At 34.7% G+C, this 115,343-nt stretch carries 114 protein-coding genes (2 of these 114 running past the window's edge); 44 read left to right on the top strand and 70 right to left on the bottom strand.

Annotated features, from left to right (window positions below; translation table 11 throughout):
- Nucleotides 1-1,656, top strand: partial view of a biosynthetic arginine decarboxylase gene (speA, locus tag AC6EI2_RS08020; RefSeq protein WP_498461824.1) — the 3' portion only. 288 nt of this gene lie to the left of the window's left edge; only the last 1,656 of its 1,944 coding nucleotides appear in the window; its start codon lies off the left edge, out of view; it ends in the stop codon at nt 1,654-1,656.
- A gap of 1 nt (nt 1,657) precedes the next feature.
- Here the strand turns inward: speA and alaS are convergent, their stop codons facing one another.
- Entirely contained in the window at nt 1,658-4,318 is a 2,661-nt protein-coding gene (gene alaS, locus AC6EI2_RS08015) for an alanine--tRNA ligase (RefSeq protein ID WP_498461823.1), read from the bottom strand.
- A 294-nt stretch (nt 4,319-4,612) separates the two neighbouring features.
- On the opposite strand from alaS, the gene AC6EI2_RS08010 reads away from it, so the two are divergent.
- The 3 genes from AC6EI2_RS08010 to AC6EI2_RS08000 are packed head-to-tail and all read left to right on the top strand — an operon-like array spanning nt 4,613 to nt 8,820.
- The gene (locus AC6EI2_RS08010; RefSeq protein WP_498461822.1) at nt 4,613-6,388 is read left to right on the top strand and encodes a flavin reductase; all 1,776 of its coding nucleotides are present in this window, start codon (nt 4,613-4,615) and stop codon (nt 6,386-6,388) included.
- 2 nt (nt 6,389-6,390) lie between these two features.
- A complete protein-coding gene (locus AC6EI2_RS08005) occupies nt 6,391-8,241 on the top strand; it encodes a flavin reductase (RefSeq protein WP_498461821.1) in 1,851 nt (616 codons plus the stop codon).
- Nucleotides 8,242-8,295: 54 nt separating this feature from the next.
- The gene (locus tag AC6EI2_RS08000) at nt 8,296-8,820 is read left to right on the top strand and encodes an NADPH-dependent FMN reductase (RefSeq protein WP_498461820.1); all 525 of its coding nucleotides are present in this window, start codon (nt 8,296-8,298) and stop codon (nt 8,818-8,820) included.
- Here AC6EI2_RS08000 and mrdA read toward each other — a convergent pair.
- The 3 genes from mrdA to AC6EI2_RS07985 are packed head-to-tail and all read right to left on the bottom strand — an operon-like array spanning nt 8,817 to nt 11,680.
- Nucleotides 8,817-10,658, bottom strand: coding sequence for a penicillin-binding protein 2 (gene mrdA / locus AC6EI2_RS07995; protein WP_498461819.1), 1,842 nt, complete (start codon nt 10,656-10,658; stop codon nt 8,817-8,819). The genes AC6EI2_RS08000 and mrdA overlap by 4 nt on opposite strands.
- A gap of 19 nt (nt 10,659-10,677) precedes the next feature.
- A complete protein-coding gene (locus tag AC6EI2_RS07990; protein WP_498461818.1) occupies nt 10,678-11,052 on the bottom strand; it encodes a hypothetical protein in 375 nt (124 codons plus the stop codon).
- A gap of 16 nt (nt 11,053-11,068) precedes the next feature.
- Nucleotides 11,069-11,680: a DUF8672 family protein gene (locus AC6EI2_RS07985; protein WP_498461817.1), complete on the bottom strand. Its 612-nt coding sequence runs from the start codon at nt 11,678-11,680 to the stop codon at nt 11,069-11,071.
- 305 nt (nt 11,681-11,985) lie between these two features.
- Between AC6EI2_RS07985 and AC6EI2_RS07980 the strand changes: the two genes are divergently transcribed.
- From AC6EI2_RS07980 to AC6EI2_RS07970, 3 genes are all read left to right on the top strand, one after another.
- On the top strand, nt 11,986-12,303 hold the full coding sequence (locus AC6EI2_RS07980) for a hypothetical protein (protein WP_498461816.1): 318 nt from the start codon (nt 11,986-11,988) through the stop codon (nt 12,301-12,303).
- 462 nt (nt 12,304-12,765) lie between these two features.
- The gene (locus AC6EI2_RS07975) at nt 12,766-13,005 is read left to right on the top strand and encodes a hypothetical protein (RefSeq protein ID WP_498461815.1); all 240 of its coding nucleotides are present in this window, start codon (nt 12,766-12,768) and stop codon (nt 13,003-13,005) included.
- 373 nt (nt 13,006-13,378) lie between these two features.
- A complete protein-coding gene (locus tag AC6EI2_RS07970) occupies nt 13,379-13,639 on the top strand; it encodes a hypothetical protein (RefSeq protein WP_498463474.1) in 261 nt (86 codons plus the stop codon).
- Nucleotides 13,640-13,755: 116 nt separating this feature from the next.
- Here AC6EI2_RS07970 and AC6EI2_RS07965 read toward each other — a convergent pair whose 3' ends face one another.
- The 3 genes from AC6EI2_RS07965 to AC6EI2_RS07955 all read right to left on the bottom strand — a co-directional run bounded on the left by AC6EI2_RS07965 (nt 13,756) and on the right by AC6EI2_RS07955 (nt 15,919).
- Entirely contained in the window at nt 13,756-14,127 is a 372-nt protein-coding gene (locus tag AC6EI2_RS07965; protein ID WP_498461814.1) for a hypothetical protein, read from the bottom strand.
- A gap of 213 nt (nt 14,128-14,340) precedes the next feature.
- The gene (locus tag AC6EI2_RS07960) at nt 14,341-15,132 is read right to left on the bottom strand and encodes a potassium channel family protein (RefSeq protein WP_498461813.1); all 792 of its coding nucleotides are present in this window, start codon (nt 15,130-15,132) and stop codon (nt 14,341-14,343) included.
- Nucleotides 15,133-15,190: 58 nt separating this feature from the next.
- Entirely contained in the window at nt 15,191-15,919 is a 729-nt protein-coding gene (locus tag AC6EI2_RS07955; protein ID WP_498461812.1) for a hypothetical protein, read from the bottom strand.
- A 628-nt stretch (nt 15,920-16,547) separates the two neighbouring features.
- On the opposite strand from AC6EI2_RS07955, the gene AC6EI2_RS07950 reads away from it, so the two are divergent.
- Nucleotides 16,548-16,733: a hypothetical protein gene (locus tag AC6EI2_RS07950; protein WP_498461800.1), complete on the top strand. Its 186-nt coding sequence runs from the start codon at nt 16,548-16,550 to the stop codon at nt 16,731-16,733.
- 530 nt (nt 16,734-17,263) lie between these two features.
- Nucleotides 17,264-17,494: a hypothetical protein gene (locus AC6EI2_RS07945; protein ID WP_498461811.1), complete on the top strand. Its 231-nt coding sequence runs from the start codon at nt 17,264-17,266 to the stop codon at nt 17,492-17,494.
- Between the two features lie 64 nt (nt 17,495-17,558).
- Here AC6EI2_RS07945 and AC6EI2_RS07940 read toward each other — a convergent pair whose 3' ends face one another.
- The 3 genes from AC6EI2_RS07940 to AC6EI2_RS07930 form a co-directional block, all read right to left on the bottom strand.
- Nucleotides 17,559-17,711, bottom strand: a complete 153-nt coding sequence (locus tag AC6EI2_RS07940; RefSeq protein ID WP_498461810.1) for a hypothetical protein — start codon at nt 17,709-17,711, stop codon at nt 17,559-17,561.
- A 70-nt stretch (nt 17,712-17,781) separates the two neighbouring features.
- Complete coding sequence (locus tag AC6EI2_RS07935; RefSeq protein ID WP_498461809.1) at nt 17,782-17,997, bottom strand: hypothetical protein; 216 nt, start codon at nt 17,995-17,997, stop codon at nt 17,782-17,784.
- Between the two features lie 10 nt (nt 17,998-18,007).
- A complete protein-coding gene (locus AC6EI2_RS07930; RefSeq protein WP_498461808.1) occupies nt 18,008-18,133 on the bottom strand; it encodes a hypothetical protein in 126 nt (41 codons plus the stop codon).
- Between the two features lie 193 nt (nt 18,134-18,326).
- On the opposite strand from AC6EI2_RS07930, the gene AC6EI2_RS07925 reads away from it, so the two are divergent.
- Complete coding sequence (locus tag AC6EI2_RS07925; RefSeq protein WP_498461807.1) at nt 18,327-18,719, top strand: hypothetical protein; 393 nt, start codon at nt 18,327-18,329, stop codon at nt 18,717-18,719.
- Nucleotides 18,720-18,807: 88 nt separating this feature from the next.
- On the opposite strand, the gene AC6EI2_RS07920 is transcribed toward AC6EI2_RS07925, so the two are convergent.
- From AC6EI2_RS07920 to AC6EI2_RS07910, 3 genes are all read right to left on the bottom strand, one after another.
- Nucleotides 18,808-19,221: a hypothetical protein gene (locus tag AC6EI2_RS07920; RefSeq protein WP_498461806.1), complete on the bottom strand. Its 414-nt coding sequence runs from the start codon at nt 19,219-19,221 to the stop codon at nt 18,808-18,810.
- A gap of 216 nt (nt 19,222-19,437) precedes the next feature.
- Nucleotides 19,438-19,668: a hypothetical protein gene (locus tag AC6EI2_RS07915; RefSeq protein ID WP_498461805.1), complete on the bottom strand. Its 231-nt coding sequence runs from the start codon at nt 19,666-19,668 to the stop codon at nt 19,438-19,440.
- Nucleotides 19,669-20,375: 707 nt separating this feature from the next.
- Nucleotides 20,376-21,011: a recombinase family protein gene (locus tag AC6EI2_RS07910; RefSeq protein WP_498461804.1), complete on the bottom strand. Its 636-nt coding sequence runs from the start codon at nt 21,009-21,011 to the stop codon at nt 20,376-20,378.
- An 867-nt stretch (nt 21,012-21,878) separates the two neighbouring features.
- On the opposite strand from AC6EI2_RS07910, the gene AC6EI2_RS07905 reads away from it, so the two are divergent.
- Together AC6EI2_RS07905 and AC6EI2_RS07900 are read left to right on the top strand one after the other, a co-directional pair.
- The gene (locus AC6EI2_RS07905) at nt 21,879-22,163 is read left to right on the top strand and encodes a galactose oxidase (protein ID WP_498461803.1); all 285 of its coding nucleotides are present in this window, start codon (nt 21,879-21,881) and stop codon (nt 22,161-22,163) included.
- A 29-nt stretch (nt 22,164-22,192) separates the two neighbouring features.
- On the top strand, nt 22,193-22,429 hold the full coding sequence (locus AC6EI2_RS07900) for a hypothetical protein (protein WP_498461802.1): 237 nt from the start codon (nt 22,193-22,195) through the stop codon (nt 22,427-22,429).
- A 4-nt stretch (nt 22,430-22,433) separates the two neighbouring features.
- Here the strand turns inward: AC6EI2_RS07900 and AC6EI2_RS07895 are convergent, their stop codons facing one another.
- Nucleotides 22,434-22,604, bottom strand: a complete 171-nt coding sequence (locus AC6EI2_RS07895; protein WP_498461801.1) for a hypothetical protein — start codon at nt 22,602-22,604, stop codon at nt 22,434-22,436.
- Nucleotides 22,605-23,066: 462 nt separating this feature from the next.
- Between AC6EI2_RS07895 and AC6EI2_RS07890 the strand changes: the two genes are divergently transcribed.
- A complete protein-coding gene (locus AC6EI2_RS07890) occupies nt 23,067-23,252 on the top strand; it encodes a hypothetical protein (protein WP_498461800.1) in 186 nt (61 codons plus the stop codon).
- A gap of 1,039 nt (nt 23,253-24,291) precedes the next feature.
- Here AC6EI2_RS07890 and AC6EI2_RS07885 read toward each other — a convergent pair.
- Nucleotides 24,292-24,483 (bottom strand): hypothetical protein, encoded by a 192-nt coding sequence (locus tag AC6EI2_RS07885; protein ID WP_498461799.1) that lies wholly within the window; start codon nt 24,481-24,483, stop codon nt 24,292-24,294.
- Between the two features lie 1,787 nt (nt 24,484-26,270).
- Between AC6EI2_RS07885 and AC6EI2_RS07880 the strand changes: the two genes are divergently transcribed.
- Nucleotides 26,271-26,582 (top strand): DUF1651 domain-containing protein, encoded by a 312-nt coding sequence (locus AC6EI2_RS07880; protein ID WP_498461798.1) that lies wholly within the window; start codon nt 26,271-26,273, stop codon nt 26,580-26,582.
- Nucleotides 26,583-26,585: 3 nt separating this feature from the next.
- Here AC6EI2_RS07880 and AC6EI2_RS07875 read toward each other — a convergent pair whose 3' ends face one another.
- Nucleotides 26,586-26,768, bottom strand: a complete 183-nt coding sequence (locus tag AC6EI2_RS07875; RefSeq protein ID WP_498461797.1) for a hypothetical protein — start codon at nt 26,766-26,768, stop codon at nt 26,586-26,588.
- A 48-nt stretch (nt 26,769-26,816) separates the two neighbouring features.
- Here AC6EI2_RS07875 and AC6EI2_RS07870 point away from each other — a divergent pair, with 48 nt between their 5' ends.
- Nucleotides 26,817-27,143: a pyrimidine/purine nucleoside phosphorylase gene (locus AC6EI2_RS07870; protein WP_498461796.1), complete on the top strand. Its 327-nt coding sequence runs from the start codon at nt 26,817-26,819 to the stop codon at nt 27,141-27,143.
- Nucleotides 27,144-27,586: 443 nt separating this feature from the next.
- Here AC6EI2_RS07870 and AC6EI2_RS07865 read toward each other — a convergent pair whose 3' ends face one another.
- The 6 genes from AC6EI2_RS07865 to AC6EI2_RS07840 all read right to left on the bottom strand — a co-directional run bounded on the left by AC6EI2_RS07865 (nt 27,587) and on the right by AC6EI2_RS07840 (nt 30,257).
- On the bottom strand, nt 27,587-28,009 hold the full coding sequence (locus AC6EI2_RS07865; RefSeq protein ID WP_498461795.1) for a GNAT family N-acetyltransferase: 423 nt from the start codon (nt 28,007-28,009) through the stop codon (nt 27,587-27,589).
- A gap of 575 nt (nt 28,010-28,584) precedes the next feature.
- Entirely contained in the window at nt 28,585-28,731 is a 147-nt protein-coding gene (locus AC6EI2_RS07860; protein WP_413683363.1) for a hypothetical protein, read from the bottom strand.
- A complete protein-coding gene (locus tag AC6EI2_RS07855) occupies nt 28,731-28,997 on the bottom strand; it encodes a hypothetical protein (protein ID WP_498461794.1) in 267 nt (88 codons plus the stop codon). The genes AC6EI2_RS07860 and AC6EI2_RS07855 overlap by 1 nt, the downstream gene beginning before the upstream one ends.
- On the bottom strand, nt 28,994-29,203 hold the full coding sequence (locus AC6EI2_RS07850) for a hypothetical protein (protein ID WP_498461793.1): 210 nt from the start codon (nt 29,201-29,203) through the stop codon (nt 28,994-28,996). Before AC6EI2_RS07850 ends, AC6EI2_RS07855 begins: the two co-directional genes overlap by 4 nt.
- Nucleotides 29,200-29,403 carry a hypothetical protein gene (locus AC6EI2_RS07845; protein WP_498461792.1) on the bottom strand — a complete coding sequence of 68 codons (204 nt, stop codon included), beginning with the start codon at nt 29,401-29,403 and terminating at the stop codon, nt 29,200-29,202. The genes AC6EI2_RS07850 and AC6EI2_RS07845 overlap by 4 nt, the downstream gene beginning before the upstream one ends.
- Before the next feature lie 683 nt (nt 29,404-30,086).
- Nucleotides 30,087-30,257, bottom strand: coding sequence for a hypothetical protein (locus tag AC6EI2_RS07840; protein WP_498461791.1), 171 nt, complete (start codon nt 30,255-30,257; stop codon nt 30,087-30,089).
- 393 nt (nt 30,258-30,650) lie between these two features.
- Between AC6EI2_RS07840 and AC6EI2_RS07835 the strand changes: the two genes are divergently transcribed.
- Nucleotides 30,651-30,902, top strand: a complete 252-nt coding sequence (locus AC6EI2_RS07835) for a hypothetical protein (RefSeq protein WP_498461790.1) — start codon at nt 30,651-30,653, stop codon at nt 30,900-30,902.
- A gap of 534 nt (nt 30,903-31,436) precedes the next feature.
- Nucleotides 31,437-31,712, top strand: coding sequence for a DUF1651 domain-containing protein (locus AC6EI2_RS07830; RefSeq protein ID WP_498461789.1), 276 nt, complete (start codon nt 31,437-31,439; stop codon nt 31,710-31,712).
- On the opposite strand, the gene AC6EI2_RS07825 is transcribed toward AC6EI2_RS07830, so the two are convergent.
- A complete protein-coding gene (locus AC6EI2_RS07825) occupies nt 31,713-31,898 on the bottom strand; it encodes a hypothetical protein (protein WP_269609670.1) in 186 nt (61 codons plus the stop codon).
- A 265-nt stretch (nt 31,899-32,163) separates the two neighbouring features.
- Here AC6EI2_RS07825 and AC6EI2_RS07820 point away from each other — a divergent pair, with 265 nt between their 5' ends.
- Complete coding sequence (locus AC6EI2_RS07820) at nt 32,164-32,262, top strand: hypothetical protein (protein WP_498461788.1); 99 nt, start codon at nt 32,164-32,166, stop codon at nt 32,260-32,262.
- A gap of 330 nt (nt 32,263-32,592) precedes the next feature.
- Here the strand turns inward: AC6EI2_RS07820 and guaA are convergent, their stop codons facing one another.
- Both guaA and cbiD read right to left on the bottom strand, forming a co-directional pair.
- On the bottom strand, nt 32,593-34,179 hold the full coding sequence (guaA, locus tag AC6EI2_RS07815) for a glutamine-hydrolyzing GMP synthase (RefSeq protein ID WP_498461787.1): 1,587 nt from the start codon (nt 34,177-34,179) through the stop codon (nt 32,593-32,595).
- A gap of 76 nt (nt 34,180-34,255) precedes the next feature.
- On the bottom strand, nt 34,256-35,401 hold the full coding sequence (gene cbiD / locus AC6EI2_RS07810; RefSeq protein ID WP_498461786.1) for a cobalt-precorrin-5B (C(1))-methyltransferase CbiD: 1,146 nt from the start codon (nt 35,399-35,401) through the stop codon (nt 34,256-34,258).
- Nucleotides 35,402-35,480: 79 nt separating this feature from the next.
- Here cbiD and AC6EI2_RS07805 point away from each other — a divergent pair, with 79 nt between their 5' ends.
- The 3 genes from AC6EI2_RS07805 to AC6EI2_RS07795 all read left to right on the top strand — a co-directional run bounded on the left by AC6EI2_RS07805 (nt 35,481) and on the right by AC6EI2_RS07795 (nt 38,067).
- Nucleotides 35,481-36,635 (top strand): pyridoxal-phosphate-dependent aminotransferase family protein, encoded by a 1,155-nt coding sequence (locus AC6EI2_RS07805; RefSeq protein ID WP_498461785.1) that lies wholly within the window; start codon nt 35,481-35,483, stop codon nt 36,633-36,635.
- Nucleotides 36,636-37,088: 453 nt separating this feature from the next.
- Nucleotides 37,089-37,511 carry a DUF6554 family protein gene (locus AC6EI2_RS07800; protein WP_498461784.1) on the top strand — a complete coding sequence of 141 codons (423 nt, stop codon included), beginning with the start codon at nt 37,089-37,091 and terminating at the stop codon, nt 37,509-37,511.
- Nucleotides 37,512-37,656: 145 nt separating this feature from the next.
- Complete coding sequence (locus tag AC6EI2_RS07795; RefSeq protein WP_498461783.1) at nt 37,657-38,067, top strand: HNH endonuclease; 411 nt, start codon at nt 37,657-37,659, stop codon at nt 38,065-38,067.
- Between the two features lie 3 nt (nt 38,068-38,070).
- Here AC6EI2_RS07795 and AC6EI2_RS07790 read toward each other — a convergent pair whose 3' ends face one another.
- A complete protein-coding gene (locus AC6EI2_RS07790) occupies nt 38,071-38,295 on the bottom strand; it encodes a hypothetical protein (RefSeq protein ID WP_498461782.1) in 225 nt (74 codons plus the stop codon).
- A gap of 31 nt (nt 38,296-38,326) precedes the next feature.
- Between AC6EI2_RS07790 and AC6EI2_RS07785 the strand changes: the two genes are divergently transcribed.
- Entirely contained in the window at nt 38,327-39,226 is a 900-nt protein-coding gene (locus tag AC6EI2_RS07785; protein WP_498461781.1) for an SDR family oxidoreductase, read from the top strand.
- A 173-nt stretch (nt 39,227-39,399) separates the two neighbouring features.
- Nucleotides 39,400-40,425 (top strand): 4-hydroxythreonine-4-phosphate dehydrogenase PdxA, encoded by a 1,026-nt coding sequence (pdxA, locus tag AC6EI2_RS07780; protein ID WP_498461780.1) that lies wholly within the window; start codon nt 39,400-39,402, stop codon nt 40,423-40,425.
- A gap of 9 nt (nt 40,426-40,434) precedes the next feature.
- Here pdxA and accB read toward each other — a convergent pair whose 3' ends face one another.
- Both accB and efp read right to left on the bottom strand, forming a co-directional pair.
- Entirely contained in the window at nt 40,435-40,932 is a 498-nt protein-coding gene (accB, locus tag AC6EI2_RS07775) for an acetyl-CoA carboxylase biotin carboxyl carrier protein (RefSeq protein ID WP_498461779.1), read from the bottom strand.
- Complete coding sequence (gene efp / locus AC6EI2_RS07770) at nt 40,929-41,492, bottom strand: elongation factor P (RefSeq protein WP_498461778.1); 564 nt, start codon at nt 41,490-41,492, stop codon at nt 40,929-40,931. Before efp ends, accB begins: the two co-directional genes overlap by 4 nt.
- A gap of 63 nt (nt 41,493-41,555) precedes the next feature.
- Between efp and AC6EI2_RS07765 the strand changes: the two genes are divergently transcribed.
- Together AC6EI2_RS07765 and thiL are read left to right on the top strand one after the other, a co-directional pair.
- Entirely contained in the window at nt 41,556-42,632 is a 1,077-nt protein-coding gene (locus AC6EI2_RS07765) for a peptidylprolyl isomerase (protein ID WP_498461777.1), read from the top strand.
- An 11-nt stretch (nt 42,633-42,643) separates the two neighbouring features.
- Nucleotides 42,644-43,627, top strand: a complete 984-nt coding sequence (gene thiL, locus AC6EI2_RS07760) for a thiamine-phosphate kinase (protein ID WP_498461776.1) — start codon at nt 42,644-42,646, stop codon at nt 43,625-43,627.
- 16 nt (nt 43,628-43,643) lie between these two features.
- Here the strand turns inward: thiL and gap are convergent, their stop codons facing one another.
- Complete coding sequence (gene gap / locus AC6EI2_RS07755) at nt 43,644-44,666, bottom strand: type I glyceraldehyde-3-phosphate dehydrogenase (RefSeq protein ID WP_498461775.1); 1,023 nt, start codon at nt 44,664-44,666, stop codon at nt 43,644-43,646.
- Between the two features lie 139 nt (nt 44,667-44,805).
- On the opposite strand from gap, the gene murC reads away from it, so the two are divergent.
- Genes murC through AC6EI2_RS07740 form a run of 3 tightly spaced genes read left to right on the top strand, consistent with a single transcriptional unit; the run spans nt 44,806 to nt 47,554 of the window.
- Nucleotides 44,806-46,290 carry a UDP-N-acetylmuramate--L-alanine ligase gene (gene murC / locus AC6EI2_RS07750; protein WP_498461774.1) on the top strand — a complete coding sequence of 495 codons (1,485 nt, stop codon included), beginning with the start codon at nt 44,806-44,808 and terminating at the stop codon, nt 46,288-46,290.
- A 3-nt stretch (nt 46,291-46,293) separates the two neighbouring features.
- The gene (gene murB / locus AC6EI2_RS07745) at nt 46,294-47,169 is read left to right on the top strand and encodes a UDP-N-acetylmuramate dehydrogenase (RefSeq protein WP_498461773.1); all 876 of its coding nucleotides are present in this window, start codon (nt 46,294-46,296) and stop codon (nt 47,167-47,169) included.
- Between the two features lie 37 nt (nt 47,170-47,206).
- Nucleotides 47,207-47,554: a YbaB/EbfC family nucleoid-associated protein gene (locus tag AC6EI2_RS07740; RefSeq protein WP_498461772.1), complete on the top strand. Its 348-nt coding sequence runs from the start codon at nt 47,207-47,209 to the stop codon at nt 47,552-47,554.
- Here AC6EI2_RS07740 and rsgA read toward each other — a convergent pair.
- The 5 genes from rsgA to msrB form a co-directional block, all read right to left on the bottom strand.
- On the bottom strand, nt 47,517-48,461 hold the full coding sequence (rsgA, locus tag AC6EI2_RS07735) for a ribosome small subunit-dependent GTPase A (RefSeq protein WP_498461771.1): 945 nt from the start codon (nt 48,459-48,461) through the stop codon (nt 47,517-47,519). The two genes, AC6EI2_RS07740 and rsgA, sit on opposite strands and share 38 nt — an antisense overlap.
- Nucleotides 48,448-48,693, bottom strand: coding sequence for a sulfurtransferase TusA family protein (locus tag AC6EI2_RS07730; RefSeq protein WP_498461770.1), 246 nt, complete (start codon nt 48,691-48,693; stop codon nt 48,448-48,450). Before AC6EI2_RS07730 ends, rsgA begins: the two co-directional genes overlap by 14 nt.
- Nucleotides 48,694-48,695: 2 nt before the next feature.
- On the bottom strand, nt 48,696-49,826 hold the full coding sequence (dnaJ, locus tag AC6EI2_RS07725) for a molecular chaperone DnaJ (protein ID WP_498461769.1): 1,131 nt from the start codon (nt 49,824-49,826) through the stop codon (nt 48,696-48,698).
- 44 nt (nt 49,827-49,870) lie between these two features.
- Nucleotides 49,871-50,650, bottom strand: a complete 780-nt coding sequence (gene grpE, locus AC6EI2_RS07720; RefSeq protein WP_498461768.1) for a nucleotide exchange factor GrpE — start codon at nt 50,648-50,650, stop codon at nt 49,871-49,873.
- A 91-nt stretch (nt 50,651-50,741) separates the two neighbouring features.
- Nucleotides 50,742-51,209 (bottom strand): peptide-methionine (R)-S-oxide reductase MsrB, encoded by a 468-nt coding sequence (gene msrB, locus AC6EI2_RS07715; RefSeq protein WP_498461767.1) that lies wholly within the window; start codon nt 51,207-51,209, stop codon nt 50,742-50,744.
- An 88-nt stretch (nt 51,210-51,297) separates the two neighbouring features.
- On the opposite strand from msrB, the gene dusA reads away from it, so the two are divergent.
- Nucleotides 51,298-52,305 (top strand): tRNA dihydrouridine(20/20a) synthase DusA, encoded by a 1,008-nt coding sequence (gene dusA, locus AC6EI2_RS07710; protein ID WP_498461766.1) that lies wholly within the window; start codon nt 51,298-51,300, stop codon nt 52,303-52,305.
- An 18-nt stretch (nt 52,306-52,323) separates the two neighbouring features.
- On the opposite strand, the gene AC6EI2_RS07705 is transcribed toward dusA, so the two are convergent.
- The 6 genes from AC6EI2_RS07705 to AC6EI2_RS07680 all read right to left on the bottom strand — a co-directional run bounded on the left by AC6EI2_RS07705 (nt 52,324) and on the right by AC6EI2_RS07680 (nt 58,743).
- The gene (locus AC6EI2_RS07705; protein ID WP_498461765.1) at nt 52,324-53,082 is read right to left on the bottom strand and encodes an RNA recognition motif domain-containing protein; all 759 of its coding nucleotides are present in this window, start codon (nt 53,080-53,082) and stop codon (nt 52,324-52,326) included.
- 127 nt (nt 53,083-53,209) lie between these two features.
- Nucleotides 53,210-54,601, bottom strand: a complete 1,392-nt coding sequence (gene argH / locus AC6EI2_RS07700) for an argininosuccinate lyase (RefSeq protein WP_498461764.1) — start codon at nt 54,599-54,601, stop codon at nt 53,210-53,212.
- Nucleotides 54,602-54,655: 54 nt separating this feature from the next.
- On the bottom strand, nt 54,656-56,005 hold the full coding sequence (locus tag AC6EI2_RS07695; RefSeq protein ID WP_498463473.1) for a PP2C family protein-serine/threonine phosphatase: 1,350 nt from the start codon (nt 56,003-56,005) through the stop codon (nt 54,656-54,658).
- A gap of 103 nt (nt 56,006-56,108) precedes the next feature.
- Nucleotides 56,109-57,374 (bottom strand): signal recognition particle-docking protein FtsY, encoded by a 1,266-nt coding sequence (gene ftsY, locus AC6EI2_RS07690; protein WP_498461763.1) that lies wholly within the window; start codon nt 57,372-57,374, stop codon nt 56,109-56,111.
- On the bottom strand, nt 57,371-57,997 hold the full coding sequence (gene nusB / locus AC6EI2_RS07685; RefSeq protein WP_498461762.1) for a transcription antitermination factor NusB: 627 nt from the start codon (nt 57,995-57,997) through the stop codon (nt 57,371-57,373). The genes ftsY and nusB overlap by 4 nt, the downstream gene beginning before the upstream one ends.
- 20 nt (nt 57,998-58,017) lie before the next feature.
- A complete protein-coding gene (locus AC6EI2_RS07680) occupies nt 58,018-58,743 on the bottom strand; it encodes a DUF502 domain-containing protein (RefSeq protein WP_498461761.1) in 726 nt (241 codons plus the stop codon).
- 187 nt (nt 58,744-58,930) lie between these two features.
- Between AC6EI2_RS07680 and queG the strand changes: the two genes are divergently transcribed.
- The 3 genes from queG (at nt 58,931) to AC6EI2_RS07665 (ending at nt 63,314) form a co-directional block, all read left to right on the top strand.
- The gene (gene queG, locus AC6EI2_RS07675) at nt 58,931-59,875 is read left to right on the top strand and encodes a tRNA epoxyqueuosine(34) reductase QueG (RefSeq protein WP_498461760.1); all 945 of its coding nucleotides are present in this window, start codon (nt 58,931-58,933) and stop codon (nt 59,873-59,875) included.
- A 2-nt stretch (nt 59,876-59,877) separates the two neighbouring features.
- Nucleotides 59,878-60,747: a tetratricopeptide repeat protein gene (locus AC6EI2_RS07670; RefSeq protein ID WP_498461759.1), complete on the top strand. Its 870-nt coding sequence runs from the start codon at nt 59,878-59,880 to the stop codon at nt 60,745-60,747.
- Between the two features lie 83 nt (nt 60,748-60,830).
- Nucleotides 60,831-63,314: a DNA gyrase/topoisomerase IV subunit A gene (locus AC6EI2_RS07665; RefSeq protein ID WP_498461758.1), complete on the top strand. Its 2,484-nt coding sequence runs from the start codon at nt 60,831-60,833 to the stop codon at nt 63,312-63,314.
- Here the strand turns inward: AC6EI2_RS07665 and purF are convergent.
- The 7 genes from purF to AC6EI2_RS07630 all read right to left on the bottom strand — a co-directional run bounded on the left by purF (nt 63,311) and on the right by AC6EI2_RS07630 (nt 73,119).
- Nucleotides 63,311-64,768, bottom strand: a complete 1,458-nt coding sequence (gene purF, locus AC6EI2_RS07660; RefSeq protein ID WP_498461757.1) for an amidophosphoribosyltransferase — start codon at nt 64,766-64,768, stop codon at nt 63,311-63,313. The genes AC6EI2_RS07665 and purF overlap by 4 nt on opposite strands.
- Nucleotides 64,769-64,830: 62 nt before the next feature.
- Nucleotides 64,831-67,242, bottom strand: coding sequence for a phosphoribosylformylglycinamidine synthase subunit PurL (purL, locus tag AC6EI2_RS07655; RefSeq protein ID WP_498461756.1), 2,412 nt, complete (start codon nt 67,240-67,242; stop codon nt 64,831-64,833).
- Nucleotides 67,243-67,245: 3 nt separating this feature from the next.
- Complete coding sequence (locus tag AC6EI2_RS07650) at nt 67,246-68,028, bottom strand: PRC-barrel domain-containing protein (protein ID WP_498461755.1); 783 nt, start codon at nt 68,026-68,028, stop codon at nt 67,246-67,248.
- A 2-nt stretch (nt 68,029-68,030) separates the two neighbouring features.
- Nucleotides 68,031-69,191, bottom strand: coding sequence for a DNA polymerase III subunit beta (gene dnaN / locus AC6EI2_RS07645; RefSeq protein WP_498461754.1), 1,161 nt, complete (start codon nt 69,189-69,191; stop codon nt 68,031-68,033).
- Nucleotides 69,192-69,562: 371 nt separating this feature from the next.
- Nucleotides 69,563-70,669: a threonine synthase gene (gene thrC, locus AC6EI2_RS07640; protein ID WP_498461753.1), complete on the bottom strand. Its 1,107-nt coding sequence runs from the start codon at nt 70,667-70,669 to the stop codon at nt 69,563-69,565.
- A 26-nt stretch (nt 70,670-70,695) separates the two neighbouring features.
- The gene (locus tag AC6EI2_RS07635) at nt 70,696-71,259 is read right to left on the bottom strand and encodes an alpha/beta hydrolase (RefSeq protein WP_498461752.1); all 564 of its coding nucleotides are present in this window, start codon (nt 71,257-71,259) and stop codon (nt 70,696-70,698) included.
- Nucleotides 71,260-73,119 carry an ABC1 kinase family protein gene (locus AC6EI2_RS07630; RefSeq protein WP_498461751.1) on the bottom strand — a complete coding sequence of 620 codons (1,860 nt, stop codon included), beginning with the start codon at nt 73,117-73,119 and terminating at the stop codon, nt 71,260-71,262.
- A gap of 75 nt (nt 73,120-73,194) precedes the next feature.
- Here AC6EI2_RS07630 and AC6EI2_RS07625 point away from each other — a divergent pair, with 75 nt between their 5' ends.
- The 3 genes from AC6EI2_RS07625 to AC6EI2_RS07615 all read left to right on the top strand — a co-directional run bounded on the left by AC6EI2_RS07625 (nt 73,195) and on the right by AC6EI2_RS07615 (nt 80,196).
- Nucleotides 73,195-74,880, top strand: coding sequence for a DNA repair protein RecN (locus tag AC6EI2_RS07625; protein WP_498461750.1), 1,686 nt, complete (start codon nt 73,195-73,197; stop codon nt 74,878-74,880).
- A 45-nt stretch (nt 74,881-74,925) separates the two neighbouring features.
- Nucleotides 74,926-77,874 (top strand): excinuclease ABC subunit UvrA, encoded by a 2,949-nt coding sequence (gene uvrA / locus AC6EI2_RS07620; protein ID WP_498461749.1) that lies wholly within the window; start codon nt 74,926-74,928, stop codon nt 77,872-77,874.
- A gap of 195 nt (nt 77,875-78,069) precedes the next feature.
- Entirely contained in the window at nt 78,070-80,196 is a 2,127-nt protein-coding gene (locus tag AC6EI2_RS07615; RefSeq protein ID WP_498461748.1) for an HAD family hydrolase, read from the top strand.
- A gap of 47 nt (nt 80,197-80,243) precedes the next feature.
- Here AC6EI2_RS07615 and AC6EI2_RS07610 read toward each other — a convergent pair whose 3' ends face one another.
- The 3 genes from AC6EI2_RS07610 to AC6EI2_RS07600 are packed head-to-tail and all read right to left on the bottom strand — an operon-like array spanning nt 80,244 to nt 81,920.
- Nucleotides 80,244-80,495: a hypothetical protein gene (locus tag AC6EI2_RS07610; protein WP_498461747.1), complete on the bottom strand. Its 252-nt coding sequence runs from the start codon at nt 80,493-80,495 to the stop codon at nt 80,244-80,246.
- Nucleotides 80,496-80,512: 17 nt separating this feature from the next.
- Nucleotides 80,513-81,664: a phospho-N-acetylmuramoyl-pentapeptide-transferase gene (gene mraY, locus AC6EI2_RS07605; RefSeq protein WP_498461746.1), complete on the bottom strand. Its 1,152-nt coding sequence runs from the start codon at nt 81,662-81,664 to the stop codon at nt 80,513-80,515.
- The gene (locus AC6EI2_RS07600) at nt 81,645-81,920 is read right to left on the bottom strand and encodes a DUF3134 domain-containing protein (RefSeq protein WP_498461745.1); all 276 of its coding nucleotides are present in this window, start codon (nt 81,918-81,920) and stop codon (nt 81,645-81,647) included. Before AC6EI2_RS07600 ends, mraY begins: the two co-directional genes overlap by 20 nt.
- A gap of 287 nt (nt 81,921-82,207) precedes the next feature.
- Between AC6EI2_RS07600 and AC6EI2_RS07595 the strand changes: the two genes are divergently transcribed.
- Together AC6EI2_RS07595 and AC6EI2_RS07590 are read left to right on the top strand one after the other, a co-directional pair.
- Complete coding sequence (locus tag AC6EI2_RS07595; protein ID WP_498461744.1) at nt 82,208-82,408, top strand: cytochrome B6; 201 nt, start codon at nt 82,208-82,210, stop codon at nt 82,406-82,408.
- A gap of 135 nt (nt 82,409-82,543) precedes the next feature.
- The gene (locus AC6EI2_RS07590; protein ID WP_498463472.1) at nt 82,544-83,746 is read left to right on the top strand and encodes an argininosuccinate synthase; all 1,203 of its coding nucleotides are present in this window, start codon (nt 82,544-82,546) and stop codon (nt 83,744-83,746) included.
- Nucleotides 83,747-83,779: 33 nt separating this feature from the next.
- On the opposite strand, the gene rpsF is transcribed toward AC6EI2_RS07590, so the two are convergent.
- The 3 genes from rpsF to AC6EI2_RS07575 all read right to left on the bottom strand — a co-directional run bounded on the left by rpsF (nt 83,780) and on the right by AC6EI2_RS07575 (nt 85,657).
- Nucleotides 83,780-84,211 (bottom strand): 30S ribosomal protein S6, encoded by a 432-nt coding sequence (gene rpsF / locus AC6EI2_RS07585; protein WP_498461743.1) that lies wholly within the window; start codon nt 84,209-84,211, stop codon nt 83,780-83,782.
- A 77-nt stretch (nt 84,212-84,288) separates the two neighbouring features.
- Entirely contained in the window at nt 84,289-84,747 is a 459-nt protein-coding gene (locus tag AC6EI2_RS07580; protein ID WP_498461742.1) for a Tic20 family protein, read from the bottom strand.
- 22 nt (nt 84,748-84,769) lie between these two features.
- Nucleotides 84,770-85,657, bottom strand: a complete 888-nt coding sequence (locus AC6EI2_RS07575) for a shikimate dehydrogenase (protein ID WP_498461741.1) — start codon at nt 85,655-85,657, stop codon at nt 84,770-84,772.
- A 119-nt stretch (nt 85,658-85,776) separates the two neighbouring features.
- Between AC6EI2_RS07575 and dnaK the strand changes: the two genes are divergently transcribed.
- The gene (gene dnaK, locus AC6EI2_RS07570; protein WP_498461740.1) at nt 85,777-87,666 is read left to right on the top strand and encodes a molecular chaperone DnaK; all 1,890 of its coding nucleotides are present in this window, start codon (nt 85,777-85,779) and stop codon (nt 87,664-87,666) included.
- 8 nt (nt 87,667-87,674) lie between these two features.
- On the opposite strand, the gene AC6EI2_RS07565 is transcribed toward dnaK, so the two are convergent.
- Nucleotides 87,675-88,787: an NAD(P)/FAD-dependent oxidoreductase gene (locus AC6EI2_RS07565; protein WP_498461739.1), complete on the bottom strand. Its 1,113-nt coding sequence runs from the start codon at nt 88,785-88,787 to the stop codon at nt 87,675-87,677.
- Nucleotides 88,788-88,861: 74 nt separating this feature from the next.
- On the opposite strand from AC6EI2_RS07565, the gene purU reads away from it, so the two are divergent.
- A complete protein-coding gene (gene purU, locus AC6EI2_RS07560) occupies nt 88,862-89,716 on the top strand; it encodes a formyltetrahydrofolate deformylase (protein ID WP_498461738.1) in 855 nt (284 codons plus the stop codon).
- Between the two features lie 6 nt (nt 89,717-89,722).
- Nucleotides 89,723-91,003 (top strand): O-antigen ligase family protein, encoded by a 1,281-nt coding sequence (locus tag AC6EI2_RS07555; protein ID WP_498461737.1) that lies wholly within the window; start codon nt 89,723-89,725, stop codon nt 91,001-91,003.
- Nucleotides 91,004-91,021: 18 nt separating this feature from the next.
- Here AC6EI2_RS07555 and AC6EI2_RS07550 read toward each other — a convergent pair whose 3' ends face one another.
- Nucleotides 91,022-92,383, bottom strand: a complete 1,362-nt coding sequence (locus AC6EI2_RS07550; protein ID WP_498461736.1) for a ClC family H(+)/Cl(-) exchange transporter — start codon at nt 92,381-92,383, stop codon at nt 91,022-91,024.
- Between the two features lie 10 nt (nt 92,384-92,393).
- On the bottom strand, nt 92,394-94,994 hold the full coding sequence (gene acnB / locus AC6EI2_RS07545) for a bifunctional aconitate hydratase 2/2-methylisocitrate dehydratase (protein ID WP_498461735.1): 2,601 nt from the start codon (nt 94,992-94,994) through the stop codon (nt 92,394-92,396).
- A 153-nt stretch (nt 94,995-95,147) separates the two neighbouring features.
- On the opposite strand from acnB, the gene AC6EI2_RS07540 reads away from it, so the two are divergent.
- Complete coding sequence (locus AC6EI2_RS07540; protein ID WP_498461734.1) at nt 95,148-96,218, top strand: 3-deoxy-7-phosphoheptulonate synthase; 1,071 nt, start codon at nt 95,148-95,150, stop codon at nt 96,216-96,218.
- Between the two features lie 12 nt (nt 96,219-96,230).
- On the opposite strand, the gene AC6EI2_RS07535 is transcribed toward AC6EI2_RS07540, so the two are convergent.
- From AC6EI2_RS07535 to AC6EI2_RS07520, 4 genes are all read right to left on the bottom strand, one after another.
- Nucleotides 96,231-96,884 (bottom strand): diacylglycerol/polyprenol kinase family protein, encoded by a 654-nt coding sequence (locus tag AC6EI2_RS07535; protein ID WP_498461733.1) that lies wholly within the window; start codon nt 96,882-96,884, stop codon nt 96,231-96,233.
- A gap of 3 nt (nt 96,885-96,887) precedes the next feature.
- On the bottom strand, nt 96,888-97,910 hold the full coding sequence (locus tag AC6EI2_RS07530) for an RpoD/SigA family RNA polymerase sigma factor (RefSeq protein ID WP_498461732.1): 1,023 nt from the start codon (nt 97,908-97,910) through the stop codon (nt 96,888-96,890).
- A gap of 154 nt (nt 97,911-98,064) precedes the next feature.
- Nucleotides 98,065-100,194, bottom strand: coding sequence for a polyphosphate kinase 1 (gene ppk1 / locus AC6EI2_RS07525; RefSeq protein ID WP_498461731.1), 2,130 nt, complete (start codon nt 100,192-100,194; stop codon nt 98,065-98,067).
- A 60-nt stretch (nt 100,195-100,254) separates the two neighbouring features.
- Nucleotides 100,255-101,499 (bottom strand): MFS transporter, encoded by a 1,245-nt coding sequence (locus AC6EI2_RS07520; RefSeq protein ID WP_498461730.1) that lies wholly within the window; start codon nt 101,497-101,499, stop codon nt 100,255-100,257.
- Between the two features lie 46 nt (nt 101,500-101,545).
- Here AC6EI2_RS07520 and AC6EI2_RS07515 point away from each other — a divergent pair, with 46 nt between their 5' ends.
- On the top strand, nt 101,546-102,040 hold the full coding sequence (locus AC6EI2_RS07515; protein ID WP_498461729.1) for a GNAT family protein: 495 nt from the start codon (nt 101,546-101,548) through the stop codon (nt 102,038-102,040).
- A 21-nt stretch (nt 102,041-102,061) separates the two neighbouring features.
- On the opposite strand, the gene AC6EI2_RS07510 is transcribed toward AC6EI2_RS07515, so the two are convergent.
- Nucleotides 102,062-103,117 carry an anthranilate phosphoribosyltransferase family protein gene (locus AC6EI2_RS07510; protein WP_498461728.1) on the bottom strand — a complete coding sequence of 352 codons (1,056 nt, stop codon included), beginning with the start codon at nt 103,115-103,117 and terminating at the stop codon, nt 102,062-102,064.
- A 215-nt stretch (nt 103,118-103,332) separates the two neighbouring features.
- Here AC6EI2_RS07510 and AC6EI2_RS07505 point away from each other — a divergent pair, with 215 nt between their 5' ends.
- Both AC6EI2_RS07505 and cobA read left to right on the top strand, forming a co-directional pair.
- Complete coding sequence (locus tag AC6EI2_RS07505; protein WP_498461727.1) at nt 103,333-104,145, top strand: CbiX/SirB N-terminal domain-containing protein; 813 nt, start codon at nt 103,333-103,335, stop codon at nt 104,143-104,145.
- Complete coding sequence (cobA, locus tag AC6EI2_RS07500; RefSeq protein WP_498461726.1) at nt 104,142-104,927, top strand: uroporphyrinogen-III C-methyltransferase; 786 nt, start codon at nt 104,142-104,144, stop codon at nt 104,925-104,927. Before AC6EI2_RS07505 ends, cobA begins: the two co-directional genes overlap by 4 nt.
- A 16-nt stretch (nt 104,928-104,943) precedes the next feature.
- Here cobA and AC6EI2_RS07495 read toward each other — a convergent pair whose 3' ends face one another.
- The 9 genes from AC6EI2_RS07495 to speE all read right to left on the bottom strand — a co-directional run.
- Nucleotides 104,944-105,774, bottom strand: coding sequence for an aminotransferase class IV (locus tag AC6EI2_RS07495; RefSeq protein ID WP_498461725.1), 831 nt, complete (start codon nt 105,772-105,774; stop codon nt 104,944-104,946).
- Nucleotides 105,771-107,111, bottom strand: coding sequence for an anthranilate synthase component I family protein (locus tag AC6EI2_RS07490; RefSeq protein WP_498461724.1), 1,341 nt, complete (start codon nt 107,109-107,111; stop codon nt 105,771-105,773). The genes AC6EI2_RS07495 and AC6EI2_RS07490 overlap by 4 nt, the downstream gene beginning before the upstream one ends.
- Nucleotides 107,111-107,788, bottom strand: coding sequence for a 7-cyano-7-deazaguanine synthase QueC (gene queC / locus AC6EI2_RS07485; RefSeq protein WP_498461723.1), 678 nt, complete (start codon nt 107,786-107,788; stop codon nt 107,111-107,113). The genes AC6EI2_RS07490 and queC overlap by 1 nt, the downstream gene beginning before the upstream one ends.
- A gap of 12 nt (nt 107,789-107,800) precedes the next feature.
- The gene (locus AC6EI2_RS07480) at nt 107,801-108,442 is read right to left on the bottom strand and encodes a 7-carboxy-7-deazaguanine synthase QueE (RefSeq protein WP_498461722.1); all 642 of its coding nucleotides are present in this window, start codon (nt 108,440-108,442) and stop codon (nt 107,801-107,803) included.
- Nucleotides 108,443-110,110: a CTP synthase gene (gene pyrG, locus AC6EI2_RS07475; RefSeq protein WP_498461721.1), complete on the bottom strand. Its 1,668-nt coding sequence runs from the start codon at nt 110,108-110,110 to the stop codon at nt 108,443-108,445.
- Nucleotides 110,111-110,213: 103 nt separating this feature from the next.
- The gene (gene aspS, locus AC6EI2_RS07470; protein WP_498461720.1) at nt 110,214-112,034 is read right to left on the bottom strand and encodes an aspartate--tRNA ligase; all 1,821 of its coding nucleotides are present in this window, start codon (nt 112,032-112,034) and stop codon (nt 110,214-110,216) included.
- Nucleotides 112,035-112,108: 74 nt separating this feature from the next.
- Entirely contained in the window at nt 112,109-113,227 is a 1,119-nt protein-coding gene (gene gcvT / locus AC6EI2_RS07465) for a glycine cleavage system aminomethyltransferase GcvT (protein ID WP_498461719.1), read from the bottom strand.
- 365 nt (nt 113,228-113,592) lie between these two features.
- The gene (gene speB, locus AC6EI2_RS07460) at nt 113,593-114,492 is read right to left on the bottom strand and encodes an agmatinase (protein WP_498461718.1); all 900 of its coding nucleotides are present in this window, start codon (nt 114,490-114,492) and stop codon (nt 113,593-113,595) included.
- Nucleotides 114,489-115,343: the 3' portion of a polyamine aminopropyltransferase gene (speE, locus tag AC6EI2_RS07455; protein ID WP_498461717.1), read on the bottom strand. 12 nt of this gene lie beyond the right edge of the window; the window shows 855 of its 867 coding nt (coding positions 13-867); its start codon lies beyond the right edge, outside the window; the stop codon is at nt 114,489-114,491. Before speE ends, speB begins: the two co-directional genes overlap by 4 nt.

Below are 115,343 nucleotides of genomic sequence, written 5' to 3'. Positions count from 1 at the left end.
TATCAAGGAAAATACCAAGGTGTATTTCCAATCAAATGTAATCAACAGCGTCACGTAGTTGAAGAATTAATCACCTGTGGTTCCAAATGGAATTTTGGCTTAGAAGCTGGAAGCAAACCAGAGTTACTAATTGCTTTATCAATTCTAGAGGATCCTAAAGCTTTACTAATATGTAATGGCTATAAAGATCAACGTTATATTGAAACAGCTATTTTAGCACGTCAGCTTGGACGTCAACCGATAGTAGTTATAGAACAAGCAAATGACGTTGATCTTATAATCAAATCCAGTCATTTACTCGGCGCATCTCCACTCATAGGAATTAGAGCAAAGTTATCTAGTCAAAGCTGTGGAAGATGGAGTAGCTCGATTGGTGACAAGTCGAAATTTGGACTTTCAATTCCAGAAATATTGAAAGCAATCAAAAGGTTAAAAAAAGCAAAACTTCTCAATGAATTAAAGCTTTTACATTTTCATCTAGGGAGTCAAATTAACGATATAGGTGTTTTAAAAGATGCCTTACAAGAAGCAGGACAAATTTATGCAGAATTAATTAATCTTGGGGCACCTATGGGATACTTAGATGTTGGAGGTGGTTTAGGTATTGATTACGATGGAAGTCAAACAGCCTCTATAGCATCTACTAACTACTCACTTCAAAATTACGCAAATGATGTTGTAGCAACAATTAAAGAGTGTTGTGAATCAAAAAAAATACCACTACCTACTTTGGTTACGGAGAGTGGAAGAGCAATTGCTAGTCACTTTTCAATCTTAATCTTCAATATTTTAGGCAAAAATTCGCTACCTTCTGACATTCCTAAAAAAGACGAAAAAGAATGTCTCTCTGTCAGAAATTTACGTGAAACATTAATCCACATACAGTCTCTAGAACTTAAGCAAGAAGAAGATTTAGCCAAACTACAAGAAGCATGGAATGATTCTCTTAAGTTTAAAGCAGATGCACTAGCGGCTTTTCGTCTCGGTTATATAGATTTAGTTGAACGTGCCAAAGCTGAACAGTTGACATGGGCCTGTGCAAAAACAATTGTTAATCAGTTACCAAAAAATATACTTTTACCTACAGAACTAAAAAAATTAAGTGAAAGCTTAGCCATAACATATTACGCAAATCTTTCCGTATTTAGATCCGCTCCAGACACTTGGGCCATTGATCAAGTTTTTCCAATTATGCCAATCCATCGGCTTAGCAAAGAACCGAACAAACTTGGTCACTTTGCAGATTTAACATGCGATTCAGATGGAAAGCTTGATCAATTTATTGACAATGGAAAAATTAAAAATTTGCTACCTCTTCATGAATTTAATCAAGACGAAAAATATCTAATTGGTCTTTTCTTAGCTGGCGCCTATCAAGAAGTAATGGGAAATCTACATAATTTATTTGGGAGTACTAATGCAGTCCATATAAGATTCACAGAGAAAGGAACGTATAAAGTTGAGCATGTCATTCGTGGAAATTCGAAATCAAATGTTCTTGAATATTTGGAACACGATCCAGAAATATTATTAGAGCGTTTACGAAAATCAAGCGAATCAGCTATTCAAGGCGGACATCTTAAAATCCAGGATGCACAAAAATTAATAGAGCATGTGGAGGTAAGTCTTCGTCAAAGTACTTACCTTCAGAGCTAAATTAAGTCAATTGTTGAGTCAAATTCTCATTAGCTTTTTCTAGAGCTAGATCCAACGATTGAGGTTGACTACCACCAGCTTGAGCAAGATTTGGACGACCACCGCCACCACCACCACACATTTTTGCAACCCCACTGATAAATTTGCCTGCATGAAAACCATCTAAAACTAAATCAGAAGAAAATGCAGCAACAAACACTAATTTATTATCGATCTCCTGATTTGGAATGCCTCCAAATACGACAGCAGAGTACTTGCCTAAATGATCGATCAAACTCGAAGCCGCGGTTTGCAATCCAGATCCGTCGACCCCATCTAAACGTCTGATTAATAATTTACTCTTACCAACACATTTTGCATAACTAGCCAAACTCAATGCCTTCACTAATGCGAGTTCATTCTTAAGTTTGATAAGTTCTTTTGTTTTATCTTTCAATTCCAGTTGAAGAGATGAAACTCTCTCAACAATTTCATATGATTGAACCTTGAATGATTTACTTAACTCCTTAACTACCAAATCACGTTCGTTAAAATAATCAAAAACTGATGGACCAGCCATAGCCTCTATTCGTCTAATACCTGAAGCAATACCTGTCTCATTAATAATTTTAAACGTACCTAGTTGTGACGTGCGAGTTACATGGGTACCTCCACATAACTCCATAGAAACACCTGGAACATCCACGACACGTACCACATCACCATATTTCTCACCAAACATTGCCAAAGCACCGGCAGCCATAGCCTCCTTAATTGGCATTGTTTTAATTTGAATTGGGTGATCTTCATTAATCCATTGATTTATCTGTACTTCCATATCATTAAGTTCTTTGTTTGTAAGAGGTTTTGGAGCATTAAAATCAAATCTCAATCGATCATTTGAAACTAACGAACCTCTTTGACTTACACTTGAGTCAATCGATAACTTTAAAGCTGATTGTAATAGATGTGTAGCTGTGTGATTTGATGTAGTTCGTTGACGAAAAGATGGAGTCACATTCATCTGAACAGATGAATTAACTGTTAGAACTCCTGTTTTAATCCTTCCAGAATGAATAAAAATATTCTTCTTTTTTCTAACGTTTTCTATAAACACCTCTAAACCTTTAGACGTTATTAAGCCTTTATCTCCAATTTGCCCACCTGACTCAGCATAAAAAGGCGTTCTATTTACAATAATCTTAACTAAATCACCCTCAAAAGCTTGTTTCACTAATTCATTATTTTTAAAAATGCCTATCACAGCAGAAGTGGTTTGTAACTTTTCATAGCCATCAAATATTGTTTTATCAAACAAAGAAATTTCTCTTTGAATTGAACCTTCTTCAGTTAAATCAATGCTGACAGAAGCTGCTTTTGCACGTTTGCGTTGCTTCTCCATTTCAACTTCAAAGCCAGTAATATCAACAGAAATACCTTTTTCATTCGCGATCTCTTCTGTTAATTCCAAAGGAAAACCATAAGTGTCATAAAGCTCAAATGCCTGTGCACCAGAGATAAGATCACATTCATGAGCTGTTATCTCTGCTAAAAGTTTTTCTCCCCGTTCAAGAGTTTCAAGGAAACGAGATTCTTCTATTTTTAACTCATTAAGAATAATTTTCTTTTTCTCCAGTAATTGAGGATAAGCATTTTTCATCAGCTCAATTGCAACTTCAGCTAGCTGAGGTAAAAACGACTGATTAATCCCTACCAGTCGACCATGTCGAATCATACGCCGTATGAGACGACGAAGAATATAGCCTCGCCCGAGATTACCAGCAGTTACACCATCACAAATTAAATGAGTAACAGCTCTGCAATGATCTCCAATAATTTTTAATGATGTTTGATTTTTTTTATTTGTAGTTTCATAATTGATTTTAGCTAATAAAGCCGCTGACTCAATGAGAGGAAAAATAAGATCCGTTTCATAGTTATTAGATTTTTTTTGCAAAATTTGAGCCATTCTTTCTAAGCCCATTCCTGTATCAATATGACAATTCGCCAATGGTTCAAGAGTGCCCTTTAAGTCTCGGTTGTATTGCATAAAAACCAAATTATAAAATTCTATAAATCGACTATCGTCTTCAAGATCTATACCATCACTTCCTAATTCGGGTTTAAAATCAAAATACAGTTCTGAACATGGACCACAAGGTCCTGTAGCTCCAGATGACCAGAAATTATCCGAAGCACCCATTCTGATGATTCTCTTTGGATCAACCCCCTCAACTTCTTTCCATATTTGCTCTGCTTCTAAGTCTTCTTCAAAAACGCTAATGACTATATTCTTTGGATTGAGTCGAAAAACATCAGTAGTTAATTCCCACGCCCATTGAATTGCCTCTTTTTTAAAGTAATCACCAAAAGAAAAATTACCAAGCATCTCAAAAAAAGTATGATGCCTAGCTGTTCTCCCTACATTTTCAATATCATTCGTTCTAATACATTTTTGACTGGATGTTGCCCTAGGAATAGGAGATTCTTTCAATCCTAAGAATATAGGTTTAAAAGGTAACATCCCCGCAATTGTCAATAAAACAGTTGGATCATCTGGAATTAAAGAAGAACTTGCAAGTTTCTTATGATTATGTTTCGTAAAAAAGTTTATAAAAGCTTCTCTTATTTCATCTCCTGAGAGAGATGGAGGATTCATTAAGGTGGAAGAATTTTTTTTCATAACTAAAAATTATTTCTACAAAGGTTTTTGAAAACAATCACAAAAATGGTCAGATTGGCTCAACTTGCCCTTAAACAATAACAAAATGGAAACCCATGAGACTTCGAAAGAGAAAATATTCAAAAAAATCCGTCGAGATCCACACCTATTGCAAACAAATAATATTTACGGGAAGCAGTATCACACGTACAAACCTCAATATCCTATTATGGTAAAAAATGATCTAGGTATTTTCACTCAGCAATCTAATTTGTTGCAGCTTTCTAGCTCTCCCTGATTAATGGCTTTAAGAACATGATTTTTACTGAATCGACAGCTTTAGAAAATCAGAAAAAGGATACTCCTAGACTTTCACTGCAATATGAAAAAATTGCTGAAGATACACACGCATTAAGATCGTTAGATTGGGATCGGAGCAGGTTTGATATTGAATTTGGCCTTAGAAATGGAACTACATACAATAGTTTTTTAATAAGAGGTAAAAAAACTGCACTTATAGATACAAGCCATTTAAAATTCAAAAATATTTGGTTTGAAAAACTAAGACAAGAAATCAATCCAACAGAAATTGATTATTTAATAGTCAGTCACACAGAACCAGACCATTCAGGACTTATTAAATACTTAATTGAATTAAACCCAAATATTGAAATCGTCGCATCTAAAGTAGCTATAAAATTTTTAGAAGATCAAATCCATCAACCTTTTAGGTCAAGAGCTGTCAAAAGTGGTGAGGACCTAAATTTAGAATTTAATTCAATCAGCGGAGTCGAGCACAAAATTGAATTTATTAGTGCGCCAAATCTACACTGGCCCGATACTATTTTTTCTTTTGATCACGGTACTCAAGTTTTATATACTTGTGACGCGTTTGGTTTGCATTACTGTTCAGAAAAATTGTACGACGAAAATCCAAATCTATTAAATGAAGATTTCCGATTTTATTACGACTGCCTCATGGGTCCTAATGCCCGCAGCGTAGTTCAAGCATTAAAAAAGATTGATGCATTACCAACCGTGCAAACTATTGGTGTTGGACATGGGCCAATCCTTAATTTTAATACTCAGTTATGGCTGAATAATTATAGAGAATGGAGTAAGCAAAAAAGTAAAGGAGATAACTATGCCGTGGTTTGTTATCTGAGCCAATATGGTTTTTGCGATCGACTTAGTCAAGCAATTGCTCATGGCATAGGCAAGGCAAATGCTCAAGTTCAATTAGTTGATCTTATTGCTTCAGACACTCAAGAATTAAGTGCTCTAATTAGTGATGCAAGCGCAGTTGTTGTACCAACATGGCCAATCAAATCTGATTCGGAATTGCAAAGTAATATTGGGACACTACTTGCGTCATTAAAACAAAAGCAGTGGGTAGCTACTTATGATTCTTATGGCGGAAATGAAGAGCCAATTGACTTTATTACTAACCAATTAAGAAAGCTTGGACAAAAAGAAGCATTTAAACCACTTCGAGTTCGTGATGAACCAAATAAAACTGTTTATCAACAATTTGAAGAAGCTGGTACAGATTTAGGTCAAATTCTTACTAGAAAGAAAAATTTAGCTGCTACAAAAAACCTTGATGGAGAATTAAACAAAGCGCTTGGTTGTTTAAGCGGTGGGCTCTACATTGTTACGGCTAAAGAGAATTCAGATGCGGACAGTCGAGACGGCGCGATGGTTGCAAGCTGGGTCAGTCAAGCAAGTTTTGAACCCCCTGGAATCACCGTAGCAGTAGCTAAAGACAGAGCCATTGAATCATTATTACAAGTCAATAATCGTTTTGTTTTGAATATTCTTCAAGAAAATAATTATTTGCACCTCTTCAGACACTTTTTAAAACGTTTTCCACCAGGTGCTAATCGATTTGAAGGAGTTGAATTAATGAATGATCTTGCGGCTGGAGGACCAGTCCTATCTGATGCGTTAGCTTTCCTTTCATGTAAAGTTATTCAAAGAATGGAGACAACAGACCATTGGATCATCTATTCATCAGTTGAGAAAGGAAATTTATCAAATACTCAAAGTAAAACAGCAGTTCATCACAGAAGAGTTGGTAGTAATTATTAATAATGGCAGTAGAGAATATTTCTTCAACAAGGCTAAATACTTTCATAAAAAAGACGATCCAGATTCCTATTGAGGAGAACTTAATTTGCTTAAGAAGCCTAAATCCAAAAAGAACTAGATTTGAAGTTGAATATTCTCTTGAAAAAGGTAGTTGCACAAATACTTTTTTATTTAAGTCTTATCAAGATGAAGATTCTAAATCACAAGAATATATTCTAATTCACCCTCCTGGTTTAACATTTGAAAAAGAATTCTTAGAAGAGTTTGAGACAATCATTAGCAGAGATTCAGTTGAAATAAAATTAGTTATGGGTCATATCAATCCCAATAAAGTAGCGTTTGTAAAACGAATGAATGTGAAGTATAAAAATTTAACGGTTATTTGTTCTAATCCCGGAGCAAAATTATTCAGGGAAATTTGGAATTTACGAAAACCATCTAAAAATACAAATCCAAAAGAAGCATCCGAGAAAGTTGCAATCCTTCCAAATATACAAATCATTAGACAACTAGAAATTCTGAAATTAGATAATAACTTTGAGATTACTCTCATTCCGGCGCCAACAGCACGTTGGCCTGGTGGGCTAATTGTTTTTGAAAAGGAAACTGGTTTATTGATGAGTGACAAATTGTTTGGTGCGCATGTATATGAAGAAAAATGGGCTGAATTAAACAGTATTAGTACGGAAGAAGAAAGAAGACATTACTTCGATTGTTTAATGGCACCAATGTCTACTCAAGTTAATAGTATTATCGAAAAATTCGAAGATTTTGAGATTGATACGATAGCCCCTGGGCATGGACCTGCAATCAGCGGTAGTTGGAGAAGTTTATTAAACAACTACCAAAGCTGGGGAGAAAGCCAAAAATACAACAACTTAAGAGTTGCTTTATTATTTGCTAGTGCATATGGAAACACTGCAGCTATTGCTGATGCCATCGCTAGAGGAATTAGTAAAACAGGTGTCAAAGTTAAGATTATTAATTGTGAATTCACTGCTTCAGATAGTTTAATCAATGAAATTCGCAAAGCCGATGGATATCTAATTGGATCACCAACTTTAGGAGGACATGCACCCACCCCTATTGTTTCAGCACTAGGTACTCTTTTGGCTGAGGGAGACAGAGACAAGCCGGCTGGAGTATTCGGAAGTTATGGGTGGAGTGGAGAGGCTCTTGATTTACTTGAAAAAAAATTAAAAGATGGGGGTTTTAAATTTGGATTTGAACCCATAAAAATCAAATTCAGTCCTGATCCATTAATGATTAAAAAACTTGAGGAAACAGGTATCCAATTTGGTAAACAATTAATTAATACGAAATTACGTCAACAAAGAAAGGCTAATGTTGGATTAAATACCAGTAAAAGTGATCCAACAATTAATGCACTTGGAAGAGTCGTAGGGTCACTATGTATATTGACTGCTCAAAAAGGAGATGAAGGTAATCAAATTAGCGGAGCAATGGTTGCAAGCTGGGTGAGTCAAGCAAGCTTTTCTCCTCCTGGTATTACAATTGCAGTGGCCAAAGAAAGAGCTGTAGAAAACTTACTTCATACTGGTGATAATTTTGCTTTGAATATTTTAGAACAAAACAATCATCAAAGCCTCCTTAAACAATTTCTCCAATCATTCCAACCTGGAGATAATAGATTTAACAATCTTGAGATCAAATTAAGTCCAAGCAATCAACCTTTGTTAAACGAAGCTTTAGCTTGGCTGGAGGGTACAGTTAGTCAAAGAATGGAGTGTGGGGATCATTGGCTGATATATGCTGAGATTAAACATGGAAAAGTCCTTAAAAAAGATGGAGTAACAGCAGTTCATCATCGAAAAACCGGAGCGAACTACTAGATCCATTACAAAAACGACTTGATCCATTTATTTATACTTCCTTCCTAATTCACAATGTCTAATAAAAAGCTTCTTATTATAGCTGCAAGCAATGGTGAAAATCTGAAATTAGCCAAAAGATTTTTACTCGCAGGCAAGGAACTAAATTACTCATGCGAATTGCTTGATTTAACAGAATCACAAAATGATTTACCAATATTTAATCCACGTCATAATTCAAAAGAGAAAGCACCAGAGAATCTTCATTTGATCAATGCTCAAATGGAAAACCATTCACATTGGGTCATTTGTGCTCCAGAATATAATGGTTCAATTCCTCCAATTCTTACAAATGCAATAGCTTGGCTTTCTGTGCAAGGAAAAGATTTTCGAAGTTTATTTAATGAACGTCCAATTGCAATTGCAAGTTTTTCGGGAGGGGGGTGTATGGAGTTATTGCTTTCGATGCGAATTCAGCTGACCCATCTTGGAGCTTTGGTTTTAGGACGTCAGTTAGCTACCAACAAGTCAAAAATTGCTGAAGATACATCAATTAAAGCAATCATAACTCAACTACTAAAACTAAATCATTCTAATTAACTCTCTAACTCCTCTCCAACACTAATCAATTGCTCGTTAGAATTTAATTCATACCATGTCTGAAACATTTTTTTTGCCATAGGTAGAGCGTGGACTGAGCCACCTCCAGGAGTATTCTGAGCAAATGCAACTATGACTATTTTCCCAGAGTCATAAGGTGCAAAGCCAGCAAACCATGCATGATCTTCACCTCCACTGCTATCTTCAGCTGTTCCAGTTTTACCAGCAACCGGAGGGATTATAGAGGGATCTATATTTATTCCAATAGCAGTACCACTAGTTACTACTTTTCGAAGTCCACGACGGATTGTCTCAAAAGTTGTATCACGAATATCTACTTTTTGGAAATATTTTTCTGATCTCCAATTGATATTGCCATCAACCAAATGAGGAGTAATCAAATAACCACCATTTGCAAAAGACGCATATGCTCGTGCTAATTGCAATGGAGTAACCAGAACAACCGATTGACCAATAGATGCACTAGCCATATCCTCTACGATCCAGGGGGTTTCTCCGGGCTTTCCCCAACCACGACCTTTATCAGCCCATTCCTTATTACCTACTAAGCCCTTATTTTCATCAATTAGAGTTTCTATGCCAGTATAATTATCGAAGCCAAGTTTTATCGCTGCATCATATAAAGCCGAGGGTCCAACCCCGACACCTACTTGATAAAAAAAAGTATTGCTCGAAACTCTAAATGCATCTTCATATCCTATCCACCCAAAACCTCTCTTGTTATATTCTGGGAAACAATGACTACCATATTTAATACAAGGAACGGTATTTAATTTTTGACTAGGAGGAAATTTACCACTTTCCATACCAGCAATAGCCGTTATTGGCTTCCATGTACTTCCTGGATCGTATGCATTAAATGCTCTACTCAAAAGAGGACGGTTTGATGACAAAAAAATGTTGCCATATTGTTGATTAGTAAAAGGCTGAGAAAAAAAATTCAGATCAAAAGTAGGTTGACTAGCAATTGCTCTAATTGCACCTGTACGTGGATCAAGCGCTATTATTGCTCCTCCGACTTTATCGGACAAAACTTTTTCGGCAGTCCGTTGAAGCTCTAGATCAAGAGTCAATTTGATATCCTTGCCAGCCTGAGGAAGCTTTAACCCTAAACTCCGTTGAACCGTACCTATTGCATCAATCTCAAGCATTTCCCCACCCCATTTACCTCTCAATTCAGGTTCAAAAGCAGCTTCAATACCTTTTCGTCCAATTCGATCGGAAAATTTATAACCTCTTTGTGAAAGCTCCGAAAACTCATCTTGAGTTATCAATTGTGTATAACCTAAAGCATGAGCGGCTAAAGACTTATAAGGATAATTTCTAACCAAACCAATATCAATCTGAGCACCATACAATTTACTTTCTTGTTCTTTAAATCTGATAACTTGCTCAACGGATAAATCACTCAACAATACTTTTTTATAAGGGGTCTCGGAATTACTTCTGTTATATGCAATCTCTAATTGACTTGCAGAAACATTCAACAGATCAGATAAAGCATTCCTTAGATCAATCCATTCAACATCAGTTAACAGTCTAGGCTGAACAGATAAAGAATAAAAAAGTTTATTATCAGCAAGAATTACACCATTACGATCTAATAGCCTTCCTCTTATTGGTGGGTTAGAAATTAGCTTAATTCTATTTTCTTCTGAAAGTTTTTTATAGTAAGAACCATTAATTATTTGTATCCAAAATAGACGAGCACCTGTAACGAAAAAAATTAAGCAAGTAAATAAAAAGAAAATCAAGGGTTGATTGAAAGCACCCACATGCTTTTTAGAACTGAGATATAATTTTTCCTTTTTCTTCATTATCATAATTCAAGAATTATTAATCATCTAAATTTTTTGAGTCATCACTAAGATAATGCCTCAATTGATCTAATTCTTTATCAATTCTATTTAAAGTTGAAACTAAAGAATCTTGATCATTTCTTTGATAATCAGGAGAATTCTCTTCAACAGTTACATCAACAGAAACAACTGGATAGCCTAAACCAGGAATCAACTGATCAATCTTATCCCTTACTCTCTTTGCAGAAGTTTTGCCATCAAGTTGGAATTCTAAAAAAGGATCTTTTGATTTTAATACATCCATTATTTTTTGAAATCCACCATTTTTAGCCTTATTAACAATGCCCATTCCAAAAGGCAATGCAGATTCCATTGCAAATAAATGCAAATCCCTTAATTGATCTTTAGCCATAATGGCCTAACAAAAGCTACTTAAGAATACCTGTTTCTGACGTTGGGAAGTAAGGAGTACAACTATTATTAGAAATACCTATGGACCAACCACCAAAGATTGACATCACAATTATTGTCGCGAATGGAAGAAAAGCTTGATGAGTAGTTTCAAGAGTTAACCATTCTCGCCAACCTCTTACAAAACGCTCTCTAGCAAACCTATTACGCTCTCTTGAAGCTTGATTAATTTTCTTTCTAAAAGATTTCTCTACCCAACGTTCAAAAGACTTTTTTTTAGTAACTGCCATCTTTCTTTCAACTTCTAGCAATTGCCCCGCAGTAAGCTGAGGATGAAAAGTACCAATTAATTCAAGCGTTTTTAAAAACATTTCAACTGCGGCGTCTTTAATCATCCGCTCTTCCTCTTTCAAAAAAGTCCAATCAACCTCAGGATAAAAACGCGCTCTATTCAGATTGATTTGCTCTTCTCCTAGCTGGCCAGGCTCTCTTAACCATCTATCAGTATTGTTGTCAAAGCGTCGCCAATAAAGAAAAGGATTTATAAAAATAACCTTTCCTGAAATGGTTATGCTATCTTTCTGGAGCCGTCGGCTTAACTGCAAATCAGTCTGTTGTGCAACTGTCAAAAGTAATAAGCTATTGAACTAATTTATCTTTTTTTCTTGAAGTCGACCACCCCTAAAAAACAAGATAAGTCAACATAACCACAAGAAATCGAAGTCAACTTAATAGGCACAGATAAATTTATTTAATCAATTTCTCTCTAATTCTCTATTTTTGCTTGACTAGGGATTCTATCCCACTTGATTGAATGCTTATTTCTCTACAAAAAATGCCCAAATGTATACAGGAATAAGTATCTTTTTAGTCAGTGCATGCAAAACAACAATAATTCAGTTATGTTCATTCCGAACATATTCCAACAAAAGAAATGCTACGTAAACAAGAAAAAAATGCTGTCACAAGAGGAGTTATCCTTGCTATTGGCTGGGGATGGGGTTTAGATAGATTTTATGAAGGTGATAAAAAAGGAGGCATACTCTCAATCATTGGCTGGGGAATTATCTTTACGAGTTTTCTATACTTAAAATGCTCAGGTATTGAATATGTCGATGGTGTAAAAGATTATTCCAACTACAGTCCCAACCCTCTAATAGTCCTTCCTTTGATTGCTGGTTTATATGGAATATATTTAATTATTAGAAAAGGATTTAGATTAGCAAAGCAATTTGAAAACGCAGAAGACTAACCAATCTTGTAGGTATTAAATAACGCAGCCTTATGATCCAAGTCATCTTGTTTTTAAGAGGTGACAAAAGTCCCCAGAAGAGTAAAAATGAATTAACAGGACAACTCCTCACACAATCGTTCTGTAAAAAAACACCCTTCTTACAGTAAGTCGGGTGTTTTTTTATGACTAATTTTCGAATTATCACAAGTAACAGTCGGCGAACCAACCTGCTGGCACTTGAGTTAGCCAAGAGATACGTAACATTGGACCTGTGAAGAGTGGGATCCTCCGCAGTGGAAACAAGGAAACACTTGCTCTGATCTCCAAAGAAACCATCTCATTAACAATACGGCGGTTTTTTTGTGATTATTTTGACTTAGAAAAAACAAAATCAAAAAGGTAATTAGAGCGGTATTCTCTACTGTTTTTCAACTTTTTTGACCAATGAATCAATTAAGTTAAATAATTAACTTTTTACAAATGACTGAAGAAAAAAAAATAGACAAAAAAAAGTGCAGTGGGAAAGGAAAAGCGATGTTTGCCTATGGCCTTATTCAACTAGGCTCTAATGTAGTTTCTGCTGTTGCTCTTGTTGCCATCGCCTTCAGTTTGTGTTCTGTAAAACAAGACTCACAAGTCTTCAACGAATGTGTGGAAGAGATTCAAGCTAGTGGAAAAAGCGCTTCTGATGCAGTTCGCTTCTGCAATGGTGGTAAATAGCGATCAGTCCATTAGATAAAAGAATATTCCACTGATCAATCGATAAAACAAATGAGGATGAAAAATTTTCATCCCATTTGTTTTTTTAGTGTTTTAGAATTCATTCCACCCATCGCATATCTGTCTCTAATAAACAGGTATTTGACAACATACCCACTAACTTTTTTATTAAACACTTGCACTTAACGACTATATTGATATAAATCTAATTTTTGATAATAAGTTTTTCTTAAATGTTTTGAATAGGCATACGCATGTCGAGCTGAAGTCAATTTTCCGCGAACAAGATCCGAAATTTATTATCCAATGAGCATAAAAACTATTAAATTTATTTTTTTTTCATATTCAACTCCTCTAATTATTTTTTAAACCCATAAAAATAGATTCTCTATCCCATGAATGGATTGCCGCTCCAAAGAGTCAGTGTGGAGAGCAGTTATGGGATAAAAACAGTGTTCATAAAAATCAAGATGGAATTATACGAGTATTAAGCAAATTTATTCCTAAAAGCAATAATGAAATTACACAAGACATCTTATCTAGCATGGATGGTAAATGTTCGGGAAAATCCTTCAGAGATATTGCAGTAGGCACAAAGAAATTTAATGAATTCGAAAACAAACAATCTTCCTGAAAAGATCCGCATAGAGATAGATTAATTTTGAGTGTAATGGATCAGATTTGTGCTTTTATAAAGTAATTCATACAAATGCAAATTAGTTTTTAATCAATATGCTTTTTTTCATATGCTTATTTTACCGTACCCCAATCAACTTTAACTCCGAAACCTTCAGGTATATCTTCGCTTATATCTCTTAATTCTAGCCATTGAATCTCATCATTTATATTAAAATTTTTAAACCTTCTTACATATAGATCTCCAGCCAAATCTGGATCTTCAACACCAAAAAAGTCACATATTTCCTCTACCCTTGCCCAATGCTCAATTTCATTAGTTGCTCGTTTGAATTCAGTCATATGAAATTTAGCTTTTTCTTCCTTACTTAATTTTTCTAAAACTGAAGAAGATAAAGTAACAGTTGCGAAGTCCCATCTAGAGTAATCTTCTCCTTTAACCACAAGATTCCTTTTATTGAGTTCTTGCAGCCACGCTTCGTCCATATTCTTCCCATCAGTTTAAAGATTTTATCTGATTAAATCAAACTTTCCAATACTCATGCCACTCGGCTTGTAGTTCATTCTTTGAAAACAAGTTATAAAAATCTTTCCATTTCTTTTCTGAATTTGCATCAGTGGCACTAAATGAGACCATGAAATCTATTGCTCCTTCTTAAACAAAAAATTTTCCTGTATTTGATGTGAAGATCAATTCAATTAAGAATTACTAGGAACCTCATCTTCATGCAATTTGCTTTTATTTTGATTTTGTACCCCTATTGATTCACTAAATCCAGATGCAAGTATTCCAGTAGGTATTGCGATTGCGGCAATACCCATAAGAGAAGTTATCGAGGCAATTGTTTTTCCAACAGCCGTTACTGGTATGGAATCTCCATACCCAACAGCACTGACAGTTGTGATTGACCACCAAAGACATCTTGGAATTGAACCTAACAAGCTTGGTTGAATAGAAGATTCAGCAAGATACATAAACGTACTGCTGATCAACAAAAGTAAAACTGTATAAAAAATCGAAATTTGTAATTCTTGACTCTTTGATCGAATTGCATAATTAAAGTGATAGATGCTTTGCTTAAATTTTTCACTCCTTCCAATTTTTAATATTCGCAAAAGACGAATAATCCTAAGAATTTTTAATTCAGAACGAACACCAATAAAAGATGGGATAATTGCAATGACATCAATAATTGCCATTGGTGAAACCACATAAAGTAAAACGCCTTTCCATCCTTTTCCATATTTCTTTTCAAGTGGTGCGACCCATAAACGACAACAATATTCAAAGCAAAACAAACCACCAATAATCCAATCCAAAAGGTCTATCTGATCCCCAAATTTATAATCGATTGAGTTTTCAGTAGTGATAACTGCGAAAAAAATCGAAATAAAAATTGTAACTCCACAGATTTTATTAAATAAGGAAGTTTTCACTCCTGGTGACTCATTTATTATCTGCTCATAGATTCTTAGACGTAATTCATTCATCGCTGCCTATCGACTTAACTAGGAATGCCTATAAGTTAAGCAAATCTTGTTGATTTTGCTAAGCATCACCTATGGAAAGAGATGCCCTGGTCTCATCTATAAAATGCATTTCCAGTTCATTACTAAAGATGTCCGTACCATTAGAAGGAATAACAAGGGGTAAATCTCTATAAGTAAGCAAGCAATTGTTCATATTCAATTCCTTGGATGAATAATTACCCTCGTGCTGTCCACCCTCTGTCCTAAACTCACCGGCCTCTGTCCTGGACCAGATAATAAACCAATCAAGTTTTTCCAATTTTTCTAATTTTGCCTCATTCCAATCGTGGTAGTCGTCAGAATCAAAAAAATCCATTATCGATGTCTCTACACGCTCACCATCAACTTCTATTGATCCTTCATCCAAGTGAATTTGATATTCCTCTGCCCCGTCCTCCTCAAGAAGAACTTCATTATTAAAAGTCTTTTGCGCTAATGCCAACATCTCTTCTTTTCGTTCATCAAGAATCTTGCTGACAACCATATCTTCGTCCCAGTGACGCTCATCAATAACATATCGAAGTGAACCAAATCTTTCCGAAAGTGCCTTGTTTGCAGCATCTTTAGCAATTCTTGCTGCCTTTTCACTGTCCTCACATAGTTCCTCTTTAAGACGTTTCAGATCACTCGCTAATGCATCCATTTTTTTATAAAATTCGCCATAATACTTTCCTGATCTCGTTTTTTCAGTTGAGTAGAAAACCTTAATATATTGAATATCTCCGTTGTAAGTAACTTCAAATGACATCAGATGCATGGTATCTATTATTGAAATGATGACGCTTTTTTTTAACCCTCGCCATAATTATTTTTTTTAATTGAAATACAATTTTCCATCAAATTCCAGAACAACTGAAAGGATTGACAACAAGGAAAATACTTTGTCAGCCAATACCTACAAGTTTATAGTCATTACTTTTACCAAAAAGTAATTCGACAAAAAAATTACTTTCAACCTCTATTTCAAAGTTAAACAACTTTACCAGAATTCTCCTGTACGATTATATGAAAAATAGAAGACATATTTGACTTTCTAGCGTATAGCTTTAGGCATTAATTTAAATATTGTGATTTACTCCCTAATACTATGATTTCAGAGTAGATCATGGATAGAAGAAATCTAATTATTCTTATCAATATAATTTAATCTATATTTTTTAATATATTTAAAAAATACTAAAATTAAAAAAATAAATAACAGAACAACTACTCGCAAAAACAGTTCTGTAATAGAGGAAGGCCCCCAGTGCCAGTCACAAGACGAGGGGTCTTTCTTTTTGGAAGAATAAAGATTGATACTATAGGGTTTTTATCCTATAGATATTTTTAATCAATAGGAGTAGGTATAAATCAAAGCACTATTAGGAGGTCAAACCATGTCATGCGGTAATCCTTTTAAACATGCAATCGAAGACGTAAAGATAACATTTTCAAAATCATATGGAGTTCCTATCCAAGGGAATGATTGGTGTGATCTAGTTTCTAATTATGAAACTGATTTTGATGAAGTTGATTACGAGAATGAATGTCTGCAGTTTGGCAACTGCTCAATGAATTACTAAAAAACATTAAATTCAATGGAGGTCTAATCATGCAAGTAACCCGCAGTTTCAGATCTAATGGGTCAAATGCTCTTTCATCAATCTTTCTTTGGTTTTCTGTAGTGTTAATCTCACTTGGAACACTTCCTCATCTCATTCCTTATTACTTTCAATTGAAATATTGAGGTGAAAAACAATGATTCTTGATCTTCTGAAACTAATTCTTAGAAAGCACAAAGATTATTGGGGTGCTGGTTAAACAGGAGTTAATTAACTGTTAACCAAATCTAGATTTATTAGAGATGTATTAGGAGTCACAGCACCTCCTGTGGGTCAAAGTTAAGTAAAGGATGGAAAGTTAGTTCAGCCAGGTGAGTGCTTGACTCAAAAGGGGCGACCAAAATCTCGCCCCCTGCTTCATGAGAATTAGAAGGAAAACACTACCTCAACCGACCCTCCTTATTTGTGAACTTATTTGTAAGGTTATTTTGGGCGATCGGATAATGCGGATTATCCTTTATTCCAGAGATATGGGACTGTTTGTATTAAAAATGCAACTCTGTCCCTTTCTCACAAATTCTTTAAAAGTATGTATTTTAAATTTAATGAGAAGCGAAGAGATTATTGAAGATTTAATTAGTTCTTCGATAACAGAGATTTTAAAAAGATCGTTAACCCTTGATAGAAAAGATCAAATTGCAATCCATCAAGAGTTTAAAGAATGGATTTATGGAGGAACCAAAGAGGAAAACATTTGGGTCATAGATCGTCCAATCAAATAATTAAATCTTCAATCCCTTTACCACTAATAGAGAGTACCAAGTTCAATGCTTGTATTTACGCTGCCTAACCATAATTAACTCTAAATTGCTCAAAAGACAGACCAGTTTTACCCTCGATTTCTTTTTCTAACGAGATCCACCATTCCTCTTCGTTTAATGAGACTTCGTAAAACCTTCTTGCGAAATGTGCGTTTATTTCATAAATTTTTAACCCCATATTCATGTAATGCTTCTTGCTCTGAATCAAAAACTCCTTCGCCTTCAGCATCAATAACTACAGTTACTTCCTACCAATTGTTACTTTCCCATTCTGGTAGTAAATCAAGTAATGCTTGTGGAGCAACAAGTTCTACTGACAAATTTCCACCTCCTCTAAACCTTTGATTTCCATCTAAATCATCATCATTTATGTGATCCAAATAATTGTCTGCTCTCATCATCTCAACTTGTTCTGGATTGAATTTTTTTATCCAATCTTCGATTTCTTTTTGAGTTTTATACATTTCTCAACCCTTATTTCAAAAATGGAAGCAACTTGCTAAAGGTTGCTGGAAACGATCCAACAACAAGCGCCACTGCTCCAAGAACAACCGCCACGATTGCAGCATCTACCAAAAGGTCTTTCCAATTGTATTTCATCTCAAGCTGACCATATCTGGCGTAGTGCATTCAGTCGGATATGAGATTACATTTTGTGCTGTAAAAGCTGTACCTATCGCAACCAGTCCAATTACAAAGATCCATTTAGATCTCTCACTAGAGAGCAGTCTGTTCATAAAATTGGTACTGATGTTAAGTTTCCGTCAAGGATAACAATAATGTTTTTTATCCAATGACCTTCAAAACTATTAAAATTATTTGTATTAGTTGCTTCGCACTCTTACTTATTCTCTACCCATCAAAAATAGATGCGCTATCACATGAGTGGGTTGCAGTTCCAAAGAGTCAGTATGGAGTGCAGTTATGGGATAAGAACAGTGTTCAAAAAAATCAAGATGGATCCATACGAGTATTAAGCAAATTTATTCCTAAAAGCGCTACTGACATTACTCAAGACATTTTGTATACGATGGATGTCAACTGTTCGGAAAATTCTTTTAGAGACGTTGCAGTAGGAGCAAAAGAATTTAATGAATTTAAAAACAAGGATTCACAATGGAAAGATGCAAATGGAGACAAATTGATTTTGGGTGTTATCGATCAGGTTTGCATGTTTGGAAATTAAATAAAAAGTAGACTGCAAGCGTCTAACAAATTGCGACGGAATGACTAATCGTCATTCAGGGGTGATAGAGATCATCATGATTGAAGAGTTAATAGTTAGTTAATAAAGAGGAAAAATCTTCTGTTCGACTATACTGAACCTGTAAAAAATTATTATTTTTGAAACTATTGTTAGTTGATAATAAAAATTTTGTCGATTTAGTCTTTGTCTTGATATTGACATGGCTACTGCTCACTCCTTTATGTAAATTTTGGATAGCTTGGATCCTTAAAAGGATTGAGCCTCTTATGGCTACAATAGCTAGACTATCAATCCCCCAAAATTTTGAAGCTGGTATAAAATTTAGTTTTTTAATATTTAGCTTTTCTAATTTTTCAACAAATTCATTTGTTTGATTGTCAAGAATATTGTTAAAGCAATAACCTATTAATGCAAATACAATTAATAGAAGAAGTATTAATATTGCATCTGTAGGAATTGAAATTGTACTAGCATCGGTCAACTCAAGCTCAGTGATTCCTGGTGAAATTCACAAACTATGACTCTATTCATTAAAACTACCTTTAAAAAATATGGCTAGACTTCTTCACTAATCTATTTAATTTCAACACGTATTAATAGTGGCTAGATGATTTGAAAGTATGATTTTTTTTTAAGAAAAAGTGTGATTAGTTTGCTCCTTTTACTTTTATTTGATTACTAATATCATAGAATTTTATCAATTATTTTTTTTCCTTATCATTTTACGTTTCGATTCTTCTTGATTCTTAAAGCATCGATCACTCCATTCATAATTCTTGTTCCTCTTCGTATTTTTATACTCATAGCACTCGTAAAAATAATCAGTTCTATATCGCTCTACTAATCCAAACTTTTTTGCACGTCCTCTTGGAGTTTGTCGTAAAAACTCCATGCAATTATCAAGACTGACAGAGGTCTGAATCTTCAACTTTTTTATTCCACTCCTAGAAACTTAAACTGCAATTGGATGAAGGTTGTTCTCGAATTTCTTTTAACTTTTTCCATCTGATATGGAGAACACCAATCAACCAACTTTAAGTTAATGACTTTACACCATTCTTTAGTAGGCGATCTTGTTTCTTATTGAACTTTTCTGAGTCAAGAAGTTCTTGCTTCCAATCTATTTTTTCAGTCATTGACTTTTGCCTTCAACTTATAGAAGGTTTCTTTACAGCTACAAGAAACACCCTTGTAGTGATCTGGGAATGATTTCATCCAAGTAGGAATTACCATCGCCATGAGATGACCACCTTTGATATGAAAGACAACCTCTTTGTTTTTTGTCTATGAAGTGCGGAGGGAGACTCATCACACTTGACCTCTATATTTCTTGAACTCACCTATGAACTAGTAACTGTTGATTTGGAGTCATCAGGGAATCTTTGCTTGATTATTGCTGGAATTTCTAAGCAATCTGGATAAGGATTATGCAAATAAAAAATAACTTCTTTCTCTTTCTTCAAGACAATATAATCAGATGGTCCTCCTATATTTTAGTCGGTCTTGCTGCTTCCTTCTCTCCAAAATTAGGAACCATCAATACGTCTTCTATCTCTTCATAGTTGAGGGATTTCATTTTCTCGCAAGCATTTACCACTCACTCATCCATTGCCCTAATTATTTCTTTCTCCTTGCTCATACTTCTAACACCATATCTTGCTCAACAATAATTCTTCTAATGGTTGATAAAGCAAGTCCAGTTTGTTTCCTGATTGATCTGTAAGAACATCCTTCCTCTCTTAAACGCAAAACCAATGCCTCTTTCTCATTATTGGTTTTTGGTCTCCCTCCAAGATTTCCTCCTGTTTCTCTTCTGTGATTAATGCTCTCTTGAGTTCTTTCTATAACCATCTGACGCTCTACTTCTCCTAGTCCAGATAAAAGACCAATAACGATTGGAGCAAACTTTCCAAGAGCACGAGTGTTGATCATGCCATCGGTGGTACGAACATGGACTCCACGCTCTTGGAGGTCATGAAGAGTATTGATGCATTGCCTCTGATTTCTAAAACCTCTATCCAACTTGGTGAAAACAATTTCATCACCTTCTTCAAGTGTTCCTAATGCTGCATCGAATTGTGGTCTTGCTTTATCTGTACTTGAAACCGTTTCTTCGAAAACAACAACACAACCTGCTTTCTTCAACTCTTCAAGTTGAGCACTAATAGGAATCTGCTTATTCGTACTTTGGCGAGCATATCCAATGCACTTGTATTCAGGTCTGTCTCTGAAAAGTGGTTTTTCTCTGATGAACTTGGTCTCTGTTTTCATCTGTTCCAGAAACTATGTTGTTTCTTATTGAATTTCTTATGTCATTATTTTATCAACTAAACAGTGTTATTGGAACAATAAAATCCAATTAAAATGGAACTTTTAATATTTTAATTTGCACCACCTTAGTGTTTGATTATTATTCCCTTTTTGGAACATAAATATTTCCCTTTATTTCCCAATATTGAAGAGATTATTTTTGTTCTTGCCATCTTGGTATCAGTTGTATAACAATAGGAATACAGAACAACTCCTCACACATAGTTCTGTACCAAAAGGCATCCGACTGGGTGCTTTTTTAGTGCCTGTGCCAATCTTCAAACCAACCTGTAAAGGGTTTATTCTTAAATCTGCTTCGATAAGTTCCTAATGTGAGGAGTTAGAGACCCTCCGCAGTGGAAACAAGGAAACACTTGCATCAGGTCTCTGCAAGAATCCGCCCCCAGCAGAACAGGGCGGTTTTTTTGTGTGTTTTCTAGAGTGGTGTGATGATTTTTCCATCTCCACAAGTTGTTTTTGGACTGTTGCTTTTGAGTACAGCAGTTGTTTTGATGTTCGATATCAGATACAACCCATTCGGAAATAGTGAAGACGATTTTTGATTAGGAGTAATTTCCGATTATTCTCTTTGATTATTGAATTAGAACACAAAAGCAGAAAACTCCTTACCAGTATTAGTTTTATCGACAGAGAAAGAAGGGGGACTCAAGGTCGCTGAATCAGAAAGGTCCCTTTCTTAACGACAAAAATAAGTAACTTGACTCAATAGACTAATATAGTACGTTTGTATTAGTCTATTATCTATCACAAACGCAAAAGAGGATCCAGTGAGCAAGATCCTTTTTTGTCTTCTACATGAGGAGGGCTATGGCATGGTCAAGGAAAACAAGATTCGTATCACCTGTCGAGGTTCTGGAGAACCCTGAGGAATGGGATTACTTCACTGACTTGGAACTAATGAAGTCCAGAAGTAGTTCGATTTGTATGACTTGCGAACACTTGACGTACACCTGCGATAAGTCATGCGTAACTCTTTTGACTTGTCCGCTTCATCAGCGTCTTATTCCTCAAGGTGAGCATCTAACTAAGCGTTGTAGAAACTGGCAAAGAAAGAGAGTTCTTGATATTGGTCTGTGTCCAGAAGTTGCCTAACAACCCACAAAATTATTTTTTAAAAACTAATGAACTTAACTACTAATGCTGATCGAGTAATGATGTTTTGCATCCTCGCCTCAATGGCAATCTTTGATGCTTTATCAACTCTTCTCTCAATACTCAAGAAAGGAATTTTCATAGATCAAAGATCAATCCTGATGCAAAAGACAAATAGAGAATTAAAGGCAATGCTGGTCGGTGTAGAAAAAATATCCAAATTAAATAAGAAACAATTAGTGGATTTGATATTGGTTGCTTCTTAGTAAGTCAGTCTCCTTTATCGTGAATATCTCCTGAATAAGATTGAGTTCCTATCTCTGGTGGTGGATTGTTTCCGAAGTCATCAACTAAAGCATCTGCCTCACTTGCAAAAAGTTTAGTGAACCATTGCTTAGTTGCAATAATTGCTGTCCAGATCTTGTCTCTTTTTCTGGTCATAGATATGCCCCTAAAGTAGTAAGGGGAGGAGATTTTGGTTGCCCCCTTTGAGTCCATCACTCCAGACCTAAGGAACTGCGTTGACTCCTGAAACTGTTTTACTACTACTGAATCTAAATTGCTATAGGTAAGAACATCAAAGTATTTCTACATTTAGGTTCTCTGCATAGATATTTTTTATTAGTGGGAGTAGACATAAATCAAGAATCATCGCACTCTTGAAGATATTAAACAAGGGGAAATGTGCATTGACTCTAAGAAGGCATCTCACACCGCCTGATGTGAACAGAGTCACCTTTCGTGCGGTCTCTGCATTGGTCGCAACGACCCAAACCCCTAAAACTAATCAGGGGTTTTTCTCTGAGAGGACAATGAGAGTTAATACTATAGGGTTTTTATCCTATAGATATTTTTAATCAATAGGAGTAGGTATAAATCAAAGCACTATTAGGAGGTCAAACCATGTCATGCGGTAATCCTTTTAAACATGCAATCGAAGACGTAAAGATAACATTTTCAAAATCATATGGAGTTCCTATCCAAGGGAATGATTGGTGTGATCTAGTTTCTAATTATGAAACTGATTTTGATGAAGTTGATTACGAGAATGAATGTCTGCAGTTTGGCAACTGCTCAATGAATTACTAAAAAACATTAAATTCAATGGAGGTCTAATCATGCAAGTAACCCGCAGTTTCAGATCTAATGGGTCAAATGCTCTTTCATCAATCTTTCTTTGGTTTTCTGTAGTGTTAATCTCACTTGGAACACTTCCTCATCTCATTCCTTATTACTTTCAATTGAAATATTGAGGTGAAAAACAATGATTCTTGATCTTCTGAAACTAATTCTTAGAAAGCACAAAGATTATTGGGGTGCTGGTTAAACAGGAGTTAATTAACTGTTAACCAAATCTAGATTTATTAGAGATGAATCTGGAAATAGATCACTTCCGATCAAGTCAAGTAGATGGTCGTAAATCAGAGTGACAAGTTTAGAGTTATATATGTAGATGCTGAACTTAAAGGGCGTAACCAAATTCTCACACCCGTCTTCAGGCAAAATTTTAATAAGACGATCAATATCCTTCCGTGTGGTTTGTATACGTAATGATCTAAACGAGGCAATCCCTCATGAATTTGAAGAGTGTTGTTCTCTTTAGACACATACCTTTTATCGACATAAGCCGATGTATTCCTTGAGTAATCGGATGATCTACTACCCCCATAAGGGGTTTTTTGGACTTCTACTTTTAAGCACAGGAGTAGTTTTGATCTTCAAAAAGATAAACCCCCCTTAGAAAAAGTCAAAACGATCTTTAATTAGGAATAATTTCTGATGCTTACACTTTTCGAATTAATTAGAAAAAGGAAAGCAGAACACTCCTCAACAAAATTGTTCTGTAAGTAAAGAGAGGCACTCAAGGAAGCTGATGCAGCAGGGTGCCTTTCTTAATCTATGTATTTAATAAGTTGAAGATATGAATAATTCTTTGGGTGAAAGGGAAAAAGTCTTGATTTCGAAAAAGTTTTTGTATGCCTACTCTTCCTCATAACCAATTTTATTTGCTGGGTTAGTAATAAAAAGAATGATTAAAAAGACCAAGTTCGCAGGTAAAGAAAGTTTTTTTAAAAGCAAAAGAGTCATACCCTGCGTCACATTAAATTTCTCTTTTTTCTTACTCATATTATTTCTCCCAAAAGAGATACAAGCTAGAAAATTGGTTAGTGATATCAACCACTGCAGTGCTGGTAGAAACTAATTTCCATCCCATAGAATTTCTTTTTTTTATAATTTTCCCAATCTCAGTTTCCTGCCTAGAAGTATTAGCATTCCCAACTGCATAGTAAATATCAAGATCATTTTCAGTTTTTGCCATAAGACGTAATCAAATACTTTTAACGATTGAATTTGAATCATAAAAGAATTATAAATCAATCAAGAGTTTCAGCACTTCTTATTAAGTAAATGGTTGGTTAGTCAAAAAAAAATTTTTAGCTGGATAAATAGGTGCAGAAGCCAAAGGGGGTGACAAAAATCTCTCCCCCCTCTTTATGAGGTAGGCGTTTTTGTGATCACAAAGTTTTAAATACGTAACGAAGTAGTTAATAAATTTTGAAGAACTAAATCTTTAAAAAAAGCATCGGTTCCTACCACAATCTATTGCCCCATTGACATCAAAACAGCAATATTTTTCTTAATATGAGAAATACTTCTTATTTTCATTATAATAAATATATAAAAGAAACTAATTATATAATTTTAGCGAGAATATGAGATAAAATCTTTAATCGCCTCATTAAAATAGTCAATAAAAAACAAAGACTTACAAATAATTAATAAGGTCATCTTATAGCTTTTTAATACTTTTTCTTTATATCTTATTTACAAGCAAAGTATGGAGAAAAACAAACTATGTACGATCTCTCTGTCGAAAGACAAGAAAGTAACAAAGAGAACATAGTGGGAACATACACCTGAAGACCCTTGTCACTCTGCTACTTCATTGCACAGGGTGCTGAAAGAGAACTTGTTTTATGCAAATATTTGGCATTCGCAAATGAGGTGTGAGATGTTTTGTTTTTTTACACCAAGCAAATATTTTCTCAATATTGAAGAGATTATTGTTGTTATTGCCATCTTGGTCTCAGATGTATAAGAATAGGATTACAGAACAACTCCTCACACATAGTTCTGTGCCGAAAGAGCATCCAATTGGATGCTCTTTTAGTACCTGTGACAATCGATAAACCCGCCTCAAGATACTGTCCTCTTTTACAAGTTCATTTATGTTTTAATTGTGAGGAGTAAGAGACCCTCCACAGTGGAAACAAGGAAACACTTTCACCAGGTCTCTGCAACTAAACCGTCCGAACAGAGTAGGGCGGTTTTTTGTGCCTTTTCTAGAGTGTAAGAATGATATTTCAACCTTCTCAAGTTGTTTTTGGGTTACTGCTTTTAAGTACAGCAGTGGTTTTGATTTTTGATATCAGATACAAACAACCCTTCCGGAAATAGTGAAGACGATCTTTGATAATCAACAATTTGATTTCATAGCCTCAAATCACATTTAGAGGTGTCTGAATTGCTGGTTATTGGATCAGAAAAATCCTATGTTTTGATTAGAGGAAAAAGTCAGGAATGAAAATCCGACAATTAGTTTCACTGCAATGTTTATTTCTCCAATAGCAGCAATGGCAGATGAATATCACTACCAGAGGGAATACACAACTCAACGTACTTGCTTTAAAGAAATCTACAGAAAGGAATATGTTGATGGGAATAGAAGATCAAAGGATTATGTGAAGTCGTATTTGGACAAAGTCGGAGTACCTTGATCATCATTGAGTTGGAATCTAGCGGACAGCAAATATTAGTTTCTCTAAGTTATCAAACAAGCGAGGGAAAATTGTAGTTCAGTTAATGCAACTAAAAGTGGATTAATAAGAGGTGGACTTGCTGCTGCAATCCCTAAGAAAGATGCTGATGCAGTAATGGCCTTTTCTTATACAAGTAATTAATTCACCCACAGACAAAAGTAGTATGTTTGTATTAAAATGCGTGGATCACAGCTGCAAGCAACCAAAGCACCAGTGAGCAGGTGCTTTTTTTTTCTTTCCTTCGTGATCCCTCTGACTACTGACTTCATCAGAATGTTTGCAGGAAATGAATCCACCATTAGATATCAATCACATGAATGAACCTGTAAGAGAAACATTACCCACACCATCAGGATGGTTAGTTGCCCCAGCAAGAGACTTATGTTTGCTTTTCATTCGTGATCCGAAATCTGCATTAGCGTTTCCTACTGTCTTCACTCAACTTTGGTTTTGCACAAAAGAAGGTATCCCAACACAACTTAAAAACACAAGAAAATTGGACTATGAATCCTCTTATGAAACTTGGAATGAACTCATCAGTAATGGTTGGGAGCTAGTAGAACATCAATTCAATGCTTGTATTGATGCTGCTGCTTAGTCATCAAATCAAATATCTAAGAATTCCAACTAGGGCGATGGCAATAATTCCATAAGACCAAACGGAACCACTATTTCTTGAGACACGTTCCATCCAATCTGGAAGACCATTATTTTCAATGATGAATAGATAAAGCAATCCCAAGATCAGTACTGGGATAACAAGTGCGTAAATAAAACTCAACATCAATAGATTATGATTAGTGGTTAGAAAGTTAGATTCAGAAATTTCTCAATGGATAACTATCAAAATGTAAATGTTGATAAATTAGCAAATATTTATTTTGAAGGTAAAGTTATCAGTCGGAACATCTTTTTAAAAGATGGTTCAAAAAAAACATTAGGAGTGATGTTAGAGGGTGGATATGAATTTAAGACTGCGTCAAGAGAACTCATGCAAATCCATTCTGGACAACTAAATGTAAAAATTGCAGGTGATAAAGATTGGACATTAATAACAGAGGGTATGGATTTCAATGTCCCCAAAAACTCTTCATTTTGTTTAGAGGTTTTAGAATTAGTAAATTACACATGCTCTTATTTTGATGATTCAAAAAATTAGTGTAAGGAAACAGTTACGACTGATCTTAAAAAAGAACTGCTTTTGAACAGATTGTTTGTACCTTTTTAAATACTAAGTATAAAAAATATCTAGAGAAGTCGTTTATAGATTCTTAACAACAAATACTAGATATTCAAACAACAAGTATAAAAACAAACTATCTACGATTTCTCTGTAGAGTTGGTGACAAGGTGAGACGGGGAACATACGGAGAACATCTTTTTTTACCTAAACTACATTTTAGTAGTCGATACTATTCCCACTCAATAATACCTGTGAAAATAATTTAGTGACATAAAGAGGTTTGAAGCATTATTTTCTCACGTGTAACGTAATTGTAACTCAGTTAGTAACATTTTTATCTGTCTATAGTCAATCTACGAGGAATACGTACTAACTAGTTGAACTAATTGTAGAGAATTCTTATACGTAAGCAATCAATACTAAAGAAATATAGTCATAGTTGAACCACTTTCTAAAAAATCACATTTCTGGTAAAAAATAATATTTTTCTTTTTACAAGATAAAGATATTTTATAGCAATTTTTATTTTTAGCTTTTTCAACCAATTTATCCATAATTAGTTTTCCTATACCTCTATTTTGGTATTGATTATGAATAGCGACATCCTCAATATGTCCCATTACTCCTCCTCTAATTTTATATTCAATTAAAATGGATCCAAATCCTAGAACTTTTTGAAAATCATCAACAGCAACAAAACCATAATTATCTGGATGTTCTTGAAACTTTTTAAAAATATCTTCATAATATGAATTTTTAGGTTTAAATTCTGAAATTAGTTGAAGAATATCAACGACTTCAGTCATATGTTCTATTGAAACGGGAATAACGTCTATTTTCATATTGCAATAGTAGCAAATATTTCAACCAGTATCAGCACAGGAGTACTGCCACTCTATCACCATCTCTTCTGCCTTCATCACAGCAATAGTTTTATCATTTGTTCGCAGCGACTTTCTAATGCTTCTGGACTTAGGAATTGGAATTCTTATTTGCAAAAGTTCTAACTTCAACGGACAAATTCTTCTGAACATCTAATCTTTGTAGATGTATGGAGTTTTAGCATAAGTAGTCATATGAAGATGCTTCAACTCCTCGTACAAGGCATAGGTATTCTTACCATCACCCCTGTTCCCCATTAGTTAGAGCAAGAGGTAAAAAAGATTAGTGCTTCAGAGAATTCCATCTTTCTACGATTTCTACGTAGAGACGCTGACAAGGTGACACATGTAACGTAGTTTTTCAAGATATAACTGACCTCTCTACCTAAAGCCTATTCCCACTCAATAGTTCCCACTATATATGGTGTACCAAAACGCAGTCATAGACAGGGTTTCTTAAACACATTATACCACATGGAACTCACGTGGAACGTTTATCCAAGGGAAAATGGGGACTCATAAAACGTAAAAATAAATCACTTATAAACCCAGTTAGCAGAAACTATTTTTGCTTCTGGGTTACTTTCTTTTGCAATCTTTTTTGCTTCGTCCATATTTCCTGCAACAATTGTTTCTTCGAAAGTCTTCTCCTCCTTGTCGATCATCGTGACTTGAAATCTCATTACCAATCTAGATAGAGAGCATCGTCCTCAATAAGGACATAAAACTCTTTATTTGCAAGTCGCTTTTCCCATTCAAGAAATGAACTCTGACAATTAGAAGTTGGAGGTTCTCGATATCCTTCCATCTTTTTCCAACGGGTATACAACGCACCTAATAACAAACTATCAGTTAAAGACTTTTGACCATACCTCAATATCTTTTCTTGTTTGCTATTGAAGTTTGCTGAATAAAGTAGTTCTTGCTTCCAATCTATTTGTTCTCTCATTGCTGTTCTTCCTTTTGTTCTTTTTGCAGTTTTAGTTGCTCATATATCTTCTTCAATCTTTTGTATTCCTCATGAAGTGCACCCAGTTGCCATGCGTCTCGGAATCCTATTGGACCTTCCATTAGCAGTCTCAATACTTCAGGTTTATGTGTCTTCATTTCTAAGAACTCTTCTTGCCATGAGGTGTCATCCCATTTGGTGCTCATGCTTTCCCTCCATATTTTTTAAACTCATCCAATGAACTGACAACTATGCTCTTGTAATCCTCAGGGAAGCGTGCCTTCATGATTGCTGGAATTTCCAAGCAATCTAGATAAGGGTTATGCAAATAAAAAATAACTTCCTTCTCTTCCTTCAAAACAATGTAATTAGATAATCCACCTGCATAATTATTTTTTTTAGTCATGCTGCCACTCCTTCTCTTTCAACAATCTTTTGAACTGTAGATCTATTAATGTGTTCTTGTTCCTTTTTTGCAGGGTCTCATCAGTTTGTGTTTCCCTAGTGACAAAAGGTGCAGACAACAGTAGAAATGAAATAATAGAACAACTCCTCACACAATAGTTCTGTTGTAAAAAGGCACTCGACTTCGCGTAAGTAGGGTGCTTTTTTAATGGTTGATTTTATAGAATTGGCACATGTGACAGTTGAGAAACTCATCTGCTAACACTTGAGACCCCCAGTTGCGTCTAATAAGTTGATTTTGTGAGGAGTTGAGATCCTCCGCAGTGGAAACAAGGAAACACTTGCGCCTGATCTCACAAAGAAACCGCCCTAACAGAACTGGGCGGTTTTTTTGTGCCTTTTCTAGAGTGGTCTGATGATATGTCCACCTCCCCAAGTTGTTTTTGGATTACTGCTTTTAAGCACAGCAGTAGTTTTGATTTTTGATATCAGATACAACCCATTCGGAAACAGTGAGGACAATATCTAATTAGGAATTTTTTCGGATGCAGAACTTTTGTGAAATTGATTAGAAAAGGAAAAGCAGAACAACTCCTTACCAAAATCGTTCTGTAAATGAAGAGAGGGACTCAAGGTCGCTGAAGCAGCAGGGTCCCTTTCTTAATGCAATTTAAATGAATGAAATCAGTCTCCTTTATCGTGAATATCTCCCAAATAAGATTGAGGTCCTATCTCTGGTGGTGGATTTTTTCCGAAGTTATCAACTAAAGCATCTGCCTCACTTGTAAAAAGTTTAGTGAACCATTGCTTAGTTGCAATAATTGCTGTCCAGATCTTGTCCCTTTTTCTGGTCATAGACATACCTCAAAAGTAGTAAGAGGGCGAGATTTTGGTCGCCCCCTTTGAGTCCATCACTCCAGACCTAAGGAAGTACGTTGACTCCTGAGAATGTTTTATTACTACTTAATAGAAATTGCTATGGGTAAGAACACCAAAGTATTTCTACATTTGGGTTCTCTGTATAGATATTTTCTAATAAGGGGAGTAGACATAAATCAAGAGTCATCGCACTCTTGAAGATATTAAAAAGGGGAAATGTGCATTGACTCTAAGGAGGAATCTCACACCTCCTGATGTGAACAGAGTCACCTTTCGTGCGGTCTCTGCAACGGTCGGAACAACCCAAACCCCTGATTAGTTTCAGGGGTCTTTCTTTGTGCGGTAATCAGAGTTAATACTTTAGGGTTTTTGTCCTATAGATTTTTTGAATTAAGAGGAGTAGATATAAATCAAGCACTATTAGGAGGTCAAACCATGTCATGCGGTAATCCTTTTAAACATGCAATCGAAGACGTAAAGGAAACATTCTCAAAATCTTGTGGAGTTCCTATGCAAGGGAACGATTGGTGCGATCTGGTTTCGAATTATGAAACTGATTTTGATGAGGTCGATTACGAGAATGAATGTTTGCAGTTTGGCAACTGCTCAATGGACTACTAAAAAACATTGAACTCACAGGAGGTCTAATCATGCATGCAACTCGTAGTTTCAGAACTAATGGTTCTAATACTCTTTCATCGATCTTTCTTTGGTTTTCTGTCCTTTTAATCTCACTTGGAACACTTCCACACCTTGTTCCTTATTACTTTCAGTTGAAATATTGAGGTAAAACAATGATTCTCGATCTTCTCAAACTCATTCTCAGAAAACACAAAGATTATTGGGTTGTTGGTTAAACAGGAGTTTTTTCTCATGTTCACCTGATCTGGATTTGTTATTAATGAATTAGGAGTCACAGCACCTTCTGTGGGTCAAAGTTAAATAAAGGATGGAAATTTAGTTCAGTCAGTTGAGTGCTTGACTCAAAGGGAGCGACCAAAATCTCGCTCCCTTATTTAATGGAAAAAATAGGTGACTTGACCTAATAGACAAATATAGTACGTTTGTATTAGTATTGCCCCCATCGCCAAACCGACAAAGGAAGCGCGAAGTGAGCATCGTGCTTTTTTGATGCCTCGAATTAAAGAGAAAATTATGAATCAAGCAATTAGAAAAGCATTGCCAACTCCAACAGGATGGTTAGTGTCACCCACTAGAGAATTTTGTATGTTCTTTATTCGTGATCCCAAATCCGAAATGGCATTTCCTAGAGTGTATACACAACTCTGGTATTGCCTTGAGGATGGCACTCCAACCAAATTAAAAAATACAAGAAGAATTGATCTCGAATCTGCTATTGAAACTTGGCATGAACTCTTAACTCAAGATTGGGAACTGATGGAACATCAAATAAGTGATTCTGCTGCTTAGTCATCGAATCAGATATCTAAGAATTCCAACTAGGGCGATGGCAATAATTCCATAAGTCCAAACGGAACCACTATTTCTTGAGACACGTTCCATCCAATCTGGAAGACCATTATTTTCAATGATGAATAGATAAAGCAATCCCAAGATCAGTACTGGGATAACAAGTGCATAAATGAAATTCAACATCTATAGATTATGATTAGTGATTAGAAAATTAAATTCAGGAATTTCTAAATGGATAACTATAAAATGTAGATGTTGATAAATTAGCAAATATTTGTTTTGAAGGTAAAGTTATTAGTCGAGACATCTTTTTAAAAGATGGTTCAAAAAAACATTAGGAGTGATGTTGGAGGATGGATATGAATTTAAAACTGCGTCAAGAGAACTCATGTAAATCCATTCAGGAAAACTAAATGTCAAAATTGCAGGTGATAAAGATTGGACATTAATGACAGAGGGTATGGATCTTAATGTCCCCAACAATTCTTCATTTTGTTTAGAGGTTTTAGAATTAGTAAATTACACATGCTCTTATTTTGATGATTAAAAAATTAGAGTGAGGAACCACTTGCGACTGATCTTCAAAAAGATGAGCTTTAGGACAGGTTTTTTTGTGCATTTTTAAATCCTCAGGTCAGATAAATTTGTAGAGAAGTCGTTAATAAATTCTTAGCAACTAAATCCTAGACATTAAAACAACAAGTGTAAAGAAAATGAACTATCTACAATGTCTTTACAGAGAAGCTGACAAGGTGACACGGGGAACATACGGGGAACATACGACTTCAAACCCCTTGTCACTCTGTCACTTCATTCCCACGGGGAACTCACGGGGAACATGCGTTTTGAGTCTATAACTACAGTTTAGTAGTCAATACTATTCCCACTCAATAGTTCCTGGAGGCTTGCTGGTTATATCCAAAACAACTCTATTAACTCCTTCAACTTCGTTAACTATACGGTTAGAAATTTTCTCTAAAACATCATATGGTATACGAGACCAATCAGCCGTCATTCCATCTTCACTGGAAACACAACGCACAACAATTGGCCATGCATAAGTTCTTTGATCTCCCATTACTCCAACTGAATAAACAGGCAATAAAACAGCAAAAGCTTGCCATATCTCATTGTATAAACCAGCTTTATTAATCTCCTCTCTCACAATTAAATCTGCATCCCTTAGACAATTTAATTTTTCATGTGTAACCTCTCCTAAAATTCTTATAGCCAACCCTGGGCCAGGGAATGGATGTCTCCTAACAATTTCATTTGGCAATCCCAATGATTCACCAACTTTCCTGACTTCATCTTTGAATAAACGTCTCAAAGGCTCTACCAATTTAAATTGTAAATCTTTTGGCAAGCCTCCTACGTTATGATGACTTTTTATTTTAACAGCTATTCGTTCCCCAGTTTTAGGATCAATATTTGTTCCAGAACTTTCTATTACATCCGGATAAAGAGTGCCTTGAGCCAAGTAATCAAAAGGGCCCAAACGAAGACTCTCCTCCTCAAAAACCCTAATAAATTCTGTACCTATAATTTTACGCTTTTGCTCAGGATCAGTTACTCCTTTTAATTTTGAGATAAATCTTTCTCTGGCATTTATGTATTCAACATTAATATTGAACTTCTCATCAAATAAAGACGTTAAAAATTCTGGCTCACCTTTTCTCATAAAACCTTGATCAATAAACATGCACGTCAATTGATGTCCTATTGCTTTATTTAATAAAAATGCAAGAGTTGATGAATCAACACCACCCGATAGAGCCAATAAAACTTTTTTATCACCTACCTTTTGTTGAACTTGAGATACAGCTTCATCTATAAATAAATTTGTCGTCCAATCTGGCTCACATGAACAAATATGGTACACAAAGTTCCTTAATAAAACCATTCCCTGAGTAGAATGGACAACTTCAGGATGGAATTGCACTCCATAAAAGCTCTTTTCGTGACAAGCAATTGCTGCTTCTAAAGTATTAGAAGTATGAGCTAATCTGACAAACCCCGGGGGTAATTGCTGAACTGAATCCCCATGACTCATCCACATTGTGGATCCACTTATGACATTAGTTAATAAAGCTGTTGAATCATCAACTTCTAAAGGTGCCTTTCCGTATTCAGCTTTACCAGTAGCAGGTTTTACCGATCCTCCTAACTGATGAACCATTAATTGCATTCCATAACAAACCCCAAGTACAGGGATACCTAAATTGAAAATTTCTTGGTCACAATATGGCGCATCTTCTTCATAAACTGACCCAGGTCCACCGCTTAAAACAATGCCTTTTGGCTGAAGAGAACGTAATTGGTCAGCAGATGTTGTGTAACTCATAACTAAAGAGTAAACCTCTGTCTCTCTAATTCTTCGAGCAATTAATTCTGAATATTGAGAACCAAAATCAAGAATTACGATTGCTGGATTACGTTTCTCATCTGAAATCTTTGAAGCCATATCAACCTAATAAATCCTTATAAAACATTCTTATCAAATAGACTAATAAAAATTAAAGGAATATGGTTATTCATGCCTATTTATTCAGCATTAACCCTAAAGAATTTATTTGTTTTAAACCGTCAAAACCGGCCCAGCGAATTTGTCTTTTACGATCGAATAGAACACATCCTACTCTCATCGATGAAGACACATATCTATTTATATAGCCCCGACTTTTAATTTCAATCTCTTTAGCCATCCTACCCCAAACCAAAGATACCGCTTCTGGGCTGTTTTCTTCAAGGATTAATAACGCATTTTCCACTGACGTTGATTGACTTAGAGACCTAATCAAATCGAAAGAAATAGCTTCTCTAACTGCTAGTGACGTGAGAATTTCAATTCTTGCATCAGCAAGATTATGATGGGTATGAAAAACACCACCAGAAAGTTTTACTAATTTTCCATGATATCCAAATAATAAAAGTTTCTTTACACCATTTTCTGCAGCAGCAACAAGAAGAGGTCCTACCCAATTACCCGTTTTGATAATTTGATTGGCTGGAAGTCCAAATTTTATTGCAAGATCCATTCCATTTTCACCAATCACAAAAGCTAGAAATCCATCAAATGATCGTTTAGAACATTTGTAATGCAAAATATCTTTGCATTGCTTCAACTGATCTGGAGATGCACTGATTTGAGCCTCAGCCTGTGTACCGATGAGGGACAACCCATCTACCACTCCAAATGCTTCATTACTCGTCTTCAAAGCACGATCTTTACCTTGAGGTAAAACGATTTCTACTTTTATTGAATGAGCTTTGGGCAAAAGGGGGTAAAGATTTATACACAGTAAATCACGTGCAAACTTGGATATGCATGGAAGGCCAGATGATTGAAATTTACCTACTCCAAAACCGGCATGAAAATCAAGCCAATCAGGAAAGCCATCCTCAACTCTCTTACCAGATTTAAAACTTGCTTTACTGAATTGAATAAAAGCCCAAATTTCTACTCCTCTTGTGATGTCCAAAGGCAGCCCTGATTGACAATGACTAATTGCTAAAGATTTCTTACCATTATCAAGTAAAGCTGAAGAACAAATAGGCACCAAAATTGGTTCTTCTTGATTTGGTAAATCAATTCTCTCAGTCTGTTCAAATTTATTGCCAATAAGAACATTCATTGCAGACTTTGCAGCCGCAACTACCCAAACTGGAAGCGTAAATTCATTCAAATTATTGGAAGAGCTGACGATAAAAGAAATTCCATAAATAATTTTTTAAACTAATAATAATCTAGATTTAAATAAGTAAATGCAAGACAAACTCAATCTAATGATCCCTGGACCAACTCCGGTACCAGAGAGTGTTTTGAGTTCTATGAGTAAGCACCCCATAGGTCATAGAAGTGGAGATTTTCAAACAATTGTTCAAAAAACAACTGAACAACTCAAATGGCTTCATCAAACAAAAGCAGACGTTCTTACAATTACAGGAAGTGGTACAGCTGCGATGGAGGCAGGAATAATTAATACTTTAAGCAAAGGTGACCAAGTCATCTGTGGAGATAATGGGAAATTTGGTGAAAGATGGGTAAAGGTTGCAAAAGCATATGATCTAGATGTAAAAATTGTAAAAGCTAATTGGGGAGAACCTCTTGATCCAAATCAATTCAAAAGACTTCTCGAAGAAGATACTAATAAAAAAATTAAAGCTGTAATTTTAACTCACTCAGAAACTTCAACAGGAGTAATTAATGATCTTAAATCAATTAATAATGAGGTAAAAAATCATGGTAAAGCTATCACTATTGCTGATTGTGTAACAAGCCTTGGTGCATGTAATATTCCAATGGATGAATGGGGAATTGATGTAATAGCTTCAGGTTCTCAAAAAGGTTATATGATTCCACCGGGTCTTAGTTTTGTTGCCATGAGCAAAAGAGCATGGGAGGCAAATAGTCAATCAAATTTACCTAAATTTTATTTAGATTTAAAACAATATTTAAAAACAGCAAATAAAAATAGTAATCCATTTACTCCTGCAATAAATTTATATTTTGCTTTGGAGGAATCACTCACAATGATGCAAAAAGAAGGCATAAATAATATCTTCACCCGCCACGCTCGTCATCAAAAAGCAACGCAAGAAGGAATAAAAGCCATGGGTTTAAACTTATTTACTAAAGAAAGGTTTGGAAGCCCAGCTATAACAGCTGTTAAGCCTGAGAATACAGATGCAGAAACTATAAGGCAAGTAATAAAAAATGATTTCGACATACTCCTTGCTGGAGGACAAGACCATTTGAAAGGAAAAATCTTTAGGATTGGTCACTTAGGATTTGTCAATGATAGAGACATTATTAGTGTGATATCAGCTTTAGAAAGCACTCTTGATAAAATAGGCAAATTAAACGTACCAATTGGTCACGGTATTGCTAAAACAATTTCAGTGCTAAATAACGAATAATATTTAAATAATCTATAAAATAACTATCTAGTCTTAATAAGCTGAAGCGCGTAAAGACCAATTCTACTGGACCTTCTCTCTGGCCCAAGTGCTTTTAAAATGAAAACAACGCATAATTGCAAGTAATCTTGATCAACATAGAATAATGAATTCTTGAATAGATAATTAGTTTCCTCTTATAATACTTGTTTTTTGACTTCTACTGAATTCAATACTGAATTTTTATAAAGTAAATTTATTTAAATAATCATGTCAATAGATAGTTATCATAGTCATCTTTAAAAGATAATTGATATCAGAAGCACAATATTTAATTCACGAAATTTAAATAAAATCTTGTTTCATTTTAAAAAACGACAAATTTAATGAATAATACGAAAAAGGTATTACGAAAAAAAGGTCGACAGAAGAGAGAAAAATAGATAATTTAAGATTGATAATCTTTTTAAAATCATGCCAATTGGGATAAAGCAAAACTTCTTACCAATTTCAATAATTTGTTTAATCTGCAGTACTACTTTAGGATTAAAAGTTAATGGGGCAGTAACTAACGGAGCAGACATATATTGCTTTATGAGGAATGGGGGAAACACACATGAACCAAGTTGGGAAGCAGCCTATGAATTTATTAAAAGCAAAAAACAAGGTTTATTCAAAACATCACCCAAACAAGCTGCCTCTTTGATTATTGAACAAGTAGTTCAAAATCGTGTGAAATATGAAGATTGTATTAATTATTTAGGCGATCTTTATACAGGAGAATCTAGCTCCACAGGAATTAATAATGATAAAAAATCAGCAAAAGGAACAACAACATCAATCAACACCACAGAAAAAAATCCCAAAGGAAAATATATTGATCGATATAATTACTGATTAGTTTATTTTTTGTATTAAGACAAAAACCAGTAATAAATCATTCGCAATTAAAAAATAAATCTTATAAAATAAAATTTAGTTATTTCTGATACATTGACTTATTGCTCTATCAAGGCAAAATTAAAATAACTAATTAATACGTATGCACAACAGGGATGCGGTTTTTTTAGAAGATCTCTGCCCAAAACTACGTGATAGAAGATGGCGAAAATCATTACATGAATTTACTGGAAACAGATGTATATATTGTGGAAAAAATTCAGAATCAATAGATCATGTTTTACCGCAAAGCAAAGGTGGATTAAGTATCACTGAAAATTGTGTACCAGCCTGCTTATCTTGCAACGGGAGCAAAACAGACAATAATGCTTTTGAATGGTATAGAAAACAACGTTTTTACGACCCAAGGCGTTCAATGGCTATAAGAGCATGGACAGAAGGTGATATTCGTCTGGCTTTGAGACTTCTACAATGGGCTCAACCTAAACGACATGAAAACATTGAACAATCAAAACCTATTGTAAATGAAGGTTACTCTTGGCAAGTAGCCTAGGTTCTACCAAACTTGACATGCGACTGAAGAATTATATTTCTCACATACAGAAACTAAATTAGAAGACCTCTCAGGAACAAAAGCTATACAAAGAAGAGAGCAAATTGATGCAAGCAAAGGCTTGATCAAGCTTTGACTTTTATTCTGCCTGGATAATCTTTTATTGTTCCTTAATTTGCTAGCACCATTTATGGAATTCAGACTAGGCTTAAAAGATGAAGCAATCATTGCCAAATAACAACATAATACATTTGTACTAATGAATCAGGATATTGTCAAGCGGTTTGATCCTCTACCGCCTAAATCAAAATTAATCATATTTGGAGGCGGCTTTAGTGGACAAAGAATTGCAGTTTTAGCAAGACGTTTAGGGGTAAAGGTTTTGTGCAGCAGACGAAGCAAAGAAAGCGAAGGAGCTGATTTCATATTCAATACAGAAAAACAATTATCAAATGAAATTCTCGAGGGAGCAACGCATGTATTGAGTTGCATACCTCCTTTATTGAATGGTGAAGATCCAGTTCTACTTAAACTCAAAACTCAATTACTAAACTCAAAAAATTTAAAATGGGTTGGTTACTTATCCACTACTGGAGTATATGGAGATACTAAAGGAGGATGGGTAGATGAAAATACTTCTCCTAATCCTCAACAGGAAAGAAGTATTCGTAGATTTGCATGTGAAAAACAATGGATAGAAACCAAGCTTCCTCTTCAAATTCTTAGATTGCCAGGTATTTATGGGCCTGGAAGGTCTGCATTTGACAGTCTATTTAAGGGAACAACAAAAATGATAGATAAGCCCGGTCAAGTTTTTTCAAGAATTCATGTCGATGATATTGCTGGATCTGTATTGTTTTTAATCAATCTCTATTCACAAGGGAAAAATCCATTAGTGATAAATGTAGCTGATAACTTACCAAGCAATAATATTGAAGTAATTAATTTCGCAGCAAAAATAGCCAAAAAATCTGTTCCATTAGCAATTCCTTTTGAAATTGCAAAAAAAGAGATGAGTCCAATGGCGCTTTCTTTTTGGCAAGAAAATCGAAAAGTTGATAACAAGCTTTTGTGTAAAAAGCTAGGATATTCTCTGATTTATCCAGATTTCAAATCTGGTCTAAAAAATTGTTTATCTACATTAAAAATGAATGAATAGTTTTTAAAGTGATAATAATCTTTAGTTTCTATTCTTTTCATAAAACACTTAATTTTGATGAATTACCTGAGTCAATAAACTATTTCGGTTATCAAAAACATACTTAGATTCATCAAAAGCCATACATTATTAAATCATTTACATAAGATAAAAAATCAAAATCACATCGCAACATGAAAATAAATCAAACACCAGAAACAAAGGAAAATACTATTATTATTTCCTTGGGTGATCCCGCAGGCATAGGAACTGAAATAACGCTAAAAGCGCTTGGATCTAAATACTTAAATAAAAATATACAGCCTTTACTTGTAGGATGTAAAAAAAATATTTATCAAACATATATTGAGCTAATCAATCAGGGAATATATAATATTACTGACCCTAAGGAACTTGATATTATTGATATTCCTTTAGAAAAAGAAATTATTCGAGGAATAGTAGATGAGAACACTGGCTCAGCAAGTTTTAAATGGGTAGTCAAAGCGACAAATATCCTTCTGGAGAGTAAAGCTAAAGCTCTGGTTACAGCACCTATCTCAAAAATCGCATGGCATAAAGCAGGGCATGAATTTGCAGGTCAAACTGAATTATTAGGTACATTAACTAATAAGAAGACATCCATGCTTTTTACAGCAATCTCACCAAACAATGGTTGGAGGTTTAATACTTTATTAGCTACAACACATATTTCTCTTAATAAAATAAATAATAATTTAACCAAAGAGTTAATTAGATATAAATTAGATGACTTGTTGGATTTTTGTCGTAAGTTCACAAAAAAACCATTAATCCATGTAGCAGGCTTAAATCCTCACGCAGGAGAAGAAGGAAAAATTGGAATAGAAGAACAAAACTTAATTATTCCTACCTTGAATGAGTGGAAAATAGACAATCCCGGCATCAAAGTTATTGGACCTATACCTCCAGATAGTTGTTGGATTTCATCAGCAGATGCATGGAATCGCCACTCAAATGAAAATAATGCACCTGATGGAATTCTTGCTTTGTATCATGATCAAGGCCTCATACCAGTCAAGCTGATTGCTTTTGATGAAGCTGTGAATACAACTCTTGGACTACCTTTTGTGAGAACATCTCCAGATCATGGAACTGCTCTTGATATTGCAGATAAGTTCAAGGCAAGAGAGGCAAGTATGGTTGCTGCAATTAATAACGCCTGGCTTCTTTCTAGATAAGTAAAACTTTTATACAGGTTTTAATCTCATTAAAACTTGACCAAACTCAACTGGAGTTCCATTTTCAACGAGAATTTCAATCACTTCACCACTCACCTCTGACTCTAATTCATTCATTAATTTCATAGCCTCAAGAATACAAACAGCTTGTCCAACGCTAATTCTTGATCCAATTTCCACAAAAGGGGGTTCTTCTGGGCCTGGTGCACGATAAAAGGTACCAACCATAGGAGCAGTCACTTCAACCAAATCAGAGCGGGAGCCAGGGACAGAAGGAGGAGGAGTACTTGGGACTGCAGAGGCCTCAATTTTGCGTTGAGGTGGTGGTGAATCAATCTCTTCTAATACCTGTTTCTTGTGAGAGATAATAGAATCCGAGGAAATTCCTAAATTACGTTTTACTTCCAAGTAAAAATCTTGTCCCTCAAGTCGAAACTCTTGAATATCGCTCTCAGCTAAAGTTGCCAACAAGCGATGTAGCTCTTCGTGATCAAGATTCATTGTCATTGTGTTTCTCGGCCTAGATAACTGTCATTTCGAGTATCTACTCGAATTTTCTCACCAATTGAAATAAATAATGGGACCATAACTTGAGCTCCTGTTTCCAAGATTGCAGGCTTTGTACCTCCCGAAGCAGTGTCACCTTTTACCCCTGGATCAGTTTCTTTTATTTCTAAAACAACTGAGTTGGGCAATTCAACTTCAATAGGTTTTTCATTCCAAGACAATACATTAACCTCCATACCCTCCTTTAGATATTTCCTACTTTCACCAATTTGTTTAGCTGTTAGGCGTGTTTCTTCATAAGAAGTCATATCCATAAATACAAAATCATCTCCATCCATGTATGTGTGTTGCAACTTTGATTTTTCCAGAAGAGCTTGCGGAATCATTTCGCCAGCTCTAAAAGTTTTTTCAACAACACTACCGCTCACAACAGCTTTTAATTTAGTCCTAACAAACGCAGAACCCTTGCCAGGCTTGACATGTAAGAATTCGATTACACGCCAAACTGCACCGTCTAACTCAATCGTAGTGCCAGTGCGAAAGTCGTTACTTGAAATCATTCACACAAAAGATACCAATCGATCATAAGTCTGTGCCAAAGTCATGCAAAACATAGAATTAACATGGCAAAAAAGATTTGCATTCTTGCCCTGGTAACAATCCTATTTTCTTTGAGCTCTCCATGGATTGAACCTGCTACTGCAAGCCTTCCAAATGGTAATCGACTCAAAGATCCATATGCAATATTAAGAAATTCTTTACCGATTGACCAAAAAGAATTACGTGAATTACAAAACAAACTCGAAGATACCAGCGACGATCTTCGAGGAAGTAGATGGTCTGCGATCAGCAAAGCCACCTCGAGAAGTCAATTCTTGGTAAGCAATAGAAAAAATCAAATTCTTGACTCAATACCAGAGGAAAATAGAGAAAAAGCAGTTAATCTGCTCTCAAAATTGAAAGAAGAACTTGATTACTTAGGAAAAATTACAAACGAAAAGAATAAAGTCTTATTTCTTAACGTCCGAAGTGAAAGTTTAAAAACAATTGATGATTTAGAATCTCTTTTAATCACTGAAGAATTTCCATATACAATACCTAGTGAATATGACAATCTACCAAGACTTTTAGGTAGAGCAAATGTAGAAATAAAAACATCAAAAGGAAATATGAGAGCAACTATTGATGGATATAATGCTCCTCTAACCGCTGGTGCATTTATAGATCTTTCCTTGAAAGGTTTTTACGATGGTTTGCCAATTAATAGAGCTGAAGAATTTTTTATTCTTCAAACTGGAGATCCTAAAGGAGAAGCAATTGGATATATAGACCCTGATAATAATGAGTTGAGAAAAGTTCCATTAGAAATAAGAACTCCTAGTTTCGAAGATACACTTTATGGCGAAACTTTTGAAGAAGTTGGCCTTTACACTGAAACCCCAGTTCTTCCATTTGCAACTTTAGGAACACTTGGATGGGCGCACTCCGATACAGATTTAAATGATGGTTCATCTCAGTTTTTCTTTTTCTTATATGAAGCTGAATTAAATCCAGCTGGGCGAAATCTTATTGATGGAAGAAACGCAGCTTTTGGCTACGTAATAGAAGGTTCTGAAATCTTGAGTAAACTTGGAGTAGATGACAAAATTATCTCGATTAAAGTATTAAATGGTTCAGAAAATCTAAAGCTCAAAGCTTAATATTTAAAAAAGTGACAACAACAATTAAAGATTTAGGTGAAATAGAATTACTTAATCGTTTAAAAAGATTTATGCGATCTGCTCAGATAGATGATGATGTCGCTGAAATAAATGCAATTAATAAAAATTTATTGATTAATACTGATTTACTTGTAGATAAAATTCATTTTTCTGAAGAAATATCTAATGCCAAAGAAATTGGCTGGAAATGTATTACCACAAATATTTCTGATCTAATTTGCAGTGGTTCAGACAACATAATTTCCTTTAGCGTTGGACTTGTTTTGCCAACAAGCACACGTTGGCAATGGGTAGAACACCTATACGAAGGAATGAGTGAAGCGATGCAAGAATTCGGAGGAGAAATAATTGGTGGAGATTGCTCTTGTGGAGAAACAAAAATGATTTCAATTACTGCAATTGGAGAAATGAAGCCTCCCAGATTGCATAGAGGAAACGCTTTACCAGGGGATTATATTGTCAACACTGGATTCCATGGATTGAGTAGATTAGGTTTAGCACTTTTAACATCAGAGCAATTACCAAGCGAAATCTCAATAAGTTCAAACCTTACTAATAAAGCCATTAACGCGCACAAACGCCCTTATCCGGCTATAAAGGCACTCAAAGCATTGAAAGAGTGCAAACCTAAATCATTGAGTTGGAGAGCAGCAGGAACCGATAGCAGCGACGGACTCATAGAGTCAATAAGAGGAATTTGCCAAAGCAGTAATTGCCAAGCAATTTTGTCAAAAAGTTCTATTCTTCGAGATCCTGATTGGCCAAAAGATTCACTATGGGATGAATGGATGCTAAAGGGAGGAGAAGACTATGAATTAATAGTTACTCTTCCTAGAGAATGGGCAGAAGCTTTTTCTAAAGAATTGGATTCTGCCCATATTATTGGGTTTATAAAAGAAGGTAAACCAAATATTTCCTGGGATAACTTTGAAACAATTAATATTGAGAAATGCAGCCTATTTCAACATTTTTAGCAATAGAGCTAAAATTTTATTTCCATTTTTGAGCAACAATTTCAGCCAAGTCAACAACTCTTTGGCTGTAACCCCACTCGTTGTCATACCAAGCTAAAACTTTGACCATATTGTCATCTATACACATTGTTAATGCTTCATCAACAATAGTTGATTCATTAGTTCCAGCATAATCAGAGGAAACCAAAGGCAAATCTCCATATTTGATTATTCCTTTCATTTCACCCTCTGAGGCAGTTTTCAACAATGCATTTACTTCTTCAGCACTGGTTTTACGACTTGATTCAAAAACCAAATCAACTGCAGAAACATTCGGAGTTGGTACACGCATAGCAATACCTGTAAGCTTTCCTTTCATTTCTGGATAAACAAGAGCAACAGCTTTAGCTGCACCTGTTGACGTAGGAACCAAATTCATTGCGGCAGCTCTTGCTCTGCGCAAGTCACGATGGGCATTATCCAATATTCTTTGATCTCCGGTGTAGCTGTGAATTGTGGTCATTAACCCTTTATTTATTCCTAACTTTTGATCTAAAACTTTCACTATTGGAGCTAGACAATTTGTAGTGCAACTTGCATTGCTGAGAATATCAAAATCTCCATGAGCATATTGATCAGCATTGACACCAACCACATATGTTCCAACACCGTCACCTTTTCCAGGAGCAGTAAGAATGACTTTCTTAGCTCCTACCTCTAAATGCTTACTAGCTCCAACATCTGTATTAAATACACCTGTTGATTCAATAACTAGATCAATACCCCACTCTCTCCAAGGAAGATTTAATGGGTTTCTATCCGAATAACATTTAATAGTTTTACCATTGATTTCAAATGTATCGTCGGTATGTGAAATTTCAGCATCATTTATTGCACCGAGAATAGAGTCGTATTTAAGTAGATGAGCACAGGTTTTTGGATCAGAAGTAACGTTGATTCCAACTACCTCAATATTTGTATTCGCACCCCTACTGAGCCAACAACGCATAAAATTGCGTCCAATTCTTCCGAATCCATTAATCGCAACACGCAAAGTCATTTCAAAAACGGTTAAACCGCATAAGCTACTGGCCGCTGATCATACAGAACGATGAGCATTTTGAAAAAAATATGATGCCTTAAGCAAATAAAAAAGTACAAAATCACTCGAATTCCTTAAAAAATGTGCCTTTTGAAAGATGAAGAGTTATCTTTCACTCGACACCAAAGTGAAATTGAAGAAGTTACGAGTCTTACCTCCTCATATCCATTTCATTGGAATTGGAGGCATTGGCATGTCTGCCCTAGCAATGATTCTGGCTAAAAATGGATATTCCATATCAGGGTCTGACATAAAAAATAGCCATATTATGAAAGAATTAGCTAATAATCATGTAATTATATTTAACACTCAAAAAGAATCAAACATTGATAAAATTCTCGAGAAAAAAAATAATAATATTTTAGTTGTAATCAGCTCTGCAATCCGTCCTGAAAATCTAGAATTAAAAAAGGCTAAAGAATGTAATTTACAAATAAAACATCGTTCAGAAATACTAAAATTCTTAATCGATCAAAAGAAATCTATAGTTATTTCCGGTTCTCACGGTAAAACAACCACAAGTACTTACATAACAACTATTCTTTCAATTTTAAAAAAAGATCCTACTGCTGTAATTGGTGGTATTGTTCCTCTATATAATAAAAACTATAACGTTAGTAATAGTGAAATATTAGTAGCAGAAGCAGATGAATCAGATGGATCATTAGTGAACTTTAATTCTAATATTGGAATTATCACAAATGTAGAGCTCGAGCATGTTGATCATTATCAAGATCTAGAAGATGTAATAAAAACAATGAAAAAATTTGCAGAAAATTCTGATTACTTAATTGCAAATTATGACTGCCAAAACCTCAAAAATAATATCAAAGCTTCTAAATGGTTTTCAATTCAAGAAACTAATAATATAGATTTTGCACTAATTCCAAAAGAATCTAATGGTTGTGAAGTTATTGCAGAATATTATGAAAAAGAAAAATTTATCGATCTAATCAATGTACCTATTCCCGGCATACACAATTTAAGTAATGCAGTAGCTGCAATTGCTGCGTGTAGAGTAGCTGGAATTCTTTTTAAAGATATAAAAAAAGGAATTGAATATTTACAACTTCCTTCAAGAAGATTTGACTATAGAGGTTTATGGAAAAACAGACTAATTGTAGAAGATTATGCTCATCACCCTAGTGAAATTGATGCTGCAATATCAATTGCTTGCACTATGAAAAACACAAAAAGTAATTTTTCCGAAATTCTACCTGAAAGAATAGTATCCATATTTCAACCTCATAGGTATAGTAGAACTAAAAAATTTCAAAAAAAATTTGCAAAAAGTCTAAGTAAATCCGATTTAGTTTTAATAACACCTATCTACTCTGCTGGAGAAGATCAAATCGAAGGAATAAATAATAAGACTATTGGAAATGAGTTAAGAAAATTAAAACCAAACCTAGAAATATATACTCCAGATAATAATCAAGATCTGATAAAACTAATAAAAGAAAATACTCTAGAAAGAGATTTGATTTTAGTTATGGGTGCAGGAGATATTAATAAGATATGTGCAAGTCTATTTTTAAAATTTATCAATAATAAGTCAACAAAAAATAATTTAGCTGCTTGATAAATGAATTCTATTAAATTAGAAAAGAATATTTCATTGTCAAATTTTACTACTTGGCGAATAGGAGGTCCTGCAGAATGGATTGCTCAACCGAAAAATATGGAAGAAATTAAATATCTAATTAATTGGATAAATAAGAAAAAAATTCCCTGCAATATTTTTGGTGCTGGATCAAATCTTCTAATTAACGACAAAGGAATTAAAGGTTTAAGTTTATGTATGCGTAATTTCAAAGGCATACATATTGATAAAAATAATGGAGTTATCGATGTCCTTGGCGGAGAAATGCTTCCTACGTTGGCCAGAAAAGCTGCTGCAAATGGACTTCATGGACTCGAGTGGGCTGTAGGGATACCAGGCACAATTGGTGGGGCGGTAGTTATGAATGCAGGAGCACAAGAACATTGCATATCAGACTATCTCGAAAGTATTACAACATTGTCTTTGAAAGGAGAATACAGAATGATCAAAGGAACGGATCTCAATTTTGGATATCGACACAGTCTGCTTCAAAATGAGAACTTGATTGTCTTATCTGCCCAACTCAAGCTGGTGCCAGGTCAAGCAGAAATAATTCGAAAAGTTACTAATGAAAACCTAAATCATAGATTACGAACTCAACCTTATAAATCCCAAACATGCGGAAGTGTTTTTCGAAATCCAGAACCTTTAAAAGCTGGCAAATTAATTGAAAAACTTGGTCTAAAAGGATTTCGTTGTGGTGGAGCTGAAATATCCAAAATACATTCAAATTTTATAATTAATGCAAACAATGCTTCTTCGTATGACGTCAGAGAGCTGATCAAATACATTCAAAACAGGGTTTTTAATTCTTATGGAATCTTGTTAGAAACAGAAGTCAAACAGTGTGGCTTTTAAATTTAAACCCTAAAATCAACAACAATAGGAAATTCTCATGGCTGGATTCGGACTACCAAATTTTGGACAACTCACTGAAGCTTTCAAAAAAGCTCAACAAATTCAGCAGAATGCTCAGAAACTTCAAGAGGAACTTGAAGTTATGGAAATAGAAGGAACGAATAATGACAATCGGGCAAAAATATGGATGTCAGGAAACCAAAAACCTTTACGCGTAGAAATTGATCAATCTCTTCTCTCTGAGGAAAGAGCAATAGTCGAAGAAGCAATACTAGATGCTATGAAATCCGCTCACGAAGTTTCAACTTCAACGATGAAAGAGCGAATGGAAGATTTAACCGGGGGATTCAAGCTGAACCTGCCTGGTATGGGAGATGAGGATTAATCATTTCCTCAAGATTCTCACGATAAAAAGGATATCTTTCAAGATCTTTATTGATTACACAACCAGGCTCATCTCTATGCAAACAGTTACGGAACTTGCATTTTGACTTACTCAACTTAGTTCGAAACTCAGGAAACAAATAAGCAAAGTCAGATGGCTCGCATATAATTTCTGGACGATTAAACCCTGGCGTATCAGCTAGAAGTGATCCATTTCCAATAGCAAAAAGTTCGACATGTCTTGTGGTGTGGGTACCTCTCTTTAATTTTTTAGACACAGATGATACTGGTAACGAAACAGTTGGGATGAATTGATTAATTAAACTTGTCTTTCCTACTCCAGATGGCCCAGCAAGTACAGTTAATTTTGTTCTTCTAAATCGTTCTATTAATAAATCAATACCCTGAGAAGTATTAATAGATACTGGTATACAATCATAACCCCAAGATTTTAATTGATTTATATGTAGTATCAAATCATTTTTTGTAATTAAATCTATTTTTGTTAAAACTACCAAAGGCTTTATATTTGCACATTCAGCTGTTAATAAAAAACGGCTTGCTTGCTCCATATCAAATAAAGGCTCATCAACTGAGATACAAATAGAAACTAATGTAACGTTTGCCACGGCGGGACGTTTTAAAAAGCTTTTTCTCTCTTCAACTTCAGAAATTACTGCTCTTTTATTTTTATAGTCTATAGACTCCACAAAAACTTTGTCACCTACATCTATAAATAGACCTTGATAATCTAATTTGCGTCTTCTTGTGCATAAAAGTCTAATTTTTTTATAAAATTGATCAAAAGACTCATCTTTAAAATCTTTATAGTCAATTTCTACGATAAAAAAATTTGCCTTAAGTGCAACAACAATACCTTTTAGATTCTTAGATTTATTTTTCTTCACTCGATATTATTAAAGTTACTTTTTTAGAATCTTTATTCAATATTTTTACTTTATAACCCTTCTCTTGTAAACCATGAATCACGCTAGTTTCAGATTCGCCTATATCAAGGTCTACTTTTAAAATTTGATTAGAAGATAAGTTTTCTAACACCAAACAGCATTTAACAAAATTGACTGGACAAGTAAGGCCACACAAATCTAAGTAATGATCAATAACATTATTTTTTTCCACTGTTATTTTCCAAACAACTTACTAAATAAGCCGCTTTTATGATAATGATGTTGAGGTCCCCGTGCAGAGTAATGTCCAGCTAAATCTTCTAATAAATTTCTTTCAGAATCTGATAATTTTGTAGGTAATTTTATCATTACTGTTACTTGGTGATTACCTCTAGCAACAGGATTGCCTAGTTTTGGCACTCCTTTGTTTTCTAAATTCAAAATAGAGTTAGGTTGAGTTCCTGCTGGAATTTGGAATTTAGTTGGGCCATCTACAGTATCTATTTCAATAGTATCACCTAAAATTGCCTGAAGGTAACTAATATTAACCTCAGATAAAATTGTCAATCCATCTCTATTTAAAGAAGGATGATTTCTAACCTTTAAGAAGACATATAAATCTCCAGATGGACCGCCCTTTAATCCAGCATTACCCTCGCCTGAAACTCTTAATCGTGTTCCGCTATCAACCCCAGCAGGAATATTGATTTTTAATTTCTTCCTTACTTGTTTAACGCCTTTCCCTCCACAATTATTACAAGGATCTTTAATCACTTGTCCAGTTCCACCACAAGTTGGACATTCAGCGACTTGTGTAAAACTTCCAAAAGGTGTACGAGTAGCTCTTCTTACTTGACCTGCACCACTACATGTAGAACAAGTAACAGGACCAATGCCTTTCTTAGCCCCATTCCCTCTGCAAACATCGCAAGTTTCTAAATGAGGAACCGTAATCTCTTTTTCTTGTCCAAAAATTGCTTTATCAAAATCAATCGTTAGGTCGTAACGTAAATCATCCCCCTGTTGAGGTCCACGTCTTTGAGGGCGAGAACCTCCTGGAGAACCAGTGCCACCAAAGCCATTAAAAAAAGTCTCAAACAAATCTGCAAAGCCGCCCATATCTCCCATGTCCGGCATACCAGCGGCCCCACCAATTCCAGCTTCTCCAAATTGGTCGTAACGAGCTCGCTTTTGAGAATCACTTAAAACCTCATAGGCTTTACCTATTTCTTTAAACTTATCCTCCGCACCTGGTTCTTTGTTCACATCAGGGTGATATTTCCGAGCTTGCTGTCTATAAGCTCTTTTTAAAGTGTCAGCATCAGCATCTCTGCTAACACCCAATAGATCGTAAAAATCAGCCATTAGTTCATTTAAACAAATTCAATTCCATTTCGATAATCATGAAGTTAATTCTCATCTTTAGGTAAGTCCTCTGAGGATTGACTTTGTTCTTGATCATCAGCACTCTTATCAGGATTCTCTTGATTAGCTGCTTTCGGTCCTGGTCCCATAGAAACTTTGACCAAAGCATGCCTTAAAACACGACCATTCAAGTGATAGCCCCTTTGTAATTCTTCAATCACAATATCCTCAGCCTTTTCATCACTAGGCTCTCTCATAACAGCCTCATGCAAAGAGGGGTCAAAAGGCTGATCAAGGACCCGCATAGGAGCAACACCTAGTTGCTTAAGAACTTCAACTAATTGCTTATAAAGTCCTTGATAACTTCTATGCAATGCTTGCGCTTCTTCGCCCTCAGGGTTTAATTGCTGTCTTGCTCTTTCAAAATTATCAACAACAGGAAGTATTTCACTGAGCGTAGTGCATGTAAGTTGAATTTTTAGATCATCTTGATCACGCATCTGACGCTTTCGGAAATTATCAAAGTCAGCAGCTATTCTCATATATTGGCTATTTAACATTTCATGCTCTTTTTCTAATTGCTGTAATCTTGCTTCAGTATCTGGAACTTTAATATTTGAATCAGAGTTATTTGAAAATTGATCGTGTGTTGCTTCTACTGAATCAGTATTTAATTCAGGCTTTACTTGCGGATTATCAGAAACCTCAACTTGCTGGGTTGATTCGTGATTCGTATTTGAACTTGCAGAGTTTTCGTTGGAATCATCTTGTGATAAACCATCCTGAGATAATTCATGCTCGGAAGAGGAAACGTCAGAATTCATATAATTTGAACGGCTAACTAACCATGTTGATTGCAAAAGGTTTTTTGTACAAGCTACGGAAGCCCACACCTATTAAATAAAAAAAAATCTTTTACGAATCAACTTCAAACGCAAGAGCGACACCATTATTGCAATATCGCTTACCAGTTGGCCTTGGACCATCGTTAAAAACATGCCCTTGATGCCCACCACATTGTCGGCAATGATATTCAGTTCTAGGGACAATTAATTTGAAGTCTGTTTTTGTCTCTATTGCATCCGGCAAGTGATCAAAAAAACTTGGCCAACCTGTTCCACTGTCAAACTTTGTTTTTGAAGAAAATAAAGCGAGTCCACATCCTGCACAAAGAAAAACTCCTTTCCTTTTCTCATCATTTAAAAGACTTGAAAATGGTCTCTCGGTTCCTTCCTTGCGTAAAACGTAAAAAGCTTCTTTGGATAAACGAGTTTCCCATTCTGCTTCCGTTAAAGTTTTATAGTTATCCATAGGTTTAGAGGAAGCAAAAGTACTTTTTGGTTTGATAATAAAACCAAAGAGAGTATTCAAGAATCCAATCATTAAAAATCTACGATTCAAAGAAATTTTTCAATTCAACCAATATTAATAAAATATATTGCCTAAAAGTTGAAAAAATTCATTTATAAAAATGATTTCCAACTCTTGCAAAACAAGTGAATTCGCCAATTACAGATTAAGTATTGCTCCAATGATGGATTGCACAGATAGGCATTTTCGTGTTCTCATGCGTCAAATCACAAAAAAATCTCTTTTTTATACAGAAATGATTGTCGCGCAAGCACTCCATTACAGCAAACATAGAGAAAAATTATTAGATTTTGATGAAATTGAGCATCCAATTGCCATACAACTAGGAGGAGACAATCCGAAACTTTTAGCTGAGGCAGCTCAAATGGCAGAAGATTGGGGATATGACGAAATTAATTTAAATATTGGATGCCCAAGTCCAAAGGTTAAATCTGGCAACTTTGGGGCTTGTCTAATGGGAAGACCAAAAATAGTCGCAAATTGCATAGAAAAAATGAAAAAATCATGCAATATCCCAATAACAGTGAAACATAGACTTGGTATTGATAGCCTAGATAATGATGAATACCTTATGCAATTTGTTGATAATTGTTCAACTGCAGGTGCAGAAAGATTTATTGTTCATGCAAGAAAAGCTTGGCTAAACGGACTGAATCCAAAAGAAAATAGAACAATTCCACCCCTTCAATATGAAAGAGTTGAAAAATTAAAAAAAAACAGGCCTGAATTAATTATCGAACTTAACGGTGGAATAAATACAATAGATGATTGTATTAAAACTCTAAAAGTATTTGATGGAGCAATGATAGGGAGAGCAGCATACTCACGTCCATTCATGTGGACAAAAATAGATTCGATGATTTTCGGACAACAAGAAGAACATTTTTCTAGATCAAAAATAATAATAAAAACTATTCCTTTTGCTCAAAAACATTTAGAAAATGATGGACGTCTTTGGCACATAGCTAGACACATCCTAAACCTGATAGAAAACATACCAAATGCAAAAATATTGAGACAAGAGTTAAGCGAAAAATGTCAAAATAATAAAGCTGACGTTTCTATTTTAAAAAAAATTGCCCAGCAACTTGAAGATACTGGGCATTAAAAAAAAGGAACAAAATCTTTAAGATTCTGCGCCGCCATAATCTGCAGTTGACTCATCTCCTCCTTCAGGCGAAGCTCCTCTTCTTCTTCTACTGCGACCTTGATCAAAGCCATTAGAATCTTGAGAAGCATTTCCATGACTACGGTCTTCCCAACCTTTAGCTCCAGAAGGTCTATCTTGAGCTGATTGATCTTGACCGCCACCGCCGTAACCGCCACCTTGGCCGCCACCGCCATAACCGCCACCGCCGTAACCGCCACCTTGGCCGCCACCGCCATAACCGCCACCGCCGTAACCGCCACCTTGGCCGCCACCGCCGTAACCGCCACCGCCGTAACCGCCACCTTGGCCGCCACCGCCGTAACCGCCACCGCCGTAACCGCCACCTTGGCCGCCACCGCCGTAACCGCCACCGCCATAACCGCCACCTTGGCCGCCACCGCCGTAACCGCCACCGCCATAACCGCCACCGCCGTAACCGCCACCTTGGCCGCCACCGCCGTAACCGCCACCGCCGCCTCTTCTGGGAGCACTCCCTCTGGGTTCAGCTTTGTTGATTCTTAAAGGACGGCCCATAAGCTCAGCACCCTGTAGAGATTCAATTGCTGAAGCTTCAACTGCTTCATCAGCCATCTCAACAAAAGCAAAACCTCTTTTGCGTCCTGTATCTCGTTCTAAAGGTAAAGAACAATTTGCCACCTCCCCAAAAGGAGAAAACAATTCAATGACATCTTCCTGCTCAGCGCGGAAGGGTAAGTTGCCGACAAAAATACTCACTTGAAAATTGGACTGAAAATAAAATGTAACTAATAGGCTATGAATAGCCAAAATTAATAACTCTAAAATGAGTTATCATTGCCCACTTTAATACCGAAAGCCCTCAAATAGATTTAAAACAATTTTTTTACTTAAATAATTTTTCACGCCACAAAACAAGCTGCTCTTGAACTCTTTCAAAACCAGTCCCACCATCACTCAAGCGTGACTCAACCACACTTGAAGGCAAGAGTTTTTCAAAAATATCTTTTTCAAAAAATTTATGAAATGTTTTCCATGTTTCCAAAGGAATATCTTTTAATAAAATTCCTTGCTCTATGGAAGTCTTTACAATTCGCCCAACTAATTGATAAGCCTCTCGAAATGGTATCTCTTTAGCGACTAAATAATCGGCAACATCTGTAGCATTGGAAAAATCCGATAAAACAGCTCGATTAAGTATTTCTTTTCTAAAAATTAAACCTTCTTCGAATAAAATTGATATTGCAACTAACGAATTCTTAACAGTTTTAACGCTATCAAAGATTGCTTCTTTATCCTCCTGAAAATCTTTATTATATGCTAATGGTAACCCTTTGATCATCGTAAGCATCGCTTGTAAATGCCCAAAGACTCTCCCTGATTTACCTCGAACTAGTTCTGGAACGTCAGGATTCTTTTTTTGGGGCATAAGACTACTACCAGTAGCACATCGATCCGTTAATTGAATAAATGCAAATTCTTCAGACGCCCATAAAATAACTTCTTCAGATAATCTACTTAGATGAGCCATAATCAATGATGAGGCTCCTAAAAACTCTACAACAAAATCTCTATCACTGACAGCATCTAAACTATTAGAATAAATATCTTGAAATTGTAATTCCGAAGAAGTAATCTTCCTATCTATACCAATAGAGGTTCCTGCCAAAGCAGCTGCTCCCAATGGAGAAATATTAACTCGTTTTCTTACATCTATTAATCTATTTCTATCTCTTTGTGCCATCTCAACATATGCCAATAAGTGATGCGCTAGTGACAAAGGTTGTGCTCTTTGTAAATGCGTATAGCCAGGAATAAGTGTATGAAGATTTTGCTCTGCTAATAAAAAAAGAGCTTTCTGAAGACGCTCCAAATCCATATCAATTTCATCAATACGCTTTCTCAACCATAATCTGAGATCTGTTCCAACTTGATCGTTACGACTACGACCAGTATGAAGTTTTTTCCCTAGTGGACCTATCAAATCTATTAATTTTTTTTCTACTGCAAAATGTACATCTTCATCAGAAATAACAGGTTTAAATAAACCACTAGATGCCTCCTTTCTAATTTGTTGAAGACCATTTTCTAATTTAGTAGCCTCCTCCCTAGTAATTATCCCTTGAATTCCAAGCATGCGTGCATGAGCAATTGATCCATCCAAATCTTCCTCTAATAAATAAATATCAAACTCAATTGAAGCATTAAATTTTTCTATAAAAGGATTTAGTCCTTTATCAAATCTATCGCTCCAAGTTTTGCTCAATGCATTTTCCAAATTACTAATACAAATAAAGCAAGAGTCTTAGCAATTGTCAGGAGTTTTACCAAGTTAATTCAGGAACCGTTGATCTTCATTGACTTTTAAAACCACCATTGATGCATCATCCTCAAGATGATGATCACTCACACCAACAAACGCATCTAATCTTTCAAAAAGTTTATTCAGTATTTTTTTAGCACCTAATCCCTCTCTAGCAAATTTATCTAAAAAAGTTATCAAACGATTTTCATCAAAACGTTCACCTGAGATACCAGGTGCATCAGTAACGCCATCGGTGTAATAAAGAAGAACATCTCCAGGCTGAAGAACAATCTCTCCACATCCATATTCAGCTTCAGGTTGAAGACCTATCAATAGACCAGGAGCATCTAATCGATTAATTGATTGTGACTTAGCACACCATAGCAATGGAGGATTATGTGCTGCATTAGCAAAACGCAGTTTTCTCGATTGCGCATCAAAATCCGAATAAAACAAAGTTACAAACCTATGTGATTGAGTTAGATCTTCAAGAGCTAATTGATTTAAATCATGCAAAATAGAATCAGGGGGTAATCCTGTTAAAACCTCTGCTCGAAGCATTCCTCGCAACATAGTCATCAACAATCCGGCAGGTACGCCTTTACCCATGACATCACCAATTACAAAAGCCCATCTACCACTGGATTTTGCAGTTGTATTCAATTCTGGACGAGTAGGCATAAAATCGTAATAATCACCACCTACTTGAAAAGCAGGCCTACAACAGGCAGCTAATTCAACTCCATCAATTATTGGACATTGATCGGGTAATAGTTGTGATTGGATTTCAGCCCCAGTACTTATTTGTCTATCGACTTTCTCATGATTTCTAATTACCTGAAATATGACATCATTTTCTATCGCTACTCCAGTCAAATCAGCAACAATTTGAATATGTTTTCGATGAACATTACTGCCAAAAATAATCTCTTTTTTATCAATTACGTACAATCGACCTCTATTTCTGCCCCGAGAAACTATTGATGTAGCAATAAAATTACAAGAATCAAAATATCTTTGAACCAAGCGATCCAATATTGCAATATTCTTTTCATCCATACCAAAACCAGGTTTCTTTCCCTCTTCTAAAAGAAATAATTTTCTAAACAGTTCAGGATCTTCATCAGTTGGAAACATTTGCAATTGTTCGCACCAAAGACTGCCGTTATCTTGAAAAGGAATTAAGATTGCCCATTTGACACCAACTAATTGAGTCACAAAAAGTGGAATAAGTTCAAGAAAGCGCTGTAAATTAGTGAAACTACGCAGAGCGAAGCTTAATGAAAGTAATAAGTCTTGATTAAAGACTTGCTCTTGAGAAAGACTATCAATTAAATCTGTCAGCGACTTAGACGCATCACTTGATAAAGAGTTAATTGAATTAAAATACTTTTTTTCTGAAATCGGAGAATTTTCTTTCACTATTCTCCAGCAACAAAGAAATTAAAATTTAGCAACATGTACCAAAAATTTCTAGAACTCATCGAACAGTTAAAAGTGCCTCAATAAATTCAAAGCTGTTAAATGGTCGTAAGTCCCTAATCTTCTCGCCAGCGCCTATAAATCTGACAGGAAGTTTCGCTTCTGATGCAACAGCCATCGCAACTCCGCCTCTGGAAGATCCATCGAGTTTTGTAAGTATTACGCCAGTTAAATTTGCTGACTCAGCAAACGCTAAAGCCTGCTTCAGTCCATTTTGACCTTGACTAGAATCAAGAACTAGTAAAGATTCAACATTTGCTGTAGGAGCAAGTTTGGTAATAATTTTTCGAATTTTTTTTAATTCCTCCATTAAATTATTTTTCGTTTGTAATCTTCCTGCGGTATCAACCAATAATAAATCAATATTCTTTGATTTACATGCTCCAATAGCATCAAACACTACTGATGCTGGATCAGCATTTTTAGATTCGTTTGCAATTACCTCAACCCCTGTTCTTTTACCCCATACTTTTACTTGTTGAACCGCTGCAGCTCTAAAAGTATCTGCAGCAGCAATCATTGCAGAAAAACCACTTCTTTTTGCAACACTTGCTAATTTGCCAAGGGTCGTTGTTTTACCAACACCATTAACACCAACTAACATCCAAATATTCAAAAAACCTTTTTTTGGGGAAAGTAAATCAACACCACTATCTTTTATTGGCTTTTCTAAAATATTAACTAATTGTTCTTTTAAAAAACGCAAACCTTCAGAAGCTTCAACGACTTCCTCGTTTAACTTCCTTCTCAAAGAATCTAAAATTTGATCAGTAGCAGAAACTCCCGCGTCTGATCTAAGTAAAAGAGTTTCTAAATCATCAAGAATTTCAGGAGTCAGTGGATCATCGCCTAACTTATCTAGTAAATCTGTAACAAACCCTTTACGAGTTTTTTCTAATCCTTGTTTCAACCTACTAAGCCAATCAATTTCATCTAATGAAAATTGATTAATTTTTTTACCTTGTGCAGCTAAAACTTCCGCTGACCAAGTAAAAGTATCATCAAAATCTCCTAGTTCAGGCTCATCTTCTTCTTTTAAATCTTTAATATCTTGAGAATTATTTTCAGGTAAAATATCTAATTTAGATTTGTTTTTTTTACTAATTTCTTTTTGAAGTAATTCTTTCTCTTCTTTTTGTTTTTGTTTAAGTTGCAAATAAGCTTGTTTTGCCCAATCTAAAGACTCATTTGCAGCAAGTTGAGAATCCTCACTTTTATCATTATCAAAAGAGGCTGTTTCTTCCTGAGAAAAATCGTCTTTCATTTCGTAGTAAGTATTAAATTGGAATTTTGAAGATTTCTTAAAACTCCATTAATCATTCTGCGACCTTGTTCGTCGCTATATCGATTAGCTAGATTTACAGCCTCATTACATGTAACCGCGGTAGGAGTATTAAAATCAATCAAATCTACCAATGCCAATCTTAAAATATCTCTATCAATTCTAGGTAATCTTTTTAAACGCCAACCTTCCATGACGGTATCAAGATTCTTATCAATCTCTTCTTGCTTATCAATAACTTTATAAACTCGTTTAAGAGCTAGCTCACGTATTTCTTTTTGATCAACTAGTGCTATTAATCTTGGTAATTCGATACTTTCAGATAAACAATTAAGTATATTCTCAGAATCAATTAGGCAAATTTTTAAATGATTACGACAATTTTTTAACAAACCTGCATCCTCTTGAAATTCACTATCTAATAATTCCTGATTAGCTTTTTCTAATTTTGCCGCACATAAATCTAGTTGCTCACGCCAATGTTGGGTTAAAGACTCAATCGCTTGACTAAGTAGACTTTCAATATTGTGGTTTTTAGTATCTTTTTTGTTTATTTGTCCTAGAAGCAATAGAGCTAATTCTCTAGAAATTGATTTTAATTGCATATGTATAAATGAAAAATACCTTAAGAAGATGAAGCTCTTAACTGAGAAAATAAACTGGAAAAAGAAGTATTTGTAGAGTTGTTCCTGTCATCAGGATTTACAATTCCAGCAGAAATAATAGTTCTAAATGCATCTTCAACAGATATATCTAAGTCCTTAACAGATCCTTCTGGGACCAAGGTGTACCAGCCAGTTGTAGGGTTAGGAGCTGTAGGTATAAAAACACTTAATAAGGGTTGATCTGGTTCAGTTTGAAGAGATGGTCCAACAATTCCTGTGACAAAACCAACACTAAATAAGCCTTCACGAGGGTATTCAACTAAAACAACTCTGCGGAATCTTGTTGAATTATCTCTAAGAAAAGTTTCTAACAATTGTTTGAGAGTTTTATAAACTGATCCCGCAAGAGGTATTCGAGAAAGCGTCCCTTCCCCAAACTCAAGCAACCATCGCCCTACAAAGTTCCTGGCCATTAACCCTATCAATAGAATACCCAGGAGAGGGACAGTTAAGCCCAACGCAAGATTAATTAGATCTTGCAATAAAGGATTAAGAGTAATAAAGGGATTTAATTGTTTTGGTATAGAGGTTAATATTGCCAGAACAAAACGGCTGACAATCGTAGACAGCCAAATGGTGGTAGCTAAAGGAATAACTACCAACAGACCAGCTATAAGGTCATTTTTAAGATCCTGCTGAAGCCTTGAGCCAAGAGTCAGGTCTTCCTTTGGAGAGGAGGACTGCACCAAATAAAGAGAGTCCGAACAATGTATATATATACAATCTAACCAAATTCAGTGCATTAATTAAATAATTTAAGCTATTAATAGAAATAAAACATTAAAAGAAAGCATTTAAGGGCACATATAAAGTCGCATTTGCCTGGAAAACCTTTTCAGTAAAGGTAAAAAAATTATTCTTACAAAGCTGCTTGTGAACACGAAGAAATCGATTGCTCTAACAAAAAAAATTAAAGAGGAGGCTTTTAAGGAAGGCTTTGATGCAGTAGGGATTGCAAAAGTTCCAGGATCTTCAAGATTAAACCTTCGAACGGCTGCCTTAGAAAGATGGCTACAAGCTGGACATCAAGCAAAAATGGAATGGATGAAAAACCCTAAAAGAAAGAATGTTGAAAATATGCTTCAAGGGGTAAAAAGTATTCTTGCTGTTGGACTTAATTACTATATAGAGACTGACAAAACGCCTAAAGACATATCTATTGCCAGATATGGATGGGGAAACGATTATCACAAAATTATTGAAAAAAAATTAAAAAAAATCGCTCTATTTTTGGAAAAAGAGAGACCAGACTCTAAATGGAAAATATGCGTTGATACGAATGCTTTTTTAGACAAAGCTTGGGCTGAAGAAGCTGGAATTGGGTGGATTGGAAAACATAGCAATATAATTAACTCTAAAATTGGTTCATGGATGTTCATAGGTCATCTTCTATCTACTGAAATTTTGGAAGCTGACAAACCTTCACAACCAATATGCGGCGAATGTGAAAAATGTATTGATGCATGCCCAACCAAAGCGATTGAAGAACCCTTTGTTGTTAATGCAAATAAGTGCTTGGCATATCACACTTTGGAAAACAGAGAAAAAGAATTACCAGAAAATATAATTAACAATATGGGAAATTGGATTGCAGGTTGTGATATTTGTCAGGAAGTATGCCCATGGAATCAGAAAAATATACCAAATACCTCTGAACCAGATCTACAACCATCTGAATGGATTATGAACATAAACAAAAAAGATGCATTATCTTGGAGTGATTCAAAGTGGAAAGAAGCTTTAAACAAATCAGCATTAAAACGAATTAAACCATGGATGTGGCGTAGAAATATAAATTCAATCTCAAATAATCAGTAAAAATGAAAAATTACTTTCCAAAAATTTATCATTTTCTAATTTGTTTAGTTCTATTTGATTCTTTTATCATAACTAGATCATCAAATGCATTTATTCCTAGAATTAACGAGCCAAATCAAAAAGAACTAGAATCTACGTCGATACAATTAGGTAAAACAGCGATACAACTAATTCGGTTTGGTCAAAACAATGAAGCAATTAAACTTTTAAAACTTGCCGTTAACTTAAATCCTAAAGAAATTGAACTCTGGACAAGTCTTGCAGAAGCACAAGTTATAGCAAATAGAGAGTATCAAGCATTATCATCATTAAGTAAAGCACTTAAGTTAAAACCAAAAGAAGAAAGTATATATTACAGAAAAGCACATATATATATGGATTTAAAAAATCCAGAAAAAGCCAAATTTTATATAAAAAAAGGCTTATCAATCAACACACAAAATGAGAGAGGTTATTTTCAACTAGGTAACGCAGAAATAATGTTAAATAATTATAAGTCAGCTTTAATTGCTTTTAAAACATCATCAAGAATTAATTCAAATTTTTGGCAATCTATTAACAATGAAGGGCTTGTATTATATGAATTAAATAATTCAAAAGAAGCTATACTAAAATTTAAATCAGCACTAAAAATTAGTAATGATGCAGAGCCAATGCTTGCTTTAGCAATAGCATTATTTTCTTCAAGTAATAGCTCTATCGAATCATTGGACTTAGCAAAAAATGCTTTAAAATCTAATCCTCAATATGTTTCAAAAGAGTATCAAGCAAAGCAATTATGGGGCAAGAAATTACAAAAATCAGCACAACTTTTATTTAAGATGGAAGAAATGAAAAAAGTAGTTAAAGAAGCCAAAGAAAAAAACCAATAAATTAATGTTTAACAAAAAACTGGTTTTTAACAGATTAGTTAGTAGCCTAAATAAAGAAATTTAGGCCTCTTACGAACTCAGAGATGGCCAAGGAACGCCTGAAACCAATATCGTTGCATCAAGAAATGCAGCGTTCTTATCTCGAATACGCAATGAGCGTAATCGTTGGAAGAGCTTTGCCAGACGCGAGAGACGGACTAAAGCCTGTTCAAAGAAGAATTCTTTTTGCGATGCACGAATTAGGTCTGACTCCTGATAGGCCTTATAGGAAATGTGCTCGTGTGGTTGGAGACGTTCTTGGAAAATATCATCCCCATGGTGATCAAGCCGTTTACGATGCTCTTGTAAGACAAGTACAAATTTTTAGTTCAAGATACCCAATTCTTGATGGTCACGGAAACTTTGGATCCATTGATGACGATCCACCAGCTGCAATGAGATATACAGAAACTCGACTAGCACAAATATCTAACGATGCAATTTTAAGTGAAATAGATCAAGAAACTGTTGATTTTTCTCCCAATTTTGATGGGTCTCAGCAAGAACCAGATGTTTTACCAGCTCAATTACCATTCTTACTTTTAAATGGAAGTGCTGGAATTGCAGTTGGAATGGCTACTAGTATTCCCCCTCATAATTTAAACGAGGTGATAGAAGGTCTAATAGCCATCATAAAAAAACCTTCCTTGAGCGAAGAAAAATTATTAGAACTGATCCCAGGACCCGACTTTCCAACAGGCGGAGAAATCTTAATAAGTAATGGAATTAAAGAAACTTACGCAAAAGGAAGAGGAAGTATAACCATGAGAGGTATTGCTCATATTGAAGAGATTAATCCTGGAAAAGGAAAACACAAAAGAAATGGCATTGTCATTACTGAACTTCCATATCAACTAAACAAAGCTTCTTGGATTGAAAAATTAGCTGACCTAGTAAATAATGGAAAAGTTTCCGGAATAGCTGATATTAGAGATGAAAGTGATAGAGATGGAATGAGAATTCTTGTGGAAATAAAAAGAGATTCTAATCCTAAAAAAATTCTAGATTTTTTATATCAAAAAACCTCTTTACAAAGTAATTTTGGAGCTATTTTGCTTGCATTAGTTAATGGTCAACCAGTACAATTAACACTAAGAAAGCTATTAGATAATTTTTTAGAATTTAGAGAAAATACTATTTTACTAAGAAGTAAATATCTATTAAAAAAAATCAAAAGCAGACAAGAAATCGTTGAAGCACTAATCGAAGCTATAAATAATCTTAGAGAAATAATAAATTTGATTGAAAATTCTAAAGATGCATTGGAAGCTAAAAATAATTTAATTAATAACCTAAAGATAAACGAAAGACAAGCTGATGGTATTTTAAGTATGCCATTAAAAAAGATTACGAGTCTTGAAAAGAATTCATTAAAAAAAGAAATTGAAGAGTTAAAAAATAGAAGGGAAAATCTTGAGTCAATTATCAATGATAGAGAAAAATTGTTAAAATTACTTATAAAAGAACTTAAGGAGCTTAAAAAGAAGTTTGGAAGTGATAGGAAAACAAAGTTAATAGAGGGCGGTGATGCACTGATTGCGGAAAAACTTGCGAATCAAAGACCAAATAAAGAGCTTCAAAGAATAAATGCTCTAAAACAATTACCTATAGATTCTGAAATAGTTATTCAATCAAATAATGAAATAAAAATAATCCCTTCCATAACAATTAAAAAATTAAAATTAAAAGATAGTAATCAAGACAGGCAAGATATTATACCGTCAAAACTAATATGGCCTATTATTAATGAACCAAAAATATTAGCTGTAAGTCGACTAGGTAAAATAGGTCTTCTTAAATGGGAATTTGCAGGACAAAAACCAGGTCAATTAGAACACTTTTTACCAGCAGGATTAGAAAATGATAAAATAATTAATCTTATTCCATTGCCAGAACAAAAAAATATAAGTTTAGGATTAATCAGTAGTGATGGAAAATTTAAAAGAGTTTCAATTGATGAGATTACCGAAATATCTAATAGATCAACTACGGTTGTAAAGTTAAAAAATAATATTACGCTAAAATCGTGTTTGCTTTGTGAGGAAGATAGCTATTTATATGTAATAAGTAATATTGGCAGAATTATAAAACTAAAAATAACGGAAAAAAACTATCCCTTTATGGGAAAATTAGCTCAAGGTACCAGCATAATGAAATTATTTCCAGGAGAAAATATTATTGAAGCTATAAATATTTCAGAAAAACAAATTGGAGACTTAGTTTTAATAACAAGTAAAGGTTCTTTCATTAAACACAAAACAAAAGAAATAAAAGTATCTCAAAAAGGAGAGTTAGGAACTATGGGTATCAATTTAAAAGATAATAAAAAAATAAATGACAGAATAATTAATTGTTTTATAAATAATAAATACGTTTATATCAAAACAAATAAAGATAGATATAAAAAATTAGAAAGAGATGAAATTAATAATAGTTCCTATAAAAAAGAAAAAAATTTAAATCTAGAATTAAATGATGATGAGTTTATAGAATCTACTTTTTCAATGATAATACCTGAAATAAACTAAGATAGAGAAGTGTTTTCTACCCACTTTAAATATTCATCAGTCACTGTTCCCGTAACATATTTTCCTGTAAAACAAGATAAATCTAATTCCTTAATATTTGAATTATTTATTATAGCCTTAGTAAGATCTTCAACTTCTTGATAAATCATTTTATCAATAAGTAAATTCTCTTCTATTTCATTTATATTTCTATTATATGCAATCAATTCATTCCTACTTGGCATGTTAATTCCATAAACATGTGGGTATCTAATTGGTGGAGCAGCAGAAGTAAAAGTTACCTTATTTGCACCTGCACTTCTTGCCATTTGAACAATTTGCTGAGAGGTTGTTCCTCTAACTACCGAATCATCGACTATCAAAACATTTTTATTTTTAAATTCAGTACTCATTGCATTTAACTTCTGACGAACAGAACGTTTTCGTAATGATTGACCAGGCATAATAAAAGTTCTCCCGACATAACGATTTTTAAAAAATCCCTCTCTATATTCAATTCCTAACTGTCTTGCTACTTGCATAGCAGCAGGTCTAGAAGAATCAGGTATGGGCATTACTACATCTACATCGCCGCATGAAATTTGTTTTTTTATTGTTTCTGCTAATTGATCTCCCATCCTTAACCTTGATTCATATACAGAAATACCATTCATAATTGAGTCAGGTCTAGCTAAATAAACATATTCAAATGAGCATGGAAATAATTGAGGTTGATTTGAACATTGTTTAGAAAAAAACTCACCTTCAGAGGTAATAAATATCGCCTCTCCCGGTTCAACATCTCTAACAATTTGATAATCATTATTTTCAATAACTAATGATTCGCTAGCGATTACCCACTCAGGTTTATTATTTTCTTTTACTCTTTTACCAATTACCAAGGGACGAATCCCAAAAGGGTCTCTAAAAGCTAAAAGGCCATAACCTGCTATTAAAGCAATAGAAGCATATGATCCCTCAACTCTTGCATGAAGTCTATGTACAGCAGTAAAAAGATCGTCTGGGTTTATATCTTTACCTTTTATTGAACTATTCAGTTCTGTTGCCAAAACATTTAATAACATTTCAGTATCACTTGAAGTATTTGTATGCCTCCTATCGACTTTAAAAAGTTCTTTTTCTAACTCCCTTGTATTAGTTAAATTGCCATTATGAACAAGAATTATTCCATATGGAGCATTCACATAAAAAGGTTGCGCCTCCTCTTCTCGATGAGCAGCTCCTTTTGTGGCATATCGGACATGCCCTAACCCAACCTTTCCAATCAAGCTTCTCATATCTCTTGTTCTATAAGCTTCTCTTACTTGACCTTTAGATTTATTAATATGAAAAACACTTCCATCCATCGTTGCAATACCTGTGGAATCTTGCCCCCTATGCTGAAGCAATAACAAACTATCGTAAATTTGTTGATTACATTGATCTGAAGAAACAACCCCTACGATTCCACACATAATTATATTCCTCAGTTAAACAGATGATATTTTAATTTTTAAATTATAATTCATAAGAGATTTTATTTAACTATTTTTTTTAAAATAGCATTTTTATATGTATCTTTTATATGAAGAATATCAACATCTATAATCGAATTATTAGCTTGGTATACTGATAATTTATTTTGATCATTTACAGTACCTAAATGTGATATTGAAAAATTTATAGCTTGTTGTAGGGATATTTTTTTATAATAATTTTTTAATTTTAAAGTTTGTTCAGATGAACAACTAACTAAAATTCTGCCTCCACCTTCAGCAAAAAGCAAACGATCTAATCGTGATTCACTTGAAGGAAGTTGAATAGTGGCACCAAATCCAGAAGAAATACAACATTCAGCTAAAGCTACTACTAAACCTCCACCCCCTAAGTCATGGGCAGAATTAATCATATCTTTTTTAATTATATTTCTTAGAAATAATTGAACTTGTTTCTCTAAATCTAAATCTATTTCAGGTGGTCTTCCTGTTTTAAGACCATGAATATATTCTAAATAAGATGAAGCAGATAATGAAATTCTATTATCTAGATTACTATTAGTTTCTAAAGGTAATCCTAACATCCATATTTGATCACCTTCTTTAATCCAAGATTTTTTACAAACTTTATTTAAATCTTCTATTAATCCAACCATACCAATTACGGGTGTGGGATGTATTGGTATAACAGCGTCATTTGGTAATTTTGTATCATTGTATAAAGATACATTGCCGCCTGTCACAGGAGTCTTCATTGATTTACACGCATTACTTATACCTTTACAAGACATTGATAGTTGCCAAAAACCTACTGGTTTTTCAGGAGAAGAAAAATTTAAATTATTAGTAATCGCTATTGGGTCGGCTCCTACACAACTTAAATTTCTAGCAGCTTCTACAACAGCAGCCATGCTTCCACGTTCAGGGTCTAAATATACCCATCTATCATTACAATCAACTGACGAGGCTATACCTCTAATATGATTTGATTTGGTTTTAAAATCTTTTTGAGAACGTATTCTTATAACAGCTGCATCGGCTTCTCCAGGAGCAACAACTGTATTAGATTGAACTTGATAGTCGTATTGCTTATATATCCAATTTTTTGATGCTATTGAAGGACTACTTAATAAATTTAATAAAACATTATTCCAACTAATAAATACATTATTATTTATATTAATGGTTCCATTTTTTAAATTATTAGGTAGTAAATCTTCAGTCCATTTCCAATGATCTTTTAAATACTCAGGAGTAGATTTTAATAATAAATGTTTTTCTATAGGTGTATCATCAGCAAGTGCAGATGCTGGTAGATTTGCTACAACTTCGCCTTTATGTAATACTCTAACAACTTTTTCTTTTAAAACTTTTCCTACAACTGCAACATATAATCCCCATCTCGTAAATAATTGTCTTAACTCTTGTTCTGAACCAGGTTTAACTACAAATAACATTCGTTCTTGTGACTCAGACAACAAAAATTCATATGCAGTCATTCCTTTTTCTCTCGCTGGAACAAGATCAAGATCTAATTCGATTCCCACCTCTCCTTTTGAAGCCATTTCAGAACAACTACAAGTAAGACCTGCAGCGCCCATATCCTGAGCAGCAATTACGTATCCTGTTTTAAACGCCTCTAAACATGCTTCAATCAATCCTTTTTCAAGAAAAGGGTCACCCACTTGCACAGCAGGTCGATCATCTATAGAGGTTTTTGAAAGTTCCGAACTAGCAAAACTTGCTCCTCCCATTCCATCTCTCCCTGTTGTATTTCCTACATAAAGAACTGGAAAATCAATTCCACTAGCTCCTGAACAAACTATCTTATCTGTTTCCATCAAACCCAATGCCATTGCATTAACTAAAGGATTACCCGAATAACTACTATCAAAACCAACTTCACCTCCTATGGTCGGAACACCTACACAATTCCCATAATGCGAGATACCTGCTACGACACCTTCTAATAAACTAATATTTTTTTTATCTTCCAACGGTCCAAATCTTAAAGCATTTAATATCGCTATTGGTCTTGCTCCCATAGTAAAAATATCTCTCAAAATACCACCTACTCCTGTTGCTGCACCTTGAAAAGGTTCTACAGCAGATGGATGATTATGACTTTCAATTTTAAATACCAATTTTTGATTACAACCAATATCTACAACTCCTGCGTTTTCTCCAGGGCCAACAATTATTCTAGGCCCTGTTATTGGAAAATTTTTGAGTAATGGACGTGAATTTCGATAACAACAATGCTCAGACCACATAACACCAAACATTCCTAATTCGTTTCTATTTGGTGGTCGCTTTAGTCTTCTACAAATTTCAACATAATCTGATTGCTTTAACCCCTCTTGGCTTAAGGAAGATAAAACATCGTATTCAACAAAAAAATTTGGTAAATTAATTAACTGTTGAAAATCATTAATGTCTGAAAAAGATGTCATAAATCAAATCCAAGGATCAAGATCTTTTTCATTTGCTAAACCTTTTTTTCTTGATCGCTTATTCATTCTATTAAATTCTTCTGAACTATCTATATCTAAATTATCAATCCAGTCATCGTATGAGTTGCCACCACTATCAATTTTAGAAGTGTCTTCTTTAAAATCGAAAGCGTTTTCGGTAATTTTGTCATCAATCCATCCCTCAAGTTTATCAGAAGCATTGTATGTGAGATCTTGAAATTGAGTTTTCCATTTTCTGCTTTTGCTTAGAAATTCTTCTTTAAAACTAGCTTTTTGTATTGGTATATCTTCAAACGAATCTATATCACATGAAATAGAACCTGGTTGTTTGTCAATAATTTTAGATAGTGATAATAACCAACGACTTGTTCCAGGAATTAGTGGATTTGTTCTACTAACTAAATAGTATTGTATCTTTCCATTCTTAGTGTCAAAAAGAAAATCCGCAATTAAACCTAATTTTTGACCTTTTCTATTAAAAACATTCGAATTTAACAAGGTAGGAAAACGCTCTAAAGTTTGATTATCAGATATAGAACAAGGTCCTTTTACAAATACTTCTTGTTCGTTTAATCCTTTTATTTGATCTAGCCTCCAAACCTCTCTTTCAAGTCTTAAATTGGAAGGACGAGAAATAAATCCTAATATTCTATGAACAGGAGGATGCATCCATGGATTAACAACTGGTCCGTGGTCAATGCCATTTTCGCAGCGAACATTATTTCTTAATAGATCACTTAATAATAACTGATTTTTTTTACCCAAAATTAATTTCGTATTTGAATTGGCATAACTAGATATATAAAGTTAACCTCACTATTAATAGGTGAAAATACAGCTGGAGTTGTAGGTCCATTGCAACTCAACCTAATAAGATTTGAATCTATAACTTTAAGACCATCTAATAAATATCTTACATTGAATGCAATTTGAAAAGATTCACCTTTAAAAGAAACTGGCATAGACTCAAAACCAGTTCCTATATCTTGAGCATCAGTACTAATTTTAATTACTTTAGCAGAACTATCAGTAGATATTTTTATAACATTATTATGTTGATCAGCTAAAACAGCTATTCTCTCTAATGAAGCGATAAATTCTTTTTTATCAAATTCTAATATATTAGAAAAAGAATCAGGTAGTAATTGAGAATAATTTGGATAGGAACCCTCTAGAGCTCTAATAGTTATAATTTCATCAATAGATATAAAAACTACTTGTCCTTTGTCAATAAAAAAATTAATAGGTTGACTATTATCACAAGCACTTAAAAACTTTTCAACTTCTCTTAAAGATTTAGATGGTAATGTTATAGAAAATTTCTCAAATTCTGTAAAATCATTTATATCTTTTGTTTGAGATAAAATATTTTTTAGATTTAATACAGCCAGTCTATGTCCATCTGTAGCAGCAGACTCAATACCATAACCATCAAAAGTAAGATTAACTCCAGTAAGTAATTGTTTAGCGTCATCTGTACTACTTGCAAATAATGTAGATTTAATTGCATTAGAGAGTAATAAAGGATTTAATTTTAATGAAGTACTACTTTCTACTAAAGGTAAATCAGGAAAATCATCAGAAAGCATTCCTCTTACTTGATATGTACCACTTTTACTCGTTAATTCAACTTGTTGACTAACTTCATCAGAAGTTAATACTAATGGTGAATCATTTGATAATTTAGAAACAATTTCTCCAAATAATTTAGCTGGTAAAGTAATAGCACCACTTTCATCTATACAAGCTGATATTGAAGTTTGTATTCCTAAACTTAAATCAAAGCCAGTCAAGCGCAACTTGCCTGTGACTTCGTCAGCTGCTAACAAAACATTTGCTAAAACTGGATGTGTCGGTCGATTTGATATAGCTCTACTAACTAACTGAAGAGCAGTATTCAAATCTGATTGCGAACAACTTAGCTTCATTCCGTTATCTCAAAAAAATCCGTTGATATAAGAATTTCATAGCTATTTAAAAAAAGCAATACCGTAAAAAAAATTTTTTTTTCTTCTTCTAGTATATTTCTATATTCATGATATGAAAATAAATTAGTAGTAGTAGGTCTTGTGGTTTTTGTGGTTTTTTCAAAAAACAATGATCTTAACAGGTTTCTCTGAATTTTTTACTGTGGAAAAGATTTTTTAAAAGTGGATAAAAACATATTTATCCACCTATAAAAACGATTGTGGAAAAGAAATAAAAATATCCAAGAAATTTTCTTTCTTTTTCCACATCCAAAACAATCAAAACAAGACGAAATCAACAGACAGTTTTTTTACTGGATATTTGAATTTCCTTAAAAACCTATTTTTTTAGTAATTGAACTTATCTCCGCATCTACACCAGTATGAAAAATTGCGTCATTATTTTTAATGGCACAATCAGGATCCTTCAAGCCATTTCCTGTCAAAACACAAACAATAGTTGAGTTCGCCGGAACATCTTTTTTAATTTTTAATAAGCCTGCAACAGAAGCTGCACTAGCTGGTTCGCAGAAAATTCCTTCTTCTCTTCCAAGAATTTTATAAGCTTCAATTATTTCTGAATCAGTAACAGAAGAAAATCTACCATTGCTTGAATCTTTTGCTTTTAATGCTTTTTCTTTATTAACAGGATTTCCTATTCTTATTGCAGTGGCAATTGTTTCTGGATTGCTGATACTCTTACCTTCTATTAAAGGTGCAGATCCGCTTGCTTGAAAACCCATCATTCGAGGGAGCTTCCTCGACTTATTAGCGCGAAAAAATTCTTGAAACCCCATCCAGTATGCACTTATATTCCCTGCATTTCCCATCGGAATACATAACCAATCAGGAGCATTTCCAAGATTTTCTATGATCTCAAAAGCCGCAGTTTTTTGTCCCTGCAATCTATAAGGATTTACAGAATTTACTAATGTTATTGGATATTTTTCAGACAATTCCCTTACAATCTCCAACGCTTTATCAAAATTTCCTTTAATCGCTAATATCTCTGCTCCATACACTAATGCTTGAGCTAATTTTCCTTGAGCAACATATCCGTCTGGGATAATTACAAAAGATTTCATTCCTCCTTTGCTCGCATAGGCAGCTGCAGAGGCAGAGGTGTTACCTGTGCTTGCGCAAATTACTGCTTCACAACCATTCTCTTTTGCTTTACTAATAGCCATTGTCATTCCTCTGTCTTTGAATGATCCAGTTGGATTTAGACCGTCATATTTCACATATACTTTTACTCCTTTTCCTATTCGATTGGCTATTGAATTGACTTCTATTAGAGGTGTTCCTCCTTCATTTAAAGTTATTATGGGAGTTTTATTTGTTACTGGTAGCCAAGGTTTGTAAGCGTTTATCAGCCCATTCCAATTGTTTTTTTTTGGGCTAGAGAAAAACAGTTTCTTAAATTTTTTAGAAAATGCCACTTACTTTACAAGTATTTTTAAACAATCTAAATGCTAGACCTTCCATCTTTTAGCTTTTGAAAAGGAGAATTTGAATAGAAATCAATTAAATCTTTTAATGATTCTACTTTTTTGAGGGTTTTTTTTAATGCATTGAGGTCTAAAGCAATATTTTTATTTGGATACTCTTTAAAAAAGTGTATGAGATTAATTTTTTCATTATTTTTGTAAGAACTTAATATGATTCCAGATCTTATTGCTTTTGTACTTGTTTTGATATTTGATATCTTATTCGGATAAATAATTTTGGATAATCTTCTTAAAAACACTTCACCTATTTTACTATTCATTAATCTACTACTTGATTCTATAGGAACTTCTATCTCATAAGTTAAAAATTTGTGCAGATCTTTATCCTTTTGATTTGTAATTTTCATTAGACTTTTTAATTTTTTACTTGGCTTTTTTGTTTTTGTAAAGTTATTTAAATCCTCAATTTTTATTGTTCTACTAAAATTTCCATTATAGAGAAAAAGATTTTCTGCGCTTTTTGCGCTAGGGATAAAAAATAAAAATAATAAAAGTACAATATGTTTATATTTTAAATTCATTTATTGTTTTACACCAGCTGCAACTTTTACTAATCTAACTAATCCTTTTTCAGAAGTTTTTTTCATTAAACCGTAACCCATCTTATAAATATCTTTAGTAATAAGTATTTTTGGCAATTTTTTAAATAACAATTTTCTTTTAAATCCTGGCTTTGTTTTTGATGTACTAAACATTTTATTGATGGATGATAGATTAAAGTTTTTTTCAGTATCAATTTTAGATGAGCTTGCTATGGTTTTTGATCTTATTTTTGATGGAAGTTTATTATTCAGATCAATAAGTGTTTTCCACCCAATAGAGTCGATTTTTGTAGCAAAAATATTTACTAATTCATTCCTAAGAATAAAACCTTTACTAGAAAATAAAAAATCAATAGTTTGATCTAAAATTTTTGCACTGTTTAACTTTTTTTCCTTGGTTGCACTTTTTAGAAGATCATCTAATCTTTCTAATTTAAGGTTGTTTTCATCAAACAGCATTTCTTTCAAACTATTTCTTAGTTCTGGATTTTCATCCTCCATTAGACGTCTTGCAAAATAGGGATATGCTGCTCCAAGTATTTTAAAATCTGGGTCAACACTAAGTGCTATTCCCTCCAAAGTTATTAAGGATCTAATAATTAGTGCATAATAAGGTGGTAATTTAAAAGGAAATTTATACATAATACCAGACATATCATCAGTCACTGCTTTGAAATCCATTTTATTTACTCCTATTTCTAAAGCGTTTGTAAAAACACTTTCAAATGCAGGAGCAATAGGTTTTAAATCGACCTCTTCTGATAAAAATCCTAGCTGTACAAAATCATAAGAAAGTTTATCAAATTTTTTGTTAACTAAATGAACAACTGCCCTAATTAATCCAACTCTTGACTGTTGTGTAATATCGCTCATCATCCCAAAATCTAGATAACATAATCGCCCGTCTTCCAAAGCTAATATGTTCCCTGGATGAGGATCTGCATGAAAAAAGCCATGCTCAATTAGTTGTTGAAGACTACAACTTACGCCAATTTCTATCATTTCATTTGGATCTATTCCTAGTTTTTTTACTGCTTCTATATTCGTTAATTTAGTCCCGTCTATCCACTCCATTGTCAGTACTCTTCTGCTTGTTGCTTTTCTGTAGATTTTTGGAACTGCAATTTTATTATTATTGCTGTGCAACTCTTTAAATTTTTCTGCATTATTAGCTTCGTTTATGTAATCCATTTCCTCGAAAATTCTTTTTCCTAGCTCGTCGATTAATGCAACTAGATCGCTTCTGATAATCCCGATATTATTTTTAAACCAAACTGCTATATTTCTTACTATGTATAAATCTAATGTTATTTGTTCTCTTAGCCCTGGCCTTTGAATTTTAACAGCAACTTTTTCTCCACTTTTCAGTATTGCTTTGTGGACTTGACCGAGAGATGCGGCAGAAATTGGCTCTTTATCAATTTCTATAAAAATGTTGCTTACTTTCTCTTGCAAATCTTCTTCAATACAAGCCATGGCAAGCTTGCTCTCGAATCCGGGTAATTGGTCTTGAAGCTGGGCTAACTCTTCTAGAACTACTTGAGGGACAATATCTGGCCTGGTAGACAGTGCTTGTCCAGCTTTTATGAATGCTGGTCCCAAATCCACAAGTAGTTTGGTAAACTCTTTTGCTCTATATGTTTTTCTCTCTTCCTTTTCTAAAGAACCAATTAATTTTTCCCAACCAACACCAAGTAAAAGTAAACCGATTGGTAAAAGTGTCTGCCAAAGTCTTCGGAGTAGACGAACTGGATTTTTTTTGTAGATTGAGTCAATAGCAACAGGGTCATACTCAAGTAGACCTGAGGCTTCAATAAAATCGCTTAATTCTTCAGCCATTTTTGGTATGGCAATGTTTAAGTCTCTTCTAATCCATTTTACGTCTAGTTCGTGTCTTTTTGATTGCTTTGACTTATGCTAAACAGCCTTCGTTTTCATAACATAGCTCTATTTGGAAATTTAGAGATCGACTTTGATAAAGGATTTACTGTTTTTACAGGGCAAACGGGTTCAGGTAAATCAATATTTCTTGATACGTTAAATGCTTTATTGGCGCATAAAAAGATCACCTCAGATAATCGATTGGTAGCTAAAGGTTCTGTTTTTTCATCAATAGAGGGTGTTTTTTCTGTCTTGAAAAATACAAAAAATTGGTTGAATAATCAAGAAATTGATATTGATGAAGAATTAATTGTTACTAGGGAATGGCGTTTCAAAGATAATAAATATAAATCTAGATTTAGAATTAATGGCGTATTAGTTAATAAAGATCAAATATCAGAATTAAGATCACTGCTTTTTGATTTTACACTACAGGGTGATACTTATATTTTGAATGATTCATTACATCAATTAAGCTTGCTTGATTCTTTAGGTCTAAAATCAATTCAAGAATCCATCACTAAAGTTAAGAATGATTGGAAAACATGGCATGATTCTAATTTAAGACTTGAAGAAGTAAGAGATAAAATCTCTGATTCAAAAAAAGAGTTTGAGGAAATGGAGTATATTTATGAAGACTTAGATAAATTAAAATTAGAGGATCCTCATGAGCAAGCAAAGTTAGAAACTGATCAGAATCGTTTATCTAATCTTGTTAAATTAAAAGAGGGAGTCAAAGCTGTATTGATTCGTTTAAATGAAAGTTTAGATGAATATCCATCTATTTTCGATCATATATATTTTTGTATTAACGAACTAAAAGTATTATCTCAGATAGATTCTTCTCTAGAACCTATTTTTGATAATTTTTATAGTATTACGAATAATCTAAATGACTTGATTTGTCAGATTAATGATTATGAAAAAACGTTAGACATTGATCCAACTTTTTTAAATGATCTACAAGTTAGATTATCTACTTTAAAATTCTATCAAAAAAAATATCATAGAAATATTCCAGACCTTATCAGCTATAAAAATGAATTAATTAATCGCTTAGCTTCACATGATGATTCCATCAACATAAATCAGCTTTCTTCTTTAGAACACAAAAAAAGAATTATTAGAGATAACTCGAATAAAGAGTTATCCACCATTAGAAAAAACGTTGCTTTGCAACTTGAGGATAAGCTCATACAGACTTTAAAAAAGTTAGGTATGCCTAATGTCCGTTTTAAAGTTGTTTTTGAAAAATGCGAGCCAACAATTAACGGGATCGATAAAATTAATTTTATGTTTTCAGCAAATCCAGGACTTCCTTTAGCACCTCTTTCCGAAACAGCATCGGGGGGAGAGAAATCTCGTGTTCTTCTTGCAATAAAGGCGATTTTCTCTTCTTTCGATCAATCTAAGCTCTTGATTTTTGATGAAATTGACTCGGGTGTTAGTGGATCAGTTAGTAGTTACGTAGCTAATTTGCTTTCTGACTTATCAATGCATCGGCAAGTTTTTTGCGTCACTCATCAACCATTAATTGCAGCATATGCTGATAATCATTTTTCTTTAAAAAAGACTGTTATTGCTGATAAGACTGAATCAACTGTTATTTATTTAAAGGAAATCGCTGATAGGCAGAGAGAATTGGCTCTATTAGCAGGTGGCGAAATTGTAGGAGCTAATGCTTATGCGGCGAGCTTGCTGGAACACAAAGCTGCATGATGAGCATATTTTTTTATACAATTAGCTATTAATAAATTTTCCCTAATGGGAATTTCAAAACCTAATTCAAAACAAAAGACATTAAATATTGGTTCTTCTAATGAAGAAGTCATAACTATCCGTGGTGCCAGGCAACATAATTTAAAAAACGTTGATCTATCTATTCCAAGAAATAAATTGGTCGTTTTTACAGGTGTTAGTGGAAGTGGGAAAAGTTCTTTAGCTTTTGATACGATTTTTGCTGAAGGTCAAAGGCGATATGTTGAGAGTTTGTCTGCTTATGCAAGACAATTTTTAGGTCAGGTTGATAAACCAGATGTTGATTCAATTGAAGGTTTATCTCCAGCAATTTCTATTGATCAAAAATCTACTAGTCATAATCCTCGCTCAACAGTTGGAACGGTCACGGAAATACAAGATTATTTTCGTTTGCTTTTTGGAAGAGCGGGAGAACCCCATTGTCCTGAGTGCTCTAGGCCAATTAAGCCTCAAAGTATTGATGAGATGGTTGATCAAATTATGACTCTTCCAGAAGGGACTCGATATCAATTACTTGCACCAGTTGTTAGAGGTAAAAAAGGAACACATTCAAAACTTTTGTCTGGACTCGCTGCAGAGGGATTTGTTCGAGTAAGAATTAACAAAGAGGTTAGAGAATTGGCAGATAATATTGAATTAGATAAAAATCAAGTTCATTCTATTGAGGTAGTGGTTGATAGGTTAATTGCGAGAGAAGGAATCGAAGAGAGATTAACTGATTCATTAAGCACTACTTTGAAAAGGGGAGATGGCTTAGCAATAGTTGAAGCAGTACCGAAAAAGAATGAGGAACTTCCGAAAGGTATTGATAGAGAAAGATTATTTTCTGAAAATTTTGCTTGTCCAGTTCATGGGGCCGTAATTGAAGAACTATCTCCAAGATTATTCTCCTTTAATAGTCCTTACGGAGCATGTCCTGATTGTCATGGTCTTGGTTACTTAAAAAAATTCACTTGTGAGAGAGTTGTACCTGATCCATCATTACCGGTATACGCTGCTGTTGCACCATGGAGTGATAAAGATAATTCATATTATTTTTCATTATTATTTTCAGTAGGTGAGGCATTTGGCTTTGAAATAAAAACTCCTTGGAAAGATTTAAAAGAAGAGCAAAAAAATATTTTGTTAAACGGCAGTAAAGAACCAATTTTAATAAAGGTGGATAGTAGATATAAACAAGATTCTGGATTTAAAAGACCTTTTGAGGGTATTTTACCTATTCTAGAAAGACAGTTGCAGGATGCAAATGGTGAAGCGGTTCGTCAAAAGTTAGAAAAATATCTTGAATTAGTTCCTTGTGCAAGCTGTCATGGCAAGAGATTACGTCCTGAGGCTCTTGCTGTAAAACTAGGTCCATTTGCAATTACTGATCTAACTTCATCAAGTGTTTCAACCACACTTGAGAATGTTGAGGAATTAATGGGGTTCAAGAAAACTAAAAATTCAAATCAATTGCTTTCTTCTAAACAAAAGAAAATTGGGGAATTAGTTTTAAAAGAAATTCGATTACGTCTTCAATTCCTTTTAGATGTTGGACTTGATTATTTAACTCTAGATAGACCAGCAATGACTTTGTCTGGGGGGGAAGCTCAAAGAATAAGACTCGCTACGCAAATAGGTGCAGGTTTAACAGGAGTTCTGTATGTTTTAGATGAACCTAGTATTGGACTACATCAAAGAGATAATGATCGACTATTATCTACATTAAAAAAACTACGTGATCTAGGTAATACTTTGGTTGTTGTTGAACACGATGAAGACACCATAAGAGCGGCTGATTATTTAGTGGATATAGGTCCTGGCGCTGGAGTTCATGGAGGGAAAATTATTGCAGAAGGATCTATCGATAGCCTGTTGAATGCAAAAGAATCATTAACTGGTGCCTACCTTAGTGGGCGTTCATCTATACCTACCCCTGCTAGTAGAAGAGACTCAGTTCAAAGAAAATTACGATTAATTGATTGTAATAAAAATAATCTAAAAAATGTTTCAGTGGATTTTCCATTAGGTAGATTAGTTGCTGTTACTGGTGTTAGTGGAAGTGGTAAAAGTACTTTGATAAACGAATTGCTACACCCTGCTTTAAATCACTCTTTGGGGTTAAAAGTTCCTTTCCCAAAAGGATTAAAAGAGCTGAAAGGTATTAAATCTATTGACAAGGTTATTGTTATTGACCAATCCCCAATTGGTAGAACTCCGCGATCTAATACGGCTACTTATACGGGCGCATTTGATCCTATACGTCAACTTTTTGCTACCTCTGTTGAAGCAAAAGCTCGAGGATATCAAGCAGGGCAATTTAGTTTTAATGTCAAAGGTGGAAGATGTGAAGCTTGTCGTGGTCAGGGTGTAAATGTAATTGAGATGAATTTTCTCCCTGATGTTTATGTTCAATGCGATGTATGCAAAGGAGCTCGATTTAATCGCGAGACATTACAAGTTAAATATAAAAATTTTTCTATTTCAGATGTATTAGAAATGACAGTTGAGCAAGCAGTTGACGTTTTTTCAGCGATCCCTCAAGCCGCGGATAGGTTAAGAACACTTTTAGATGTTGGTCTTGGATACATTAAGCTTGGACAACCTGCCCCAACATTATCTGGAGGAGAAGCTCAAAGGGTAAAACTTGCTACTGAATTATCTAGAAGAGCCACTGGTAAAACTCTTTATTTAATTGATGAACCTACAACTGGTCTAAGTTTTTATGATGTTCATAAATTAATGGATGTCATTCAGCGACTGGTAGATAAAGGAAACTCAATTATTGTAATTGAGCACAATTTGGACGTTATTAGATGTTCAGATTGGATTATTGATATGGGTCCAGAGGGAGGTAACCGTGGAGGGGAAATTATTGTTATGGGTACGCCAGAAGAAGTAGCAAAGGATTCAAATAGTCATACAGGTAATTATTTAAAAAAGGTTTTGAAATTACATCCTCCAGTCAAAGGTTGAATATTTAGTGGGCTTTGTACATATTCCTTAATGCATAGAGTTGATTTCGTTATTTTGATTTATAAATATTTTCAAAATCAAGTGATAGCAATCACTTTAAAATTTTAATATTTATTTAAATAAATCATTATTCTTTCTTTATGTTTAAAAGGGACAAAATCAATTATTTATCCAACAGCTCACACGAGGGTTTGTTTGGGTTTAAGGCTTCTACATTTAAATTTGCATGGTCTAATCCGATCAAATGATCTTGAATTGGGCAGAGACGCAGATACTGGAGGGCAAACTTTATATGTTTTAGAGTTAGTAAAAGGACTTGCAGCAAGACCTGAAGTTGAAAATGTAGAGCTCATTACCAGATTAATTGTTGATAGGAAAGTATCCTCTGACTACTCAAAGCCCGTAGAAAAGATATCAAGTTGTGCTGAAATTATTCGATTACCTTTTGGTCCTAAGCGTTACGTCAGGAAAGAATTGTTATGGCCTTATTTGGATGATTTAGCCGATCAAGTAGTTCAAAGATTACGGAAACAAAATAACTTTCCTGATTGGATTCATGCTCATTATGCTGACGCTGGTTATGTTGGAGCGTTAGTAAGCAGAAGATTAGGTTTGCCATTGGTTTTTACTGGTCATTCATTAGGCCGTGAAAAACTCAGAAGATTATTGGTTGCTGGAATAGATCACGATCAAATAGAGCAAACTTACTCAATTAGTAAAAGAATTGATGCAGAGGAATTGGCTTTAGCTCATTCAAACTTACTCATAACAAGTACTAAACAGGAAGCTGAAGAACAGTACGCTCGTTATGGGCGATTTAGCTCTAAAAACATAGTAGTGATTCCACCAGGCGTTGATCTGAATCGTTTTCATTCAATCGATTCTGCTGTAGATAAAGACGAAAAAGAATTAAACAAACTTTTTAAACCTTTTCTGAGAGATTTAAATCTTTCCCCTCTCTTAGCTATATCAAGGGCAGTAAGGAGAAAAAATATTCCTGCGTTGATTGAGACTTATGGTCGTTCGTCAATATTGCAGCAAAGACATAATCTTATTTTAATTTTAGGTTGTCGAGAAGATGCACGACAGCTTGATAAACAGCAAAGAGAGGTTTTTCAGCAAGTTTTTGAATTGGTTGATAAGTATAATTTATATGGAAAAGTTGCTTTTCCAAAACAACATAAAAGAGAGCAAATTCCCTCAATATATCGTTGGGCTGCAAATAGAAAAGGATTGTTTGTTAATCCTGCCTTAACTGAGCCGTTTGGCTTGACATTGTTGGAAGCTGCTGCGTGTGGCTTGCCAATGGTGACTACTGATGATGGAGGTCCGAGGGATATTTTGTCTCGTTGTGATAATGGTCTACTCGTAGATGTAACTGATTTAGAGGCCTTTCGAGATGGGTTAGAAACTGCTGGTTCAAATCCATCTTTATGGAACACTTGGAGAAACAATGGAATTGAAGGAGTTAGCAGGCATTTTAGTTGGGATGCTCATGTTTGTAATTACATTGCATTGATGCAGAAGCGTCTGAAATTTCTTGCACCTCGTTATTTGACATTTGTAAATACTAAAGAAACAAGTCCTATTGGTCATAAACTATTATTTCTTGATTTAGATAATTATCTTGAGGAATCTAAAGGCTTATCAATATTGAGAAATAAACTAAAAGATCATTCATTTAATAAAAATATCAAATTAGGAATTTTAACCGGTAGGTCAATTAAAGCCGCCCGTTATCGATACGCAGAAACACAATTACCCATACCTGCTGTTTGGATATGTCAAGCCGGTACTGAGATTTATTATGCTGATACAAATAAATCAGATATTTTTTGGCAAGATTTAATATCTGTTGATTGGAATCGGAGTGAGGTAGAAAAGGTTTTGTTCGATTTAAAAGAGTATCTACAGCTTCAATTAACTGAATTCCAAGGTCCTTTTAAGGTTAGTTATTTATTAAAAGAACCTAGTAATGCAATTTTACCTTTGGTACGAAAAAGACTTAGGCAGTCCGGACTTGCCGCTTCTCCTCACCTTAAATGTCATTGGTACCTAGACGTTGTTCCTTTACGAGCATCACGAGCGGAAGCAATAAGATTTTTGACTTTACGTTGGGGCATAACTTTAGACAAAGTCCTTGTTGTAGCAAGTCAACAAGGTGATGATGAGTTAATAAGGGGATTGACTACTAATGTTATTCCTTTTGAGCATGATTCATCATTAGATGGATTGAGAACCCAACAAAGAGTTTTCTTTTCTGATGATCAAGATGATGTCTTAGATGGTTTAAAACATTTTCGATTTTTAACAAGTCATTAACCTTTACTATTTTTAAATCCTTTTAGTATTTTTTAAATATAAATGATTTAATTTATGTCTTTTTCAAGGATTAATGTAAGTTGTTGATATGGTGGCTCTTCACTAACGAAGCCCCAATCATTAAAAATTTTTGAATCTATATGAGTGATTATTTGTTGTTTGTTTCTTTTTTCTACTTTAAAGCCATCTGCTGACATTTTTCTCATGAGTCTTGCAGATTCTTCAAATCTAGCAGCCATGGAATCTAGAGTTTCACAGTCCTTTGTTAACCCTTCTTCTTTCCAAGTAAAATACGTCATCAGTTAAATTAGAAGATTTAAGATTTAGCGAAAAATACTAGATTGATTATTATTAATATTAATGTAACAAACCAAAAGCTAGTTACAATATTAGTCTCTTTGTTACCTTTGAGCTCAAAATGGTGATGTATTGGAGTCATCAAAAATAATTTATGCCCTTTCCCTTTTATTTTCTTAGAAATTTTAAAAATACCTACTTGAGTTATTACTGAGATTGATTCTGCCGCAAGTACTCCTCCCATAACTAACAGAGACCAAAGATTATTCGATATCAGTGCAATGCCACCAAGAGATGCTCCAATAGCTAAAGACCCTGAGTCACCCATAAATAATTTTGCAGGATGTTTATTAAGAACAAGAAAACCCATAGAACTCCCAGCCATTACTATGCAAAGAGGAGCAAGGGTTTCAGCGTAAGTCTGATTCTCCACTAAAATAGTTATCGCTAAACCTGTAAAAATTAATGCACTACATCCACTTAGTAAGCCATCTAAACCATCAGTCAAATTAGTTGAATTGCTTTCTGCTAATAATACAAATATTCCTAAAGGATAAATTAAATTTTCTATATTAATAATTCTATTTGCTATTTGAACATTACTAGATAGAAAATTATTTGATTCGCAAAAAATAATAAAAATCAGACTGATCATAAATTGAAAAATTAATTTTTGATTTGAAGTAAGACCAGTGTTAAAATTTTTTTTCAAACTTATTAAGTCATCAATTAAGCCTATTAACATAAAAGAAATAATGAGTAAGCTCAAAGTCAAGATAATTCTGTAATCTTGACTTTTTAAAAATAAAATATTAGCTATTACGATTGCTATTGGAATAAAAAAAACTCCACCCATAGTGGGAGTTCCTTGTTTTATATAATGTTTCTTTGGTCCTTCTTCTCTAATTATTTGCTGAATTTTTATTTTTTTTAAGATAGGAATACTTATATAAGTAATAAATGATGATATAAGAGCTGTAATTATAAAAGGAATAGTTAAAGAATAATTTTCAAAATATAAATCACAAAATAAAGATGCACATGTAATTATTCCAAACAAAATACATATTTGAGAATTAATATTATTAAAAAATGATATTTTTTTTTTATTTAAAGGCTTGTTATGTTTTTCCAAAACTAAAGCTAATAGATTAATCTTCCCACTCTTCATCTGTTGGTTCTTCTTCGGCTTTATAGTCTTCTTTTTCTCCCATTAAAGCTGAAAGCTCTTCTTCTTCTACTGTACTTATTTCTTGATCATTAGAATCTTCATCAGAAACTAATCTGCCACTAGTTTCTAGCCATGATAATAAATCGGGTTCTTCTCGCAGAGGTAGAACAGGAGCAGGCTCTTGCCTGGCATAGCGTGTTAGTGCGGGGTTAATACCGTCTAAACTAGATAAATTGACTTTTTTTAGATCGCCCATATCAAGATTTTGATCGATGAATTAACATAATGCATTATGGATTAATTTTCTAATCTTTATGCTGACTTCAAAGCTGACACTGATGATTTGTACTTGGGTCGTAGCTTTCTTAATAAGTATTTCTCTTCGTGTGGCTGGTTTCATTCATCCTCAACCTTTTTCCATAAATCATTTTTTAGTATGGTTTATGCTTTTTGGTCCTTCTATTGTTCTTTTAGTTTATTTTTGGGTTAGGAGATCTTTTTCAATAGATTCGTTAACTTAACTTAAATTTTCAAGTGATTTTAATGTCTGCATCTCTTGTTTTTATTTTTACTACAAATAATGATGTTCAAGATCTATTGATTTTCGGTCGTGATATTAATGCTTGGTTAGTTTATGTACTTATTTTTTTTGGGTTAACCTCTTTTGCTTTTGTTTCGGTATGGCTCATAGGATTCTTTTCTGAAAGCCAATCAGGAAAATCTATTAAGCAGCCCTGGGAATAAATTATGTATCTTTTTTGCGATTTTTTACACCTTGAAAATATTTGAATCAGCATTGAAAATCTAAATAAGAAATATTGTCCAATAGTTCTCTATATTTAATAACAAGAATTGAATTTCCTCATAGGAGAGAACCATATGGGAATAGCTAAAAAAGTTGTTTTGGCCTATTCAGGAGGAGTAGATACCAGTGTTTGTATTCCCTATTTGAAGAGGGAGTATGGAGTTGAACATGTGATTGCTTTCGCTGCAGATCTTGGCCAGGGCGATGAGCTGGATATGATCAAAAAAAAAGCTATTTCAGCCGGTGCATCGCAGTCATTTGTAGGCAACTTAGTAAAGCCTTTTATTGAAGATTTTGCTTTTCCAGCAATTAGGTCTAATGCTCTATATCAAGGTAAATATCCGCTTTCAACGGCATTAGCTAGACCTTTAATTGCAAAAAAACTTGTTGAAATTGCAAGGGAAGTAAATGCCGATGGAGTCGCTCATGGGTGTACGGGCAAGGGGAATGATCAAGTTCGTTTTGACGTAACAATCGGAGCTTTAGCTCCTGATTTGCAATTGCTTACACCAGCGAGGGAATGGGGAATGAGCCGCGAAGAAACGATTGCCTATGGAGAACAATATGGAATAGTCCCTCCTGTCAGTAAAAAAAATCCTTACTCAATTGATCTGAATCTTTTGGGCAGAAGCATTGAAGCAGGTCCACTGGAAGATCCATTTGAGATGCCATCCGATGAAGTCTTTGGGATTACCTCTTCAATTGCTGATTCACCTAATACAGCTGAGATAGTTGACATTCTTTTTGAGAATGGTTACCCAGTTGCAATTAATGGAGAATTGATGGATCCTGTATCTCTTATAAAAAAAGCTAATAGCCTTGCAGGAAAACATGGCTTTGGACGTTTGGATATTATTGAAGACAGAGTAGTAGGAATTAAAAGTCGAGAAATTTATGAAACACCAGGATTGCTTTTACTTATTAAAGCTCATCAAGAAATGGAGAGCTTAACTTTACCCGCTGACTTATTAAATACAAAATTCAATCTGGAAAGACAATGGGCAGACTTGGTTTATAAAGGTTTCTGGTTTAGTCCTCTAAAAGATGCATTAGATGGATTTATTAATTTTTCTCAAAAGCATGTCAATGGGATCGTAAGGATGAGGCTTTTTAAGGGTAATGCTGATGTTATTGGTCGAAAGTCACAAGCAAATAGTCTTTACGTTTCAGATATGTCTACTTATGGAGGTGAGGATAAATTCAACCACAAATCCGCTGAAGGATTTATTTATGTATGGGGATTACCTAGTCGAATTTGGTCTTGGATAAACAAGTAAAATGTAAGACTCTATTTTATTTATCTCTTATCTTTATTCTTTCGATTCTTCTTTCTTACCCTCCTCTACAGGTGATTCTGCTTTAACTTCAGTAGATTTTACTTCTTCTTTATCTGTTTCAGATTTTTCAGGTTCATCTTCTTTAGATGTTGACTTTGGAGTTGGTAATGGACCAAATTGTTTAACTGTGAGGTAACGAATAACATCTTCACTTAATCTCATTGCTTTCTCTAGGGCTGCAACTTGCTGACCATTGCCTTGATGACTTAATTGCACATATACTCCCTCTTTATGTTTAGCAATTGGATAAGCAAGTCTTCTTTTTCCTCTCATTTGACTATCTAATACTTCAGTTCCTGATTTCTCAAGAATTTCACTATATTTTTTTATGTGACTGTCTACTTCTTCTTCCGGGATGTCCGGACGAAGAATGTACATAGTTTCGTAATAGGGCTTTTCAGACATGGAAGAAATTTCCGACTAGGACTTCAAGGCTCATAAAGAGCGACGGAGTTATGATCCTATACCGAGGGGGTAACTTTTCACAATTGCATTTTTGTTGCTTCGCTGATTATGGGCAGATCAGGTTCCTTCCCTTGTGTGCAAGACCAAACACAATAACAAATCATTGAAAAAAGACTAATAAATAAAGTACTAAAGAGTGTTCTTATAATTAACGAGTCTAGAAAAGGACTAAAAAGAATTTCGAATACAAAACTAACTATGATTATGCCAATATTAATTAACAATGATTGCAGTGCGTTAAAACGTAAAAAATAGGATATTTTACTATTTCTTATTAGTCCAATATAGATAGTTAAAAATAATAATAAATTTCCAAAAGGTATTGACCTTTCTATTAGAATAATTGGTATTGCAGGTATTTGAGTAATTTGAGTAAAAGGATACTTTATATATAAATGATTACCAAACGTAAGTGAATCAGCCCAAGGAATCATATAAAGAATAACTCCTAATATTTTTGCTCCTAGTGAAGGCATAAGAAATTTAATTTTTTTAAGATTAAACGATTAAATGTTTCTCTGCTGATGATTTCATTATTTGAGTAGGCACGTTATTAAAACCACTCCAAAGTTTTATTGACAAGGCACCTTGCTCGACAAGCATATCCAGACCATCAATTGTAAAACAATTTTTTTTCTGCCCAAGTTTTAACCAATTAGTTGGTCTTGGAGTATAAATCAAATCGTACAGAATAGTTTTGTTAGAGAGGCTTTCCCATATTTGATTGCCAAGAGGAATATTGTTTTGTTCAGTGTTTAGGCTATCCATTCCGATTGGAGTTGTATTAACAATTAAATCGGCTTCTTTAATATGTGATCTAATGTTTATGTCTTTATTATTAATAGCTTCAATTGATATATGATTTTTTGATAATAAGTTTTTCATGTTTTTTACAAAAATATCTAATGAAATTTTATTCCTACCAATTATTTTTATGTTTTTAACATTTAAATTATTTAACCCCATAACTACAGCTCTTGCGCTGCCTCCACAACCCATGACAATTACATTTTTATCTATTAAATTATGATTTTTTAATGGTATCAAGAATCCCTCTACGTCAGTGTTTGCACCTATCCATTGATTATTTTTTTCCGGTATTAGTGTATTAACTGCTTGTATTTCATTTGCAATTTTTGTTAATTTATTGCAAGATTTAAGAACTTCTAGCTTGTGAGGAATAGTTACATTTAATCCTTTGCAATCTACAAATCTTAGTGCTGAAGTTAAATCTTCAATATTTTCTTTATCGCAAGGAATTGCTAAATAACACCAATCAAGTCCCATTTCTTCATATGCCGCATTGTGCATAATCGGAGAAAGAGAGTGATTTACTGGCTGTCCAAGAAGTCCTACTAGTTTAGTTTTTCCAGTGATAGCAATCATTTCGTTAAGAAGTTGATTTGAAATTTATAAGAGACTGTTCGGGAACCACGCCTCGCCTCATACAGGTCTAACTGACGAGGATGTTACTTAAAGAAAGAAATTAAAGGAGTTAATCACCAATGGGGAAGGTTGTTGGCATCGATCTAGGAACTACAAATAGTTGTGTTGCTGTCATGGAGGGTGGTAAGCCCACTGTAATCGCAAATGCTGAGGGTTTTAGAACTACTCCATCAGTAGTTGCTTATACGAAAAATCAAGACCAATTGGTTGGACAAATTGCGAAGCGCCAAGCAGTAATGAATCCAGAAAATACTTTTTATTCTTCTAAGAGATTTGTTGGACGAAGAGTTGATGAAGTAAACGACGAATCTAAAGAAGTTAGTTACGGAGTAGAAAAAGCAGGTTCCAACGTCAAATTAAAATGCCCGATACTAGATAAACAGTTTTCTCCTGAAGAAGTTAGTGCTCAAGTTCTGAGAAAACTTTCTGAGGATGCAGGAAAATATTTGGGTGAAACAGTAACACAAGCTGTAATTACTGTTCCAGCATACTTTAATGATTCACAAAGACAAGCAACGAAAGACGCAGGGAAAATTGCAGGCTTAGAGGTTCTTAGAATTATCAATGAGCCAACTGCCGCTGCTTTGGCTTATGGTTTAGATAAAAAAAGTAATGAGAGAATTTTAGTTTTTGATTTGGGTGGTGGAACTTTCGATGTATCTGTTTTAGAAGTTGGTGACGGAGTATTCGAAGTTCTCTCTACTTCCGGAGATACTCATTTGGGTGGAGATGATTTCGATCGTGCAATTGTTGATCATTTAGCCTCAACATTCAAAAGTAATGAAGGTATAGATCTACGCCAAGATAAACAAGCCCTTCAACGTCTAACTGAAGCAGCTGAAAAAGCGAAAATAGAATTATCAAATGCTACTCAAAGCGAAATTAATCTTCCTTTTATAACAGCCACACCTGAAGGTCCTAAACATTTAGATTTGACACTTACCAGAGGAAAGTTTGAAGAGTTAGCAGCAAATCTTATTGATCGCTGCAGGGTTCCAGTCGAGCAAGCTTTGAAAGATGCAAAATTATCTACTGGAGAAATAGACGAGATTGTCATGGTTGGAGGCTCTACACGAATGCCAGCAGTGAAAGAGTTGGTAAAAAGAGTCACTACTAAAGATCCAAACCAAACAGTGAATCCAGATGAAGTCGTAGCTGTTGGAGCAGCTATTCAGGGTGGAGTTCTTGCTGGTGAAGTCAAAGATATTTTGCTCCTTGATGTAACTCCTTTGTCTCTTGGGGTTGAAACTTTAGGTGGGGTGATGACAAAAATGATCTCAAGAAATACCACTGTTCCCACTAAAAAAGCGGAAACATACTCAACTGCAGTTGATGGTCAAACAAATGTAGAAATTCATGTTTTACAAGGGGAACGTGAGATGGCTTCCGACAACAAAAGTCTAGGAACATTTCGTTTAGACGGAATTCCTCCTGCTCCTAGAGGTGTACCTCAAATAGAAGTGACTTTTGATATTGACGCTAATGGAATCCTAAGTGTCACCGCTAAAGATAAAGGTAGCGGTAAAGAGCAAAGCATCTCAATTACTGGTGCCTCAACTTTGTCGGATAGCGAAGTTGATAAAATGGTTAAAGATGCTGAAATGAATGCTTCTGCGGATAAAGAAAAGCGTGAAAAAATTGATATTAAAAATCAGGCTGAAACACTTGTTTACCAAGCTGAAAAACAAATAGGTGAGCTTGGCGATAAAGTTGATGAAGAAGCAAAAACTAAAGTTGAAGAGAAACGAGTCAAGCTTAAAGAAGCTGTTGAAAAAGATGATTATGAACTCATGAAGTCTTTAGTAGAGGAGCTTCAACAGGAATTGTATACATTAGGAGCTTCTGTTTACCAACAAGCAAACTCTGCTTCACAAGCGGCTGATTCAAATACTGATAGTAAGCCTGATGGAGATGATGTTATTGACGCTGACTTTACCGAAACAAAATAAATTAATATTTATTGGTTCTCTATTTTAAGGCCAATCCATTCAGCGCATGCAGGAGCTAACAAAATACCGTTTCTGTAATGTCCTGTATTAATTAATAATCCAGTCTCTAGTTCTTTTATTAATGGACTAGGCTCGTTTGTTGGTCTAGCTCTTATTCCATTCCATTCATTGCTGATTCTTGCATTTCTGATCCATTTGGGAGCAGTATTGTTTATTTTAAACATTAGTTGTTTTTCAAGTTGGCTTGGACTGATGCCACGCTCCACGGTTGCTCCCATGAGTAGATGATTAGTTTTATTGTGTATAAAGTTTATAGATTGATAATTTAATATTCCAGGCCAATTTTTCCAATTAATAGCGTTATCTTCTAATTCTAATTCAACAACTTGTCCTAAAATCGGCTCTAAAGATATTTTATAACCTAATGGCGCTAGTAGTTTTTGAGTATTTAATGCTGAGCAAAGTACTACAAAATCTTGATTAATATATTTATTATTTCCTAACTTAATATTCCATCTTTTTTCATATAATTTATTATTTTTACTTATTTGAACAACAGTATTTTCTATTTTATTTATTTTGATTTGATCAAGACTATGCGTTAATACTTTTAGTAATTCTATGGGATTTAATCGACCATCCTCATAGGATATTACTCCTCCTATTAACTTTGTCTCAAATGTAGAATTCCAAAAATCTAAAGAATTTTTATCTAAAAGTTCAAATTTAAATTCTTTTTTATTCTTTATTATTTGAATCATAGATTGATATTCTTTTTCAGAACTTGCTAATTTAATTAATGGTTTTTCTAGTATTAAATTAAACCCAGAATAGTTTATTTCAGTAAGCCATTCTTTCCATAACTTCATACTCTTATTGCGTAGTGAGAAAGCTCTTCCTTTTGATTTTTTGTAGATATTTCCCATTAGAACACCTAAACTAGCTTGCGTTCCATTTTTAGGATTTAAATTATTTATCTTTGAATTTACAATTGGGTCGATTAAATTTACTTTATAACCTTTTTTTCCTAGATAAAATGCAGTAGTAATTCCTGCTATTCCACAACCAATAATTGAAATTTCGGTTTGCTTTATGTCTGTTTTTTGGCTGTTCGTTTGCATAGATGTTATGAAATTGGCTTGTTAATTTTCAATGAGTGGTCTAAAAAAGAGAATAGTTTAAGGATATCGCTTTAGTGAGCATTAAAACAGTTATCTTGCAGTTCATTTGTCCTGATAAGCCCGGACTTGTAAGTGATTTGTCAACTTGGATAGCAAGTAAAAATGGGAATATTAGACATGCTGATCACCACACAGATTCAGACGCAAAATTGTTTCTCAGTCGTATAGAGTGGGATTTAGAAGGATTTATGCTTGATAAAAATGAAATAAATTCTGAAGTAATTTTGCTTGAGCAGAGGTTGAATGGAAAAGCCGTATTGAGTTTCTCTGAAGATTTTCCCAATGTTGCAATATTTGTTAGTAAGCAGAGTCACTGCTTGGTTGATCTTTTATGGAGAGTTAAGGAAGGTGAATTATGTATGAATATCCCTTTGGTTATCTCGAATCATTCGGATTTGGAAGAACTTTGCGCAAGTTTTTCAATTCCTTTTAAGCTTATAAAAGTAGATAAAAATAATAAAGCGGATTCAGAAAGTAAGATTTTAGATTTGCTAAATGAATATAAAATTGATTTAGGAGTTTTGGCTAAATATATGCAGATTTTAAGTAGTTCATTCTTAGAGAAGTTTCCCCATTTCATCAATATTCACCATTCTTTTCTTCCTGCTTTTAAAGGTGCTCAACCATATCATCAGGCTTGGGAAAGAGGAGTAAAATTAATTGGCGCAACAGCCCATTATGTTACTGAGGACCTAGATGCTGGTCCCATAATTGAACAGACTATATCTAATGTGAGTCACCGCGATGAAGTAACAGATTTAATAAGAAAGGGTCGAGATCTAGAGCGAGTCGCATTAGCAAGAGCTTTAAGATTACATTTAAGACGACAAGTTATTGTTTATAAAGGGAGAACGGCTGTTTTTACATGATTAATAATGGTGTTTTCTTTAATTAAAAAAAATAATTTTTCAGACAATATTGGCTGGAGTTGTTTTCAGTTAGGCGTTTTTTGCTTGCCTTCTAGTGCATTACTTTCTTATGTGTTTTTGCTTGTAGCTCTTTTTGATGAATCTCTAAAAAGAAGAGATTTCTATTGGAGGGAATATTGGAATTATCCGCTAGTGTTTGTATCTTTTTTGATGATAATTGGTTGTTTTCGTTCTTCTACCGGTTGGCTAGCTTGGCTTGGTCTTTTTAATTGGTTGCCATTTTTTTGGTTTTTTTGGGGTTTGCAACCATATTTGTTGACCCCTGAAAGAAGAATAAAATGCGCTTCTTGTCTTGTATGGGGAAGTTTACCTGTTTTGATCACTGGCTTTGGTCAGTTATGGTTTGGATGGGAGGGGCCTTGGCAGATTTTTGATGGTTTAATAATTTGGTATATATCTCCTGGAGGAGAGCCATTAGGAAGATTGTCTGGATTGTTTGACTATGCAAATATCAATGCTGCATGGTTAGCGGGTGTATGGCCATTATGCTTAGCTTCCGTTCTGCATCCTTTCATTTGTGGAAAAAATCGAGTTGTTCCCTGTCTATTTTTAGTTGCTTTTGTTTCATCAATGATTTTGACAGATTCACGAAACGCGTGGGGTGCAATCGTTTTAGGTCTGCCATTGGTTTTTGGTTCTGCATCATGGAGTTGGTTAATCCCATTAATGCTCATATGTGTTATTCCAGTGATAATTGCGGTTTTACCTGTTTTTGATTTTGGAATTCAACAATTTGCAAGAAGTATTGTTGCTGATTCTATTTGGATGAGATTAAATGATATGCAGTTTGTAGACACTAGAACTTTTGAAGCAACACGTATTGGCCAATGGAAAGTTGCCGTTAATTTAATTTTTGAAAAGCCATGGTTAGGTTGGGGAGCAGCAGCTTTTTCAATTATTTATCCTCTGAGAACAGGTTTATTTCATGGTCATTCCCATAACTTGCCTTTAGAATTAGCAATTAGTCATGGCATTTTAGTCTCTTTTTTGATTAATATATTCGTTTTTAGCTTATTAATATTTTCAGGTTTTTATAGAATATTTAATAGATTAAATTCAAAAGAGAATATAATAGTTGATCGAGCTTGGTGGACTTCTACTTTAATCCTTATTTGTTTTCATGCGACAGATATCCCATTATTTGATAGCCGTATAAACATCTTAGGTTGGATATTGTTGATAGGCCTTAGATGTATGATCTATAATTCTAGAAACTTTAATATTTGATTAAAGAGAATTTGAAAACTACTTTATCAACTCTTCTTGTTCAATTGTAATCTGTCTTTCATAAATTGAATGTTCATTAAATATTCTGGCAGTTAAAAAGCTAGCTATACATGTAATTAATAATGGCTTGAGTATTAAAAGATTTTTAGTTAATGCGAAAGCTAAAAACATTGCTGTTAAGGGGGTTCTTGAGCATCCAGCTACGAATCCGCCCATTCCTGCAAAAATAAAAGTTGTTGGCACATGCCCCGTTAATGTTTCTAATACTATGCCACTGGCCAATCCTATTGATCCTCCTAGGGTGAGCATTGGATAAAACAAACCACCTGGCGCCCCAGAGGCAGCTGCTAAACCAGACGCAAAAAATAAAACTAAAAATATGCTTATTGCAAGCATAAAACTATTACTTTCATTAACAATAATTTTTTGTAATCCTTCGATATTATGAAAACTTTCTGGAAGTATTGAATACATTGAGCCAAGTAATAATCCAGATAAGCACATTCTTTGAACAGTTTTATTTTTAAACCATTTGTTTCCTAGTAGTTGCATTCTTAAAACGTATTGGCAATACATTTCTGCAAGGAATCCAAGTAAAACTCCTAAAAATATTAGGTATAAAAAATCTATCGGAAAGAATTTGATTACTGGTGTATAAGCTCTTTCTAATTGAAAACCTAAATTATTAATGAATCCACCAGCTTTTTGATCTAGTCCAATCGCTTGCAAAATATCAGCGCAACTATCGGCCCAGAATGTTGTTATTACTACAAGTAAGAGAACTACCGGTCTGGCTGAATTTAGAAGTTCCTCAATTGCATAGATAAAGCCTCCAATAGGTGCGCTAAAAATAGCAGCAATTCCAGCTCCTCCTCCAGCTGCAACTATGACTCTTCGAAATGAAATAGGGGCTTTTAGCCATTTGGCCATTTTCCAGGCGACAGATCCTCCCATTTGTACTGCTGGGCCTTCTGGTCCTAGTGGGAATCCACTGCCGATAGCAATTATTCCAGTAAATAGTTTTACAACACCAACTCTTAATCCCATAGGGACTGGCTTATGGCGAAGAAACGCAATGATGTGACTTACTCCTGCTCCTTTAGCAGCAGGGGCAAAATTTTGAATGATTGATCCAGCGATTAATCCTCCTAATCCTCCTAAAATTGGTAAAACTATCCATCTAGGTAAATATCCAAGAAGATTTGATCGATAATTTTCTAACGCATGGATTCCAGTTTTAAATAATATTCCAGTTAACGCCGCTCCCAACCCTGTAAGAATTAGAGCAAGAATTACATTTAGCCATTTCTTCTGAAGAAGTCTTTTGATACTTTGAGTTGATTTTTTTGGTATTGGATTTTGACTTTTACTTTTGATCATTTAACTCAATTTATGTTTTTAAAATGGATGCCTCTTCTTCTTTTGTTATTACACGACCGTCATCGACAAAGTTTGGTATTTCATTAAAGTTTAAGTATCTGTATATTTCGTCAGTTAAAGGAGAAACTTTTTTGGAAGCTATTTCAAGATATTCATCTGTGCTTGGGATATGACCTAATAATGCGCAAACTGCAGCCAGTTCGGCACTTCCTAGGAACACCTGAGCTCCTTTTCCTAATCTGTTGTTGAAATTCCTTGTACTTGTTGAGAAAACAGTTGCATTATCTTCTACACGAGCTTGATTGCCCATACATAGAGAACAACCAGGCATTTCCATTCTGCTTCCAGCTTTTTCAAATATCTCGTAGTATCCTTCTTTTTTTAGAATTTCTTCGTCCATTCTTGTTGGCGGACATACCCATAATCGTGCTGATATCTTTCCTTCACCTTCAAGAATTTTTGCAGCAGCTCGATAATGCCCAATATTTGTCATGCATGAACCAATAAAAACTTCTTGAATGGGAGTGTCTGCGACTTCGCTTAAAAGTTTGACGTTATCGGGATCATTAGGACATGCTAAAACAGGTTCTTTGAGTTCATTCAAGTTTATATCGATGATTTCTGAGTATTGAGCATTTGAGTCGGCTGATAGTAAATATGGTTTTTTCAACCAATCTTCCATGTCTTTAATCCTTCTATTTATCGTTCTTGCGTCTTTATATCCTCTGGCAATCATATTTTTCAGTAAAACAATATTGCTATTTAAATATTCACTGATTGTTGATTCAGAGAGTTGAATAGTACATCCAGCACAAGATCTTTCTGCACTTGCATCCGTTAACTCAAAGGCTTGTTCTAATTTTAGATTCGGTAGACCTTCAATTTCTAATATTTTTCCATTAAATACATTAACTTTGTTCGCTTTTTCCACGGTCAGAAGACCTTCTTGTATCGCCATCCATGGAATGGCATTAACTACATCTCTTAAAGTCACGCCAGTTTGTAAAGACCCTTTAAAACGAACAAGAACTGACTCCGGCATATCTATTGGCATAGAACCAATTGCTGCAGCAAATGCGACGACTCCAGAACCTCCTGGAAATGAAATTCCTAATGGGAATCGAGTATGACTATCGCCACCTGTCCCAACTGTGTCCGGTAAAAGCATCCTATTTAGCCAACTATGGATAATTCCATCACCGGGTTTTAATGCTATTCCTCCTCTCTCAGCAAAAAAATCAGGGAGTTCTTTTTGAGTTTTGATATCAACGGGTTTGGGATATGCAGCGGTATGACAAAAACTCTGCATAACTAAATCAGCAGAAAATCCTAAACATGCTAATTCTTTCATTTCATCTCTAGTCATTGGACCAGTAGTATCTTGACTACCAACTGTTGTCATTATTGGTTCACAACTTGCGCCAGGGAGTACACCCGCTAAACCGCAAGCTTTTCCAACCATTTTTTGAGCTTGTGTAAACCCATGCTTTGATGCAGCTGGCTGGCCAGGACGAATAAAAAGACTGGAGGGAGAAAGTTTTAATTTTGCTCTAACTTTGTCTGTTAGAGCTCTTCCAATCATTAAAGGAATACGCCCACCTGCTCTCACTTCATCAGTAATGGTTTGTGGTTTTAAATCAAATTTTGATAAAAGTTCCCCTCCATTTGTTTCATCCTGATTTTTTCTAACTTCGCCTTTGTAAGGAAAAATAGTGATGACATCTCCTGTATTGAATTTGCTTACATCACATTCAATTGGAAGTGCACCTGAATCTTCAGCAGTATTGAAAAAAATTGGAGCAATTTTGCCTCCTATTACAACCCCACCCCCTCGTTTGTTTGGTACGAAGGGTATGTTTTGTCCTGTATGCCAAAGGACTGAGTTTATTGCTGATTTTCGTGAGCTTCCTGTTCCAACCACATCGCCAACATATGCAATAGCATGCCCTTTCTTCTTTAATTTTTTAATAGTGTTTAAACCATTTGGATCACGAGTTTCAAGCATTGCTAGGGCATGTAAAGGAATATCCGGTCTGGTCGTGGCATGAGTCGCGGGAGAGAGGTCGTCTGTGTTCGTTTCTCCTTCAACTTTAAATACTGTGACAGTTATTTCTTCAGCTAAAGGTTGTTTATTAGTGAACCATTCTCCATTCGACCAGCTATTTATAACTTTTTTTGCATAAATATTTTTTTTTGCTAATTCATAAATGTCGTTTAAAGCATCATAAACTAAAAGAGTATTACTTAATCCATCACATGCTGAAGCTGCTAATTCTTTATTATTAGATTTGAGTATTTCAATTAATGCAGCTACATTATATCCACCAATCATCGTACCTAAAAGTTCAGTTGCTTTTAAAGGACTTACTAATGGACTTTTGGATTCTTCTTGAGCAATTGAACTAAGCCATGTGGCTTTGACATAAGAGGCTTGATCAACTCCCGGGGGAATTCGATTAGTAAGAAGATCAAGTAAGAAGTTGTGATCGATTTCTTTGTCTGGCTTTTCTAATAACTCTGTTAAAGCCTGAGTCTGTTTTGCATCTAAAGGAAGCGGAGGGATCCCTAATGCTTCTCTTTCTGCAACATGTGATAAATAATTTTTTAGCATTGTTAAATCTCAATAAAGAATGTATTTGAGTGATAGCCTCTTGTTTTCATTGTTCACAACTGCATGTTTCTTGAACAATCATTCAGATAATGCAACTTATTACCCCCCTATGACTGATACTTCTCTAATCTTATATCTATGATCACGCTTTAAATGTCCACCTCATCATATTTTTCAATGGTGGATAGCACCTCTGACCTTAACGTGGTCGAGACTCGTCCATTAATGTCACCAGCATTACTGCATAGAGATTTGCCTTTGGATAAGGCTGCCTCTGAAATAGTTTCTATTACTCGCAAAAAGATTCAATCAATTCTTAATGGTATTGATCATAGAATTTTGGTGATTGTTGGACCATGCTCCGTTCATGATGTTGATGCGGCTATTGAATATGCAAATCGTTTAGTTCCATTAAGGGAAAAATATAAGCAGAAGTTAGAAATTGTCATGCGTGTTTATTTTGAGAAACCTCGAACAACTGTTGGTTGGAAAGGACTTATTAATGATCCCCATCTTGATGATTCTTATGATATTAATACTGGCTTGAGAAAAGCAAGAGGTTTATTGCTTGATTTAGCCAAAAAAGGAATGCCTGCAGCAACAGAATTACTTGATCCAGTTGTTCCTCAATATATTGCTGATTTAATTAGTTGGACTGCTATCGGAGCAAGAACGACAGAGAGTCAGACTCATCGTGAAATGGCCTCTGGATTATCAATGCCAGTTGGTTACAAGAATGGTACCGATGGGACAGCAACAATAGCGATTAATGCAATGCAAGCGGCTTCAAAACCTCATCATTTTTTAGGAATTAATAATGATGGTCACGCTTCGATCGTGAGCACAACAGGCAATCCAGATGGTCATCTTGTTCTAAGAGGTGGTAAAAATGGAACTAATTATCATCTTGAGGCAATTAATTTAATTGTAGAGGAATTGACAAAATCTAAGATGCCTGGAAGAGTGATGGTTGATTGTAGTCATGGCAATTCAAATAAAGACTTTCGTAGACAATCAGAAGTTTTACGTGATGTTGCATCACAATTAAAAGCTGGATCAAAGAATGTAATGGGCGTAATGATTGAAAGTCATCTCGTTGAGGGTAATCAGAAATTAAATCCAGATTTGTCAAAACTTACTTATGGACAAAGTGTTACTGATGCATGCATAAACTTTTCCACAACTGAGGTTTTATTAGAGGAATTAGCTGAATCAGTCAAATAAATTTGGTGTTTTTTATATTCCTATGAACCATATCCCTATACAAGTTACTCCAATAGGAACAGTTAAATTATCAATACCCCAAGGACTTATTTGTTCTAAAAAAGTTGCTATTAGCGAAATGACTACTATTTCTAAAGGCTGGATGCCTAAATTATTCAGTGAAAAAATAATTGATGTCGTTATAGCTACTACTGTTCCCATGGTTAATGTTCCGATAATCGATTTTGTTTGACCAAGTATTGACCATTTTGGAGAGTTAATAGATCTACCGATTAAACCTGCTAATCCATCGCCAAAAGCCATTGATAGTACCCCAATGGAAATAGAAGATGCATAGCGAGGCCAGAACAGTAACATCAATAGTGTAATGCTGATACCATATGCAACTGTTCCAAAACTTTTTCTGTCGATATCCTCAATAGCTGGTAATAAACGATATTGGTAATTAATACCTAAGGCTATTGTGATTAATAATGCAGTGAGGAAAGCTATATTTTTTGGAATATCAAATAACCAGGCTAAAAGAATGACTGGCCCAGTTCCAATATGAATAATTTTTCTACTTAATTCTTCTTTTTTAGGAAAAAATCTTTTACATAAATATGCAATCAATAAAATTATAATTATCCATAACGCAATAACAAAAATAGCTATTTGAATAGGCAATGGTTAGGCAGCGTTTTGACGAGTAGTCATTACTCTTAATTTTAAAATTGCTTTTGCTTCAAGTTGTCTTACACGCTCTCTAGACACATTGATTTGTCTTCCAATTTCAGCAAGAGTAAGTGGCTCTTCTCCATCAAGGCCAAAGCGAAGTCTCATTATTTTTTGCTCTCTTTCATTTAATTGAGATAACCATCCTCCAAGGTGTTCTTTTTGAATACTTCTATCCATCCCTTCCATGGGCTCATCAGAATTTGGGTCGGGAATTAATTCACCTAGAGTACTACGATCCTCTTCGCCTCTAGCATGAGCATCAAGAGACGCACATGGCGCGCTTTGCGACACAAGATCTTCTAAGTCTTGAGGTTCGATTCCCATTGCGTTTGCTAGCTCAAGTCGATTTGGCTGCCTACCAAATCGATGAGATAATTCACGCGATATACGGCGCATTTTTGAGAGTTTTTCGCTGATATGAATTGGTAGTCGAATAGTTCTAGCACTGTTATCAATTGCACGAGTCATACCTTGTCTTATCCACCAGTATGCATAGGTTGAGAATTTATAACCCATTGCAGGATCAAATTTATCAACAGCTCTTTCTAATCCAATTGCACCTTCTTGAACTAAATCAAGTAACTCTAAACCTTGATTTTGATATTTTTTTGCAACACTTACAACGAGTCTCAGATTTGCAGCCATCATGCGATCTCTTGCCCGCTTACCCATTTTTATTTTGTACTTTTGACGGGTAGTGCGTTGTTCAACGGGAAGGTTCAACAAATCTTTCATTTGTTGAACATGATGAGCAAGTTCAATTTCTTCTGCAGGAGTCAGAAGTGGGACTCTTCCAATACTTGTGAGATAGAAACCTATTGCATCAGTTGCTAGACGATTTCTTTGCCTTCTAGAACTTCGAGATTTTTGACTACTAACAGTTGATGTAGATAGTTTTTGATTTTTGCTTGCCGAATTAGGATTCTCTGATGAAACGTCAGAAACCTCCTTGGCAGATTCCAGCGGGATCCCCATCACCCTGGCCTCTTGAAATTAGATTTATTAAAAAGGTAGCACTTATAAGGAGAAGTTGACTAATTGAAACGAAAAATTTATGACTTTTTGCCTAATTAGGTATAAAGCGCATCCAAAAAATAGATTAAATATTTTTCGAAAACCTTTGAAATTTTTAAGTTTCTTCTTTTTTGTATAGCTTAATAATTTTTTCTTGAATATATTTTTTCTTGTCATTCAAAATTTGATTTTTGGCGTAGCTACCATCACTTTGCATATTCCAAGAGTCTTGATTTGCTTCTAAATAAGAATCTAATAAATGTTTAATTTCTCTTTTAATTTTATTGTCTTCAATAGGTGTAACTGCTTCAACTCTTCGATCTAAATTACGCCTCATCCAATCTGCACTGCCAATAAATACCTCTGCATCTCCATCGTTGTTAAACCAGAAGACTCTTGAATGCTCTAAATATCTACCAATAATGCTTATTACTGATATGTTTTCGCTTAACCCTTTCTTCTGGGGATATAGGCAACACATACCCCTAATGATAAGTTCAATTTTGACTCCTTCTTGAGATGCTACGTAAAGAAGTTTTATAATATCTGGATCTACCAGGGAATTCATTTTGGCGATTATCCTCGCCGGTAAGCCATTTTTTGCATGATTGATTTCTCTTTCGATTAGTTTTTCTATTCCATTTCTAAGAGTTACCGGTGCAACTAATAATTTTCTGTAGGATTGTTGTTTAGCAAATCCAGTCAGATAATTAAATAGCTCAATGAGATCTTGACCAAGCTCCGGTTGACAAGACAGCAAGCCAAAATCTGTATATGTTTTAGAAGTTTTTGAATTATAATTCCCAGTTCCAATATGAAAGTATGTTCGTAATCTGTTTTTTTCTTTTCTGATGATCAAAGCGATTTTTGTATGAGTTTTTAGTCCAATAACTCCATAGACAACATGAACTCCAGCTTGCTCTAATTGTTTTGCCCATTGGATATTATTATCTTCATCAAACCTTGCTTTTAGTTCAACGAGAGCCATGACTTGCTTTCCTTTCTCAGCAGCTCTTATTAGTGCATCAATAATTAAAGAGTCTTTGGAAATTCTATACAAAGTCATTTTGATTCCCATGACTTGATTATCTTCCGCAGCTTGATTTATAAACTCTTCGACTGATGTCGAGAAAAGATTGTATGGGTGATGAACTAGTAAATCGTTACGGCGAATGATTGAGAATATACTTTTAAAATTACTTTTCTTTCTAGTGTCTAATTCTTCTTGTTCTCGCAACTGACTATGTTTGAGTGAATTATGAGTAATCCCTTGATGCTCTTTAAATTTTAATTTAGGAAGATTGAAAGTTGTTAATTCTATTAATTCATCTAATGCTAAGAATCCCTCAATTTGATATAAATTTTCCTTGTCAATATTCATCCCTTCTTGTAAAAGATCAAGAATAAGTGTTGGCGTATTTGTGGAGACTTCTAGCCTCACAACTTCACCTCCTTTGCGACGCTTGCGTAAACCTTCTTCCAGCGCGCTCATTAAATCATCAGCTTCAATGTCGCGCAGCTCTAGATCTGCGTCTCTCGTAACGCGAAAGAACGAATATTCTTTAACACCCATTCCAGGGAAAAGCATGGATAGGTTATTTGCAATGATTTCTTCAATGGCAATTCCTGTGTATTTTGTTGATTCATTATCATGAAGTTCAATTGGAATACTTATAAATCTAGAAATACTCTCCCTAGGAATTTTAATGCGCGTAAATTGTTCTTTATCTAATTCACTATCGATGATAATTGCAGCTAAATTTAAACTAAGATTACTTATAAACGGGAATGGATGAGAGGGGTCAACTGCCAAGGGAGTTAAGATCGGAAAAATTGCAGTTGTAAAATAATTATCTATCCAAGCCTTTTGCCTTTTATTTAATTCATTGTATTCAAGCACAAATATATTATTTTTTTTAAAATCTTCTTTTATATATTGTTTTGTTTTATATTGTTGTGTCTTTAAAATAGGGTCTAAATAGTTACGAATTTCAAAAAGTTGTTCTTCAGGAGATTTTCCGTCTTGGCTTTTTTTTGAGATTCCACCTTCTACTTGTGATTTTAACGAAGCAACTCTAACCATAAAAAACTCATCTAAATTATTGCTAAAGATTGAACTGAATTTAATTTTTTCTAGTAATGGCGTTTCTTCATCCATCGCAAGTTCTAAAACACGTTTATTAAAATCAATCCAACTCAGTTCACGATTTATATAATTTTCATTATTGATTTTTAGACTAGTCATATATTCAACAGGTTTATTCTATTTTTAGCTGTTATTTTAATATCTTGATCATCTATTAGTCTAGGAGATTGCTTGTTGCTTGTTAAGACTTCTTCCCGAGATTAAAAACATAACAATTAATAGAAGCAAAATAGTACCGAAGAATGGACTCCTTGGTCCAAAAAGATCATATGAGCGTCCAGCTGCTATCGCCCCAAGAAAAGTTCCTAGACTTTGTAATCCTTGCAGATTGCCTAATACTGCTCCTTGTCCTATTGAACTTAATCTTCTCGAGATTAGTGCTCGTAAACTAGGAGTTACTAGTCCGGTTCCCATTGCAAGTATTGCGACGCCGCTAAATACAAGAGGAATTGAAGTGTCTATATTTGCGAGAGTTAAAAGAATACATCCAGTCATTACAAAGCCAATACCAGTAAAAGTTAATCTCGATTCCCCAAATTTTTTCACAAGTGGACCAATTAGTCCTCCTTGTACAATCATTGCTATGACCCCAACGACAATGAAAGCGGCACTACATAATTCAGGACTCCATTCAAATTTCTCTTTTAAATAAAGGACTAAAACAGCTGTAAAACCATTGAATGCCATAAAGAAAATAAAAAATGAGAAACAAAGTCTTCTAGCTAAGGGATTTTTAAATACAATTAATATTTGACTAATTGGGTTTAAATCTCTTTTTCTTGGTAAAAGATTTCTTTTATTTTTAGGTAGTGTTTCTGGTAAAAATAAAATTACAAAAATCAAATTAAATATTGCAAATCCGCTTGCCACCCATACTGGTAAAGTTACGCTAAATTTGGCTAGAGCCGTACCTAATCCTGGCCCTAGAATAAATCCTAAGCCAAACGCTACCCCTATCAAACCAAAGGTTTTTGCCCGATTTTCTGGAGTTGAAATATCTGCAAGTATTGTAGTAGCAGTAGCTGCTGTACCACCACTTATACCATCAATCATTCTTGCTAAAAATAGCAAAGATAATGGCAAAATTGAGGCCCATAAAGGTAAATAATTATCCCAATTTAGGCTTACAGTTATTGCAAATAAACATATTCCGATTACTGAACCTGAGACACATGTGATCATTATTGGCTTACGACCAAAACGATCACTCATAGCACCAATCAATGGTGCTGCAGCAAACTGAGATATTGCATAAGTACCAGTTAGAAAACCAAGAGTCGTCGCGCTTGTCGTGAATTGTTCTAATAAAAAAGGTAATAAAGGTAAAACAATAGTTTCACCTAAGCGATCATCTAGAAGTGTTATGAAAGCTCCTAAAAGGGTGGGAATCTTTAGCCTTCTCAAAGCAAATAGCTCATAATTTATTCACCCTCTCATACTGTCAGTGAATTTGACATCTTTAAATAAGCACAGTCTAAATCGATATCTGCGACCTTGTGAGAGTTCCGATGAAATAGCTCTAAGAGAAGTTTATGAGGATGCTATTCGAACTTGTGATAAATCCTTATATAGTCAAAAACAGATTGATGCATGGTCTTCCTTGGCTTTTCTCCCTGGGATTTTAGATAAACCTCTTAGAGAGGGAGTTGGTTGGGTGAGTTGTGTTAATAAGACGATTGAAGCATTTGCTTTGAGATATCCCAGTAATCGCTTGGCATTGCTTTATTGCCGAGGGCGTTCGTCACGACAAGGTCACGCTACAGCTTTATTAAATCAAATTGAGGAAGATACGCTTAAAGATAGACCAATAACTTTAAAAACAGAGGCAAGTTTATGTAGTTATCAAATGCTTTTACGTCATGGATGGATAATTATTGCTCCTGAGGAAATTAAAATAGGTGGTGTTCATTTTTCTCGTTATATAATGGAAAAAACTTTCCATTAAATTTTTTTTTAATAGTCCTTATTAATCAATGTTTTGTTGTCTCCAATTAATTAATTTTTCTAAGTACTTTAAAGCAAATCTTGATTTGATTACTTCTTTTGCTTTATTAATTCCCTCTTTAATATCGGAGCTTAAACCTGCATAAAAAAAGTAAATACCAGCATTCCACTCTAATGCTTTAATTAATGGGCCCTCACCATTAAGAGCTTGGAAAGCAAATCTCTGCCAGTCTTCGATGTTGGTCCATTCAAGATCTTGTCCTGAATATTCAAAGTCTTTGGGATGAAAAACTGCCTTAGTTCCATTTTGATTTTTATACTGACCAATTGTTGATGAACGACTTATTGAAAGATCGACCCCACCCTCAAGTCCTTTAACAGTAATTATGTTTTCTTCATCCATAAGCTTAAGTGTTTTCCAGTGCCTTTCTTCAGTAGGAGAATGAACATAGCCACTTATGTGTAGATGCTTTCCTTGATGACATGTCCAGATTAATTCCATACTAGCTAGCGGAGGTCGTTTACCTATTTGATCTCTATAAGGTATTAAATTTTCAGCTAGTGGAAAATGATCTGGCTGATGAATTAAAGCAAGTTCGTTATGGTCGAAAAAACTTTGCAGTTGAGAAATTGATAGACCAGTTAAATTTAATCCTAAGGCTTGAAAGAGTTCGTTATGAGTAACGCCGTATTTCACAGGCATACGAGAACCACCATGCAAAATAACAGGCTGTTTTTGCGTTAGTAATAGTAAGGTTGTTAGAGGATATAGAGGTGCAGTTTTTTTTCGACCATCAAAAGGCATCCCAAAAAATATGGGCTGACGTTGATTACTGGGTGATTGAATTTTTGGTCCTAGTTCTATATAGGCATCAATCATCCCGGCTAATTCTTCCGGGATAGGACGTCTAATTCTATGTGCAATCATGAACCCACCAATTTGTGCTGCACTTGCCTCTTCTTTCAGCATCAGTTTGATAGCTGCTTTAGTTTCTCCACGAGTTAGACTTTTTCCTGTAAATTGCCCACTCCCTATTTTTCCTAAATAAGTTTTAAATTCTTCGTATTTATATGACATTCGTGTGTTTGTTTTGAAAGTTTAGTTTTGTATGCAAGTTCGTTGCGTTGAGTATTTTTTAATTTTATCTAAATCTAAAACAAGATTATCGCTTTGATTGATCAGTCTCAATTGGTCTCAATTTTTTTTAGTATTATTTACCATTTTTCTTCAATGCTCCAAGTTTTTTGATTTTTGAGCATTTTCCAAACTTCTTGCACTGCGAATAGGTCTCGATGAAAAGTACTTTTAAATCTTTTTCTTCTTTGGTTCTTGATAATATCCCAACGAGGACTCACTCCTCAAATGAAACTATTAGTTCTGAAGCGCCTAAGGTTTGTCATGATTTGGCATTTGATGAGTCAACTGGAATTAGTAATTCATTTACAGGTATTAGTGAAGGGTTGTCTTTGTTACCGAACAGAACTGATCTGAGGACTCATCATCATTTACATTTACTTGTGCATGGCTCTAAAGGTGGGGAAATTCATTCATCTCTCATTTCCATAATAGAACAATTAAAAAAATACAAGAATAGATCTGTTTCTATAGAGGCTTTGACTCAAGAGGTTCCACCTAAAGTTGAGATTGATAATAAATCAATGTTATTGGTTCCTCTGTTTTTGTTACCCGGTACTCATGTCTGTAATGACGTTCCAAAAATAGTCAAACGTTTTCAGGACAATGGTATAGATATTAAATTGTTTCCTTTTTTAGGTTCTTTTCATCCATGGCTATCGTTAATAGGTGATTGGATAAATAATCATAGTTCTTTGGATAAACCTGCATTGATTCATCATCCTGTTTCTTCAGAGACCTCTAGTGTTTTCCTAAAATCATTGGAAAATGTTTTAGAAACTCCACTATATTCATGGATCAGATGGAACCAAGATATTTTGTATGGTGAAAAGAATTATTTTCCTATTCCTTATTTTTTAACCCCAAATAAAAATGTCGAAATTGATAGTAAAGGAAAACAGCTCAAATCTTTGCTTGAAATTGAAATGATTCATCGAGGTCTTATAAATATCCTAGGAAACTTGCCATGACCATTGAGCAGCTTGGTACTGTTTATCTTGTGGGAGCAGGGCCTGGCGACCCTGATTTGTTAACAGTTAAAGCACAAAGATTAATTAGGCAATGTGATGCTCTTGTATACGACTCTTTAGTTCCAGTTGAGTTGCTTAACTTAGTATCTGCAAAGTGCCAACTTCACTCAGTTGGGAAGAGACGTGGTCATCATTCAGTTCCTCAAAGAAAAACGAATGATATTCTTTTTGATTTAGCAAAGAGTTGTTCTTGCATAGTCCGATTAAAAGGAGGTGATCCATTCTTATTCGGTAGAGGTGCGGAAGAAGCTGCCTATCTTGCTAAAAAAGGTGTGCCAGTTCAAGTTGTACCTGGAGTTACATCTGGCATCGCTGCTCCAGCTTATTTAGGTATACCTATTACTCATAGGCTGGCTGGATCTTCAGTAACTTTTGTGACTGGACATGAAGGAATTGATAAAAAGCGTCCAGCAGTTGATTGGCGCTCTCTAGCTCAATCCAGTGATGGATTAGTCATATATATGGGTGTTTATAATTTAAAGTTTATCTCTACAGAGTTAATTGCTGGGGGAATGAATCCAACCACACCTGCAGCAGTGATTCAGCAGGGAACTGTTGTTGGTCAACGCTTCATAAAATCATCATTAGAGAATCTTTTTGATAGAGTAGAAGCCGAAAATTTTATCTCTCCCTCTATCGTTGTCATAGGATCTGTTGTTGATTTCCAAGTAGAGGCTTGTTCTCCTCCACCTGCTGATGTTACGTTCCCAATTCCAATCTAGCTAAAAGCGACAATCACTATGTAGATTCCAATAGGTTTAGCCAAAAGTCTTTAGAGTTTGTTTTGACTCTCAACTTTTTTTTATTTATCTGTTTAATTGGACGACAACTCAAACTATTAATTAAAAACCATTCATCATTATCTTGAGGTGTGGCCTCAATGATATTCTCTTTTATCATATTTAAATCAATTCCTCGTTGACGCATTATGCCAGGTAGACAACCACTATTAGATGGTGGAGTCAACCAATTATTTTCTCTTTTTACTAATATATTTGCTGTGGTGGCGCAACATATTTCACCTTGACTATTTAATAATATTGCATCATTAAAGCCTGCATTTTTTGCTTCTAAGCGTGCTTGAATTCCTTGGCTATAAGAAAATGTTTTACAATAACTTAAACGGCTAAAAGAATTTCTTCTTTCAGTTTGACTAATCATTGTAGATATAGATTCAAAATTTGGTTGATAAGAATCCAACTCCAACCAAAAACTATGATGACTTGTTTGACTAATCTCAATTCCACGTTGTTTAGATTCTCCTCTAGTCCAATTAATACGAATGACTCCATTGATGTTATTTAATTGTGCTCGATTAATGCCATCTTCAATGAGTGAAATCAACCATTCTTTGGATGGTGGTGAATTCATTTCTAAGATACTTGCACTTTTTTCCCATCTATCTAAATGCTGATCTAAAAGCTGTGGCTCTCCATTCAAAATTAAAATCGTTTCAAAGATACCATCCGCAAAGTTCAGTCCTCGATCATTAATTGGGACTTTTAAATCATTGAAGTTTCCCCAGTGACCATTAATCCAGCCTAATTTTTTGCTTTTATTTTCATTCATGTTAATGCTTTTAAAAGTGGCATTAATTTCCAATTCATTTCTTCAGCTTCTTTTTGACTATTTGAATCTGCAACAATTCCACACCCAGCATGAGCAGTGATAGAGGATTCTTTAATCATTAAGGATCTAATGAGAATATTACTATCAAAGATTCCATCCCAATTGATATTTAATATTGATCCACAATAAGGACCTCTCGCTGTTGGCTCAAGTTCATATAATCTTTTACACGCCCTAAGCTTGGGTGCTCCTGTTATTGACCCACCTGGCCAGCAGGCTTCAAGCAAGTCAACCCAATTTTTATTTGTATTTAGTATACCTTTAACTACTGAGGTTAGATGATGTACTTGAGAATAGCTCTCTAAAACTAGTAGATGAGGGACATTAATTGAACCAGGCTGGCATACTCTTCCAAGATCATTTCTGAGCAGATCTACAATCATTATATTTTCCGCACGATCTTTTGTGCTGCAAATAAGCTCTGCTGCCCAATCAGCATCTTTTTTGGGATCCCTATCTCTTGGTCTAGTTCCTTTTATTGGTCTTGTCTCTACTTCTCCATTGGGTAAAGCTTTCAGAAATCTTTCTGGCGAAGTTGATACAATAGCTTCCCCTTTTGCCATTTGATCTCCGATAATTACCCCAGAGAATGGAGCAGGAGAATTTTTTTTAAGTTTTAAATATACGTCTATGGGACGCATGGATGTTGGTAGTAATGCTCGGCAAGAAGTGGTTAGATTAGCTTGAAAAATATCACCGTTAGCAATCCATTTTTTTATCTCATCAACTCTTTCAGAATATTCTTGACTTGTTAACTTCCATTCCCAAGATTCTAATGGTATTCTGTCTATTTTTTTTGTTAGTTTTTTGACCTCATTCACAGATTTGGAAAGCTTGTGATGGAATGTATTTTTTAGAAAATTTTCCATAATGGATAGTCGTTTTTCCTCTGTACCTTCTAGCCATAGTTCTTTCTTTTGCAGATCAAATTTCAAAATAGGGTCATGTGAAGCTATCCATAAAGTTGCCATAGAGCTTGTTTTCCATGGATTTTGTGGCTCTGTCCATGATGCCGCTTCATAACTTAACCAGCCAGTCCAGTGACCTGAGGGTAGCTCTCGTAAAATATTGAAAGGATTAGTATTTTTTTTTGATATTTCTAATTTTCTACAGCAAAACTGCTCTATGGGATTTACTCCTAAGGTAACCCATCGACCTAAATCACTGCCATCACCATCCAGCCATATGAAGCCCTCCTCTCCCCATTCTTGAATCAATTTATAAGCTACCAGCTCAGGTGATTCCCATTTACAAAGTAGTCGTTTTATATTATTCACTAGATATTTTGACTGCAAAGATCTTTACGACCTATTTCTTGTAATGCCTGATCTCTAATACGGCAACTATCACAGTGACCACATGGTTTGATTTCACCTTTATAGCAACTCCATGTTTTTTCAATAGGAATTTTTAAGCGCAATGCTTCTTGAAAGATTTTTGTTTTTTTCCAGTCTAATAGGGGGGCCCAAAGTGTTATGCCTTTTCCTTCTCTTCCCACTTTGCTGGATAAGTTCGCAAGTTCTTGATATGCGTTTAAATAGTCAGGTCTACAGTCAGGATATCCAGAATAATCCATTGCATTTATTCCTAATGCTATTCGATTAGCTCCACGTGCTTCTGCAAGACTCAATCCTATAGCAACAAAAATAGTATTTCTCCCAGGGACGTAAGTATTTGGAATAATGTTTTTTTGAATGCCTTTTGTGGGAATTTGTTGTGATTTGTCGGTTAAGGAAGATCCACCCCATGATGATAAATCAATCTTTATTGTTATATGATCTTCAAGATTTAAATCGTTAGCTAAAGTATCTGCCGCTCGTAATTCTCTCAAGTGTCGTTGACCATAATCAAATGATAAGCCAATAACTTTTTGTCCAGCTTCTATCGCGATACCAGCAGCTGTGGCCGAATCAATTCCTCCTGATAGCAATGCAACCGTAGTCTGTTCAGTCATTTTTATCAATAGTTAGAGCACACCTAGCCATTTGTGAGTTTGCATGCTTAACCTCCAATCGGGATTATGTTTTACATACTTGATAGCCAATTCTTGTCCTACTTCATTATCCCACCCTGCTTGTAAAAATAATTGGGGATTTACCTCTCCATTGCTTTTGATTAAGTTAGATATCTTTCTAGCAAAGTTAATATCTTCCTCGTTCTGGATAACAATTTTTAATTCTTGGCATGATAAAAGCGTATCAAGACGCGGAGGATAATGACGTTTGGGTGATAATGTAACCCAGTCTGGGTTGCCACTGAGCTCGTCTACACCACTAGTTTCTAAATGAATTGGTATTGATCTATTCTCTTTATTGAGTGTAGATTTTCTAATTTCTTTGCATAGTTGATCTAAATTATGATGCAATGGCTCACCTCCAGTGATGACAACAAAAGCCGCACCCTCTTTTTGGGCTTTGGCTGCGCCAATTGATAAATCTATCAGACTTCGTTGTGGATGAAGTTCTGAATTCCATGAATGTTTCGTATCACACCAAGGACATCCAACCTTGCAACTAGCTAATCTGATAAAGTAAGCACTTCTACCCGCATGTTTTCCTTCTCCTTGTAGAGAATGAAAACATTCCACTACTGGTAGAGATGGTTCCATTTATTTTTGTTCTAGTGATTCTTTTTCAATAACTTTTGCTTTTGGATTGAATGCCTCACTTGGTGAGGATGGTACGCGCATTTGTGCTGCTTGAATTAACCCACCAAATAAAGGGTGTGGTTTCCCTGGTCTGGAGAGAAATTCTGGATGATATTGACATGCAATAAAAAATGGGTGATTTTTTAATTCAATAAGCTCCACTAATCGACCATCAGGTGAAGTACCACTAATTACATATCCAGATTCCATTAGGAGAGTCCTATATGAATTATTGAACTCATAACGATGTCTATGCCTTTCGTAAACAACTTCTTCGTTATATAAATTTTGCCCTGTTGTGTTTGATTGCAGTCTGCAAGGATATACACCTAATCTCATTGTTCCTCCAAGATCAACCACGTCTTGTTGTTCTGGAAGTAAATGAATTACAGGATGTTTTGAATTTGGATTGAGTTCAGCGCTAGATGCATCTTCTAAGCCAGCTATATTCCTAGCCCATTCAATCACAGCACATTGCATTCCTAAGCAAAGGCCAAGGAAAGGTACCCTTTGCTCTCTTGCCCATCTGATAGCAGCTATTTTCCCATTTACACCACGGTTGCCAAAGCCTCCCGGAACGACAATTGCGTCCATTCCATGAAGTAGTTTTTCTGCTCCCTCTGATTCGATGTTTTCTGCATTGATCCAATGAAGATCTAAGGATGCATCTTGCGATATACATGCATGGCGTAATGCTTCGACTACTGATAAGTAGGCATCATTTAATTGGACATATTTACCTACTAATGCAACTTTGACAGATGGGCCAGGATTGCGCAATTTATGGACTAATCGTTCCCAGTCTTTTAAATCACTTTCATGGTCATTCAGATCCAAACAATCTAATACCTCCTTACAAAGCCCCTCATCTTTGAGCGCTAATGGTACTGAGTAAATACTGTCAGCATCAAGGGATGCTATTACTGCATTAGAGTTAACTCCACAGAAACCCCCTATTTTATTTTTTAAATCATCATTAATTGGCCTATCACTGCGACAAACTAAAATATCTGGCTGAATGCCAATTGAACGTAGTTCTTTTACTGAGTGCTGTGTTGGCTTTGTTTTAATCTCTCCAGACGTACCTATGTAAGGCAATAATGTGACGTGAACATAAACTATATCGTTTCTTTTTACATCCCCTTTGAATTCTCTGATTGCCTCAAGAAAAGGTAGTGATTCAATATCTCCAACTGTTCCTCCAATTTCCGATATCACTACATCTGCACCACTATTGTCTGCTACACGTTTAATTCTTTCGCGAATTTCACGAGTGATATGTGGGATGACTTGAACTGTTCTTCCGTCGTAGTCACCTCTTCTTTCTTTATTTATGACAGCTTGATAAATAGAACCTGTCGTGACACTGTTTAGTCTTGACATTGCAGTATCTGTAAACCGCTCATAATGCCCGAGATCTAAATCAGTTTCAGCTCCGTCTTCAGTTACAAAAACTTCTCCATGTTGAAAAGGGCTCATTGTGCCCGGATCAACATTTAAATATGGGTCAAGCTTCAAAATTGAAACGCTATACCCTTTTGATTTAAGTAGTCTGCCAAGACTTGCGGCAACAATTCCTTTGCCAATGCTTGAAACCACACCACCAGTGACGAAAACAAATTTTGCCATTTACTTTTCAATCATTCTTTAAGCTACCTTGATCTTGGTAAACGCCAAGAAATTTACATATTTTCTCTTTAGGATAGTGTTTTTATAGTTAATTTCTATCAATTCAATCAGGATCTATCCAAGTAGAAGCTATATAGAGGTCTTCTAATTGCTTGTTTTCCACGTTCGCAGGGGCTTTAGCCATGGAACAACGAGCTTGTTGTGTTTTTGGAAAAGCAATAGTATCTCTAATTGAATCTTCATTTGATAAGAGCATAACTATTCTGTCCAGTCCAAATGCAATCCCACCATGTGGAGGGGCACCCATTGAGAGCGCATCAATTAAAAAACCAAATTGCTCTTCTACTTCATTTCTAGATAGACCAATTACTTCTAGTACGGTTTTTTGAAGTTCTGAGTTGTGAATTCTTAAAGATCCTCCACCAATTTCTAATCCATTAAGAACTAGATCATACGCTTGAGCATTTGAATTGGGTAATTTGTCTTTCCATAAGCTTTCTGATACACCAATATCTTCAGGCTTAGGAGCGCAGAAAGGATGATGAATTGCTTCAAGACGATTTTCATCAGAATTGAATTCAAACATAGGAAAATCAGTTACCCAAAGAAAATTCCATTGTGGTTTTAAACCGTTGTCGGAAATGATTTTTAGATCTTGAGCTATAAATTGACGAACTCTATCTAAGGTTCTATGAACAATATTTGTGGGTCCTGCACCAAAAAGGATTAAATCACCAGCTTTCGCTTGGGTTTTTGATAGGAGTTCTTTTATCTGTGAAGTAGTTAAATTTTCTTTTATGGCTCCAATAGTATCGACTTCTTCATTATCTCTAACTCTAATAAAGGCTAACCCTCCAGCGCCAGCCTTTTGGGCTTCGCTAAAAATATCTCCACCTGGTTTTATTCTTACATTACTAATTAAATTATTTCCATCCTCAATGGTGATGCATTTAACGCATCCACCTGAAGAAATAGCATTTGAAAAAACTTTAAATCCACTTTTAGAAAATAAATCACTTGTGTTAACAAGTTCCATTCCATATCGAGTATCAGGCCTGTCAGTTCCAAACCGATCGATAGCCTCTTGCCAAGTCATCCTTGGAAATGGAGTTGGGAGATCAATTCCTTTGATTTTTTTCCAGATGTTTACAATTAACCTCTCATTTAAATCAATTATTTCTGTTTCCTCCATAAAACTCATTTCAATATCTAATTGCGTAAATTCTGGTTGCCTGTCTGCGCGTAAATCCTCATCACGAAAACAGCGTGCGATTTGGTAATAACGTTCAATGCCACCAACCATCAATAATTGTTTGAATAATTGTGGTGATTGCGGCAAAGCAAAAAATTCGCCACCGCATACTCTTGAGGGGACCAAATAATCCCTTGCTCCTTCAGGAGTTGATCGAGTCAAAATAGGTGTTTCAACTTCTATAAATCCTTCGTTTTCAAGAAAACTTCTAGCCGCTTTGACTGTGTTATGTCTTAATTGAAGATTTGTATTCATTCTCTCTCTTCTGAGATCCAAATATCTATGCTTCAGCCTGATTTCTTCTTTAACGTTCTCTTCATCATGAATTGAAACTGAGAAGGGGAGTGTCTTAGTAACAGCATTCAGAATTTTAATAGTGTCAGCTAAGACTTCTACTTCACCGGTTGGTATTTTTGTATTAATAGCTTCTTCAGGTCTTGCTCTAACTAATCCATTGATTTGAAGAACAGTCTCATTTCTTAGACTTTCAGCGATGCTAAAAAGATTTTGGCCTTGATCTGGATCTACTGTTATTTGAATCGTTCCAGAGCGGTCTCTTAGATCAATAAAAATCACCCCGCCATGATCCCTCCTGCGATCAACCCAACCACATAGTTGAACATTTGCGCCAATTGCGGAAGCTCGTAGTTCTCCACAAGTCTTATTGCGCATGAAATTCTTAATACTCATAAATAATGAGTTTCCCACAAAGAACGGCTTTTATGCACAACACAGTTTCTACTTGCTCAAAAACCTTTTCTGTAGAAAGGTCTTTTTACGATTATTGCAGGATGTTTATTCCCTCTGATTTCTATTTCTAATTTATTATTTGTTTTTGCAATTTCGCTAGGCACATAAGCAAGAGCTATAGGTTCTTTCAATGTTGGAGACCAAGTTCCGCTAGTAATTTGCCCAACAGTTTCGTTGTGGTACAAAACTGGATATCCTTTTCTTGCGATTCCTTTATCCTGCACCTTAATACCAACAAGTTTTTTTTCTGTTCCATTTTCGGCTTGTTTTTCTAGAGCTTGTCTGCCTATAAAATCATGAGGCATTTCTAAATGTACTAACCAACCCAAACCAGCTTCAAAGGGAGTGGTATCTAAGTTGATATCGTTGCCATATAGATGCATAGAAGCTTCTAATCGAAGTGTATCTCTTGCTCCAAGCCCGCATGGAGTAACTCCAGATGCGATTAGATTCTTCCAGATGGATTGTGCTGTTTCTGGCGATGACAAAAATTCCAAACCTTCCTCTCCTGTATATCCAGTTCGTGCAATAAAAATTGAGTCATTTACGTTAATTAAATTGGAATTAGAAATAATAGTTTTGTGCCCAAAGCGTGGTAAATCCGATAAAGACTCTTTAAGAATTTCCTCAAATGTACGGATTGATTGTGGACCTTGGATGGCAATTAATGCACCGTCAGGCATGAATTCGGATATTGTGATTTCTTTGATTGAAAGATTTAAATTTAACCATTCAATGTCTGATTCTTTTCTTGCGGCATTAATAACTAAAAGTATGCTTTCTTCATTTGTGTCTAAAATTCCTTGATCATAAATGATTAGATCGTCTTGAATTCCTCCATTTTCTTTTAAAAAAACTGTGTAACACGCTTCACCCGGTCCTATTCGAAACACGTCAGAAGGAACTAAATTTTGTAATGAGCTCTTAATATTTTTACCTTTTATTTGCACAACACCCATATGAGATATGTCGAACATTCCAACATTTTTTCTTACTGCATTGTGTTCTTCTATTAGCCCAGAAAAACTAACAGGCATTTCCCAATTTGCAAATGGGACCATTCTAGCCCCTAATTTTTGGCATTCTTCGTAAAGAGGAGTTTGCAGTAATTTCATTTTTTGCTGAACGTTGAAAGAAATTCACTAGTTAGAACGTGAACCCTTAAGAATTTCTAGAACTAAATTTAATGCTTTGTGGCTCGATCCGAAAAGTTTTACTACTCTATGAGTCTTGGGTTAAGACTTGATGACTCTAAAAAGATCTTGTATGAGCTGCAATCAGTGTGTTTCAAGTCATTTTGATTCATTCTCATGGTGCAAACTTAGAAAGATAAAAATACATTCTGAGATATCTTCATTTGTTTCTTGTGGTCATTGGATAAAAAAAGAACCTTATTTCCTAAAGATTTCTGAAAGATCTGTCGATCAACAACTCGATTTCGAAAAGGTCTTAGTTGAATGAGAATTTAAATTTAAATTTTTTAGGATGATTTGTCCAATAACATAATTAATGAACGTATAACTTTTGCAGCAAGGATACTACTAATACCACTGTTATCTAATTTGGGAGATAATTCGACTACATCTGCACCAATTAAGTTATGAGACTTAATCACATCTATTATTGATGCAAAATCTTCCCAGAAATAGCCTCCTGGCTCAGGAGTTCCTGTCCCTGGCATAATAGATGGATCAAACCAATCTAAATCAAAAGTTAAATAGATTGGGGTTCCTTTAAAACTTTTTAGAGCCTCTTCTAAAGATTTTCCATTCCCTCCTAAAGTATGAGGAATTAATCTTTTAGTATTATTCATTTCAATAAATTCTGATTTTGTTCCACTTCTTATTCCTATTTGAAAAATCTTCTTGCTAGGTAGTATTTCTAAACATCTTTTCATAGTACATGCATGACTAAATTTACTACCTAACCATTCATTTCTAAGGTCTGCATGAGCATCTAATTGAATCATTATTAATTCAGGATAATTAGTAATGATTGATTTAATAACCCCACTTGTTATTGAATGTTCTCCACCAATAATAAGCGGCTTTAAATTATTTTTAAGCAATATGTCTGTAGCATCTCTTATATAATTTAGTGTTAACTTTGCATCTCCAATGGGAACATCCAATGATCCTACGTCAGCGAAGTTTATATCCTCTAAATCTAAGTTTAATTGCGGACAATATGTTTCAATTCCATAACTATCTTCCCTGACGGCAGAAGGACCAAATCTTGCACCAGGCCTAAAGCAACAAGTCCCATCATAAGGAACTCCTAAAAGCGACACTCTGCATTGATCGATGCCTCTTTGTGCACCCATAAATATTGCACCATCATTATTAAATAGTGATAGATCTTTGAGATTATATTTGGTCATATTTTTGTTAGCTCCCTTTCTATGAATGCAGGGATAGTGTTGAATGCTCCTTTTTGCCATCGCTCACTCCAAATCTGACAATTTTCGGAAATTTCTGCTACTCGACTTTTTCTTGGATGCATATACTTTGGCTTCTCCATAGATGCAAATGTCCAGCTCCATAAACCGCTTGGGTACATGGATACAGATCCATACATTGGATCTGCGAAGTCAAAAATTTCACGAAGAACTTTGACAATATTTATATGAATTTGCTGAAAAGATTCGGGGGATTCACTTTGTGTTGCCAAAACCCCTCCTGGTTTAAGTATTCGTTTGCAATCTTTTAGAAAAGAATTGCTGAATAATTCTTTGGATGGTCCAATAGGATCTGCTCCATCAATAACAATCACATCATATGAATTCTCTTTTGTATTTTTTACCCAATCAATACCATTCTTGATTTGTAAATTTAATCTTGAATCAGACCATGCATTGCTTCCAATAGTTGGTAAATACTTTTGACTTAATTCAATAACTCTTATATCGATTTCAATTAAATCGATAGATTTAACATCTTTATATTTTAAACATTCTCTTGCACTACCCCCATCACCTCCTCCGATAATTAAAATATTATCTATTTGTTTAGAACAACACATGGCAGGATGAATAAGACATTCGTGATAATACTTTTCAGACTTTTCTGCAGTCATCCAACAATCATCAAGTAATAGTGCTGTCCCATATCTTTTACTTTCATATATGGTAATCTTTTGAAAAGGACTTGACTCTTCTAGTATTACTTTTCCCTGTAGTCCATATCTAACGCCTTGATGATATTCGTCAAGCCACTCTGAACTTTTTTTTAG

This window comes from Prochlorococcus sp. MIT2302 (assembly GCF_059772385.1).
This window is presented reverse-complemented; position numbering and strand designations above follow the sequence as displayed.

Bases quoted from the DNA above. Each gene is read 5' to 3' on its own strand.
- alaS (WP_498461823.1), bottom strand. From the start codon at position 4,318: ATGAAAAAAAATTCTTCCACCTTAATGAATCCTCCATCTCTCTCAGGA.
- AC6EI2_RS08010 (WP_498461822.1), top strand. From the start codon at position 4,613: ATGATTTTTACTGAATCGACAGCTTTAGAAAATCAGAAAAAGGATACT.
- AC6EI2_RS08005 (WP_498461821.1), top strand. From the start codon at position 6,391: ATGGCAGTAGAGAATATTTCTTCAACAAGGCTAAATACTTTCATAAAA.
- AC6EI2_RS08000 (WP_498461820.1), top strand. From the start codon at position 8,296: ATGTCTAATAAAAAGCTTCTTATTATAGCTGCAAGCAATGGTGAAAAT.
- mrdA (WP_498461819.1), bottom strand. From the start codon at position 10,658: ATGAAGAAAAAGGAAAAATTATATCTCAGTTCTAAAAAGCATGTGGGT.
- AC6EI2_RS07990 (WP_498461818.1), bottom strand. From the start codon at position 11,052: ATGGCTAAAGATCAATTAAGGGATTTGCATTTATTTGCAATGGAATCT.
- AC6EI2_RS07980 (WP_498461816.1), top strand. From the start codon at position 11,986: ATGCTACGTAAACAAGAAAAAAATGCTGTCACAAGAGGAGTTATCCTT.
- AC6EI2_RS07975 (WP_498461815.1), top strand. From the start codon at position 12,766: ATGACTGAAGAAAAAAAAATAGACAAAAAAAAGTGCAGTGGGAAAGGA.
- AC6EI2_RS07965 (WP_498461814.1), bottom strand. From the start codon at position 14,127: ATGGACGAAGCGTGGCTGCAAGAACTCAATAAAAGGAATCTTGTGGTT.
- AC6EI2_RS07960 (WP_498461813.1), bottom strand. From the start codon at position 15,132: ATGAATGAATTACGTCTAAGAATCTATGAGCAGATAATAAATGAGTCA.
- AC6EI2_RS07955 (WP_498461812.1), bottom strand. From the start codon at position 15,919: ATGTCATTTGAAGTTACTTACAACGGAGATATTCAATATATTAAGGTT.
- AC6EI2_RS07950 (WP_498461800.1), top strand. From the start codon at position 16,548: ATGTCATGCGGTAATCCTTTTAAACATGCAATCGAAGACGTAAAGATA.
- AC6EI2_RS07945 (WP_498461811.1), top strand. From the start codon at position 17,264: ATGCAACTCTGTCCCTTTCTCACAAATTCTTTAAAAGTATGTATTTTA.
- AC6EI2_RS07940 (WP_498461810.1), bottom strand. From the start codon at position 17,711: ATGGGGTTAAAAATTTATGAAATAAACGCACATTTCGCAAGAAGGTTT.
- AC6EI2_RS07935 (WP_498461809.1), bottom strand. From the start codon at position 17,997: ATGTATAAAACTCAAAAAGAAATCGAAGATTGGATAAAAAAATTCAAT.
- AC6EI2_RS07930 (WP_498461808.1), bottom strand. From the start codon at position 18,133: ATGAAATACAATTGGAAAGACCTTTTGGTAGATGCTGCAATCGTGGCG.
- AC6EI2_RS07925 (WP_498461807.1), top strand. From the start codon at position 18,327: ATGACCTTCAAAACTATTAAAATTATTTGTATTAGTTGCTTCGCACTC.
- AC6EI2_RS07910 (WP_498461804.1), bottom strand. From the start codon at position 21,011: ATGAAAACAGAGACCAAGTTCATCAGAGAAAAACCACTTTTCAGAGAC.
- AC6EI2_RS07905 (WP_498461803.1), top strand. From the start codon at position 21,879: ATGGCATGGTCAAGGAAAACAAGATTCGTATCACCTGTCGAGGTTCTG.
- AC6EI2_RS07900 (WP_498461802.1), top strand. From the start codon at position 22,193: ATGAACTTAACTACTAATGCTGATCGAGTAATGATGTTTTGCATCCTC.
- AC6EI2_RS07895 (WP_498461801.1), bottom strand. From the start codon at position 22,604: ATGACCAGAAAAAGAGACAAGATCTGGACAGCAATTATTGCAACTAAG.
- AC6EI2_RS07890 (WP_498461800.1), top strand. From the start codon at position 23,067: ATGTCATGCGGTAATCCTTTTAAACATGCAATCGAAGACGTAAAGATA.
- AC6EI2_RS07885 (WP_498461799.1), bottom strand. From the start codon at position 24,483: ATGGCAAAAACTGAAAATGATCTTGATATTTACTATGCAGTTGGGAAT.
- AC6EI2_RS07880 (WP_498461798.1), top strand. From the start codon at position 26,271: ATGAATCCACCATTAGATATCAATCACATGAATGAACCTGTAAGAGAA.
- AC6EI2_RS07875 (WP_498461797.1), bottom strand. From the start codon at position 26,768: ATGTTGAGTTTTATTTACGCACTTGTTATCCCAGTACTGATCTTGGGA.
- AC6EI2_RS07870 (WP_498461796.1), top strand. From the start codon at position 26,817: ATGGATAACTATCAAAATGTAAATGTTGATAAATTAGCAAATATTTAT.
- AC6EI2_RS07865 (WP_498461795.1), bottom strand. From the start codon at position 28,009: ATGAAAATAGACGTTATTCCCGTTTCAATAGAACATATGACTGAAGTC.
- AC6EI2_RS07860 (WP_413683363.1), bottom strand. From the start codon at position 28,731: ATGAGATTTCAAGTCACGATGATCGACAAGGAGGAGAAGACTTTCGAA.
- AC6EI2_RS07855 (WP_498461794.1), bottom strand. From the start codon at position 28,997: ATGAGAGAACAAATAGATTGGAAGCAAGAACTACTTTATTCAGCAAAC.
- AC6EI2_RS07850 (WP_498461793.1), bottom strand. From the start codon at position 29,203: ATGAGCACCAAATGGGATGACACCTCATGGCAAGAAGAGTTCTTAGAA.
- AC6EI2_RS07845 (WP_498461792.1), bottom strand. From the start codon at position 29,403: ATGACTAAAAAAAATAATTATGCAGGTGGATTATCTAATTACATTGTT.
- AC6EI2_RS07840 (WP_498461791.1), bottom strand. From the start codon at position 30,257: ATGACCAGAAAAAGGGACAAGATCTGGACAGCAATTATTGCAACTAAG.
- AC6EI2_RS07830 (WP_498461789.1), top strand. From the start codon at position 31,437: ATGAATCAAGCAATTAGAAAAGCATTGCCAACTCCAACAGGATGGTTA.
- AC6EI2_RS07825 (WP_269609670.1), bottom strand. From the start codon at position 31,898: ATGTTGAATTTCATTTATGCACTTGTTATCCCAGTACTGATCTTGGGA.
- AC6EI2_RS07820 (WP_498461788.1), top strand. From the start codon at position 32,164: ATGACAGAGGGTATGGATCTTAATGTCCCCAACAATTCTTCATTTTGT.
- guaA (WP_498461787.1), bottom strand. From the start codon at position 34,179: ATGGCTTCAAAGATTTCAGATGAGAAACGTAATCCAGCAATCGTAATT.
- AC6EI2_RS07805 (WP_498461785.1), top strand. From the start codon at position 35,481: ATGCAAGACAAACTCAATCTAATGATCCCTGGACCAACTCCGGTACCA.
- AC6EI2_RS07800 (WP_498461784.1), top strand. From the start codon at position 37,089: ATGCCAATTGGGATAAAGCAAAACTTCTTACCAATTTCAATAATTTGT.
- AC6EI2_RS07795 (WP_498461783.1), top strand. From the start codon at position 37,657: ATGCACAACAGGGATGCGGTTTTTTTAGAAGATCTCTGCCCAAAACTA.
- AC6EI2_RS07790 (WP_498461782.1), bottom strand. From the start codon at position 38,295: ATGATTGCTTCATCTTTTAAGCCTAGTCTGAATTCCATAAATGGTGCT.
- AC6EI2_RS07785 (WP_498461781.1), top strand. From the start codon at position 38,327: ATGAATCAGGATATTGTCAAGCGGTTTGATCCTCTACCGCCTAAATCA.
- pdxA (WP_498461780.1), top strand. From the start codon at position 39,400: ATGAAAATAAATCAAACACCAGAAACAAAGGAAAATACTATTATTATT.
- accB (WP_498461779.1), bottom strand. From the start codon at position 40,932: ATGACAATGAATCTTGATCACGAAGAGCTACATCGCTTGTTGGCAACT.
- efp (WP_498461778.1), bottom strand. From the start codon at position 41,492: ATGATTTCAAGTAACGACTTTCGCACTGGCACTACGATTGAGTTAGAC.
- AC6EI2_RS07765 (WP_498461777.1), top strand. From the start codon at position 41,556: ATGGCAAAAAAGATTTGCATTCTTGCCCTGGTAACAATCCTATTTTCT.
- gap (WP_498461775.1), bottom strand. From the start codon at position 44,666: ATGACTTTGCGTGTTGCGATTAATGGATTCGGAAGAATTGGACGCAAT.
- murC (WP_498461774.1), top strand. From the start codon at position 44,806: ATGAAGAGTTATCTTTCACTCGACACCAAAGTGAAATTGAAGAAGTTA.
- murB (WP_498461773.1), top strand. From the start codon at position 46,294: ATGAATTCTATTAAATTAGAAAAGAATATTTCATTGTCAAATTTTACT.
- AC6EI2_RS07740 (WP_498461772.1), top strand. From the start codon at position 47,207: ATGGCTGGATTCGGACTACCAAATTTTGGACAACTCACTGAAGCTTTC.
- dnaJ (WP_498461769.1), bottom strand. From the start codon at position 49,826: ATGGCTGATTTTTACGATCTATTGGGTGTTAGCAGAGATGCTGATGCT.
- grpE (WP_498461768.1), bottom strand. From the start codon at position 50,650: ATGAATTCTGACGTTTCCTCTTCCGAGCATGAATTATCTCAGGATGGT.
- msrB (WP_498461767.1), bottom strand. From the start codon at position 51,209: ATGATTGGATTCTTGAATACTCTCTTTGGTTTTATTATCAAACCAAAA.
- dusA (WP_498461766.1), top strand. From the start codon at position 51,298: ATGATTTCCAACTCTTGCAAAACAAGTGAATTCGCCAATTACAGATTA.
- ftsY (WP_498461763.1), bottom strand. From the start codon at position 57,374: ATGAAAGACGATTTTTCTCAGGAAGAAACAGCCTCTTTTGATAATGAT.
- nusB (WP_498461762.1), bottom strand. From the start codon at position 57,997: ATGCAATTAAAATCAATTTCTAGAGAATTAGCTCTATTGCTTCTAGGA.
- AC6EI2_RS07670 (WP_498461759.1), top strand. From the start codon at position 59,878: ATGAAAAATTACTTTCCAAAAATTTATCATTTTCTAATTTGTTTAGTT.
- AC6EI2_RS07665 (WP_498461758.1), top strand. From the start codon at position 60,831: ATGGCCAAGGAACGCCTGAAACCAATATCGTTGCATCAAGAAATGCAG.
- purF (WP_498461757.1), bottom strand. From the start codon at position 64,768: ATGTGTGGAATCGTAGGGGTTGTTTCTTCAGATCAATGTAATCAACAA.
- purL (WP_498461756.1), bottom strand. From the start codon at position 67,242: ATGACATCTTTTTCAGACATTAATGATTTTCAACAGTTAATTAATTTA.
- dnaN (WP_498461754.1), bottom strand. From the start codon at position 69,191: ATGAAGCTAAGTTGTTCGCAATCAGATTTGAATACTGCTCTTCAGTTA.
- AC6EI2_RS07635 (WP_498461752.1), bottom strand. From the start codon at position 71,259: ATGAATTTAAAATATAAACATATTGTACTTTTATTATTTTTATTTTTT.
- AC6EI2_RS07630 (WP_498461751.1), bottom strand. From the start codon at position 73,119: ATGGCTGAAGAATTAAGCGATTTTATTGAAGCCTCAGGTCTACTTGAG.
- AC6EI2_RS07625 (WP_498461750.1), top strand. From the start codon at position 73,195: ATGCTAAACAGCCTTCGTTTTCATAACATAGCTCTATTTGGAAATTTA.
- uvrA (WP_498461749.1), top strand. From the start codon at position 74,926: ATGGGAATTTCAAAACCTAATTCAAAACAAAAGACATTAAATATTGGT.
- AC6EI2_RS07610 (WP_498461747.1), bottom strand. From the start codon at position 80,495: ATGACGTATTTTACTTGGAAAGAAGAAGGGTTAACAAAGGACTGTGAA.
- mraY (WP_498461746.1), bottom strand. From the start codon at position 81,664: ATGAAGAGTGGGAAGATTAATCTATTAGCTTTAGTTTTGGAAAAACAT.
- AC6EI2_RS07600 (WP_498461745.1), bottom strand. From the start codon at position 81,920: ATGGGCGATCTAAAAAAAGTCAATTTATCTAGTTTAGACGGTATTAAC.
- AC6EI2_RS07595 (WP_498461744.1), top strand. From the start codon at position 82,208: ATGTCTGCATCTCTTGTTTTTATTTTTACTACAAATAATGATGTTCAA.
- AC6EI2_RS07590 (WP_498463472.1), top strand. From the start codon at position 82,544: ATGGGAATAGCTAAAAAAGTTGTTTTGGCCTATTCAGGAGGAGTAGAT.
- rpsF (WP_498461743.1), bottom strand. From the start codon at position 84,211: ATGTCTGAAAAGCCCTATTACGAAACTATGTACATTCTTCGTCCGGAC.
- AC6EI2_RS07580 (WP_498461742.1), bottom strand. From the start codon at position 84,747: ATGCCTTCACTAGGAGCAAAAATATTAGGAGTTATTCTTTATATGATT.
- AC6EI2_RS07575 (WP_498461741.1), bottom strand. From the start codon at position 85,657: ATGATTGCTATCACTGGAAAAACTAAACTAGTAGGACTTCTTGGACAG.
- dnaK (WP_498461740.1), top strand. From the start codon at position 85,777: ATGGGGAAGGTTGTTGGCATCGATCTAGGAACTACAAATAGTTGTGTT.
- AC6EI2_RS07565 (WP_498461739.1), bottom strand. From the start codon at position 88,787: ATGCAAACGAACAGCCAAAAAACAGACATAAAGCAAACCGAAATTTCA.
- AC6EI2_RS07555 (WP_498461737.1), top strand. From the start codon at position 89,723: ATGGTGTTTTCTTTAATTAAAAAAAATAATTTTTCAGACAATATTGGC.
- AC6EI2_RS07550 (WP_498461736.1), bottom strand. From the start codon at position 92,383: ATGATCAAAAGTAAAAGTCAAAATCCAATACCAAAAAAATCAACTCAA.
- acnB (WP_498461735.1), bottom strand. From the start codon at position 94,994: ATGCTAAAAAATTATTTATCACATGTTGCAGAAAGAGAAGCATTAGGG.
- AC6EI2_RS07540 (WP_498461734.1), top strand. From the start codon at position 95,148: ATGTCCACCTCATCATATTTTTCAATGGTGGATAGCACCTCTGACCTT.
- AC6EI2_RS07530 (WP_498461732.1), bottom strand. From the start codon at position 97,910: ATGGGGATCCCGCTGGAATCTGCCAAGGAGGTTTCTGACGTTTCATCA.
- ppk1 (WP_498461731.1), bottom strand. From the start codon at position 100,194: ATGACTAGTCTAAAAATCAATAATGAAAATTATATAAATCGTGAACTG.
- AC6EI2_RS07510 (WP_498461728.1), bottom strand. From the start codon at position 103,117: ATGTCATATAAATACGAAGAATTTAAAACTTATTTAGGAAAAATAGGG.
- AC6EI2_RS07505 (WP_498461727.1), top strand. From the start codon at position 103,333: ATGAAAAGTACTTTTAAATCTTTTTCTTCTTTGGTTCTTGATAATATC.
- cobA (WP_498461726.1), top strand. From the start codon at position 104,142: ATGACCATTGAGCAGCTTGGTACTGTTTATCTTGTGGGAGCAGGGCCT.
- AC6EI2_RS07495 (WP_498461725.1), bottom strand. From the start codon at position 105,774: ATGAATGAAAATAAAAGCAAAAAATTAGGCTGGATTAATGGTCACTGG.
- queC (WP_498461723.1), bottom strand. From the start codon at position 107,788: ATGACTGAACAGACTACGGTTGCATTGCTATCAGGAGGAATTGATTCG.
- AC6EI2_RS07480 (WP_498461722.1), bottom strand. From the start codon at position 108,442: ATGGAACCATCTCTACCAGTAGTGGAATGTTTTCATTCTCTACAAGGA.
- pyrG (WP_498461721.1), bottom strand. From the start codon at position 110,110: ATGGCAAAATTTGTTTTCGTCACTGGTGGTGTGGTTTCAAGCATTGGC.
- aspS (WP_498461720.1), bottom strand. From the start codon at position 112,034: ATGCGCAATAAGACTTGTGGAGAACTACGAGCTTCCGCAATTGGCGCA.
- gcvT (WP_498461719.1), bottom strand. From the start codon at position 113,227: ATGAAATTACTGCAAACTCCTCTTTACGAAGAATGCCAAAAATTAGGG.
- speB (WP_498461718.1), bottom strand. From the start codon at position 114,492: ATGACCAAATATAATCTCAAAGATCTATCACTATTTAATAATGATGGT.